General features: G+C 72.2%; 104 protein-coding genes (2 of these 104 running past the window's edge). 66 read left to right on the forward strand and 38 right to left on the reverse strand.

Translation table 11 applies throughout. The features are described 5' to 3' along the window. Nucleotides 1-394, forward strand: partial view of a DUF899 domain-containing protein gene (locus ACGFT1_RS23175; RefSeq protein WP_373910856.1) — the 3' portion only. It extends 269 nt beyond the left edge of the window; only the last 394 of its 663 coding nucleotides appear in the window; its start codon lies beyond the left edge, outside the window; the stop codon is at nucleotides 392-394. A 294-nt stretch (nucleotides 395-688) separates the two neighbouring features. After that, entirely contained in the window at nucleotides 689-865 is a 177-nt protein-coding gene (locus tag ACGFT1_RS23180; RefSeq protein ID WP_361984509.1) for a hypothetical protein, read from the forward strand. Between the two features lie 92 nt (nucleotides 866-957). Here ACGFT1_RS23180 and ACGFT1_RS23185 read toward each other — a convergent pair whose 3' ends face one another. From ACGFT1_RS23185 to ACGFT1_RS23195, 3 genes are all read right to left on the reverse strand, one after another. Further along, nucleotides 958-2973, reverse strand: a complete 2016-nt coding sequence (locus ACGFT1_RS23185; RefSeq protein WP_373910857.1) for an ABC transporter ATP-binding protein — start codon at nucleotides 2971-2973, stop codon at nucleotides 958-960. Nucleotides 2974-3120: 147 nt separating this feature from the next. Then, nucleotides 3121-3495 carry a hypothetical protein gene (locus tag ACGFT1_RS23190; RefSeq protein ID WP_373911051.1) on the reverse strand — a complete coding sequence of 125 codons (375 nt, stop codon included), beginning with the start codon at nucleotides 3493-3495 and terminating at the stop codon, nucleotides 3121-3123. A gap of 89 nt (nucleotides 3496-3584) precedes the next feature. Next, complete coding sequence (locus tag ACGFT1_RS23195) at nucleotides 3585-4460, reverse strand: ATP-binding protein (protein WP_373910858.1); 876 nt, start codon at nucleotides 4458-4460, stop codon at nucleotides 3585-3587. Nucleotides 4461-4790: 330 nt separating this feature from the next. Here ACGFT1_RS23195 and ACGFT1_RS23200 point away from each other — a divergent pair, with 330 nt between their 5' ends. After that, nucleotides 4791-5651 (forward strand): helix-turn-helix domain-containing protein, encoded by an 861-nt coding sequence (locus ACGFT1_RS23200; protein WP_373910859.1) that lies wholly within the window; start codon nucleotides 4791-4793, stop codon nucleotides 5649-5651. Further along, complete coding sequence (locus ACGFT1_RS23205; protein ID WP_356820910.1) at nucleotides 5652-5906, forward strand: DUF397 domain-containing protein; 255 nt, start codon at nucleotides 5652-5654, stop codon at nucleotides 5904-5906. A gap of 147 nt (nucleotides 5907-6053) precedes the next feature. On the opposite strand, the gene ACGFT1_RS23210 is transcribed toward ACGFT1_RS23205, so the two are convergent. Further along, entirely contained in the window at nucleotides 6054-7589 is a 1536-nt protein-coding gene (locus tag ACGFT1_RS23210; RefSeq protein ID WP_373910860.1) for a PLP-dependent aminotransferase family protein, read from the reverse strand. A gap of 46 nt (nucleotides 7590-7635) precedes the next feature. On the opposite strand from ACGFT1_RS23210, the gene ACGFT1_RS23215 reads away from it, so the two are divergent. Continuing rightward, nucleotides 7636-8154, forward strand: a complete 519-nt coding sequence (locus tag ACGFT1_RS23215; protein ID WP_373910861.1) for a carboxymuconolactone decarboxylase family protein — start codon at nucleotides 7636-7638, stop codon at nucleotides 8152-8154. Nucleotides 8155-8525: 371 nt separating this feature from the next. On the opposite strand, the gene ACGFT1_RS23220 is transcribed toward ACGFT1_RS23215, so the two are convergent. Both ACGFT1_RS23220 and ACGFT1_RS23225 read right to left on the reverse strand, forming a co-directional pair. Continuing rightward, nucleotides 8526-10013: a glutamate synthase subunit beta gene (locus ACGFT1_RS23220; protein WP_373910862.1), complete on the reverse strand. Its 1488-nt coding sequence runs from the start codon at nucleotides 10011-10013 to the stop codon at nucleotides 8526-8528. 266 nt (nucleotides 10014-10279) lie between these two features. Then, complete coding sequence (locus tag ACGFT1_RS23225) at nucleotides 10280-10975, reverse strand: DUF2293 domain-containing protein (RefSeq protein WP_373910863.1); 696 nt, start codon at nucleotides 10973-10975, stop codon at nucleotides 10280-10282. Between the two features lie 209 nt (nucleotides 10976-11184). Between ACGFT1_RS23225 and ACGFT1_RS23230 the strand changes: the two genes are divergently transcribed. Further along, nucleotides 11185-11817 (forward strand): uridine kinase, encoded by a 633-nt coding sequence (locus tag ACGFT1_RS23230; protein ID WP_373910864.1) that lies wholly within the window; start codon nucleotides 11185-11187, stop codon nucleotides 11815-11817. A gap of 161 nt (nucleotides 11818-11978) precedes the next feature. Here ACGFT1_RS23230 and corA read toward each other — a convergent pair whose 3' ends face one another. Beyond that, nucleotides 11979-13106: a magnesium/cobalt transporter CorA gene (gene corA, locus ACGFT1_RS23235; protein ID WP_373910865.1), complete on the reverse strand. Its 1128-nt coding sequence runs from the start codon at nucleotides 13104-13106 to the stop codon at nucleotides 11979-11981. A 173-nt stretch (nucleotides 13107-13279) separates the two neighbouring features. On the opposite strand from corA, the gene ACGFT1_RS23240 reads away from it, so the two are divergent. After that, on the forward strand, nucleotides 13280-14074 hold the full coding sequence (locus ACGFT1_RS23240) for a methyltransferase (RefSeq protein ID WP_373910866.1): 795 nt from the start codon (nucleotides 13280-13282) through the stop codon (nucleotides 14072-14074). 87 nt (nucleotides 14075-14161) lie between these two features. Here ACGFT1_RS23240 and ACGFT1_RS23245 read toward each other — a convergent pair whose 3' ends face one another. Next, nucleotides 14162-15085: a carbohydrate kinase family protein gene (locus ACGFT1_RS23245; protein ID WP_373910867.1), complete on the reverse strand. Its 924-nt coding sequence runs from the start codon at nucleotides 15083-15085 to the stop codon at nucleotides 14162-14164. Beyond that, nucleotides 15082-15990 (reverse strand): pseudouridine-5'-phosphate glycosidase, encoded by a 909-nt coding sequence (locus ACGFT1_RS23250; protein WP_373910868.1) that lies wholly within the window; start codon nucleotides 15988-15990, stop codon nucleotides 15082-15084. Before ACGFT1_RS23250 ends, ACGFT1_RS23245 begins: the two co-directional genes overlap by 4 nt. Before the next feature lie 99 nt (nucleotides 15991-16089). Here ACGFT1_RS23250 and ACGFT1_RS23255 point away from each other — a divergent pair, with 99 nt between their 5' ends. Further along, the gene (locus tag ACGFT1_RS23255) at nucleotides 16090-16521 is read left to right on the forward strand and encodes a VOC family protein (RefSeq protein WP_373910869.1); all 432 of its coding nucleotides are present in this window, start codon (nucleotides 16090-16092) and stop codon (nucleotides 16519-16521) included. Nucleotides 16522-16541: 20 nt separating this feature from the next. Here ACGFT1_RS23255 and ACGFT1_RS23260 read toward each other — a convergent pair whose 3' ends face one another. Together ACGFT1_RS23260 and ACGFT1_RS23265 are read right to left on the reverse strand one after the other, a co-directional pair. Beyond that, the gene (locus ACGFT1_RS23260; protein ID WP_373910870.1) at nucleotides 16542-17096 is read right to left on the reverse strand and encodes a methylated-DNA--[protein]-cysteine S-methyltransferase; all 555 of its coding nucleotides are present in this window, start codon (nucleotides 17094-17096) and stop codon (nucleotides 16542-16544) included. 41 nt (nucleotides 17097-17137) lie between these two features. Next, on the reverse strand, nucleotides 17138-18010 hold the full coding sequence (locus ACGFT1_RS23265; protein ID WP_373910871.1) for a glycerophosphodiester phosphodiesterase: 873 nt from the start codon (nucleotides 18008-18010) through the stop codon (nucleotides 17138-17140). A gap of 277 nt (nucleotides 18011-18287) precedes the next feature. Here ACGFT1_RS23265 and ACGFT1_RS23270 point away from each other — a divergent pair, with 277 nt between their 5' ends. The 7 genes from ACGFT1_RS23270 (at nucleotide 18288) to ACGFT1_RS23300 (ending at nucleotide 25694) form a co-directional block, all read left to right on the forward strand. Further along, nucleotides 18288-19154, forward strand: a complete 867-nt coding sequence (locus tag ACGFT1_RS23270) for an MHYT domain-containing protein (protein ID WP_373910872.1) — start codon at nucleotides 18288-18290, stop codon at nucleotides 19152-19154. A 40-nt stretch (nucleotides 19155-19194) separates the two neighbouring features. Further along, nucleotides 19195-21342, forward strand: coding sequence for an excinuclease ABC subunit UvrB (uvrB, locus tag ACGFT1_RS23275; RefSeq protein ID WP_373910873.1), 2148 nt, complete (start codon nucleotides 19195-19197; stop codon nucleotides 21340-21342). A 160-nt stretch (nucleotides 21343-21502) separates the two neighbouring features. Beyond that, a complete protein-coding gene (locus tag ACGFT1_RS23280; protein WP_361984456.1) occupies nucleotides 21503-22081 on the forward strand; it encodes a TerD family protein in 579 nt (192 codons plus the stop codon). 142 nt (nucleotides 22082-22223) lie between these two features. Then, entirely contained in the window at nucleotides 22224-22907 is a 684-nt protein-coding gene (locus tag ACGFT1_RS23285; protein ID WP_373910874.1) for a hypothetical protein, read from the forward strand. Nucleotides 22908-23042: 135 nt separating this feature from the next. Further along, entirely contained in the window at nucleotides 23043-23219 is a 177-nt protein-coding gene (locus ACGFT1_RS23290; RefSeq protein WP_373910875.1) for a hypothetical protein, read from the forward strand. A gap of 222 nt (nucleotides 23220-23441) precedes the next feature. Continuing rightward, entirely contained in the window at nucleotides 23442-24440 is a 999-nt protein-coding gene (locus ACGFT1_RS23295) for a TerC family protein (protein ID WP_373910876.1), read from the forward strand. 153 nt (nucleotides 24441-24593) lie between these two features. After that, on the forward strand, nucleotides 24594-25694 hold the full coding sequence (locus ACGFT1_RS23300; protein ID WP_373910877.1) for a calcium:proton antiporter: 1101 nt from the start codon (nucleotides 24594-24596) through the stop codon (nucleotides 25692-25694). Nucleotides 25695-25788: 94 nt separating this feature from the next. On the opposite strand, the gene ACGFT1_RS23305 is transcribed toward ACGFT1_RS23300, so the two are convergent. Beyond that, nucleotides 25789-27060: an MFS transporter gene (locus ACGFT1_RS23305; RefSeq protein ID WP_373911052.1), complete on the reverse strand. Its 1272-nt coding sequence runs from the start codon at nucleotides 27058-27060 to the stop codon at nucleotides 25789-25791. A gap of 211 nt (nucleotides 27061-27271) precedes the next feature. Between ACGFT1_RS23305 and aroQ the strand changes: the two genes are divergently transcribed. Further along, nucleotides 27272-27745: a type II 3-dehydroquinate dehydratase gene (gene aroQ / locus ACGFT1_RS23310; RefSeq protein WP_362222888.1), complete on the forward strand. Its 474-nt coding sequence runs from the start codon at nucleotides 27272-27274 to the stop codon at nucleotides 27743-27745. Nucleotides 27746-27765: 20 nt separating this feature from the next. Here the strand turns inward: aroQ and ACGFT1_RS23315 are convergent, their stop codons facing one another. From ACGFT1_RS23315 to ACGFT1_RS23335, 5 genes are all read right to left on the reverse strand, one after another. Next, the gene (locus tag ACGFT1_RS23315; protein WP_373911053.1) at nucleotides 27766-28494 is read right to left on the reverse strand and encodes an amino acid ABC transporter ATP-binding protein; all 729 of its coding nucleotides are present in this window, start codon (nucleotides 28492-28494) and stop codon (nucleotides 27766-27768) included. 65 nt (nucleotides 28495-28559) lie between these two features. Continuing rightward, nucleotides 28560-29495: an amino acid ABC transporter permease gene (locus ACGFT1_RS23320; protein WP_373910878.1), complete on the reverse strand. Its 936-nt coding sequence runs from the start codon at nucleotides 29493-29495 to the stop codon at nucleotides 28560-28562. Beyond that, on the reverse strand, nucleotides 29492-30376 hold the full coding sequence (locus tag ACGFT1_RS23325; RefSeq protein WP_373910879.1) for an ABC transporter substrate-binding protein: 885 nt from the start codon (nucleotides 30374-30376) through the stop codon (nucleotides 29492-29494). Before ACGFT1_RS23325 ends, ACGFT1_RS23320 begins: the two co-directional genes overlap by 4 nt. A gap of 362 nt (nucleotides 30377-30738) precedes the next feature. After that, nucleotides 30739-31395, reverse strand: a complete 657-nt coding sequence (locus ACGFT1_RS23330; RefSeq protein WP_373910880.1) for an MBL fold metallo-hydrolase — start codon at nucleotides 31393-31395, stop codon at nucleotides 30739-30741. Nucleotides 31396-31439: 44 nt separating this feature from the next. Beyond that, complete coding sequence (locus tag ACGFT1_RS23335; RefSeq protein WP_373910881.1) at nucleotides 31440-32126, reverse strand: maleylpyruvate isomerase family mycothiol-dependent enzyme; 687 nt, start codon at nucleotides 32124-32126, stop codon at nucleotides 31440-31442. A gap of 222 nt (nucleotides 32127-32348) precedes the next feature. Here ACGFT1_RS23335 and uvrA point away from each other — a divergent pair, with 222 nt between their 5' ends. Beyond that, nucleotides 32349-35375, forward strand: a complete 3027-nt coding sequence (gene uvrA, locus ACGFT1_RS23340; protein ID WP_373910882.1) for an excinuclease ABC subunit UvrA — start codon at nucleotides 32349-32351, stop codon at nucleotides 35373-35375. A 198-nt stretch (nucleotides 35376-35573) separates the two neighbouring features. Here uvrA and ACGFT1_RS23345 read toward each other — a convergent pair whose 3' ends face one another. After that, nucleotides 35574-36494 (reverse strand): carbohydrate kinase, encoded by a 921-nt coding sequence (locus ACGFT1_RS23345; RefSeq protein WP_373910883.1) that lies wholly within the window; start codon nucleotides 36492-36494, stop codon nucleotides 35574-35576. A 310-nt stretch (nucleotides 36495-36804) separates the two neighbouring features. Here ACGFT1_RS23345 and ACGFT1_RS23350 point away from each other — a divergent pair, with 310 nt between their 5' ends. Beyond that, a complete protein-coding gene (locus ACGFT1_RS23350) occupies nucleotides 36805-37233 on the forward strand; it encodes a Rieske 2Fe-2S domain-containing protein (RefSeq protein ID WP_373910884.1) in 429 nt (142 codons plus the stop codon). A gap of 431 nt (nucleotides 37234-37664) precedes the next feature. On the opposite strand, the gene ACGFT1_RS23355 is transcribed toward ACGFT1_RS23350, so the two are convergent. Further along, nucleotides 37665-38618, reverse strand: a complete 954-nt coding sequence (locus tag ACGFT1_RS23355; RefSeq protein WP_373910885.1) for a hypothetical protein — start codon at nucleotides 38616-38618, stop codon at nucleotides 37665-37667. A 419-nt stretch (nucleotides 38619-39037) separates the two neighbouring features. On the opposite strand from ACGFT1_RS23355, the gene uvrC reads away from it, so the two are divergent. The 11 genes from uvrC to pgi all read left to right on the forward strand — a co-directional run bounded on the left by uvrC (nucleotide 39038) and on the right by pgi (nucleotide 53468). Then, complete coding sequence (gene uvrC / locus ACGFT1_RS23360; RefSeq protein ID WP_373910886.1) at nucleotides 39038-41134, forward strand: excinuclease ABC subunit UvrC; 2097 nt, start codon at nucleotides 39038-39040, stop codon at nucleotides 41132-41134. Next, on the forward strand, nucleotides 41131-42147 hold the full coding sequence (gene rapZ, locus ACGFT1_RS23365; RefSeq protein ID WP_373910887.1) for an RNase adapter RapZ: 1017 nt from the start codon (nucleotides 41131-41133) through the stop codon (nucleotides 42145-42147). Before uvrC ends, rapZ begins: the two co-directional genes overlap by 4 nt. Continuing rightward, nucleotides 42144-43211 carry a uridine diphosphate-N-acetylglucosamine-binding protein YvcK gene (yvcK, locus tag ACGFT1_RS23370; protein ID WP_373910888.1) on the forward strand — a complete coding sequence of 356 codons (1068 nt, stop codon included), beginning with the start codon at nucleotides 42144-42146 and terminating at the stop codon, nucleotides 43209-43211. Before rapZ ends, yvcK begins: the two co-directional genes overlap by 4 nt. After that, nucleotides 43202-44191, forward strand: coding sequence for a DNA-binding protein WhiA (whiA, locus tag ACGFT1_RS23375; RefSeq protein ID WP_356820968.1), 990 nt, complete (start codon nucleotides 43202-43204; stop codon nucleotides 44189-44191). Before yvcK ends, whiA begins: the two co-directional genes overlap by 10 nt. Before the next feature lie 171 nt (nucleotides 44192-44362). After that, nucleotides 44363-47317, forward strand: coding sequence for a M14 family zinc carboxypeptidase (locus tag ACGFT1_RS23380; protein ID WP_373910889.1), 2955 nt, complete (start codon nucleotides 44363-44365; stop codon nucleotides 47315-47317). A 298-nt stretch (nucleotides 47318-47615) separates the two neighbouring features. Next, the gene (gap, locus tag ACGFT1_RS23385) at nucleotides 47616-48623 is read left to right on the forward strand and encodes a type I glyceraldehyde-3-phosphate dehydrogenase (protein ID WP_373910890.1); all 1008 of its coding nucleotides are present in this window, start codon (nucleotides 47616-47618) and stop codon (nucleotides 48621-48623) included. 134 nt (nucleotides 48624-48757) lie between these two features. Continuing rightward, nucleotides 48758-49969, forward strand: a complete 1212-nt coding sequence (locus tag ACGFT1_RS23390) for a phosphoglycerate kinase (protein WP_373910891.1) — start codon at nucleotides 48758-48760, stop codon at nucleotides 49967-49969. Between the two features lie 3 nt (nucleotides 49970-49972). Next, complete coding sequence (gene tpiA, locus ACGFT1_RS23395) at nucleotides 49973-50749, forward strand: triose-phosphate isomerase (protein ID WP_373910892.1); 777 nt, start codon at nucleotides 49973-49975, stop codon at nucleotides 50747-50749. Nucleotides 50750-50879: 130 nt separating this feature from the next. Further along, entirely contained in the window at nucleotides 50880-51116 is a 237-nt protein-coding gene (secG, locus tag ACGFT1_RS23400) for a preprotein translocase subunit SecG (protein WP_356820976.1), read from the forward strand. Nucleotides 51117-51327: 211 nt separating this feature from the next. Further along, the gene (locus ACGFT1_RS23405; RefSeq protein ID WP_078637775.1) at nucleotides 51328-51663 is read left to right on the forward strand and encodes an RNA polymerase-binding protein RbpA; all 336 of its coding nucleotides are present in this window, start codon (nucleotides 51328-51330) and stop codon (nucleotides 51661-51663) included. Nucleotides 51664-51815: 152 nt separating this feature from the next. After that, nucleotides 51816-53468 (forward strand): glucose-6-phosphate isomerase, encoded by a 1653-nt coding sequence (gene pgi, locus ACGFT1_RS23410; protein WP_373910893.1) that lies wholly within the window; start codon nucleotides 51816-51818, stop codon nucleotides 53466-53468. A 49-nt stretch (nucleotides 53469-53517) separates the two neighbouring features. Here the strand turns inward: pgi and ACGFT1_RS23415 are convergent, their stop codons facing one another. The 3 genes from ACGFT1_RS23415 to ACGFT1_RS23425 all read right to left on the reverse strand — a co-directional run bounded on the left by ACGFT1_RS23415 (nucleotide 53518) and on the right by ACGFT1_RS23425 (nucleotide 57159). Beyond that, nucleotides 53518-55800, reverse strand: coding sequence for an FtsX-like permease family protein (locus tag ACGFT1_RS23415; RefSeq protein WP_373910894.1), 2283 nt, complete (start codon nucleotides 55798-55800; stop codon nucleotides 53518-53520). 103 nt (nucleotides 55801-55903) lie between these two features. Then, nucleotides 55904-56656, reverse strand: coding sequence for an ABC transporter ATP-binding protein (locus tag ACGFT1_RS23420; RefSeq protein ID WP_373910895.1), 753 nt, complete (start codon nucleotides 56654-56656; stop codon nucleotides 55904-55906). Further along, nucleotides 56653-57159, reverse strand: a complete 507-nt coding sequence (locus tag ACGFT1_RS23425; RefSeq protein WP_373910896.1) for a PadR family transcriptional regulator — start codon at nucleotides 57157-57159, stop codon at nucleotides 56653-56655. The genes ACGFT1_RS23420 and ACGFT1_RS23425 overlap by 4 nt, the downstream gene beginning before the upstream one ends. Nucleotides 57160-57282: 123 nt before the next feature. Here ACGFT1_RS23425 and ACGFT1_RS23430 point away from each other — a divergent pair, with 123 nt between their 5' ends. From ACGFT1_RS23430 to ACGFT1_RS23450, 5 genes are all read left to right on the forward strand, one after another. Continuing rightward, complete coding sequence (locus ACGFT1_RS23430) at nucleotides 57283-58554, forward strand: ABC transporter substrate-binding protein (RefSeq protein WP_373910898.1); 1272 nt, start codon at nucleotides 57283-57285, stop codon at nucleotides 58552-58554. A gap of 131 nt (nucleotides 58555-58685) precedes the next feature. After that, a complete protein-coding gene (locus tag ACGFT1_RS23435) occupies nucleotides 58686-60350 on the forward strand; it encodes a glycoside hydrolase family 13 protein (RefSeq protein ID WP_373910899.1) in 1665 nt (554 codons plus the stop codon). 37 nt (nucleotides 60351-60387) lie between these two features. Further along, nucleotides 60388-61713, forward strand: a complete 1326-nt coding sequence (locus ACGFT1_RS23440) for an ABC transporter substrate-binding protein (RefSeq protein WP_373910900.1) — start codon at nucleotides 60388-60390, stop codon at nucleotides 61711-61713. Nucleotides 61714-61721: 8 nt separating this feature from the next. Further along, complete coding sequence (locus ACGFT1_RS23445) at nucleotides 61722-63077, forward strand: ABC transporter permease subunit (RefSeq protein WP_373910901.1); 1356 nt, start codon at nucleotides 61722-61724, stop codon at nucleotides 63075-63077. Then, nucleotides 63074-63913 (forward strand): carbohydrate ABC transporter permease, encoded by an 840-nt coding sequence (locus ACGFT1_RS23450; protein WP_373910902.1) that lies wholly within the window; start codon nucleotides 63074-63076, stop codon nucleotides 63911-63913. Before ACGFT1_RS23445 ends, ACGFT1_RS23450 begins: the two co-directional genes overlap by 4 nt. Before the next feature lie 152 nt (nucleotides 63914-64065). Here ACGFT1_RS23450 and ACGFT1_RS23455 read toward each other — a convergent pair whose 3' ends face one another. The 7 genes from ACGFT1_RS23455 to tkt form a co-directional block, all read right to left on the reverse strand. Beyond that, entirely contained in the window at nucleotides 64066-64332 is a 267-nt protein-coding gene (locus tag ACGFT1_RS23455) for an LLM class flavin-dependent oxidoreductase (protein WP_373910903.1), read from the reverse strand. 57 nt (nucleotides 64333-64389) lie between these two features. Continuing rightward, on the reverse strand, nucleotides 64390-65055 hold the full coding sequence (locus ACGFT1_RS23460) for an SDR family NAD(P)-dependent oxidoreductase (protein WP_373910904.1): 666 nt from the start codon (nucleotides 65053-65055) through the stop codon (nucleotides 64390-64392). A gap of 275 nt (nucleotides 65056-65330) precedes the next feature. Next, on the reverse strand, nucleotides 65331-66113 hold the full coding sequence (gene pgl / locus ACGFT1_RS23465) for a 6-phosphogluconolactonase (RefSeq protein ID WP_373910905.1): 783 nt from the start codon (nucleotides 66111-66113) through the stop codon (nucleotides 65331-65333). Then, the gene (gene opcA, locus ACGFT1_RS23470) at nucleotides 66110-67171 is read right to left on the reverse strand and encodes a glucose-6-phosphate dehydrogenase assembly protein OpcA (RefSeq protein ID WP_373910906.1); all 1062 of its coding nucleotides are present in this window, start codon (nucleotides 67169-67171) and stop codon (nucleotides 66110-66112) included. Before opcA ends, pgl begins: the two co-directional genes overlap by 4 nt. Further along, nucleotides 67168-68706, reverse strand: a complete 1539-nt coding sequence (gene zwf, locus ACGFT1_RS23475; protein ID WP_373910907.1) for a glucose-6-phosphate dehydrogenase — start codon at nucleotides 68704-68706, stop codon at nucleotides 67168-67170. The genes opcA and zwf overlap by 4 nt, the downstream gene beginning before the upstream one ends. 1 nt (nucleotide 68707) lies before the next feature. Further along, nucleotides 68708-69826 carry a transaldolase gene (gene tal / locus ACGFT1_RS23480; protein WP_373910908.1) on the reverse strand — a complete coding sequence of 373 codons (1119 nt, stop codon included), beginning with the start codon at nucleotides 69824-69826 and terminating at the stop codon, nucleotides 68708-68710. 33 nt (nucleotides 69827-69859) lie between these two features. Beyond that, nucleotides 69860-71947, reverse strand: coding sequence for a transketolase (gene tkt / locus ACGFT1_RS23485; protein ID WP_373910909.1), 2088 nt, complete (start codon nucleotides 71945-71947; stop codon nucleotides 69860-69862). Nucleotides 71948-72337: 390 nt separating this feature from the next. Here tkt and ACGFT1_RS23490 point away from each other — a divergent pair, with 390 nt between their 5' ends. The 4 genes from ACGFT1_RS23490 to ACGFT1_RS23505 all read left to right on the forward strand — a co-directional run bounded on the left by ACGFT1_RS23490 (nucleotide 72338) and on the right by ACGFT1_RS23505 (nucleotide 76163). Further along, nucleotides 72338-73291 (forward strand): heme o synthase, encoded by a 954-nt coding sequence (locus ACGFT1_RS23490; RefSeq protein WP_373911054.1) that lies wholly within the window; start codon nucleotides 72338-72340, stop codon nucleotides 73289-73291. Nucleotides 73292-73391: 100 nt separating this feature from the next. Next, nucleotides 73392-73736: a hypothetical protein gene (locus ACGFT1_RS23495; protein WP_373910910.1), complete on the forward strand. Its 345-nt coding sequence runs from the start codon at nucleotides 73392-73394 to the stop codon at nucleotides 73734-73736. A 544-nt stretch (nucleotides 73737-74280) separates the two neighbouring features. Next, nucleotides 74281-75387 carry an amidohydrolase family protein gene (locus ACGFT1_RS23500; RefSeq protein WP_373910911.1) on the forward strand — a complete coding sequence of 369 codons (1107 nt, stop codon included), beginning with the start codon at nucleotides 74281-74283 and terminating at the stop codon, nucleotides 75385-75387. Beyond that, complete coding sequence (locus tag ACGFT1_RS23505; RefSeq protein ID WP_373910912.1) at nucleotides 75384-76163, forward strand: nucleotidyltransferase domain-containing protein; 780 nt, start codon at nucleotides 75384-75386, stop codon at nucleotides 76161-76163. The genes ACGFT1_RS23500 and ACGFT1_RS23505 overlap by 4 nt, the downstream gene beginning before the upstream one ends. Before the next feature lie 30 nt (nucleotides 76164-76193). Here the strand turns inward: ACGFT1_RS23505 and ACGFT1_RS23510 are convergent, their stop codons facing one another. From ACGFT1_RS23510 to ACGFT1_RS23525, 4 genes are read right to left on the reverse strand one after another with little or no spacing between them, the layout of a single operon-like run. Beyond that, nucleotides 76194-77204: a heme A synthase gene (locus tag ACGFT1_RS23510; protein ID WP_373910913.1), complete on the reverse strand. Its 1011-nt coding sequence runs from the start codon at nucleotides 77202-77204 to the stop codon at nucleotides 76194-76196. 34 nt (nucleotides 77205-77238) lie between these two features. Continuing rightward, a complete protein-coding gene (locus tag ACGFT1_RS23515) occupies nucleotides 77239-78009 on the reverse strand; it encodes an ABC transporter permease (RefSeq protein ID WP_373910914.1) in 771 nt (256 codons plus the stop codon). After that, nucleotides 78006-78929 carry an ABC transporter ATP-binding protein gene (locus tag ACGFT1_RS23520; RefSeq protein ID WP_373910915.1) on the reverse strand — a complete coding sequence of 308 codons (924 nt, stop codon included), beginning with the start codon at nucleotides 78927-78929 and terminating at the stop codon, nucleotides 78006-78008. The genes ACGFT1_RS23515 and ACGFT1_RS23520 overlap by 4 nt, the downstream gene beginning before the upstream one ends. Nucleotides 78930-78960: 31 nt before the next feature. Further along, nucleotides 78961-79776 (reverse strand): aminoglycoside N(3)-acetyltransferase, encoded by an 816-nt coding sequence (locus ACGFT1_RS23525; RefSeq protein ID WP_373910916.1) that lies wholly within the window; start codon nucleotides 79774-79776, stop codon nucleotides 78961-78963. 184 nt (nucleotides 79777-79960) lie between these two features. Between ACGFT1_RS23525 and ACGFT1_RS23530 the strand changes: the two genes are divergently transcribed. The 9 genes from ACGFT1_RS23530 (at nucleotide 79961) to dapD (ending at nucleotide 87632) form a co-directional block, all read left to right on the forward strand. After that, entirely contained in the window at nucleotides 79961-80695 is a 735-nt protein-coding gene (locus ACGFT1_RS23530) for a helix-turn-helix transcriptional regulator (RefSeq protein WP_373910917.1), read from the forward strand. Beyond that, the gene (gene sufB, locus ACGFT1_RS23535) at nucleotides 80692-82113 is read left to right on the forward strand and encodes a Fe-S cluster assembly protein SufB (protein ID WP_373910918.1); all 1422 of its coding nucleotides are present in this window, start codon (nucleotides 80692-80694) and stop codon (nucleotides 82111-82113) included. Before ACGFT1_RS23530 ends, sufB begins: the two co-directional genes overlap by 4 nt. Nucleotides 82114-82173: 60 nt before the next feature. Continuing rightward, a complete protein-coding gene (gene sufD / locus ACGFT1_RS23540; RefSeq protein ID WP_373910919.1) occupies nucleotides 82174-83355 on the forward strand; it encodes a Fe-S cluster assembly protein SufD in 1182 nt (393 codons plus the stop codon). Continuing rightward, nucleotides 83355-83675: a non-heme iron oxygenase ferredoxin subunit gene (locus ACGFT1_RS23545; RefSeq protein WP_373910920.1), complete on the forward strand. Its 321-nt coding sequence runs from the start codon at nucleotides 83355-83357 to the stop codon at nucleotides 83673-83675. The genes sufD and ACGFT1_RS23545 overlap by 1 nt, the downstream gene beginning before the upstream one ends. Nucleotides 83676-83682: 7 nt before the next feature. After that, a complete protein-coding gene (sufC, locus tag ACGFT1_RS23550) occupies nucleotides 83683-84447 on the forward strand; it encodes a Fe-S cluster assembly ATPase SufC (RefSeq protein ID WP_373910921.1) in 765 nt (254 codons plus the stop codon). Next, a complete protein-coding gene (locus ACGFT1_RS23555; RefSeq protein ID WP_373910922.1) occupies nucleotides 84444-85700 on the forward strand; it encodes a cysteine desulfurase in 1257 nt (418 codons plus the stop codon). The genes sufC and ACGFT1_RS23555 overlap by 4 nt, the downstream gene beginning before the upstream one ends. 16 nt (nucleotides 85701-85716) lie before the next feature. Beyond that, nucleotides 85717-86184 carry a Fe-S cluster assembly sulfur transfer protein SufU gene (sufU, locus tag ACGFT1_RS23560; RefSeq protein ID WP_356823091.1) on the forward strand — a complete coding sequence of 156 codons (468 nt, stop codon included), beginning with the start codon at nucleotides 85717-85719 and terminating at the stop codon, nucleotides 86182-86184. Next, complete coding sequence (locus ACGFT1_RS23565; RefSeq protein WP_373910923.1) at nucleotides 86181-86513, forward strand: metal-sulfur cluster assembly factor; 333 nt, start codon at nucleotides 86181-86183, stop codon at nucleotides 86511-86513. The genes sufU and ACGFT1_RS23565 overlap by 4 nt, the downstream gene beginning before the upstream one ends. Before the next feature lie 132 nt (nucleotides 86514-86645). Continuing rightward, entirely contained in the window at nucleotides 86646-87632 is a 987-nt protein-coding gene (dapD, locus tag ACGFT1_RS23570) for a 2,3,4,5-tetrahydropyridine-2,6-dicarboxylate N-succinyltransferase (RefSeq protein WP_373910924.1), read from the forward strand. Between the two features lie 132 nt (nucleotides 87633-87764). Here dapD and dapA read toward each other — a convergent pair whose 3' ends face one another. Then, nucleotides 87765-88673, reverse strand: a complete 909-nt coding sequence (gene dapA, locus ACGFT1_RS23575) for a 4-hydroxy-tetrahydrodipicolinate synthase (RefSeq protein ID WP_373910925.1) — start codon at nucleotides 88671-88673, stop codon at nucleotides 87765-87767. A 171-nt stretch (nucleotides 88674-88844) separates the two neighbouring features. Between dapA and ACGFT1_RS23580 the strand changes: the two genes are divergently transcribed. The 3 genes from ACGFT1_RS23580 (at nucleotide 88845) to ACGFT1_RS23590 (ending at nucleotide 90581) form a co-directional block, all read left to right on the forward strand. Next, entirely contained in the window at nucleotides 88845-88985 is a 141-nt protein-coding gene (locus ACGFT1_RS23580; RefSeq protein ID WP_373910926.1) for a hypothetical protein, read from the forward strand. After that, nucleotides 88982-89677, forward strand: coding sequence for a hypothetical protein (locus ACGFT1_RS23585; protein ID WP_373910927.1), 696 nt, complete (start codon nucleotides 88982-88984; stop codon nucleotides 89675-89677). The genes ACGFT1_RS23580 and ACGFT1_RS23585 overlap by 4 nt, the downstream gene beginning before the upstream one ends. A 367-nt stretch (nucleotides 89678-90044) precedes the next feature. Next, the gene (locus ACGFT1_RS23590; protein WP_373910928.1) at nucleotides 90045-90581 is read left to right on the forward strand and encodes a DUF3618 domain-containing protein; all 537 of its coding nucleotides are present in this window, start codon (nucleotides 90045-90047) and stop codon (nucleotides 90579-90581) included. 76 nt (nucleotides 90582-90657) lie between these two features. Here ACGFT1_RS23590 and ACGFT1_RS23595 read toward each other — a convergent pair whose 3' ends face one another. Next, the gene (locus tag ACGFT1_RS23595; protein ID WP_373910929.1) at nucleotides 90658-92484 is read right to left on the reverse strand and encodes an endonuclease/exonuclease/phosphatase family protein; all 1827 of its coding nucleotides are present in this window, start codon (nucleotides 92482-92484) and stop codon (nucleotides 90658-90660) included. A gap of 265 nt (nucleotides 92485-92749) precedes the next feature. Here ACGFT1_RS23595 and ACGFT1_RS23600 point away from each other — a divergent pair, with 265 nt between their 5' ends. From ACGFT1_RS23600 to ACGFT1_RS23610, 3 genes are all read left to right on the forward strand, one after another. Continuing rightward, nucleotides 92750-94177, forward strand: a complete 1428-nt coding sequence (locus tag ACGFT1_RS23600; protein WP_373910930.1) for a hypothetical protein — start codon at nucleotides 92750-92752, stop codon at nucleotides 94175-94177. A 186-nt stretch (nucleotides 94178-94363) separates the two neighbouring features. After that, the gene (locus ACGFT1_RS23605) at nucleotides 94364-95812 is read left to right on the forward strand and encodes an alkaline phosphatase PhoX (protein WP_373910931.1); all 1449 of its coding nucleotides are present in this window, start codon (nucleotides 94364-94366) and stop codon (nucleotides 95810-95812) included. Nucleotides 95813-95987: 175 nt separating this feature from the next. Further along, the gene (locus ACGFT1_RS23610) at nucleotides 95988-96566 is read left to right on the forward strand and encodes a TetR/AcrR family transcriptional regulator (protein ID WP_373910932.1); all 579 of its coding nucleotides are present in this window, start codon (nucleotides 95988-95990) and stop codon (nucleotides 96564-96566) included. A 429-nt stretch (nucleotides 96567-96995) separates the two neighbouring features. Here ACGFT1_RS23610 and ACGFT1_RS23615 read toward each other — a convergent pair whose 3' ends face one another. Beyond that, on the reverse strand, nucleotides 96996-98168 hold the full coding sequence (locus ACGFT1_RS23615; RefSeq protein WP_373910933.1) for a TerD family protein: 1173 nt from the start codon (nucleotides 98166-98168) through the stop codon (nucleotides 96996-96998). A 114-nt stretch (nucleotides 98169-98282) separates the two neighbouring features. Then, nucleotides 98283-99092 carry an NAD-dependent epimerase/dehydratase family protein gene (locus ACGFT1_RS23620; protein ID WP_373910934.1) on the reverse strand — a complete coding sequence of 270 codons (810 nt, stop codon included), beginning with the start codon at nucleotides 99090-99092 and terminating at the stop codon, nucleotides 98283-98285. Between the two features lie 238 nt (nucleotides 99093-99330). On the opposite strand from ACGFT1_RS23620, the gene ACGFT1_RS23625 reads away from it, so the two are divergent. Both ACGFT1_RS23625 and ACGFT1_RS23630 read left to right on the forward strand, forming a co-directional pair. Then, nucleotides 99331-100272: a 5-dehydro-4-deoxyglucarate dehydratase gene (locus ACGFT1_RS23625; RefSeq protein ID WP_373910935.1), complete on the forward strand. Its 942-nt coding sequence runs from the start codon at nucleotides 99331-99333 to the stop codon at nucleotides 100270-100272. Further along, complete coding sequence (locus ACGFT1_RS23630; RefSeq protein WP_373910936.1) at nucleotides 100269-101432, forward strand: hypothetical protein; 1164 nt, start codon at nucleotides 100269-100271, stop codon at nucleotides 101430-101432. Before ACGFT1_RS23625 ends, ACGFT1_RS23630 begins: the two co-directional genes overlap by 4 nt. On the opposite strand, the gene ACGFT1_RS23635 is transcribed toward ACGFT1_RS23630, so the two are convergent. Continuing rightward, nucleotides 101369-102601, reverse strand: a complete 1233-nt coding sequence (locus tag ACGFT1_RS23635) for an MFS transporter (protein ID WP_373910937.1) — start codon at nucleotides 102599-102601, stop codon at nucleotides 101369-101371. The genes ACGFT1_RS23630 and ACGFT1_RS23635 overlap by 64 nt on opposite strands. A gap of 138 nt (nucleotides 102602-102739) precedes the next feature. On the opposite strand from ACGFT1_RS23635, the gene ACGFT1_RS23640 reads away from it, so the two are divergent. The 11 genes from ACGFT1_RS23640 to ACGFT1_RS23690 form a co-directional block, all read left to right on the forward strand. Next, a complete protein-coding gene (locus ACGFT1_RS23640) occupies nucleotides 102740-103321 on the forward strand; it encodes a TIGR03086 family metal-binding protein (RefSeq protein ID WP_373910938.1) in 582 nt (193 codons plus the stop codon). 239 nt (nucleotides 103322-103560) lie between these two features. After that, nucleotides 103561-104322 carry an MBL fold metallo-hydrolase gene (locus tag ACGFT1_RS23645; RefSeq protein ID WP_373910939.1) on the forward strand — a complete coding sequence of 254 codons (762 nt, stop codon included), beginning with the start codon at nucleotides 103561-103563 and terminating at the stop codon, nucleotides 104320-104322. Between the two features lie 132 nt (nucleotides 104323-104454). Further along, nucleotides 104455-105111 carry a GntR family transcriptional regulator gene (locus ACGFT1_RS23650; RefSeq protein ID WP_373910940.1) on the forward strand — a complete coding sequence of 219 codons (657 nt, stop codon included), beginning with the start codon at nucleotides 104455-104457 and terminating at the stop codon, nucleotides 105109-105111. After that, on the forward strand, nucleotides 105108-106019 hold the full coding sequence (locus tag ACGFT1_RS23655; protein ID WP_373910942.1) for a dihydrodipicolinate synthase family protein: 912 nt from the start codon (nucleotides 105108-105110) through the stop codon (nucleotides 106017-106019). Before ACGFT1_RS23650 ends, ACGFT1_RS23655 begins: the two co-directional genes overlap by 4 nt. Then, on the forward strand, nucleotides 106016-107749 hold the full coding sequence (araD, locus tag ACGFT1_RS23660) for an L-arabinonate dehydratase (RefSeq protein WP_373910943.1): 1734 nt from the start codon (nucleotides 106016-106018) through the stop codon (nucleotides 107747-107749). The genes ACGFT1_RS23655 and araD overlap by 4 nt, the downstream gene beginning before the upstream one ends. A gap of 126 nt (nucleotides 107750-107875) precedes the next feature. Next, nucleotides 107876-108811, forward strand: coding sequence for a carbohydrate ABC transporter permease (locus ACGFT1_RS23665; RefSeq protein ID WP_373910944.1), 936 nt, complete (start codon nucleotides 107876-107878; stop codon nucleotides 108809-108811). Beyond that, the gene (locus ACGFT1_RS23670; protein WP_373910945.1) at nucleotides 108808-109692 is read left to right on the forward strand and encodes a carbohydrate ABC transporter permease; all 885 of its coding nucleotides are present in this window, start codon (nucleotides 108808-108810) and stop codon (nucleotides 109690-109692) included. Before ACGFT1_RS23665 ends, ACGFT1_RS23670 begins: the two co-directional genes overlap by 4 nt. 58 nt (nucleotides 109693-109750) lie before the next feature. Next, nucleotides 109751-110893: a Gfo/Idh/MocA family protein gene (locus tag ACGFT1_RS23675; RefSeq protein WP_373910946.1), complete on the forward strand. Its 1143-nt coding sequence runs from the start codon at nucleotides 109751-109753 to the stop codon at nucleotides 110891-110893. Beyond that, nucleotides 110890-111735: a PmoA family protein gene (locus ACGFT1_RS23680; protein ID WP_373910947.1), complete on the forward strand. Its 846-nt coding sequence runs from the start codon at nucleotides 110890-110892 to the stop codon at nucleotides 111733-111735. The genes ACGFT1_RS23675 and ACGFT1_RS23680 overlap by 4 nt, the downstream gene beginning before the upstream one ends. Then, nucleotides 111732-113372: a family 43 glycosylhydrolase gene (locus ACGFT1_RS23685; RefSeq protein WP_373910948.1), complete on the forward strand. Its 1641-nt coding sequence runs from the start codon at nucleotides 111732-111734 to the stop codon at nucleotides 113370-113372. Before ACGFT1_RS23680 ends, ACGFT1_RS23685 begins: the two co-directional genes overlap by 4 nt. Next, nucleotides 113369-113643 carry the beginning of a sugar ABC transporter substrate-binding protein gene (locus tag ACGFT1_RS23690; RefSeq protein WP_373910949.1) on the forward strand. 1066 nt of this gene lie beyond the right edge of the window, so only the first 275 of its 1341 coding nucleotides appear in the window; its start codon is at nucleotides 113369-113371; its stop codon lies beyond the right edge, outside the window. Before ACGFT1_RS23685 ends, ACGFT1_RS23690 begins: the two co-directional genes overlap by 4 nt.

Genomic DNA, 113643 nt, shown 5'->3' on the forward strand with positions numbered 1-113643 from the left:
CTTCCTGGACCAGGTCGGCCACCTCGCCCATCTGCGTGCCCGGAACACCTCCTTCGCGGCCGTGTCCCGGGCGCCGTTCACCCGGATCCTGCCGTTCAAGGCCCGGATGGGCTGGACGGTGCCCTGGTACTCCTCGGGGGACCGCGGCCACGACCCCGGCCGCGACTTCAACCGTGACTTCGAGGCCACCGTCGAGTCGGACGGGGAGCTGGTCGAGCGCCCGGGACTCAGCTGCTTCCTCCGCGACCACGACCGGGTCTTCCACACGTACTCGGTGTACGACGGCGGACTGGACGGACTCGGCACCACCACCGGCCTGCTCGATCTGACGGCGCTCGGCCGCAGCCCCGCCGGCAGTGACCGCCTGCGCCTCCACGACGAGTACGACTCATGACGACGAGTACGACTCATGACGACGAGTACGGCCGATGACGACGAGCACGACTGATACCACGGCCGATGACGACGAGCAGGGCTGATGACGACCAGCCCGGCCTGCGACACGGACGGCCCCGCCGCATCCCCGGAACCGGAACACTCATGGTCCTGTTCGTGTCACAAGGTGAACGGATCCTCACGGTCCGCGCCGACCAGGTGTCGAGAAGGTATCAGTCGCGTCACTGAGCGAGGCCTTTCCCCTCTCCAGAGCGTTAACTCCTACACGAACGACGCTTTCTGGAGGTGCGAGATGGTGAACGGGCGAACGGTGCTCGAGCGCTTTTCCGCCGGTGGTCCGCGGGGATCCTGGCCCGCGGAGGAGTTCGCGCACGCACGACGTCTGGAGGGGCTGGCCGCGGAGGTCGTCATGGATCTCGCCACGGACACGTTCCTGGTCATCGTCCGGGGGAGCGAGGTCAGCGAGTGAGCCGGTGAGCCGGCGCCGGATCGCCCGCCGGCCCCGGCCGGACCGGCTCGGGCCGCCGCGGCTCAGGGGGGCGCGGTCCGGGTGGGAACGGTTCAGGCCGGCTTCGGCGCCGGTACCTTCCGCGGTGCCGCCGCCTTCGCCGTGAACTGCTCCGCCTGGAGCCTGTACAGCTCGGCGTACACACCGCCCCTGGCCAGCAGCTGCTCCGGAGTGCCGGACTCCACCAGACGGCCGTGCTCCAGCACGTGCACCAGGTCGGCGTGCCGGACCGACGCCAGCCGATGGGTGATCAGGACCACCGTCTGCCCGCCACCCGCCAGCGCCCGGATCTTCTCGAACACCTCCAGCTCGGCCCGCGCGTCCAGCGCCGCCGTCGGCTCGTCCACGATCAGGATGCTCCCGCGCCGGTACGCGGCCCGGGCGATGCCGAGCCGCTGCCACTGGCCGCCGGACAGCTCGTGACCGCCGCTGAAGTTCCGGGCCAGCAAGGTGTCCAGGCCGCGCGGCAGATCAGCGACCACGTCCGCGGCCCCCGCCTCGGCGACCGACACGGCCAGCCGTTCCTCCGTCATGGGCGCGCCGGAGCGGCCGACGGCCACGTTGACCCTGGCGGTGAACGGCCAGCGCTTGAAGTCCTGTGCCACCATCGCGACGCGCTCGGCGAGCAGCCGCCGGTCGGCCCGCGCGGCATCGACGCCGTCCCACAGGATCCGGCCCCGGTCCGGCGTGTACAGGCCCGCGAGCAACTTGACGAGCGTGGTCTTGCCCGAGCCGTTCTCGCCGACGAGCGCGATGATCCGCCCGAGGGGCAGGGTGAGGGTGACGTCGTCCAGGACGGGGCGCGAGGCGCTCCGCTCACCGGTGTCCTCCGCACGCCCGCCCGGCATCCGTGGCTGCTGCGGGTCGCGCGGGTAGCTGAAGGTGACGTTCTCGAAGCGGATCTCCGCCGGGTGCTCCGGCAGCGGATCCCCGCCCATGGGGATGGCCCGCTCGGCCGCCTCGACGTACAGCCGCTGGAGATCGCCCACGAACAGCGCCTCCTCGTGCAGCTCGTTGACCGCCAGGACCAGCGTGTCCAGGCTCGCCGCGCCCGTACGGACCGCGATCACCGCCGTACCCGCAACCGACAGGGCCATCGCGCCCGTCAGCAGCAACGCGCCCAGCGTCGCGTACGTCGCGAGGGTCGCCAGACCCGTCCAGCCGGCGGCGATCAGACCGGTGCGGGCGGCCAGCCGGGACAGTCGGGCCTGCTCCGCCTCGGCGGTCTCCGACATGGACCGGAAGTGGCGCAGCAGGAACGGTCCCATCCCGTGCACCCGGATCTCGGGCGCGGCGGCCGGCTCGGTGAGCAGGTTGCCGATCAGCTGGCCGGCCCGCGCGTGCTGCACCCAGGTGTGGAAGGACTCGTAGCGGCGGCGGGCGTTGGTCAGCGCGCTCCAGGCGCTGGGCAGGGTCATGGTGACCAGCAGCGGCAGCAGCCCCGGATGCAGAACGGTGAGCACGCCCGCCGCGGCGACCAGCGAGATGATCGAGTTGATCACCCGGGTGCCGTGCCCGATCATGTGCCGGGTGGACCGCGCGCCGTACTGCGCCGTGTCCAGCAGCTTGTGGAAGGCGTGGTCCTCGATCGCGGCCAGCTCCACGTTCGCCGCCCGCTCCAGATACAGCTCGGTCGCCACCCGCTCCACCTTCGGCTCCAGCCGCCCGGTGGCGTAGATCGAGGCCGCCCGCAGGAGCGCGGCCAGCAGCAGCACGCCGGCCAGTACGACGAGGGCGGGGGCCGCCGAGTGCAACCGCTGTCCGATGTCCGGCCCGGTGAGCAGCTTGCCGAGCGCGTTGTTCACCGCCAGCAGGCTCACCGCCTGGGTCGCGCCTTGGCCCACCTCCGCGGCCAGGACCACCCGGGCCGCCCGCGCGTCGGCCTGCCGGGCCAGCCGCAGACTCGACGCCAGCATGCCCGGCAGCCGGGTCATCATCGCCCGGAAGCCCAGCTCCAGGAAGGCGTCCGCGTGTTCGTTCCAGCCCATGTCGTACCGCAGCGGCCCGCCGAACAGCAGTCGCTCCGACTCCGACACCGCGGGCTGGACCGCCTCCCGTCTCTTCCCCACCACGACCTCCCGCGCCCACCGGAAACGGCCACTATCGCGGCCGGCGCACCGACTGGGCAGGGCGCGAACCGACGTACGGGGGGCGCGGAGGGGGCACGGGATACGGGTGCCTGGGACCGCGGTGGTGGCGCACACCGGGCGCCGCGGTCACGCCGGTACGGCCCGCGACCAGTCCGGGGCCGTACCCGTCACCCGGCACAGCGCGAGATAGAGCGGGATCGGCGGGGTGTACGGAACCGTGCCCTCCGGCCGGTGGATGAGCCTCGCGGTGCCGTTGATCCGGGCACCGGTGGCGTAGTGCGCCGGGTACGGCCACGGCAGGGCGTAGTCGGAGTCCGACGGGACGATCCACCACCAGTGGGAACCGTCGGTGTATACGCACCCCACCCGCGGCAGCAGGGGTACGACGAGCGGACCGAGACGGTCGGGGACGGCCACGGCGTCGCAGCCGAGCGGGACCGTCATGCCGTCCGGCACCTGCAGGCGGTGGACCGGATCCGCGGCCGGCCGGCGACGCTGCATGCGCACCAGGGAGTCCAGGCCGACGGCGGCCTCGCGGCCCGCGCCTGTGCCGGCGGACCGGCCGGAGCCGCCGAGCGCACCGAGGCCGGTCACGCGCGCTCCCCGCGGCGGTACTGGCCGGGGGCGTGGTGCAGGGGCTGGCCGGGTGCCGCGTACCGGTGGTGATCCGGACGCTGACCCGGCCGGTGCTGCTGGTCCGCGGTCACGTGCGGATGCCCGTCCGCCGTCGGGTGCCGGTGCTGCTCGGCCGCCCGGTGCAAGGGCTGACCTGCGGCGGGATGCCGGTTCTGCTCCGGCATCCCCGGACGGTTCTGCTCCGGCATCCCCGGACGGTGCTGCGACACTCCCGGACCGGGCTGCTCCGGCACCCCGTGCCCGTGCGGTCGTGACTGCCCCTGCCTGTGCTGCTCCGGTTCTCTCTGCGGGTGCCGTTCCGGCCCGTGCCCGTCGGCCTCGGCCTGCTGGTCGTCGCCGGAGTCGTCCGGGCGGCCCGGCTTGGGGCGGGCGCCCCAGCCGAGGTCGCCGCGCGGCTCGACGGTGTCGGGGGCCGGGTCGGTCCGGTGGGTCAGCTCGGCCCAGACCAGCAGTCCGGGGCCGTGCCCCTGGGCCCCCCAGGCCCGGCACAGCGCGTCGACGAGAAGCAACCCCCTCCCGTGCTCCTCGTCGGGCCGCTGCGCGGACGGGTGGGGTTCACCAGGGGCACAGCCCTCGTCGTGCACGGCTATGCGCACCATGTCGCCGTGCTCGTGCAATTCACACACGACCCGGCTGCTGGCGGTGTGCACGACCGCGTTCGTGACCAGCTCGGACATGACCAGGGCCGCGTCGTCGCAGGTGTCCGCGCACACCGACCACCCTGACAACCGGGCGTGCGTCAGGCGTCTGGCCCGGGCGACGGAACCCGGATGGGCGGCCAGCTCGAAGCGGAACCTGCGCTCGGCGGCGCCCCCCTGAGGGTGTGCCACTGCCGCGGCACCGAGACCGTGGCGGTCTGCGGCGGCGTCTGTTCCTAAAGGCGCGGACGGAATCACGCTTGTCACTATCGCCGTGCCGCGGACACTTGGCAAGTGTCACTCTGAAAATTGCAGAGTGCTGTATGACTCGGTCAGTGGTCGTGGCACACTGCTCGCAACAGCACCACGAGCGGCGCCAATTGAGGTCGTCGGAGAACCGGTCCGGTCTTCGAATGTACTTTCGAATGGCGCCGTAGGGCTGTCAGGAACTTTTCGGTGGAGCTTTCGGGAGCTCCGGAGCCCGGAGCCCGGAGCCCCGGAGCCTTCGGTGGAGGTGGCAGCGTGAGCGAACCGCGGTCCGCGCCGACCGTGGGCCAGGTGGTCCTCGGCCGGCGCCTCCTGGACCTGCGGGAACGCGCCGGCCTCAAACGCGAGGAGGCCGCCCGCGTCCTTCGCGTCGCCCCCGCCACCGTCCGCCGCATGGAGACGGCCGAGGTCAGCCTCAAGATCCCCTACCTGCAACTGCTGCTGAAGGCCTACGGCGTCCCCGACGAAGAGGCCGACGCCTTCGTACGGCTGGCCGAGGAGGCCAACAGACCCGGCTGGTGGCAGCGGTTCCACGACATCCTGCCGGGCTGGTTCTCGATGTACGTCAGCCTGGAGGGTGCGGCCGCCCTCATCCGCTCCTACGATCCGCACTTCGTACCCGGCCTGCTCCAGACCGAGGAGTACGCGCGCGCGGTGCTGGAATCCGGTGCCGTGGGCCAGACGAGCCCGGACGACATGGAGCGGCACGTCGCGTTGCGCATGCGCCGCCAGGAACTGCTCACCCGTGCCGACGCCCCCCGTTTCTGGGCGGTGATGGACGAGACGGTCCTGCGCCGCCCGGTCGGCGGCCCGGAGGTGATGCGCGCGCAGATCGACAAGTTGCTCGAGGCCACGAAGCTGCCCCATGTGACGCTCCAGGTCGCGCCGTTCGCCAACGGGCCGCATCCGGGAACGTACGGGCCCTTCGTCCTGTTCCGGTTCGCCATGCCGGAACTGCCCGACATGGTCTACAGCGAGTACCTGACCGGCGCCGTCTACCTGGACGCGCGCACCGAGGTGGCGACCCACCTGGAGGTCATGGACCGCATGGCGGCGCAGGCCGCCACGGCACGACGCACGAAGGAGATCCTCCGGGATCTCCGCAAGGAGCTGTGAATGGACCGCATCAAGCCGCGCGGACGCGTCTACAACGGGATGCCGGCGCGGGAGCTGGGCAGCGAGGGGTGGCACAAGCCGTGGAGCGGCGGCAACGGCGGCAACTGCCTGGAGGCGATGAAGCTGGCCGACGGCCGGGTCGCGGTACGCCAGTCCACCGACCCCGACGGGCCCGCGCTGATCTACACGACGGACGAGATAACCGCGTTCATCGAGGGAGCCAAGGCGGGGGCGGCCGACTTCCTGCTGTCCTGATCCCGCCGCACGGCCTCCTCCGGTGACGCGCCCGCCTTCCCACCGCCCCTCTCCCGCGCGAGCCGGCCGACCGGGCGACCCCGCACTCCGGCGCTGCCCATGGGACTCGGTGGCGGCTCGGGGCATCCGGGGTCCCCTCCCCGCCCGTCATCCCTGCGGTAGCACCCCGCACAGCGCCTCCAGCGCCGCACCGTAGGCGTGTTCGGCGGGAGCCGCGTACCCCACCACCAGCCCCTCGCCCATCGTCATGTCCTTCTGCGCGTCCGGGTGCCGGAAACCGGCGAGGCCGTCGAGGGCGATGCCCTGCCGTGCGGCGGCGCTCACCGTGGGCCCCTCCGTACCGGGCGGCAGCCGCAGCACCGCGTGCAGCCCGGCCGCGATACCGGTGACCTCGATGTGCGGCGCGTGCGCGGCGAGCGCGGCGACGAGCCGGTCCCGCCGGCGCCGGTACCTCTGCCGCATCCGCCGCACATGACGGTCGTACGACCCACCGGCGACGAAGTCCGCGAGGGCGAGCTGGTCCGGCGCGCTCGCCCATCCCTCCCGCTCGCCCTTCGCCGCCAGCACCGGTTCCACACAGCGGCGGGGCAGAACCATCCAGCCCAGCCGCAGCGCCGGTGACAGGCTCTTGCTGACCGAGCCGATGTAGATCACCCGTTCCGGATCGAGGCCCTGGAGCGCGCCGACGGGCCGGCGGTCGTACCGGAACTCGCCGTCGTAGTCGTCCTCCAGCACCACCGCGTCCCGCGCGCGTGCCCAGTCGATCACCGTCGCCCGGCGTTCGGGGTGCAGCGGGCCGCCGGTCGGGAACTGGTGCGCGGGCGTGAGCAGCACGGCCCGTTCCCGTCCGAGCGTCTCGACCCGCGCCCCGTCCTCGTCCAGCGGCAGCGGCACGGTGCGCACGCCGGCCGCCGCGAGCAGACCCCGGTGGAAGTCCAGCCCGTACGCCTCCAGGCCGAGCGGACCGCGCAGCACGCCACCGGCACCCGGCCTGCCGGGCCCGCCGGGCCTGCCAAGGCCGCCGGGCCCGTCCGGGCTGTCCGGCGTGCCCGGCCTGTTGCCGGCGAACAGCAGCCGAAGGGCATGCCCGAAGCCCGAGCAGACCACGATCCGGTCCGGCTCGGTGCGCACCCCCCGCGCGCGAGCCAGGTATTCCGTCAGCGCCTCCCGCAGCTCCCGGCGCCCGGCGGGGTCACCCGGCCCGAACGCCTCGCTCGGCGCCGCCAGCAGTGCCCGGCGGTAGGAGGCCGCCCAGGCCGCACGCGGGAAGGCCGACGCATCCGGCGTGCCCTGCCGCAGGTCGTGCCGCGGCCCACGCGCGCGTGGAGGCGCCTTCTCGGTCGCGTGGGCCGCGGCATGTCGCTGCGGCACGGCGCTCTCGCGCCGGCCGGAACGCGGTGAGGCCACACCCCTGGCGACTCTCGTCCCGGAACCCTGCCGGGCGGTCAGCCAGCCCTCGGCCACCAGTTCGGCGTACGCGTCGGCCACCGTGTTCCGGGCCACGCCCAGGTCCGCGGCGAGCGAGCGGTACGGCGGCAGCCGGGTCTCCGGAGCCAGCCGCCCGCTGCGCACGGCGTCCCGCAGCGCCCGCGTCAGCGCCGCCCGGCGGCCCCCCGGCCCCGACAGCTCCACATGCAGGTCGACACCGATGCGCTGCGCGGAATTGACCCATGATTCCGTCATGGAAATGCACCCTACCGTCGGTCTTTAGGGTCCGTAGCCTGAGCACATGACGACGCACCCGAGCGCCACCTCCGCACCGGCCGCCACCGAGACCGCCACCACCGGCACCACCCGCCCCCGCCTGAACCTCGGGAAGGCCGCGCCCAAGGCCTTCCGCGCCCTCGTAGGTTTCGACGCCGCCGCCCGCGAGGGCCTCGACCCGTCCCTCGTCGAACTGATCCAGGTCCGCGCCTCGCACCTGAACCACTGCGCCTACTGCCTGCACATGCACACCAACGACGCCCGCAAGGCCGGCGAGAGCGAGGACCGGTTGCACATGACCGCCGTCTGGCGCGAGGCCCGTCACTTCTTCACCGCGAGGGAGCAGGCCGCCCTCGCCCTGACGGACGCGGTGACCCGGATCGCCGACGCAGGCGTCCCCGACGCCGTCTACGCCGAGGCCGCCGCCCACTTCGACGACCAGGAACTGGGCCACGTCCTCGCCCTGATCCTCACGATCAACACGTGGAACCGGGTCGCCCTGGCGACGGGCAAGGTGGCGGGGACCGACGAACGCGTCGGTTAGTACCTGCCGTTCGGCTGATGCGCGGACGCCGGGGCCGGTACGCGCGTCCGCGGCGTCGCCATCGGTCGAGGACCCCTGCACGCTCCTCACGCTCGGCTGCGCTCGCGCACGAGTCCCCGCTTCGCGGCCACATGCACCGGATCCCGCTCAACCCCGCCGGCGGGCACCGCCGACACCTGCGCCCCGATCCGAACGACAGACCCCGGCCGGCCGTCGAGAACGCGGATCGCATCGCCCGCAGTGACGGCGCTCGACCACTCCGGCACCACTCCGGCACCACGCGGGCCGTCCCGCACCGGCGGGAACCACCGGTGCGCCACTTCGCCGCCGGACGCCGTGGGGGCGGCGGGCGGCGCCGCGGGGGCGCCGCCTCAGACCACCATCGGCCGGTCGGTGGGCGCTATCGGCGCGGGAAGCCGTGAGCGGCCCGTCAGGTAACGGTCGACGGCCGCCGCGACCGCCCGCCCCTCCGCGATCGCCCACACGATGAGCGACTGTCCGCGCGCCGCGTCACCGGCTGCGAACACCCCGGGCGCCCGGGTCGCGAAGCCGCCGTCCCGGGCGATCGTGCCGCGCGGCTCCAGTGCCAGGCCCAGCTGCTCGATGAGCCCGTCCTCCCGGTCCGGCCCGGTGAACCCGAGGGCGAGCAGCACGAGGTCGGCGGGGAGCGTCCGCTCGGTGTCCGGCACCGCGAGCCGCCGTTCGTCGACCTCCACCAGATGCAGCGACCTCACCCGTCCCTTATCGTCCCCGCTGAAGCGGAGCGTGGACGCCGCGAACAGCCGCGCGTCCGCGTCCGCCGCAGGCGCCGTACGCAGGTCCCGCGCCTCCTCGTGCGCGCCCGACAGCCGATAGGTCTTCGGGTACGTCGGCCACGGCTCGGTGTCCTCGTCGCGCTCGGCGCCCGGCTGGGCGTAGATGTCCAGTTGGGTCACGGACGCGGCGCCCTCCCGCACCGCGGTACCCAGGCAGTCCGCCCCGGTGTCCCCACCACCGACGATCACGACATCCCTGCCGGAGGCCGACAGCGGCGAGACCTCCAGATCCCCCTCGCACACCCGGTTGGCCAGCGGCAGATACTCCATCGCCTGGTGTATCCCGTTCAACTCCCGCCCCGGCACCGCAAGTTCCCGCCACGCCGTCGCACCCGTGGCGATCACCACCGCGTCGTACCGGGTCCGCAACTCCGCCGCCGGAACGTCCCGCCCGACCACCGTCGACGTACGGAACCTCGTCCCCTCGGCCCGCATCTGCTCGATCCGCCGCTCCAGATGCAGCTTCTCCATCTTGAACGCGGGGATGCCGTACCGCATCAGCCCGCCGATCCGGTCATCCTTCTCGTACACCGCCACCGTGTGCCCGGCCCGGGTCAGCTGCTGTGCCGCGGCCAGGCCCGTGGGCCCGGAACCGATGACGGCGACCGTCTTCCCGGACAGCCGCTCGGGCGGCCGGGCCGGGGTGAAACCCTCCTCCCACGCCCGGTCCGCGATCGCACACTCGACGTTCTTGATCGTGACGGCCGGTTGGTTGATCGCCAGCACGCACCCCGCCTCGCACGGTGCCGGGCACAACCGTCCTGTGAACTCGGGGAAGTTGTTCGTGGAGTGCAGCCGGTCACTCGCGTCCCGCCAGTCCTCCCGGGACACCAGGTCGTTCCACTCGGGGATGAGGTTCCCCAGCGGGCAGGCGTGGTGGCAGAACGGGACGCCGCAGTCCATGCAGCGGTCGGCCTGCTTGCTGATGATGGGCAGCAGCGCTCCCGGGACGTACACCTCGTCCCAGTCCCGCACCCGCTCCTCGACGGGCCGCCGCGGCCACTCCTGGCGCGGCGTGGTCATGAACCCCTTGGGATCGGCCATGGGCGTCTTCCTCGCGTACGGGGCACCGGAGGCACCGGATGTACGGCGGGCCGTGCCTCGGCAGGCGCTGCTCTTCCGGCCACGATACGTCCGCACCGGCCACCGCGCAGAGGGGCGGACAGCGCCTTCTGCCGGGTTTTCCCGGCACGCGACCAGCCGCTGGTACAGCGTCGGCATCACATCCTTCTCCCCCACATCCCGTGGGCCGGTGGCCGGCCACGGCCGGAGGGCGCCCTTCCCACCCTGCGGCAAACCCTCCTGCCTCCTCAGCCGGTGTCCTCCCCGGCCTCCCGCCACGCCCGCAGCACGTTCTCCACCGACGGGGCGATCCGGCGCCGTGCCTCGTACCGTGCCACTCCACTCATCAGCAGCTGGTCGTACGGCGTGTCCCCATGCCGCACGGCCGCCACCACCGCCGATATCACCGCCCCCTCGGACAGCACGCGCCCGGCCGCGCTGCGTCCGACCCGCCCGCTGCCCCGCACCGACGCATGGGCCGCGATCGCCCGGGCCCGCTCGCCCGGGCAACCGGGGAACAGCCGGAGGATCTCGGCCGTGAACGCCGCAGCGAACCGCTCGTCCTTCACCGCCCTGCCCCGCGCGTCCCGCGCCCGCCTCCGGCGCCGCGCCTCCGCGTCCGCCAGGCAACGGGCCTCGGCCCGGGCCAGCGCCGCCGGCTCCACGAGCACGCCCTGCCGTTCGTAGCGGCTCCTGCGGCGGTTGAACCGCACCACGACCGCCGACAGCGAAGTCTCCTCCCGCGCCCGGCGGGTGAGAGCAGTGTCACCGCGCGGCAGGAACACCAGGTGCCCCAGGTCGGCACAGTCCAGGCACCGCGGTGCTGCTTCCTCCAGCACGAGCAGCGACAGCGGACCGCGCCGGCAGCCGGCGCACCGCTTCCGTTTCAGCGGCTGGACGACGACAAGCCTGCCGGGGGAGTGGGGGGTCGCGGGAAACGCCATACGCGGTACGTTCCCTTCCACTGCCCGCGCCTCCCGCACGGGCCTTCCCTTTCTTCCCCTTCCTTCCGGTCACCGCTTCTTCTCGTTCTCCAGGCGGCCCTGTCGCCCATCCGGACGGGCGGTGGCCCGGAGCCCGTACCCGCCCGCGCGGTACCGCTCGGCGCCGGCGCCCTCACCGGTCCCCGGAGCCACCCGGCATCATGGGCTGTGTGCGACTCGAAGCGATCACCTGGGACCGGCTCGCCGAGCTGCTCGCCGACCGGCTGGCCGGTCTGGAACCGGCCGACGCAGGGGCCTGGCCGCGGGTCGGCTTCGACGGTGCCCCGGCCGCCCGGCCCGGAGACCTCGCCGAACGTGTCGGGGAGGCGCTGCGGCTGCGCGGCCGGCCCTCGCTCGTGGTCGGCGCCGAGGGTTTCCTGCGGCCTGCCTCGCTGCGGCTCGAGCACGGGCGGCGGGACGCGGAGTCGTACTACAGCGAATGGTTCGACACGGGCGCCCTGTGGCGGGAGGTCTTCGGCCCGCTGGATCCCGGAGGCAGCGGGCGGATCCTGCCCGACCTGTGGGATCCCGTCACCGACCGGGCCACCCGCAGCCCGTACGTCCACCTCCCGCCCCGCGCGATCCTGCTGCTCCACGGCCCCCTCCTGCTACGCCACTGGTTTCCCTTCGACCTGACCGTGCACCTCCTCCTCTCCCCGGGCGCCCTGCGCCGCCGCACCCCCGAGACCGACCACTGGACCCTTCCCGCCTTCGCGCGCTACGAGGCCGAGACCGACCCGGCCGGGACGGCGGACGTCCTCGTACGCACCGACGACCCACGCCATCCCGCCTGGCGTGCCTGATCGGGATGCGCGGTCACCGGGACCGTGCCCGCGCGCCGAGCCGAGGTGGCCGCCCGGTCGGCATACGCTCCCGGCCGGCGTACGCGCCCGGGCGAGGTACCCGTGCAGGCGCCGGACTCGTCCTGGCGACGCGTCCCGCCGCGACGCGGGCACCCCGCCGGCTAGAGCCAGCCGTTGCGCCGGAAGCCCCGGTACAGCGCCAGACACGCCGCCGCCATCACGCCCATGACCAGCGGATAGCCGAACCGCCAGTGAAGCTCCGGCATGTGCTGGAAGTTCATGCCGTACACCCCGCACACCATCGTCGGTACGGCGACCACCGCGGCCCAGGCCGTGATCTTGCGCATGTCCTCGTTCTGCGCGACGGTCACCTGGGCGAGATGCGCCTGGAGGATGGAGTTGAGCAGTTCGTCGAACGCGGCGATCTGCTCCTTCGCCCGTGTCAGATGGTCCGACACATCCCGGAAGTACGCCTGTATCTCCGGGGCGACGACCCGGATGGGCCGCGTGGCCAGATCCTCCACCGGGCGGTCCAGGGGCACCACCGCACGCTTCAGTTCCAGCAGTTCACGCTTCATCTGGTAGATGCGGCCCGGATCGAGGCGGGCGCCGTTCTCCGAGAACACCTCCGTCTCCACCTGGTCGATGTCGGCCTGCACCGCGTCCGTGACGTTCAGATAGTCGTCGACGACGTGGTCGGCGATCGCGTGCAGCACCGCCGCCGGCCCCTTGACGAGCTGATCCGGGTCGGCCTCCAGCTCCTCACGGAGCGGGCCCAGTGAACCGTGGCGGCCGTGCCGTACCGTGATGACGAAGTCCTCGCCGACGAACAGCATGATCTCGCCCGTGTCCACCACCTCGCTGGTCGCCGTCAGCTGCTCGTGCTCCACGTAACAGACGGTTTTGAACACCGCGAACAGCGTGTCCCCGTAATGCTCCAGCTTGGGACGCTGATGGGCCTCGACCGCGTCCTCCACCGCCAGCGGATGCAGGTCGAACAGCTCGGCCACGCCCGCGAACTCACGTTCCGTCGGTTCGTGCAGCCCCAGCCAGACGAAGCCCTCGCCGCTCTTGCGGACCAGCCGCACCGCGTCCTCCAGGTCGCCGCATCCCGGCACGCGCACGCCGTCCTGGTACGTCACGCAGTTGACCACCGACGAACCCAGCGGCGACCTGGCGGGATGACTCAGGTCCACGCGCGGCCGGCGCCGGGCCAGCCGAGCCACCTTGCGCAGGCCACCGACCCGGTCCAGCCCGGTGACCTTCCGCAGATTCCCTGCCATCGACATCTGGATCTCCTCGCGTGGATCTCCGCGCAGCGCTTCCGTGTCCTTGCCCGGCAAGTCTGCCAGTCCCGCACACAGCGTGAGAAAGCCTGTGGGAATAGGGGGTTCCGCTTGTGCTCGCCTGTGGACAGAGCCAGGTCGAACCGGACAAGCCGGATTACTGGGATGATCGTGGCATGACCCGACCCGACCGATACCTCCTGGACAATCAGCAGAACGAGGCAGGCGAGCGCTTCGACGCCTTCGCCACCCTCTTCGACCCCACGACCTTCCGGCATCTGGAAGGACTCGGTGTCCGGTCCGGCTGGCGCTGCTGGGAAGTCGGTGCCGGCGGCACCTCCGTCGTGTCCTGGCTCGCCGGGGGGGTCGGCCCGGCCGGTCAGGTCGTCGCCACCGACATCGACACCTCCCGGCTCACCGCCGCGGCCCGTCCGCCGGTCGAGGTCCACGTCCACGACGTGGGCGCCGACGAACCCCCGGGGGAGGGTTTCGACCTGGTCCACGCCCGGCTGGTCCTCGTCCATGTCCCGGACCGGGAGCGCGCGTTGCGGTCCATGATCGAGGCTCTGCGGCCCGGCGGGCGACTACTGGTCGAGGACGCCGACCCCGCCCTCCAGCCCCTGATCTGCCCCGACGAACACGGCCCCGAGCAACGGCTCGCCAACCGGCTGCGGCAGGGTTTCCGCAAGCTGCTCGCCGACCGCGGCGCCGACCTGTCGTACGGCCGCAAACTCCCGCGCCTGCTCCGGGAGGCCGGGCTGCACGACGTGGAGGCCGACGCGCACTTCCCCGTGACCTCACCCGCTTGCACCGCCCTGGAGACCGCTACGGTCCGTCAGGTCCGCGCCCGGCTGGTCGCCGCCGGACTGGCCACCGACGAGGAGATCGACCAGCACCTGGCCAACGTCGAAGCGGGCGGCATGGACCTGGCCACCGCGCCGATGATCTCGGCGTGGGGCCGCAAGGCGTAGCTCCGTTTCCCGGACTCCACCGCGCGCACGACGAGGCAGCAGGGCCGGCCGCCCCGGCCGTTCTGCCGCCCAAGGCCCTCGCGGGGGTCAGTCCACGCGCCCGGCCCGTGGTGGTCTGCCGCCCACCCGTTCCACCGCCTCCGCGCCTGCCCGGCAGCCCGACGCCGCGGCCTCCTCCGGCGTCGCGCCCGCGAGCAGCGCGGCGAGGAAGGCGCCCGTGAAGGCGTCACCGGCTCCCGTGGTGTCCCGGGGCGCCGCCGGCACAGCCGGGACCCGCACCGGTACGGCGCCGGACCGGACCACCAGCGCCCCGTCCGCGCCCGCCTTGGCCACCACCAGCGGCACGAGGCGGCTCAACCGGGCCGCCGCGTCCACCGGGTCCGGCACCCCGGTCAGCAGGCACGCCTCATCCCTGCTGGGCAGCAGCAGGTCCAGCCCCTCCGTGAACGCCAAGAAACGGTCCACACCCAGCTCCGCCAGGAAGCCGGCCGACGCCGGGTCCAGGCTGACCGGCACCCCGCGCGCGCGTGCCGCGGTGATGGCCCTCCGAGTCAGTGCCCGGCTCGGCCCGGTGAACAGCAGATAGCCCGACAGATGCAGCCGGGCCACGCCGTCGAGCAGGGTGTCCGACCAGTCGGCGGGGCCGAACCGCAGAGAGGCCCCGCTGTCCGTCAGGAACGTCCGCTCGGCCGCCGCACCCGTGTCGACCAGGCAGATCACTGTCCCGGTCGCCGCCTGCGGATCCACCACCAGCCGGGGCCGCACCCCGGCCGCCACCAGCTCCCGCTCGTGCCACGCGGCGGCGTCGGCGCCCACCCGCCCCAGCAGCCGTACGTCCGCGCAGCCCGCGTGGGCGGCCCAGCAGGCCACGTTGGCGCCCGCACCACCCGGCAGCGTCCGGATCTCGGCGGCCGTGTCGGTGCCGGCCGCGAGCGGTCCCCGGTGCCGGGCCACCACGTCGGTGACCACGTCCCCGACGACCAGCAGAGCCCCGTTCCGCTCCGCGGTCACCCCCTGGTCCACGCTGTGGCGATCCGCGCCGCCAGCCGTACGTTGCCGCGCACCGCCGCCAGGTTGGCGCCGAGCGAGGCTCCGTCCGTGTGACGGACCAGGTGGTCCAGCAGGAACGGTGTCACCGCCTGACCGGTGACGCCGCGTTCCGCGCAGGCGCGCAGCGCGTCGGAGAGCACGCGCGCGTGCAGCCCGGGATCGAGTTGTTCCGCCTCGGGGACGGGGTTCGCGACGATCAGCGCGGAATCCGGCGCGTCCAGGGCGTCCTGGGCGCGCATGACGGCGGCGACCTGCTCCGGACTGTCCAGCGTCCAGTCGACCGGATGCCCCGAGTCCGACAGGTAGAAGCCGGGGAACCGGTCCGTGCCGAACCCGGCGACGGCCACCCCCAGCGTCTCCAGCCGCTGGAGCGTCGCCGGCACGTCCAGGATCGACTTCACTCCCGCGCACACCACCGTGATCCGGGTGCGCGCCAGCAGCCCCAGGTCGGCGGACTCGTCCTGGGTCAGCGTCCACTCCCGGTGCACACCGCCCAGCCCACCCGTGGCGAACACCCGGATCCCCGCCAGCGCGGCCAGTTGTGCCGTCGCCGACACGGTCGTCGCCCCGCTCGCCCCCGTGGCGACGGCGAGCGGCAGGTCACGGTGGCCCAGCTTGCGGATGCCGTCGTCGTTCGCGACCCGTTCCAGCTGCCGCTCGTCCAGGCCGACGCGGGGCTGTCCGTCGAGCACGGCGACGGTCGCCGGCACGGCATCCTGCCGACGCACCGCCTCCTCCAGCTCCCGGGCGACCTCCAGGTTGCGTGGACGGGGCAGGCCGTGCGCGATGATCGTGGATTCCAGGGCCACCACCGGGCGCCGCGCGTCGATCGCCTCCCGCACTTCTTCCGACACCACCAGCACCATGTGCCCACCTCCAGTCCGTCGGTCCCTCCTCATCCCTGGCGGGTGCCGGCACCGGATAAACGCTTGCGACCTGTGGGGGACGCCACCAGCCTGGGCCGCATGACGAACAACACCACGCGTCTCGACCACGTCGTCCTGTGGGTGGCCGATCCCGTCGCGGCAGCCGGCTTCTACGAGACGGCCGTCGGCCTGGAGCCGATCAGGGTCACCGAGTTCACCGACGGAAGGGCGACTTTCCCCTCCGTACGTGTCAACGAGGAGACCATCCTCGACCTCGCCCCGCGCACCTTCGCCGCACGCATGAGGATGCTGCCCGGCTCGGCCGACAGCGCGGGCCACCCCGTCAACCACCTCTGCCTGTCCCTGCCGGCCGACGCCTTCGACGCCTTGCGCGCCCGCCTCGAGGAACACGGTGTCCCCGTGTCGGACATCGACCACGGCCTGTCCGGCGCCCGCGGCGACGCGACCCGCAGCTTCTACTTCCGCGACCCCGACGGCAACATATTCGAGGCCCGGCACTACGACGACTAGCCGTGCGTCCGCCGGGCCGGTCAGAACAGCGGCTCGGGCAGCACGCCCTCCAGGGCGAGCAGCTTCCGCTTGGTCTCCAGTCCGCCCCCGAAACCGCCGATGCCACCACCGCTCTCCACCACCCGGTGGCACGGCACGACCACCGGCAGCGGATTGGCGCCCATCGCGGCGCCGACCGCCTGCGCACCGCCGGGCTGCCCGACCCGCCCCGCCAGATCGCCGTACCCGACCACGGCGCCGTACGGCACCGTGGCCGCCAGTGCGCGCAGCACCTGCCGGTTGAACCCGGATATCAGCGACCAGTCCAGCGGCAGGTCGAATGCGTGCCGCTCACCCGCCAGGTAGGCCCGCACCTGGCGTACGGCCTCCGCCAGCAACGGCGCGTCCGGATCCTCCACGGGCTCGCGGCCCAGCCGGACGGCCAGCCGCTCCAGAGCTCGCAGGCGCACGGCGTCCGACGCGTGGAAGACGACGTTCACCAGGCCGTCACCGGTCGCGGCCAGCATCAGCGGGCCGATGTCCGTGCCCATGACGGCCCACACGAGTCGCTGCTCATCCCGCCCATGGCTGTCCATGCGCCCACCGTACGACCCGGCACTGACAACGCCCGCCCCGCTCAGTCCGAGGACAGTGCCGCCCGCACCACGTCGGGCTTGTTGCTGATGACCCCGTCGACGCCGTAGCCGGCGACCCGGCGCGCGGTGGCGGCGTCGTTCACCGTCCAGGCGAACAGCCCGAGCGGCCTGCCGTGCGGCCCGTCGATGGCGTGCGCGGCCGACACGTAGTCCCGGGACAGTGAGCCGTACGAGGGATTCACCAGATCGACGAAGTCCGCGAACTCGGGCAGATCCGAAACGGTGGGCGTACCCAGGTAGGCGGTGGTGACCGCGGGCTTCAGCTCGTGGACGGTCCGCACACTCTCGGCGCTGAAGCTCTGCACGATCAGCCGCCCCAGATGCCGGTCGTCCAGCCAGCCCTCATTGGCGAGGAGCTTCAGGGTCTGCTGTTCGAGACCCGGGTACAGTGCGGGGTTCTTGATCTCCAGGAGCAGCCGCTCGTGGTTGTGCTCCAGCCGCCGCATGTACTCCGCCAGCGTCGGCACGCGCGTGCCCGTGTACGCGGAGGAGAACCAGCTGCCGGCGTCCAGCCGGGCGATCTCGGCGGCGGTGAAGTCCTTCACCTTCCACGGCGCGCGGCCGGGGAAGACCTGCTCGACGTCCGTCGTGCGTTCCAGGCTGTCGTCGTGGAGGACGACCAGCACACCGTCCTTGGTGCGCTGGACATCGTTCTCGACCCAGGAGAAGCCCAGCTCGGCGGCCTTGTCGATGGCGGCCAGCGTGTTCTCGGGGGCGTAGGCGGAGGCGCCCCGGTGGGCGATCACCGTGGGCGGGCCGTCCTCGCCCGCCCGGGCGTCGGAGGTGGGGCTCAGCAGGATCGTCACCGTCCCCAGGACCGTGGCGACGGTGGCGGCGACCACGCGCGCGTACATGCGTACTCCTCGCGTCGAGCGAATACCGACAGCCCCAGACTGACAGCACAGGGTCAACCCCACCCGGGCGCACGATGACCACAGATCGAACGGGGGTCCCCGCGACCGCACACCAGTGCCACACAAGTGCGGCAACGCCGTGTTTCTTTGCTCCGGAATCGTTCGACCATTCCGGTGGGGGTCATACTCTCTGCGACAACCCTGACCGCCGTGCGGTCCTGGGACGGGGGCGCAGTCATAACATTCCGGGACGTATGAAGGCGGAAGGGCAGCCGCGATGCGAGGCACGGTCGACGGATTCAGCTACGGGGCGGTCACCCCGTTGGTGGCCTACCTGATGGCCTGCCTCGGTGGCGCCCTCGGCCTGCGGTGCACCACCAGATCCCTGCTGGTCACCCACTCCAGGCGGCCCGCCTGGCTGGCCCTCGGCTCGGCCGCGATCGGCTCCGGCATATGGACCATGCACTTCGTCGCCATGATGGGCTTCTCCATCCACGGGGCGCCGATCCACTACGACGCGCCGATGACCTACGCGAGTCTCGCTCTCGCCATCATCATGGTCGGTGTCGGGATCTTCATCGTCGGCTACCGGGGCGCCACCGGCACCCCGCTCTTCACCGGCGGCACGATCACCGGTCTGGGCGTCGCCTCCATGCACTACCTCGGCATGGCGGGCGTCCGCTTCCACGGCCGGTTCACCTACAACACCTTCACCGTCGCCGCCTCCGTAGTCATAGCGGTCGTCGCCGCCACCGCCGCCCTGTGGGCCGCCGGCCGCGTCCGGGGCTTCCTGTGGAGCGTGGGCGCGAGCCTGGTCATGGGACTCGCGGTCAGCGGCATGCACTACACCGGGATGGCCGCCCTCGTCGTTCACCTCGACGGCGTCTCCCAGGCCACCGGAGGCGGGCCCGAGGCCTCCGTGCTCGCGCCGATGCTGATCGGACCGCTCGCCTTCCTGCTCCTCGCGGGCGTCGTCGTGATCTTCGATCCGCTGATGGTCACCGGCCGCCCCGACTGGACGCCCGTCGAGGACAAGCCGGGCGTGCCGGCCGCCGCCGTCGCCTCCCACACCGACCGCCGGCCCGCCCTCCACGGGGGACACCGGCCCGAGCACCAGGGTCACCGCACCCCGCAGAACCGCTGATCGGGGCTCGTTGTCAGTGGAGGGTCGTACGGTGGATGGCATGCGGCCCGTTTCCCACATCGAACGCACGGTGGCGCCTTTCGAGGTCGTCAGCCCCTACCAGCCCAGCGGCGACCAGCCGGCGGCCATCGCCGACCTGGCCAAGCGCATCGAGGCCGGTGAGAAGGACGTCGTCCTCCTGGGCGCGACCGGCACCGGAAAGTCCGCCACCACCGCGTGGATGATCGAGAAGCTCCAGCGCCCCACGCTCGTGATGGCGCCGAATAAGACACTCGCCGCCCAGCTGGCCAACGAGTTCCGCGAGCTGCTCCCCAACAACGCCGTCGAGTACTTCGTCTCGTACTACGACTACTACCAGCCCGAGGCCTACGTCCCCCAGTCGGACACCTACATCGAGAAGGACTCCTCCATCAACGAGGAGGTCGAGCGACTGCGCCACTCGGCCACCAACTCGCTGCTCACCCGCCGTGACGTCATCGTGGTCGCGTCGGTGTCCTGCATCTACGGCCTCGGCACCCCGCAGGAGTACGTGGACCGCATGGTCCCGCTCAGGGTCGGCGACGAGGTCGACCGGGACGAGCTGCTGCGCCGCTTCGTCGACATCCAGTACACCCGCAACGACATGGCCTTCACCCGCGGCACCTTCCGGGTCCGCGGCGACACCATCGAGATCTTCCCGGTCTACGAGGAGCTGGCCGTCCGCATCGAGATGTTCGGCGACGAGATCGAGGCGCTGTCCACGCTCCACCCGCTCACCGGCGAGATCATCAGCGACGACCAGCACCTGTACGTCTTCCCCGCCTCCCACTACGTCGCCGGACCCGAGCGCATGGAGCGGGCCGTCAACGGCATCGAGAAGGAGCTGGGGGAGCGCCTCGCCGAGATGGAGAAGCAGGGCAAGCTCCTGGAGGCCCAGCGCCTGCGCATGCGCACCACGTACGACCTCGAGATGCTCCGCCAGATCGGCACCTGCTCCGGCGTGGAGAACTACTCGATGCACTTCGACGGCCGCCTGCCCGGCTCCCCGCCCAACACCCTGCTGGACTACTTCCCGGACGACTTCCTGCTCGTCATCGACGAGTCGCACGTCACCGTCCCGCAGATCGGCGCGATGTACGAGGGTGACGCGTCCCGTAAGCGCACCCTCGTGGACCACGGCTTCCGCCTGCCCTCGGCCCTGGACAACCGTCCCCTGAAGTGGGAGGAGTTCCAGGAGCGCATCGGTCAGACCGTCTATCTGTCGGCCACCCCGGGAACCTACGAGCTGTCCCGCTCGGACGGTGTCGTGGAGCAGATCATCCGCCCCACCGGCCTGGTCGACCCGGAGGTCGTGGTCAAGCCCACCGAGGGACAGATCGACGACCTGGTGCACGAGATCCGCAAGCGCACCGACAAGGACGAGCGGGTCCTCGTCACCACGCTGACCAAGAAGATGGCCGAGGACCTCACCGACTACTTCCTGGAACTCGGCATCCAGGTCCGCTATCTGCACAGCGACGTCGACACCCTGCGCCGCGTCGAACTGCTGCGCGAGCTGCGCTCCGGTGAGTACGACGTCCTGGTCGGCATCAACCTGCTCCGTGAAGGCCTCGACCTGCCCGAGGTGTCCCTCGTGGCGATCCTGGACGCCGACAAGGAGGGCTTCCTCCGCTCGGGCACCTCGCTGATCCAGACCATCGGCCGCGCCGCACGGAACGTCTCCGGCCAGGTTCACATGTACGCCGACAGGATCACCCCGTCGATGGCGAAGGCCATCGACGAGACGAACCGCCGCCGGGAGAAGCAGGTCGCCTACAACAAGGCCAGAGGCATCGACCCGCAGCCGCTGCGTAAGAAGATCAACGACATCGTCGCGCAGATCGCCCGCGAGGAGGTCGACACCGAACAGCTCCTCGGCTCCGGTTACCGCGCGGCGAAGGACGGCAAGGCCGCCAAGGCACCTGTCCCGTCGCTCGGGGACAGGGCGGCCAAGGGCGCGAAGACCGGCAAGAACGCCAAGGGGGCCAAGGGCAGGACGGTCCCGACGGACCGGCCCGCGGCCGAACTCGCCGGACAGATCGAGGAGATGACCGAACGGATGCGCGCCGCCGCCGCGGAGCTCCAGTTCGAGATCGCGGCCCGGCTGCGTGACGAGGTCTCCGAGATGAAGAAGGAGCTGCGCCAGATGCGGGAGGCAGGCCTCGCCTGACCTCCGCCACCGCGCCGGACCCCGCTCCCCTGCCAAGTGTTGCAACACCGACACAAAGCGCGGTTCGGGGTTCGGCGCCGTCGCCGCCCCTGCGTAGGGTCTTGACAACCGCGCGGCACGATGGCGCGGCAACAGGGGACTGTCGAGAGGGGAATCAGCCGTGTCCGTGAACTTGTCCAAGGGTCAGGCCATCAGCCTGGAGAAGCAGGACGGGGGCACCCTGACCGCCGTCCGTATGGGCCTTGGCTGGCAGGCGGCGAAACGGCGCGGCCTGTTCGGCTCGCGTACCCGCGAGATCGACCTGGACGCCTCGGCCGTCCTCTTCGCCGGCGGGGAACCCATGGACGTCGTCTTCTTCCGCCACCTGGTGAGCGACGACGGTTCGGTGCGCCACACCGGTGACAACCGCGTCGGCGGCGCCGGTCAGGGCGGGGACGACGAGGCGATCCTGGTGGACCTCCAGCGCGTTCCGGTCCACGTCGACCAGATCGTCTTCACCGTGAACTCCTTCACCGGCCAGACCTTCCAGGAGGTGCAGAACGCCTTCTGCCGTCTCGTGGACGAGACCAACGGCCAGGAACTCGCCCGTTACACCCTGGCCGGCGGAGGCGACTACACCGCCCAGATCATGGCCAAGGTGCACCGCGCCGGCGCCGGCTGGACGATGACCGCCATCGGCGCGCCGGCCAGCGGCCGCACCTTCCAGGACCTGATGCCGGCGATCCTGCCCCACCTGTAGGACCGGCCGGCCACCGGGCACGGCACGCGGGACACCACGACACGGGGGCGACGGCGATGGCGGCCGAGCTGGTGCGGGGTTCGAGGACCTGGCCCGCACCACGGCCGCGTACCGCAGCGCCGTCGACTTCGCCGACTCCCGCTTGGACAAGGAGCTGGACCAGGTTCTCGCCGATCCGCGGGCCAGGCTCGGCCCGACGAGCGAAGCCGCCCGCGAGGCGGCCCATGCCCGGCGCGCCCAGTTGGTCGACCAGGCGCGCGCGGTCCTCGACCGCGGCCTCGCCCAGCTCACCGCCGAGGCCGAGGTGGTCGAGCCCGCCCTCCCGCCGGCCTGCGCCGCTGGGACCAGCCCGTCCGGCACGCCCGTCGCCCACCCGCCGAGCCGCCGATCGCCCTGCGGCTCGGCGACATCCCTCTCCTCGGAGAGCGTGCCCCTTCGCATACCTCTGCTGGTCAGGCTGCCACGGGAACGGGGTCTGTGGGTCGACAGCGGTCCGGCGGCACCGGCCGACGGGGTGACGCGGGACTCCGCCGAGCTGCGGCACCTGGCCCTGGAGACGGCGGTCGCCCTCACGGCGCGTCTGCTCGCCGTACACCCGCCGGGGGCGTTCGCCGTGCGGGTCGCCGACCCGGCGGGGGCCGGAGCTCAGGCGCTGCTGCCGCTGACGCGGTCGGGAGTCCTGGCGGCGCCGCCCGCGGCCGGGGCAGCGGGGGTCACGCGGGTGCTGGAGCACCTCACCCGGCGCGTCGCCCTGGTCGAGATGGCGATGCCTGCCGGCGCGGCCGGGTCGCTGCCGGCCGCTTCGACACCGCGCAGCAACTCCTGATCGTCCACGACTTCCCGCCCGGGTTCGACGACCGGACGGTGGCCCGGCTGCGTTGTCTCGCCGACGAGGGGCCGGCCGGCGGCGTGCACCTCGTGCTGGTGGCGGACCGGGAGGACGCCGCCCCCCCACGGCCCCTTGCTGGATCCGTTGTGGCGTTCGCTGCTGCGACTCACCCCGCTGCCCGGTGATCACCTCGCCGATCCCTGGGTCGGTCAAGCGTGGACGTACGAACCGTCCCCGGTCCCGACCGGCAGCCGGATCGTACCGGAGGTGCTCGCGGAGGTGGCCAGAACCCTGACCAAGTACGAGTAAAGCGCTGTGAGCAGGCTTTTTAGATCTTTCTTTACGTTCCTCTTTACCATTCCTTGGTCATTGGGGTACTGTCTCTTGTGCGGAGGGGAGTACTCCCTGACTGCGGCGCACCCGTCAATACGGACCGGTTCCGGTCCCGGGACGCCGGCCCATCATGGGTGGAAGAGACCTCCGGCAGCGACGACGCTGACGTATTTGCCGTGACGTAATGCCGGAGGTGCAGTGCAAGTCACCCTGACCCTGTGGGTCCTCACCATCGTGGGCCTCGCCGCCCTGATCGCCGTCGACTTCTTCATCGGCCGCAAGCCGCATGAGGTGTCGGTCAAGGAAGCGGGCGTCTGGACCGTCGTCTGGATCGCCCTGGCCGGTCTGTTCGGCCTCGGCCTCCTCGTGTTCGGCGGCGGGCGACCGGCCGGCGAGTTCTTCGCGGGCTTCATCACCGAGAAGTCGCTGAGCGTCGACAACCTCTTCGTCTTCGTCCTGATCATGGCGAAGTTCGCGGTGCCCACCCGGTACCAACAGCGCGTCCTGCTCGTCGGCGTCCTCATAGCCCTGGTCCTGCGGGCCGTCTTCATTGCCGCGGGAGCCGCGATCCTCGGCAGCTTCTCCTGGGTGTTCTACCTCTTCGGCGCCTTCCTGATCTGGACCGCCTGGAAGCTCATCCAGGAGGCCCGGGCGGACCAGGAGGACGAGGAGTTCGAGGAGAACAAGCTGCTGAAGGCCGCGGAGCGCAGGTTCGGCGTGGCCGACCGGTACCACGACACGAAGCTGTGGATCCGGCAGAACGGCAAGCGCGTCATGACCCCGATGCTGGTCGTGATGCTGGCCATCGGCACCACCGACGTGCTGTTCGCCCTGGACTCCATCCCCGCGATCTTCGGTCTGACCCAGGACCCGTACATCGTCTTCACCGCCAACGCCTTCGCCCTGATGGGACTGCGCCAGCTGTACTTCCTCATCGGCGGACTGCTCAGGAAGCTGGTCCACCTGTCGTACGGACTGTCGATCATCCTCGGCTTCATCGGGATCAAACTGGTACTGCACGCCCTGCACGAGTCCGGGGTGCACGTGCCGGAGATCAGCATCCCGGTCTCGCTCGGTGTGATCTGCGCCGTCCTCGCCGTCACCACGATCACCAGCCTGGTGGCCTCGCGGAAGCAGGCGGCCGTGGAAACGGCGCACGTGGACGAGGGCACTCCGAGACAGAACGCCGACGCCTGACCGCGCTGACGGCCCTGCGGGGCCCCGATCAGACGCGGTGGTCCGGCCGGTGCGGTATCCGGCCGGACCGGTTCCGGGCCCGCGACGGAAAGGGCGAGAGGTATCCGAGAAGGACGGAATGCGAATCCTGTAAGCCTCTGCGAGCATCGCCGCATGACCACTCGGCTGCGGTCGCTCACCCGGCGATGGACGATCGTCGTGCCGGTGCTCGCGATCGTCCTGCTGGTCCTCATCTGGGGCCGGCACCTGCCCGGAGCGGTCGTCGCCCTGGTGACCGTCGTTCTCGCCGGCGCCGTCCTGGCGGCGGTGCACCACGCCGAGGTGGTCGCCCACCGGGTGGGCGAACCCTTCGGCTCGCTGGTGCTCGCCATCGCCGTCACGATCATCGAGGTGGCCCTGATCGTCACCCTCATGGCCGACGGCGGTGCCAAGAGTTCCACCCTGGCCCGGGACACCGTCTTCGCCGCCGTGATGATCACCTGTAACGGCATCGTCGGGATCTGTCTGCTCGCCGCCTCCCTGCGGCACGGCACGGCGGTTTTCAACCCCGAAGGCACGGGTGCGGCACTGGCCACCGTGGCGACGCTCGCCACGCTCAGCCTGGTGCTGCCGACGTTCACGACCAGCAAGCCCGGACCGGAGTTCTCCACGGTCCAGCTGACGTTCGCGGCGCTGTCGTCACTGATCCTCTACGGCCTGTTCGTGGCCACCCAGACCGTGCGCCACCGTGACTACTTCCTGCCCATCACCCGTCAGGGCGAGGTCATCACCGGGGACGACCACGCCGGCCCCCCGTCCGCCCGCACCGCCTGGACCAGTCTCGCTCTGCTCGGGCTGGCACTGGTCGGCGTGGTCGGCCTGGCCAAGGGCGTGTCACCCACCATCGAGTCGGGTGTGGCGGCGGCGGGCCTGCCCCCCGCCGTCGTCGGTGTGATCATCGCCTTGCTCGTCCTGCTGCCCGAGACCATCGCCGCCCTGCGCTCCGCCCGCCGTGACCGGGTGCAGACCAGCCTCAACCTGGCGCTCGGCTCCGCGATGGCCAGCATCGGCCTGACCATCCCGGCCGTGGCGCTCGCCTCCGTCTGGCTGTCCGGGCCGCTCGTCCTGGGCCTCGGCGCGACCCACATGCTGCTGTTGCTGCTGACCGTGGTCGTCAGTTCCCTGACGGTGGTGCCGGGCCGCGCCACCCCCCTCCAGGGCGGCGTGCACCTGGTGCTGTTCGCGGCCTACCTGGAGCTGGCGATCAACCCATGAGCGTGCGCCATCACGCGTAGCCCGCCCCCCCCTTGTCCCGTCGGTGCCCAGTCCTCCACCACCCCCGGCCCGCCGACGCCGGCAGCGCGTCCGATCAGCCGGTCACCGGTTCCGCCGCCGCTACGGGCACCGGCCGTGTCTCGGGCAGCAGCGCGAAGCACGCCAGGCTGAGCAGGGCCATGCCGCTCAGATACGCGCCCACCCCCCAGGGGACACGCCCGCCCCGCTCCGCGAGCGTCGTGGCCACCAGGGGGGTGAGCGCGCCGCCGAGCACCCCGCCGAGGTTGTAGCCCACGGCGGCGCCCGTGCAGCGCACCCGCGGCTCGTAGAGTTCCGGCAGGTAGGCGGCGATCACCGCGAACATGGTGGTGAAGGCCAGCAGGGCGCCCAGGATGCCCAGGAACATCAGCAGCGGCTCGCCGGTCGCGAGCAGTGCGACCATCGGGAACATCCACAATGCGCTGGCCGTACACCCGGTGAGACACATCGGCCGGCGTCCGTAGCGGTCACCGAGCAGTGCCGCGAGCGGCGTGAGCGCGCCCATCACGAGCACCGCGGCCATGACACACGTCAGCATGACCGTGCGGCTCACACCGAGCCGTTCCGTGGCGTAGGCCAGTGACCAGGTCGTCACCGTGTAGAACACCGCGTACCCGGCGGCCAGCGCCCCGGCCGTCAGGAGCACCGGTCGCCCGTGATGCCGCAGGACCTCGATGAGCGGCACGCGCGCGTGGTCGTCGATCTCCAGGAACCGCGGGCTCTCCGTGAGCGACGAACGCAGCCACAGACCGGCCAGTGCCAGCGCGCCGGCCGCCCAGAACGGCACACGCCACCCCCACCGCGCGAACTCCGCGGCGGACAGCGTCGCCGACAGCACGAGCACGATGCCGTTGGCCAGTACGAAGCCGAGGGCCGGCCCCACCTGAGGGAAACTCGACCAGAGGGCGCGCCGTCCGGCGGGCGCGTGCTCGGCGGTCAGCAGCACCGCCCCGCCCCACTCCCCGCCGAGGCCCAGCCCTTGAAGAAAGCGCAGGACGAGCAGCAGCACGGGCGCGGCGACACCGATGGTCCCGTACGAGGGCACACAGCCGACGGCGACCGTCGAGGCGCCGGTGAGCAGCAGGGAGACGACGAGCACGGGCCGCCGTCCGCGCCGGTCCCCGAGATGCCCGAAGAGCACCGCCCCCAGTGGCCGGGCCACGAACCCGACCCCGAACGTCCCGAACGCCGCCAGCGTCCCCGCCGCCGGGGAGAACGTCGGGAAGAACAGGGGTCCCAGGACCAGTGCTGCGGCGGTGCCGTAGACGAAGAAGTCGTAGAACTCGATCGCCGTCCCGGCGAGTGAGGCGGCCGCGAGCCGCGGCATGGACGGTGTGCTGACGCGGCGTACCTCGTGCATACCGGGTCAACCGCCTGGAACGATCAGGAGTCACGGGGCGTGCGGAAGCACCGCGCGAAGCCGGGGCACGCGCCGTGGTGACCGGCGCGCACGGCTCCTTGTCCGCTCCGCCCACCGTGATAGACCGGGTGCGAGCAGCGGTCGTCGACGCACCGCCCCGAACGGACCCGGAGGAACCGTGCCCCGCACCCTGGCCAACGCCCCGATCATGATTCTCAACGGGCCCAACCTGAACCTGCTCGGCCAGCGCCAGCCCGAGATCTACGGCAGGGACACGCTGGCCGACGTGGAAGCGCGGTGTGCCGAGGCGGCGGCCGCGCACGGCGGCACGGTGGACTTCCGGCAGTCCAACCACGAGGGCGAGCTGGTCGACTGGATCCACGAGGCACGGCTGGGCCACTGCGGGATCGTCATCAACCCCGGAGCGTACTCGCACACCTCGGTGGCGATCCTGGACGCGCTGAACACCTGCGACGGCATGCCCGTCCTGGAGGTGCACATCTCCAACATCCACCAGCGCGAAGCGTTCCGGCACCACTCCTACGTGTCGCTGCGCGCGGACGGCGTCATCGCCGGCTGCGGGGTGCAGGGCTACGTGTTCGGCGTGGAGCGGGTCGCGGCCCTGCTGGGGGCGGCGCGGGCGGACGCCTAGCTGACCCCCGTGCCGGGGCGTTACAGCCGGCCCGCCTCCACGATCCGCCGCAGGAAGCGCCGGGTGCGCTCCTGCCGCGGGTCACCGAAGACCTGCTCGGCCGTGCCGCGCTCCAGCACCACCCCGCCGTCGAGGAAGCACACCTGGTCGGCGACGTCCCGCGCGAACCCCATCTCGTGCGTCGCCAGCACCATGGTCATGCCCTCGTCCTTCAGGCCGCGCACCACCTCCAGCACCTCGCCCACGAGTTCGGGGTCGAGCGCGGCCGTGACCTCGTCCAGCAGCAACAGCCGGGGCCGTACGGCCAGAGCCCGCACGATCGCCACCCGCTGCTGCTGGCCGCCGCTGAGCCGGTCCGGGTACGCATCCGCCTTGCCGGCCAGGCCGAGGCGCTCCAGCAGCTCACCGGCCCGCTCCTCGGCCTCCTGCCGGGAGACGCCGTGCACCCGGCGCGGCGCGAGCGTGATGTTGTCGAGCACGGTCATGTGCGGGAAGAGGTTGTAGGCCTGGAAGACCACGCCGATACGGCGGCGCACCGCGTCCCGGTCGGCCCGCGGGTCGGTGATCTCCTCACCGTCCAGCCAGATCGCGCCGTCGTCGATCTCCTCCAGGAGGTTGGCGCAGCGCAGCAGCGTCGACTTGCCCGACCCGGAGGCGCCGATGAGGGCGGTCACGGTGTGCGGGGCGACCTCCAGGCCGACGTCCCGCAGGACGACCGAGCCGCCGAAGGTCTTGCGGACGGACTCCATCCGCAGCACGGGCGCGCCGCTGTCCGGGATGCTCGCAGGGGTGCTCACAGGGATCCTCCGCACGCTCACAGGGCCCCTCCCTGAGCCCGTTGCCTGTCCATCCTGGCCGTCACCCAGTCCGTGAAACGGGTCATCGGGATGGTCAGCGCCACGAACACCAGCCCCGCGACGATGTACGGCGTGTAGTTCAGACTGCGGCCCACGATGATGTCGGCCGCGCGGACGGCGTCCACCGCGCCGCCGATCGAGACCAGGCCGGTGTCCTTCTGCAACGACACCAGGTCGTTGAGGAGCGGTGGCACCTGCCTGCGCACCGCCTGCGGCAGGACGACGTAGCGCAGCGCCTGCCGGTTGGTGAGGCCCAGCGAGCGGGCCGCCGCGCGCTGTGAGGGGTGGACGGACTCGATGCCCGCCCGGAAGACCTCCGCGACGTACGCCGAGTACGTCAGGGTCAGCGCCGTACCGCCGAGCAGGACCGGGTCGACCGTCACGCCCTGGAGCCGCAGCGCGGGGACGCCGAGGACCACGATCATCAGATTGATGATGAGCGGAAGGCCGCGGAAGAAGTCGGTGTACGCCGCCGCCAGCACCCGGAGCGGGAAGAAGACCGGGCCGCGCAGGGTCCGGGCGACGGCGATCAGCATGCCGAGGATCAGGACGGCGACACCGCAGATCAGCAGCAGGCGGACGTTCAGCCACAGACCTTCGAGGACCTTCGGGAACGCCTCGCGCGCGTAGTGCGCGCTGAAGAAGGTCTCCTTGGTGCGCGGCCAGCCCGGCGCGCCGACGACGACCAGGTACAGCGCGGCGGCCGTGACGAGCGTCGAGAGAGCCGCGACGGCCGTGGCGCGCCGGGCACGCGCGCGCTGGTAGCGCTCGCGCGCCAGCCGCCGCTCGGAGGGCACGTAACCGTCACCGGGCACGCCGTCTTGGCACGCGTCGGCCGTGTCGCCCTTGTCGTCCGCCCCCTCCGGGGCCGGTGCGCCGCGGGTGACCGTCACTTGAGCACCGGGGCGTCGACGGCGTCCGAGAGCCACTGCTTCTCGATCCGGGCCAGCGTGCCGTCCTCGCGCAGGGCGTCGACGGCGCGGGTCACGCACGGGGTCAGTGCGCTGCCCTTGTCCAGGACGAGCCCGAACTGCTCGGGTGTGCCGCCCTGGTTCTCGAACTGGCCGACGATCTTCGCCTCCGTCACCTCCGCCGCGGTGATGTAGAACGCGGTCGGCAGGTCGGTGACGATGGCGTCCACCTGCCCATTGCGCAACGCGGACTTGGCCTGGTCGTTCTTGGCGTAGACGGCGGGCTGCCGGGCCGGCTTCACCACGTCGGTGATGTAGTCCAGGCTCGTGGTGCCCACCTGGGCGCCCAGCTTCAGCTTCTTCAGGTCGGCGATGTCCGCCGCCCTGGCGGCCTTGCCGTCCTTCAGCGCGATGACGGCCTGACGTACGTCGTAGTAGCCGGAGGAGAAGTCCACGGCCTTCTTGCGCTCGGCGCTGATCGAGACCTGGTTGATGTCGAAGTCGAAGGCCTTCACTCCCGGCGCGAACGCCTTGTTGAACGGCACGCTCTGCCATACCACCGCCCTCCTGCCGTACCCCAGCCGTTTCGCCACGGCGTAGGCGACCGCTGACTCGTAGCCCTTGCCGTTGGCGGGCTTGCCGTCCTTGAACCAGGGCTCGTACGCCGGTTCGTCCGTCGCGACCGTCAGCTTCCCCGATGTCTTGGTGGGGAGGCCGCCCTGCGCGCAGCTGTCGGCGGCCGGTCCGGAGGGGACCGCCGACGCGTTGTCCTCGGGCTGCGGCGCACAGCCGACAGCGGTGGCGAGCAGGGCTGTGGTCGCGGCGGCTACCGCGCGGCGCAGGAGGCGAGGAGCAGGATGCATGGCCGGAGAGTGGCAGCGAACGACGCGTATGTCCAGGTCACGGCGGTAGTTGTCCGCATACTGGGAACGGGTGTTGCCACCGTGTGAACACAGGGGAACACAGCCCCTCACGTGCGCGTGTCCGCACCCTGGGCCGTCGGCCGAGGGTGGGAAGACCGGCGGCCCTGCCGCGCAGGAGCCGTCATCCTGCGCGGGTTGCCACCGGTTGACCGCCTCGCACCGCACCGCGGGAGCGCGCGCCGGGCGCGTGCGGAATGTTCACACGGGGCGCGGTGTGCGTGCCGCACGCCGGGCGTGCGAGCAGGATCCACGCCCCGTGCGAAGGCAGGGTGCGTGCGCCGCTGTGAGCGTCCGCGCGCGGCTCACCACCCGCGCGCGTGCCACTCCGGCAGGTGCGGCCGTTCCGCGCCCAGCGTGGTGTCGTCGCCGTGCCCGGGGTAGACCCACGTCTCGTCCGGCAGCGCGCCGAAGATCTTCGTCTCCACGTCGCGGATCAGGCTGGCGAACGCCTGCGGATCCTTGCGCGTGTTGCCGATCCCGCCGGGGAAGAGACAGTCACCGGTGAAGACGTGCGGATGGCCGTGCGGGTCGTCGTAGATCAGCGCGATGGAGCCGGGCGTGTGCCCGACCAGGTGGCGCGCGGTGAGCCGCACCTGGCCCACCGTGATGACGTCGCCGTCGTCGACGAGGACGTCGGTGGGCACCGGGATGCCGGGAGCGTCGTCGCGGCCGGCATAGGTGCGCGCGCCCGTGCCGGCGACGACCTCGGCGAGCGCCTGCCAGTGGTCGCCGTGCTGATGGGTGGTGACGACGGACGCGATGCCGTCGTCACCGATCATCGCCAGTAGTGTCGGCGCCTCGTTGGCGGCATCGATCAGAAGCTGCTCGTCGGTGGCCCGGCAGCGCAGCAGATAGGCGTTGTTGTCCATCGGGCCGACCGCGATCTTGGTGATCATCAGGTCTTTCAGCTCGTGCACGTCCGCCGGCCCGCCGACCTTGACCTCTCCGGAGTACGTCATGGCGGCCAGCCTATAGCGGGGGAGCCCCGGCGGACGCTGCCGTCCTACAGCGGGGGCAGCTTCGGCAGCGCGCCGCCCCGCACCTCCAGCGCCGCCCCGTCGCGGCGCCCGGCGAGCCAGCCCAGCAGATCGGCCGGCCGTCCGGTGACGGTGATTTCGGACACCTCCGCCTCGCGGCCGGTGCTCCACGCGCGCGTGCCGTTCGTGATCCGGGTCGCGGGGACGTCTTCGTGCCCGGCGAACCGCTGCGCGAGGAAGCCGGTCTCCCGCTCCAAGAACTCCGCCGGGAGATCTTCCAGCTCGTACCCGGTCCCGAGGTCGACGTGATGCAGCTCCACCTCCGCCCACCGCCGGAACGGGATCCGGGCCGCCGAGTCGGTGACCCCGTTGCGCAGCTCCACGGTGCGCGTCCAGTCCGCGGGCGCGTCCCCGGCCGCCTGGAAGCGGGCCGCGCTCTCCCTGAGGTCCGCGAGCTGGACCGCCACGGGCCGCGGGGAGTCGTGCTCTATGTCGGCGTCGCGCTGCTCGGCGCTCGCGTACATAGGACGCCCGTCCAGGACGTTCACGAGCGCGTCGGCGTTGCGGGCGATGTGGGCGAGCACATGCCCGCGGCTCCAGCGGGGAAGCCGTGACGGCAGGGCCAGTGACGCGTTGTCCAGCTCGGCGACCGCGATGAGGAGCCGGCTGGTCGCGTCACGTACACAGGCCAGGTCATGAGCGTGATCAATCATGGTGCTGACCCTAGTCCCGCCACACCTTCGGGTGAAGGTGAGGAACCTCGCCCGCAAATCGAAAGCACGTGCTATATCGTCGAAGGTGGCGTCGGGCATGCTGGAGGGTCGGGGGTTGTTATGCAACCGGGCAATCCGACCGGCGTTGTCAGTGGCTCCCCCTAGTCTGAAGAAGCTCGGGGGCCCCGCCCCTGTCACTTCTCTAGAAAGGTGCGGACCGGCGTGGCCGACCGTCTCATCGTCCGTGGCGCGCGCGAGCACAACCTGAAGAACGTGTCGCTCGACCTGCCTCGTGACTCGCTCATCGTCTTCACGGGCCTGTCCGGGTCGGGCAAGTCCTCCCTGGCCTTCGACACCATCTTCGCCGAGGGCCAGCGCCGTTACGTGGAGTCGCTCTCCTCGTACGCACGGCAGTTCCTCGGGCAGATGGACAAGCCCGACGTCGACTTCATCGAGGGCCTCTCCCCGGCGGTCTCCATCGACCAGAAGTCGACCTCCCGCAACCCCCGCTCGACGGTCGGCACGATCACCGAGGTCTACGACTACCTGCGGCTGCTCTTCGCGCGTATCGGCAAGCCGCACTGCCCCGAGTGCGGCCGCCCGATCTCGCGTCAGTCGCCGCAGGCGATCGTGGACAGGGTCCTGGAGCTCCCGGAGGGGAGCCGCTTCCAGGTGCTGTCCCCGCTGGTGCGCGAGCGCAAGGGCGAGTTCGTCGACCTCTTCGCCGACCTCCAGACCAAGGGCTACTCCCGCGCGCGCGTCGACGGCCGGACCGTCCAGCTCTCCGAGCCGCCGGCCTTGAAGAAGCAGGAGAAGCACACCATCGAGGTGGTCGTGGACCGCCTCACGGTGAAGGACTCCGCCAAGCGCCGCCTCACCGACTCCGTGGAGACGGCCCTCGGCCTGTCCGGCGGCATGGTGGTGCTCGACTTCGTGGACCTCCCCGAGGACGACCCCGAGCGCGAGCGCATGTACTCGGAGCACCTCTACTGTCCGTACGACGACCTCTCCTTCGAGGAGCTGGAGCCCCGTTCCTTCTCCTTCAACTCGCCCTTCGGCGCCTGTCCCGAGTGCAGCGGCATCGGCACGCGCATGGAGGTCGACCCCGAGCTGATCGTCCCGGACCCCGACAAGTCCCTGGACGAGGGTGCCATCCACCCCTGGTCGCACGGGCACACCAAGGACTACTTCAGCCGCCTGATCGGCGCCCTCGCGGAGGCCCTGGGCTTCCGCACGGACATCCCCTTCGCCGGTCTGCCGCAGCGCGCCAAGAAGGCCCTGCTGCAGGGCCACAGGACCCAGATCGAGGTGCGGTACCGCAACCGGTACGGCCGCGAGCGCGTCTACACGACGCCCTTCGAGGGCGCCGTGCCGTTCGTGAAGCGCCGGCACAGCGAGGCGGAGAGCGACGCCAGCCGCGAGCGCTTCGAGGGCTACATGCGCGAGGTGCCCTGCCCCTCCTGTGAGGGCACGCGCCTGAAGCCGATCGTCCTCGCGGTCACGATCATGGGCAGGTCGATCGCCGAGATCTCCGCGATGTCGATCAGCGACTGCGCCGACTTCCTGGGCGAACTGAAGCTCAGCGCCCGCGACAAGAAGATCGCCGAGCGAGTTCTGAAGGAGGTCAACGAGCGGCTGCGCTTCCTGGTGGACGTCGGCCTGGACTACCTCTCGCTCAACCGTGCGGCCGGCACCCTCTCCGGCGGTGAGGCGCAGCGCATCCGCCTGGCCACCCAGATCGGCTCCGGCCTCGTCGGCGTCCTCTACGTCCTGGACGAGCCCTCCATCGGCCTGCACCAGCGGGACAACCACCGGCTGATCGAGACCCTCGTCCGGCTGCGTGACATGGGCAACACGCTCATCGTCGTCGAGCACGACGAGGACACCATCAAGGTCGCGGACTGGATCGTGGACATCGGTCCCGGCGCCGGTGAGCACGGCGGCAAGGTCGTGCACAGCGGTTCCGTGAAGGAACTGCTCGCCAACACCGAGTCGCAGACCGGCGCGTACCTCTCGGGCCGCAAGTCCATCCCGCTCCCGGACGTGCGCCGCCCGCTCGACCCCTCCCGGCAGCTCACCGTGCACGGTGCCCGCGAGAACAACTTGCAGGACATCGACGTCTCCTTCCCGCTCGGCGTGTTCACGGCCGTCACCGGCGTCTCCGGATCCGGCAAGTCGACGCTGGTCAACGACATCCTCTACACGCACCTGGCCCGCGAGCTGAACGGCGCCCGGAACGTCCCCGGACGGCACACGCGCGTGGCGGGGGACGACCTGGTCGACAAGGTGGTGCACGTCGACCAGTCCCCGATCGGCCGCACCCCGCGGTCCAACCCGGCGACCTACACCGGTGTCTTCGACCACGTCCGCAAGCTGTTCGCCGAGACCACCGAGGCGAAGGTCCGCGGCTATCTGCCGGGGCGCTTCTCCTTCAACGTCAAGGGCGGCCGCTGCGAGAACTGCTCCGGTGACGGCACCATCAAGATCGAGATGAACTTCCTGCCGGACGTCTACGTCCCGTGCGAGGTCTGCCACGGCGCCCGGTACAACCGGGAGACCCTGGAGGTCCACTACAAGGGCAAGTCCATCGCCGAGGTGCTCAACATGCCGATCGAGGAGGCCATGCACTTCTTCGAGGCGGTCCCGGCGATCTCCCGGCACCTGAGGACGCTGAACGACGTCGGTCTCGGCTACGTCCGCCTCGGCCAGTCGGCCACCACCCTCTCCGGTGGTGAGGCGCAGCGCGTCAAGCTCGCCAGCGAACTGCAGAAGCGGTCCACGGGACGTACGGTCTACGTCCTGGACGAGCCGACCACCGGTCTGCACTTCGAGGACATCAGCAAGCTGCTCACGGTGCTCGGCGGGCTGGTCGACAAGGGCAACACGGTCATCGTCATCGAGCACAACCTCGACGTGATCAAGACCGCCGACTGGGTCGTGGACATGGGTCCGGAGGGCGGCGCCGGTGGTGGCCTGGTGGTCGCGGAGGGCACGCCCGAGGAGGTCGCCGGTGTCCCGGCCAGCCACACCGGCAAGTTCCTGCGCGAGATCCTCGGCGCTGACCGCGTCAGCGACGCCGAACCGGTCAAGGCGCCGCGGGCCACGACGGCACGGAAGACGGCCGCCGCCAAGTCACCGGCGAAGAAGACGGTGACGGCCAAGGCCAACAGCGCCCCGGCCACGAAGACCGCCACGGCCACGAAGAAGGCGACGCCCGCGAAGAAGGCCACGCGCGCCCGCAAGGCCTGAGCCGGGCCCGACCGGTAGGCGGCCAGAAGCGCCATCCGGCTCCGGCTGACACGTCATCAGAAAGTCGGCGCCCCGTGGGAACTCCTCGCGGGGCGCCGTTCGTTCTCTCGACAGCCAGCCCGGTTCCGCGGTCCGACAGGTCCCCGCACACCGCAGGGCCGGCCGTACCTTGTCAACAGCACAGGGAGAACAGACCGCTCACAACGCGGCCGGCCCGCCCAGCTCGGCCGCGTACGGCGGCTCGGCCCCCGCCCGCGAGCAGGTGACCGCAGCCGCGCGGGCCGCGAAGCGCAGCAGCCGGGCCCAGCCCTCCGCCCCGAGGGCGCCGAGCGCTTCCGGCGTCAGCGCGTCTCGCACGGCCAGTCCGTGCAGCAAGGCCGCGTTCACCGTGTCACCGGCGCCGATGGTGTCCACGACACTGACTTCCTCACCGGGCACGGAATGCTCCCCGCCGTCCCGGGTGAACACGGTCAGGCCGTCGCCGCCCCGGGTGACCACCACGGCCGACGGTCCCGCGGCCAGCCATGCGCGCGGGGTGCCGCCGAGCCACGCGGCATCCTCCTCGGACACCTTCAGCAGCGTCACCGAGGGCAGCCAGCCCTCGAAACGCGTCCGGTAGGCGTCCGCGTCCGGGATCAGCCCCGCCCGGATGTTGGGATCGAGGGCGGTGAAGAGTCCTTGTCCGGCAGCGGTACGCATCAGCTCCTCATAGGCGCTCGCTCCCGGCTCCAGGGCGAGCGAACAGGTACCGAAGGACACGGCGCGCGTACCGGCGGGCGGGGTCACCGGGCCGGAGAACAAACGGTCGGCGGTGCCGTCGACATAGAAGGAGTAGGCGGCCGAGCCGGTGGTGTCGACCGTCGCCACCGCGAGGGTCGTCGGCTCCGGCCCGCGCTGCACGCCGGACACGTCGACCCCGGCCCGTCGCAGCCCGTCCAGCAGGGCCTCACCGAAGGCGTCGTCCGACACCCGGGAGCAGAAGGCGGTGCGGGAGCCGAGCCGCCCGAGGGCCACGGCGGTGTTGTAGGGGCCGCCGCCGAGCGCCGGTTTCAGCACCGCGAGGGCGCCGGGGCCCTGCGGTACGAGGTCGATCAGTGCCTCACCGGCAACGACGATCATGAGGTGGTGCCCTCCTTGGCGGACCCGAGTAGTGAGTGGCCCGGTCCCTGTGCCGGCTGGGTCGTGAGCCGGCCCGGTCCCGCCGACGGCTCCCCGCAGAGGTGGTGCGGACTGAACCGCCCCTTCCCGCCGACCGATTTCCTTTCCGGCCTGCGCCTGCGCCTGCGCCTGGGGCCGGCGAACCGGGACGGTATCTCACCGTCTCATCCCGCGTAAACGGGTGCGTGAGCACCTGCCGCCCCGGGATCCGGCGCGCTTCCTTCCCCCGGGTATTGTCGGCCTGCACACCCCTTGACCTGTGGAGAACCAGATGCCCGCCCGCTCCTCGGCAAGCCGCCGTACCGTCCTTCGAGGGGCCGCCGCTGCCCCGGTCGCCGGGCTCGGCCTGGCCGCGTGCTCGGCACCGGACGGGAGCGGACCGGCCGCGGCCACGCCGACCGCACCGGTCGATCTCGGTGCCGAGAGTGAGGTCCCGAAGGGCGGCGCCCAGCTCTACCAGGACCACAACGTGGTGGTCAGCCGCGACCGGAACGGCACGCTGAAGGCGTACAGCACGATCTGCACACACGCCGGGTGCCCCATCAACAAACTGCGGGGGACGACTCTGGTCTGCCCCTGCCACGGCAGCGAGTTCGACGCCGTGACGGGCAAGGTGGTCCAGTCGCCGGCCACCGAGCCCCTGGGCGAGCTGACGGTGAAGACCGCGAACGGCAGGATCATCGCCGGCCCGGCGGCCTGACGGAGGGCCCTGGGAGCCGCTCGGCCCGGACGGGGCCGCCGGGCCCGGATGTGAGCCGTCCACCGCGGTTCGGGAGCGACGAGGCCCGGAGGCCCGGGCCCGGACCGCCGCCCGGCCCCAGGAAGGCCGCTCGCCCGCAGCCGTCCACCGCTCGCCCGCAGCCGTCCACCGGTCGCCCGGAGCTGCGAGGGCACGCCCGCCCGGATCCGCGAAGCCCACAAGCCCGGCCCCGGCTGGCTCGCCCGGCCTCGGACCAGCTGCCCGGAACCGCCCGGACCGGCGACCGCCCGGACCGCCCCCGAAAGCCACCCACCCGGTGACCCCGTCGCGCAGCGCTGCCAGGCACGCAGCACACCGGCCCCTGCCGCCCCCGGTGCGGCGGTCAGCCGGATGGTTTCGGGCACGAGGGGGGACAGGCGGACAGGGGGCCGTCACTCTTGCTCCCACTCCCAGGCGATCCCCACGATGCCCGGCCGGATGCGCGGTTCGACCACGTGGGCACAGTGGTGCAGACCGGTCACGGCGAGTTCCTGCCGGCCGCCGCGTGGAGCCGCCGGCGAGTGCTGGGCGAAGCGGTGGCAGCGCACCGGCAGGGCGGAGGGGTCGAAGCGCACCTGGAGCGCGTACTGACCACCGGGGGCACCGAATCGCTGGAGATGCTCGCGGGCGGTCCCGGCCGTGCCGTCCTCGACGGCGTACCGGAAGAGGAACGTGTCGCCGGAGCGCAGCCGGGTGCCGAACAGCAGCTCGGCCACCAGCACGCCGGTGTCCTGGTCCCAGCGGAGGCGTCCCGTGCGGCAGTTCTCGAGGGCGCGCACGGTCATCCGGCGCGGATCGCAGCCCCGGTCGCCGTGGTGGACGGCGACGAAGCGGTCGACGCCGTCGCGGTGGGCCCGCACGATGTGGTGGGCCTCGCGGCCGGCCAGCTCGCGCCGGGCGCCGATCCGGACGCATTCGTGGTGGCCGAGGGTGTGCAACCCGCCGTCCACGGACCAGCCCAGGTCGGCCGTGAGCCGGTCCAGGACGTCCGAGGCCTCGATCAGGGACTGGTAGGAGCGGCCCCTCGCACGGCCGGGCGTCGCGCGCTCGTCGGCCTCGGCGAGCAGCCGGATCAGTGACTCGTCCGGCAGCTGGAGTATCTCCTCCAGCGCCCGTACGGCGCGCAGCGACTCCGGGCGTTGCGGGCGGCGGGCGCCCTGCTGCCAGTAGCTCAGGCTGGTCACGCCCACCGTGACCCCGCGGCGGGACAGGTGGTGCTGCACGCGCTGGAGCGGCAGTCCGCGTGCGGCGATCGCGGCGCGCAGCGCCACGTGGAAGGGGCCGCCGCGCAGGGCCGTGTCGAGTTCCGCGGTGGGGACGTCCGCGTGCTCTGTGGCATGCCGCATGCCGAGGGGCCTTTCTGTGAGATGTCACTCCGGCTGGTCAGACCGTCTGTGCGAGTCCGCGGGCCACCCCCGTGGGCGCCGCGGACGCCCGTGGCCGGGCTCCGCCGCGCCCGTGTGCATGCGTGCACGGCCCAGGTTCCCCCGCATTGAAGCGTGTTGACCAGAACCCGACAACACCTATCGCCCGACCGTCGCCGGCGACTGGCCGGACCTCGCCGTCTCGCGGCCGGGGGCGGCCGGGTGCGGGCGAGTGCGCCGGGGGAGCGGGCGCGGTGGGCAGCGCCGGTCAGGAGGACCGGTGGGCAGGGGCGCGGACATCGCGGCGGGGGAGCCGCCGACGCACTCCCGGGGCGCCGCACGGGGTGGGCGTTGTCCACAGGCGCGACGCGGTGTCGGCGCTCGCCAGTAGGGTGTGAGACATGGCCGATCCCTCCAGCTACCGCCCCAGGCCGGGAGACATCCCGGACTCTCCCGGGGTGTACAGGTTCCGTGACGAGCACCGCCGGGTGATCTACGTCGGGAAGGCGAAGAGCCTGCGCCAGCGCCTGGCGAACTACTTCCAGGACCTGGCGAACCTGCACCCGCGCACCCGGACGATGGTGACCACCGCCGCGTCCGTGGAGTGGACCGTGGTGTCCACGGAGGTGGAGGCGCTCCAGCTGGAGTACTCCTGGATCAAGGAGTACGACCCCCGGTTCAACGTCAAGTACCGCGACGACAAGAGCTACCCGTACCTCGCGGTGACGATGAACGAACAGTTCCCGCGCGTGCAGGTGATGCGCGGTCACAAGAAGAAGGGCGTCCGGTATTTCGGGCCGTACGCGCACGCGTGGGCGATCCGGGACACCGTCGACCTGCTGCTGCGGGTCTTCCCGGTGCGCACGTGCTCGGCCGGCGTCTTCAAGAACGCCGCCCGTACGGGCCGGCCCTGCCTGCTCGGGTACATCGACAAGTGCTCCGCCCCCTGTGTCGGCCGGATCACCCCCGAGGACCACTGGGACCTGGCCGACGAGTTCTGTGACTTCATGACCGGCCGCACCGGCACCTACCTCCGCCGCCTGGAGAAGCAGATGACGGAGGCGGCCGAGGAGATGGAGTACGAACGGGCGGCCCGGCTGCGCGACGACATAGGGGCCCTGAAGAAGGCCATGGAGAAGAACGCGGTCGTGCTGGCCGACGCGACCGACGCCGACCTCATCGCCGTCGCCGAGGACGAACTGGAGGCGGCCGTCCAGATCTTCCACGTACGCGGCGGCAGGGTCCGCGGCCAGCGCGGCTGGGTGACCGACAAGGTCGAGGAGGTCACCACCGGCGCCTTGGTCGAGCACGCCCTCCAGCAGCTGTACGGCGAGGAGACCGGGGACGCGGTCCCCAAGGAGGTGCTGGTTCCGGCCCTGCCCGAGCCGGTCGAGCCGGTCCAGGAGTGGCTGGCCGCCCGCCGCGGGTCGAACGTCTCGCTGCGCATCCCGCAGCGCGGCGACAAGAAGGCGCTCATGGAGACCGTGCAGCGCAACGCCCAGCAGTCCCTCGCCCTGCACAAGACGAGACGCGCCTCCGACCTGACCACGCGTTCGCGCGCGCTGGAGGAGATCGCCGGCGCCCTCGACCTGGACAGCGCCCCGCTGCGGATCGAGTGCTACGACATCTCGCACCTCCAGGGCGACGACGTGGTGGCTTCCATGGTCGTCTTCGAGGACGGGCTCCAGCGCAAGAACGAGTACCGCCGCTTCCAGATCAAGGGCTTCGCCGGCCAGGACGACGTCCGCTCCATGCACGAGGTGATCACCCGGCGCTTCAGGCGCTACCTGGCCGAGAAGGAGAGGACGGGGGAGTGGGCCGACGGCGCCGGCACCGAGGAGCTGCTCACCGACGGCGACGGCGCGCTCAGCGGCACGGAAGCGGTCACGGACTCCCTCAAGGACGACGACGGGCGTCCCAGGAAGTTCGCGTACCCGCCGCAGCTGGTCGTCGTGGACGGCGGTCAGCCGCAGGTCGCGGCGGCCCGGCGCGCCCTGGACGAGCTGGGCATCGACGACATCGCGGTCTGCGGTCTCGCCAAGCGCCTGGAAGAGGTCTGGGTGCCCGGTGAGGACGACCCGGTGGTCCTGCCCCGCACCAGCGAGGGCCTCTACCTGCTCCAGCGGGTCCGTGACGAGGCCCACCGGTTCGCGATCACCTATCAGCGGACCAAGCGGGCCAAGCGCTTCCGGGCCGGCCCGCTGGACGAGGTGCCCGGGCTCGGCGAGACCCGCAAGCAGGCGCTCATCAAGCATTTCGGCTCGGTGAAGAAGCTGCGGTCCGCCACCATCGAGCAGATCCAGGAAGTGCCCGGGATAGGCCGGAAGACGGCCGAGACCATCGCCGTGGCTCTCGCCGGGGCGGCTCCGGCCGCACCCGCCGTCAACACGGCGACCGGAGAGATTATTGAGGACGAGGAACCCGGGACGACGGGGGGTTCCTCGGGGGAGCCCGTGACCACGGGTCCCCCGGACGGACGACGGGGGCAGGAGACATGACCGAGCACGACGCACAGCCCACAGCGCGGCGGGATCAGGCGCACAGCGACACGGGCGACGATGCCGCCCGGCAGGACGCCGGCCAGGGAGCGGGCGAGGACAACGGAGCACAGGTGAGTACGGGCAGCGAGACAGCCGGGGCCCCCGAGGCGGCCATCCCCGAGCTGGTGATCATCTCCGGCATGTCCGGAGCCGGCAGATCCACGGCCGCGAAGTGTCTGGAGGACCTCGGCTGGTTCGTCGTGGACAACCTCCCGCCCGCGCTCATCCCCACCATGGTGGAGCTGGGCGCCCGGTCCCAGGGCAACGTCGCGCGGATCGCCGTCGTCGTGGACGTCCGCGGCCGGCGCTTCTTCGACAACCTGCGCGAGTCCCTGGCCGACCTGGACACCCGGGGCGTCACCCGCAGGATCGTCTTCCTGGAGTCCTCCGACGAGGCACTCGTGCGCCGCTTCGAGTCGGTGCGCCGGCCGCACCCCCTCCAGGGTGACGGCCGCATCGTGGACGGCATCGCCGCCGAGCGGGAGCTGCTGCGCGAGCTGCGCGGCGACGCCGATCTGGTGATCGACACCTCCAGCCTGAACGTCCACGAGCTGCGCGCCAAGATGGACGCCCAGTTCGCCGGCGAGGAGGAGCCCGAACTGCGGGCCACCGTGATGTCCTTCGGTTTCAAGTACGGCTTGCCGGTCGACGCCGACCTGGTCGCGGACATGCGGTTCCTGCCAAACCCGCACTGGGTCCCGGAGCTGCGCCCGTACACCGGCGTCAACGAGGAGGTCGCCGCCTACGTCTTCAACCAGCCCGGCGCCAAGGAGTTCCTCGACAGGTACGCCGAGCTGCTGCGGCTCATCGCGGCCGGCTACCGCCGTGAGGGCAAGCGGTATGTGACCATCGCCATCGGCTGTACCGGCGGCAAGCACCGCTCGGTGGCGATGTCGGAGAAGCTCGCCGCGCGGCTCGCGGCCGAGGGCGTGGAGACGGTGGTCGTACACCGGGACATGGGACGGGAATGACGGAACGTACACCGCGGCTGGGCAGGCTGCGCCGGATGGTGCCCGAGGCCCGTGCCGGCCGCCCGGCCGAGGTCCGCGGGGCCCGGCCCCGGCGGCGCGGCGCCCAGCCCAAGGTGGTCGCGCTCGGCGGCGGCATGGGCCTGTCCGCGTCGCTCGCGGCGCTGCGCCGGATCACCGGCGATCTCACCGCCGTCGTCACCGTGGCCGACGACGGCGGCTCCAGCGGCCGGCTCCGGGACGAGCTGGGGGTGCTGCCGCCCGGTGACCTGCGCAAGGCGCTGGCGGCGCTGTGCGGGGACGACGACTGGGGGCAGACCTGGTCCCGGGTCATCCAGCACCGCTTCCACTCCAAGGGCGACCTGCACGACCACGCGGTCGGCAACCTGCTGATCGTGGCCCTGTGGGAGCAGCTCGGCGACCATGTCCAGGCCCTGGACCTGGTCGGCAGGCTGCTCGGGGCGCACGGGCGGGTGCTGCCCATGTCGGCCGTGCCGCTGGAACTGCAGGCCCTGGTCAAGGGGCACGACCCGGAGCGGCCGGACGACGTGGACACGGTCCGCGGGCAGGCGACCGTGGCTCTCACGCCCGGCGAGGTGCAGTCGGTGCACCTGGTGCCGCACGACCCGCCGGCCGTGCCGGAGGCCGTCGCGGCGGTCCTGGACGCGGACTGGGTGGTCCTCGGCCCCGGCTCGTGGTTCTCCTCGGTGATCCCGCACCTCCTCGTCCCCGAGCTGCTCGACGCCCTCACCGACACCAAGGCCCGCCGTGTGCTCTCCCTGAACCTCGTGCCGCAGCCGGGAGAAACCGAAGGCTTCTCACCGCAGCGTCATTTGGAGGTTTTGGGGCGACACGCCCCTAAACTCGCCCTGGACGTGGTGCTGGCCGACGAGGCCGCCGTGCCCGACCGCGACTTGCTCACCGAGGCCGCCAAGCGGCTGGGAGCCGCGGTCGAGCTGGCGCCGGTGGCCCGGACCGACGGAACGCCCCGGCATGATCCGGAGCTGTTGGCCGCCGCGTACGACCGTATTTTTCGGATGCATGGAAGGATCGGCCCATGGCGATGACGGCAGCGGTGAAGGACGAGATCTCCCGGCTCCCCGTCACCCGGACCTGCTGCAGGAAGGCAGAGGTCTCCGCCGTTCTGCGGTTCGCCGGCGGCCTCCATCTGGTGAGCGGGCGCATCGTGATCGAGGCGGAGCTGGACACCGCGATGGCGGCGCGCCGGCTCAAGCGGGACATCCTGGAGATCTTCGGCCACAGTTCCGAACTGATCGTGATGGCGCCCGGCGGGCTGCGCCGCGGCTCGCGGTACGTGGTGCGCGTGGTCGCGGGCGGTGACCAGCTGGCCCGACAGACGGGGCTCGTGGACGGCCGGGGCCGCCCGATCCGCGGGCTGCCCCCGCAGGTGGTCTCCGGGGCCACCTGCGACGCGGAGGCGGCCTGGCGCGGGGCCTTCCTGGCGCACGGCTCGCTGACCGAACCCGGCCGCTCCTCCTCCCTGGAGGTGACCTGCCCGGGTCCGGAGGCCGCGCTCGCGCTGGTCGGCGCGGCCCGCAGACTGTCGATCGCCGCGAAGGCCCGCGAGGTGCGCGGCGTGGACCGGGTGGTCGTCCGGGACGGTGACGCGATCGGCGCCCTTCTCACCCGTCTGGGCGCCCACGAGTCGGTGCTGGCCTGGGAGGAGCGCCGGATGCGCCGGGAGGTGCGGGCCACCGCCAACCGGCTCGCCAACTTCGACGACGCCAATCTGCGCCGTTCGGCCCGTGCCGCGGTGGCCGCCGGGGCCCGGGTGCAGCGCGCCCTGGAAATTCTCGGGGACGAGGTGCCGGAGCACCTCGCCGCCGCCGGACGGCTGCGCATGGAGCACAAGCAGGCATCCCTGGAGGAGCTGGGCGCGCTCGCCGACCCGCCCCTGACGAAGGACGCGGTCGCGGGCCGCATCCGCCGCCTGCTGGCGATGGCCGACAAGCGCGCCTCCGACCTGGGCATCCCGGGCACGGACGCCAACCTCAGCGAGGAGCTGGCGGACAACCTGGTCGGCTGACGAGACGTCACACCCCGGGTGCCGGGACCCGGTTCGGGCCCCGGCACCGGCCGTTCGGGGCTCGTACCGCCCCCCTCGGCGTGTCCGTGAAGCGCTCTTGACTCGATCAAGGAGTGTCACGAGCCTGGCAGCTTGTCCGCCGCTGCGGCGGACCACCCGTTGGGGGGGTTCATGAGACACCGAGCGAGATCGATCCTCGCTGTCGGCGCGCTTCTGATCGGCGGAGCGAGCCTCGCGCCCATCGCCCAGGCACAGGGCGGACATCCGGCGGCACCCCGGCCGGACGAGGTCAGGGTCTACCGTGCCGACGTCACCCGGCAGCAGGTGCCCCTGCTGCTCAAGGCGGGCCAGGACGGCCGCGAACTCGGTGAACAGGTGACCGGAAAGGGCCGGACCGAGGTCGAGGTCTACCTCACCGGCAAGCAGGCCGCACAGCTGCGGAAGCAGGGCGTCGACCTCACCGAGCGCACCCTGTCCCCCCGGGCGAAGGCCCGCGTCGAGGACGCCGCGCAGGGCGTGTTCCGCCCCTACAGCGGCAGCGGCGGGCTCAGGGAGGAGATCCTGCGCACCGCCCGGGACCACCCCGGTCTCACCAAGGTGGAGTCCATCGGCAGGACCGTCGACGGCCAGGACATCCTCGCGCTCAGACTCACCCAGAACGCCAGGAGGTCGCGGGACGGCTCCAAGCCGTCGGTGCTGTACATGTCCAACCAGCACGCGCGCGAGTGGATCACCCCGGAGATGACCCGGCGCCTGATGCACTACTACCTGGACCACTACACCAACGACCGGCGGGTCAGGAAGATCGTCGACTCGACGGAGCTGTGGTTCGTCCTGTCGGCCAACCCGGACGGCTACGACTACACCTTCCGGGACGCCGGCACCCGCCTGTGGCGCAAGAACCTGCGGGACGTCAACGGCGACGGCGTCATCAGCACGGGCGACGGCGTCGATCTCAACCGCAACTTCCCGTACAAGTGGGGATACGACGACGAGGGTTCGTCGCCCGACCCGACCAGCCAGACCTACCGCGGCGCGAGCCCCGCGTCCGAGCCCGAGACCCGGGCGCTGGACGCGTTCGAGAAGCGCGTCGGCTTCAGGTACGCCATCAACTACCACTCCGCCGCCGAACTCCTCCTCTACGGAGTCGGCTGGCAGGTGGCCACCCCCACGCCCGACGACGTCCTCTACCGGGCGCTGGCCGGCACCCCCGGCAACCCGGCGATCCCCGGCTACCGTTCGCAGGTCTCCTCGGAGCTGTACACCACCAACGGCGAGGCGGACGGCCACGCGTCGAACGTCAACGGGATGGCGATGTTCACCCCGGAGATGTCGACCTGCCAGACCGCCTCGGACGTCGATCCGGACGACGCCTGGAAGGCCCAGGACTGCCGGTCGGTCTTCAACTTCCCGGACGACGAGAAGCTGATCCGGCAGGAGTTCGAGAAGAACGTCCCCTTCGCGCTCTCCGTCGCCGAGACCGCCGTGCACCCCGACAGGCCGGTCTCCTCGGTCGGCCTGAGCGCCGCCGACTTCTCCCCGGCGGCGTTCTCCACGTCGTACTCCCGGGGTGCGGACCAGGAGGTCTCGGCCGTCGTCCGCAAGGCGGTCCGGGACAAGGAGCTGAAGTACCGCGTCAACGGCGGCCCTACGCTCGACCAGGCGCTGCGGCCCTGGAAGGGCGGGCAGACCTACGGCGGCGAGGACGACCTCTACTTCGACGAGTACCGGGCCCGGGTGCGGGACGGCGAGCCGGGCGACAGGGTCGAGGTGTGGTTCACCGGTGAGACCCGGGGCGGCAGGAAGGTCTCCAGCTCCCACTTCACCTACACCGTCGCCGAGCGGCCGAAGGCGGACACCCTGGTCGTCGCCGAGGAGGGGACGCCCGCCACCCAGGCACGGACGTACGTGGACGCGCTGAAGGCGGCCGGACACAGGGCGATCGTGTGGGACGTGGCCACGCGGGGCGCCCCGGACGCGCTCGGCGTGCTGCGGCACTTCCGGACGGTCGTGCACTACTCGGGGGCGAAGGGCCCGGCCAACCCCACCCAGCTCCAGTTGCGCGCCTACCTCAACGAGGGCGGCAAGCTGATCGAGGCCGGTGAACTGGCCGGCGGCAGCGTCGACCTCGGCGGCGGCACCCCGTCGGACGACTTCAGCCAGTACTACCTGGGGGCCTACAGCCGTACGTCGACCAAGGGGGCCACCGGCTTCACCGGCTCCGGCGCGCTCGACGGTGTCACCGGCGCCCTCGGCGACGCGCCCGGCAACCCGCTGGACGGGGCGGGCACCTACGGCGTCACCTCCGACGAGCTGCCGGTCTCCACGCATCCCCGGTTCAAGAGCGCGGGCGCGGGAGCGTTCCCCGGGACGGTCAACCCGTACGGGCCGTACGCGGGTGCCGCCATGGCGGCCGCGGTGCACACCGACGATGCCTACAAGCGTCTCACCCGCACCATCGACCTCACCGGTGTCGGCGCCGCCGACAAGCCGGCCCTGAGCATGCGGCTGCTGTGGGACACCGAGCCCGGCTACGACCACGCGGTGGTCGAGGCGCACACCGCGGGCGCCGCCGACTGGACGACCCTGCCGGAGGCCGGCGGGGCGACGAGCACGGCCGTGCCGGCCGACTGCGGGGACGGCTCCCTGATCGGCGAGCACCCGTGGCTGAGGCACTACCTGACGCTCACCGGCAACACCTGCACGGCGGGGGGCGGCACCGGTGCCTGGAACAGCCTCACCGGCAGCTCCGGCGGCTGGCGGCAGGTGAGTTTCGACCTGAGCGGCTACGCCGGGAAGTCCGTGGAGGTGTCGGTCGCCTACATCACCGACCCGGGCAGCGGCGGTCACGGTGTGCTGGCCGACGACGCCTCACTGGTGGTGGGCGGTACGGCCAGGGAGACGGAGGGCTTCGAGTCGTCCCTGGGCGCCTGGCGGGCGGCCGGGCCGCCCGCGGGCAGTCCGGCCGTGCTCAAGGACTGGGCGCGCACCGGGGCGCTGTTCCGGACGTACGGAGCGGTCGCCACGGACGACACCGTGCTGCTCGGCTTCGGCCTCGAACAGATGACGTCGGCGGCCGACCGGGCGGCTCTGCTGAGCAAGGCGTTCGACTCGCTCGACAGGTGAGCGGACCCCTCTCTCAACGGTGCGCGAACGGGGTACTCATCAAGTGAGCCGACCCGCTCACGAACGAGTGACAACGGCGCCGGAAGTGCCCCGCATTTCGCCGCACATACGGATGAATCCATTGCCGATCCGAGGCGGTCCGTACCCCTACTGACCAGTACGGACCGCCTGCCCATGTATGCGCCATCTCGATGTCACCCCGAGGCCCGCAGAGAGGTAGGGTCGGTGGTGGTCGGGGACATCCCAAACAGAGCTCGCCGGCACCGCATGGCCGGCGTACCAACGAGGAGATCGGTTCGTGACGATCCGCGTAGGCATCAACGGCTTCGGCCGTATCGGGCGTAACTACTTCCGCGCGCTGCTGGAGCAGGGCGCAGACATCGAGGTCGTGGCTGTCAACGACCTGGGTGACACCGCGACCACCGCCCACCTGCTCAAGTACGACACGATCCTGGGCCGCCTCAAGCAGGAGGTCTCCCACACCGCCGACACGATCACGGTCGACGGTCACACCATCAAGGTGCTCTCCGAGCGCAACCCCTCGGACATCCCGTGGGGCGAGCTGGGCGTCGACATCGTCATCGAGTCGACCGGCATCTTCACCAAGAAGGACGACGCCGCCAAGCACATCGCCGGCGGCGCCAAGAAGGTCCTCATCTCGGCTCCGGCCAAGGACGAGGACATCACGATCGTGATGGGCGTCAACCAGGACAAGTACGACTCGGCGAACCACCACGTCATCTCCAACGCCTCCTGCACCACCAACTGTGTGGCGCCGATGGCCAAGGTCCTCGACGAGAACTTCGGCATCGTCCGGGGCCTGATGACGACGGTGCACGCGTACACGAACGACCAGCGCATCCTTGACTTCCCGCACAAGGACCTGCGCCGCGCCCGTGCCGCCGCCGAGAACATCATCCCGACCACCACCGGCGCCGCCAAGGCCACCGCCCTGGTGCTGCCGCAGCTCAAGGGCAAGCTGGACGGCATGGCCATGCGCGTCCCGGTCCCGACCGGCTCGGTCACCGACCTCGTCGTGGAACTCAGCCGCGAGGTCACCAAGGAAGAGGTCAACGCCGCCTTCCAGAAGGCCGCCGAGGGCGAGCTGAAGGGCCTCATCGACTACACCGAGGACCCGATCGTCTCCTCGGACATCGTCAACGCCCCGGCGTCCTGCACGTTCGACTCCTCCCTGACCATGGTCCAGGAGGGCAACAGCGTGAAGGTCATCGGCTGGTACGACAACGAGTGGGGCTACTCCAACCGCCTCGTGGACCTCACGGTCTTCGTCGGCAACCAGCTCTGATCGCAGCAGCAGGACCCCGCAGTGGGCGCAGGGCCCGGGCAGCGCACCGCCGCGCTGCCCGGGCCCTGTCCCGCGTACTGACCACGTCCTCTTACGATCAGGTGCACCACGAGCCCTCCTCAGGAGTCCACTCAATGAAGACGATCGACGAACTTCTCGCCGACGGCGTACGCGGCAAGCGGGTCTTCGTCCGCGCCGACCTCAACGTGCCGCTCGCCGACGGGACGATCACCGACGACGGCCGCATCCGCGCCGTCCTGCCCACCGTCAAGGCCCTCGCCGACGCGGGCGCCAAGGTGGTCGTCGCCTCCCACCTGGGCCGCCCCAAGGGCGCCCCGGACCCCGCCTTCTCCCTCGCGCCGGCCGCCTCCCGCCTGGGTGAACTCCTCGGCTCGGACGTGGCCTTCGCGACCGACACCGTCGGCCCGTCGGCCCAGGACACGGTCGCCGGGCTCACCGACGGCCAGGTCGCCGTCCTGGAGAACCTGCGCTTCAACCCCGGCGAGACCGCCAAGGACGACACCGAGCGCGGCGCCTTCGCCGACCGGCTCGCCGCCCTCGCGGACGTCTACGTCGGTGACGGCTTCGGCGCCGTGCACCGGGGACACGCCTCCGTCTACGACCTCCCGGCCCGCCTGCCGCACTACGCCGGCTACCTCATCGCCACCGAGGTCGGCGTCCTGAAGAAGCTCACCGACGACGTCAAGCGCCCCTACGTCGTCGCGCTCGGCGGCGCCAAGGTCTCCGACAAGCTCGCCGTCATCGACCAGCTCCTCGGCAAGGCCGACCGCATCCTCGTCGGCGGCGGCATGGCCTACACCTTCCTCAAGGCGAAGGGCTACGAGGTCGGCATCTCCCTGCTCCAGGAGGACCAGGTCCCGGTCGTCCAGGAGTACATGCGGCGCGCCGAGGCGCACGGCGTGGAGCTGGTGCTCCCCGTCGACGTCGTGGTGTCGCGGGAGTTCCCGGACCTGAAGGCCAAGGCCCCGACCGAGCACGCCGTGGTCGACGCGGACAAGATCCCCGCCGACCAGGAGGGCCTGGACATCGGCCCGAGGACCCGGGAGCTGTACGCCCAGAAGCTCGCCGACGCCGAGACCGTGTTCTGGAACGGTCCGATGGGCGTCTTCGAGCACCCCGACTACGCCGAGGGCACCAAGGCGGTCGCCCAGGCCCTCGTCGGCGCCGCCGGCTTCACCGTCGTCGGTGGCGGTGACTCCGCCGCCGCCGTGCGTACGCTCGGCTTCGACGAGAACGCATTCGGCCACATCTCGACCGGTGGCGGCGCCTCCCTCGAATACCTCGAGGGCAAGACGCTCCCCGGCCTCGCCGCACTGGAGGACTGACCCTTGAGCACCCGCACGCCGATCATGGCGGGCAACTGGAAGATGAACCTCAACCACCTCGAGGCCATCGCGCACGTCCAGAAGCTCGCCTTCGCCCTGGCCGACAAGGACCACGAGGCCGTCGAGGTCGCCGTCCTGCCGCCGTTCACCGACCTGCGCTCCGTGCAGACCCTGGTCGACGGCGACAAGCTCCGGATCAAGTACGGCGCCCAGGACATCTCGCAGCACGACTCCGGTGCCTACACCGGCGAGATCTCCGGCCCGATGCTGGCCAAGCTGAAGTGCACCTTCGTGGTGATCGGACACTCCGAGCGCCGCCAGTACCACAACGAGACCGACGAGCTGGTCAACGCCAAGGTCAAGGCCACCTACAAGCACGGCCTGACCCCGATCCTGTGCGTCGGCGAGGAGCTGGACGTCCGCGAGGCCGGCGACCACGTCGCCCACACCCTCGCCCAGGTCGACGGCGGCCTGAAGGACCTGCCTGCCGAGCAGGCCGAGACCGTCGTGATCGCCTACGAGCCCGTGTGGGCCATCGGCACCGGCAAGGTCTGCGGCGCCGAGGACGCGCAGGAGGTCTGCGCCGCCATCCGCGCCCGGCTCGCCGAGCTGTACTCCCAGGACGTGGCCGACAAGATCCGCATCCAGTACGGCGGCTCCGTGAAGTCGGGCAACGTCGCCGAGATCATGGCGCAGGCCGACATCGACGGCGCCCTGGTCGGCGGCGCCTCGCTGGACGCCGACGAGTTCGTCAGGATCGTTCGGTTCCGCGACCAGTGACGCGGCCATGAGTAGGCGGTAGCGGCGATACGTCGTACCCTTGCGGGGCCGAAACTGTCACGGGAGCTGCCAGCCCCCGCGGGAGCGTCGGCCCCGTCGTCCATCAGAATCCGAGGAAGTTGGTCCAGCCGTGGTTTTGGGGTTCTCGATCGCCCTGATCGTCTTCAGCCTGCTGCTGATGCTGCTGGTGCTGATGCACAAGGGGAAGGGCGGCGGCCTCTCCGACATGTTCGGCGGCGGCATGCAGTCCTCCGTCGGCGGTTCCTCGGTCGCCGAGCGCAACCTCGACCGGATCACCATCGTGATCGCTCTGCTGTGGTTCGCGTGCATCATCGTCCTCGGCATGCTGATGAAGTCGAACAGCTGACGGCGAACAGCGCATTCCGCCCGTTCCGCACGTAAAGCCCCATGTTCGGTACGCGATCCAGAGCGCGGCCTATCATGGGGCTTGCGTCTGGATGTGGGGGCCGGTAACTCCAATCACTGGACGCGCGTTGGGCCTTACGTAGACTGAGGCGCTCGCGGCGAAGTGAAACGCCGACTCGCTTCGCGGCACCATCACGCAGGGAGTTACGACCGTGGCAAGTGGCAACGCGATCCGAGGAAGCCGGGTCGGGGCGGGGCCGATGGGCGAGGCCGAGCGCGGCGAGTCCGCGCCGCGTCTGCGCATCTCCTTCTGGTGCTCCAACGGGCATGAGACGCAGCCGAGCTTCGCCAGCGACGCGCAGGTTCCCGAGACCTGGGACTGCCCGCGCTGCGGCTTCCCGGCCGGCCAGGACCGGGACAACCCCCCGGCCCCGCCGCGCACCGAGCCGTACAAGACGCATCTCGCGTACGTGCGGGAGCGGCGCAGCGACGCGGACGGCGAGGCGATCCTCGCCGAGGCGCTCGCCAAACTGCGGGGCGAGATCTAGCGAGACCGACCGGCCGGGTACCCGAGGGTGCCTGGCCGCAGCCGTGTGCGGCGCGCCGCGCCGGCCTGCCGCCATCGTGCCGGCTCACGTTCCATGCTGATCAACTAGGTTGGAACGGCTGGGACAGGCACGACGGAAGGCGGAGGTCGGGAATGAACGCAGACGGCCGTACGAGGCTCAACCGGACGCCCGAGTGGGCGGCGCTGGCCGAGCATCATGCCCGGAGCCGGCCGCGGCTGCGGGATCTGTTCGCGTCGGATCCCGGTCGTGCGCAGCGGTACACGCTTCAGGTCGGTGATCTGCACATCGATTACAGCAAGCATCTGGTGAGCGATGAGACGCTGGGGTTGTTGCGGGCTCTGGCCGCGGCGACGGATGTGTTCGCGTTGCGTGATGCCATGTTCGCCGGTGAGCGGATCAACGTCACCGAGGACCGGGCGGTGCTGCACACCGCGTTGCGGGCGCCGCGGGATGCGGTGGTCGAGGTCGGCGGTGAGAACGTGGTGCCGAAGGTGCACGCCGTGCTGGACAAGATGGCCGCTTTCGCCGGGCGGGTGCGCTCGGGTGAGTGGACCGGTCACAGCGGCAGGCGCATCCGTAATGTCGTCAACATCGGTATCGGCGGCTCGGATCTGGGGCCGGCGATGGCGTACGAGGTGCTGCGTCCCTATGCGGCGCGGGAGTTGACGTTCCGGTTCGTGTCGAACGTGGACGGTGCGGATCTGCACGAGGCGACGCGGGATCTGGATCCGGCCGAGACGTTGTTCATCGTGGCGTCCAAGACGTTCACGACGATCGAGACGATCACGAACGCCACGTCGGCGCGGTCCTGGCTGCTGGAGGCGTTCGGCGGGGACGAGAAGGCGGTGGCGAGGCATTTCGTGGCGCTGTGCACGAACGGGGAGAAGGTGGCCGCCTTCGGTATCGATCCGGAGAACATGTTCGAGTTCTGGGACTGGGTCGGTGGCCGGTACTCCTTCGACTCCGCGATCGGCCTGTCGTTGATGATCGCGATCGGTCCGCGGCGGTTCGGGGAGATGCTGGAGGGTTTCCGGCTGGTCGACGAGCATTTCCGGACCGCGCCGCCGGAGGAGAACGCGCCGCTGCTGCTGGGTCTTCTGGGTATCTGGTACGGCAATTTCCACGGCGCGCAGTCGCACGCGGTGCTGCCCTACAGTCACTATCTGTCCCGGTTCACGGCGTATCTTCAGCAGTTGGACATGGAGTCCAACGGCAAGTCGGTGCAGCGGGACGGCAGTGCGGTGGGGTGGCAGACGGGTCCGGTGGTGTGGGGTACGCCGGGTACGAACGGGCAGCACGCCTATTACCAGTTGATCCATCAGGGTACCGAGCTGATTCCGGCGGACTTCATCGGTTTCGCCCGTCCGGTGGGTGAGCTGAGCGGTGAGCTGGCCGCGCAGCATGATCTGCTGATGGCGAACTTCTTCGCGCAGACGCAGGCGCTGGCGTTCGGCAAGACGGCCGAGGAGGTCCGTGGCGAGGGGGTGGCCGAGGAGCAGGTGGCGCACCGTACTTTCCAGGGCAACCGTCCCACCACGACGATCCTGGCGCGGGAGCTGACCCCGTCCGTCCTCGGCCAGCTGATCGCCCTGTACGAGCACAAGGTGTTCGTCCAGGGCGCGGTGTGGAACATCGACTCCTTCGACCAGTGGGGCGTGGAACTGGGCAAGGTCCTCGCCAAACGCGTCGAACCCGCCCTCACCGAGGGCGCCGACGTCCCCGGCCTCGACCCGTCGACGAAGGCCCTCGTCGCCACCTACCGGGAGCTGCGCGGCCGGAGCTGAGAGACCGCGGTGCCGGACGGCCCGGCGGGACCGTTCCTCCGGGCCGGGCTCAGCCCACCGCGCTCAGCGTGTCCGCGAGGCGCCGGCGGGCCGCCCGGGCCGCCGGCAGCGCGGCCAGTGCCGCCGCGCCCAGCACCGCGGCCGAGCCCAGCAGGAGCAGCACCCCCGGCGCGGGGGACTGGGCGATCCCGGCGCCGATCCCGCTGGATCCGCCCTGGGCGTCGATCAGCCGGCGGGCCAGCGGCAGCCCCAGCGCCATGGCGGCGACGGCCGCCGCCAGGGTCGTGCAGCTCGTCGCGGTGACGGCGATCCCGGTGATCTGCCGCGGTGACATCCCGATCGCCCGCAGCGCCAGCACGTCCCGCTCACCCTCGCGGACGGTGCCGCCGATCGCGGTGAGCAGCTCGACCAGACCGATGAGGGCCAGCACGGCGATCAGCCCGGCGACCACCGCGCGCAGCGGGGACAGCCCGTCGGCGGGGTTCGCCACCGGATGTACGTCCAGGTGACCCCGGCCGGCCGCGGTGAGCGCGGCGGCCACCCGCCGCGGGTCGGCACCGGGGCGCAGCCGCAGTTCCCAGAAGGCCGCGGACACGCCCGGATCGTTCTCGCGGAGGGTGTCCAGGGACGTGGTCACGACCCGCCCGGCGTTCTGCGGCTCGATGCTGCGGCCCACGATGTGCAGGATCTGAGGCCGGTCGCCCACCGTCATCCGCACCCAGTCCCCGACCCGCGCGTGCAGCAGGTCGAGCAGGCCCTGCCCGGCCACCGCCTCATCCGGCCCGTGGGGCGCGCGGCCCTCGGCGAGGACGCGGGGGCAGGGCTCCGCGCGGGTGCCGATGCCCCGCAGGGCGATGGTCCCGGTCTGCCCGGGGACCAGCGCGGCCACCTCGACGCCCGGGTACGCGGCGGCGACCCGGGGATCGCGGGTCAGCAGGGCCCGTAGGCCGGACGCGGCCGGCGCGCCGTCCGAGTGGACCGTGAGCGCCGCGGGCAGGCCCATCCGCTCGGGGCTGCTGTGGAACCGGTCGAGCGTGGTCCACGCGCTGAGCGCCACCACGATCAGCAGCAGCGGCAGCGTCAGCCGGGCCACGGTGGCCAGGGACCGGCCGCGTCCCGCGAACGCCTTGTGGCAGCCGAGGACCAGCGCGGCCGGCAACCGCAGGCCGAGCGCGCGCCGGGCCGGCCCGGTCAGCCGGCCGCCCGCCGGACCGGCCGGGCGCGGCACCGGGACCGGCGGCACCCGCCCCGCCCGCCAGGCCGCGAGCCCCGTGGTCAGGCCGATGAACAGCACCGCGCCCGCCGGCACCGCCGACAGCGCCACGGTGTGCCCGGGCAGCCCCTGCCACACGCCCACGGCGTCTCCGAGCCGTCCCGGGACCCGGCTGCCCAGCGCCTCGGTGAGCGCCGCCGCGGCCACGGCGCCCAGCAGCGCGTACGCCAGATGCTGGAGCAGGAAGATGCGTACGACCTGGCCGGGGGTGAAGCCGATCGCCTTCAGTACCGACAGGTCCCGCAGATGGCCGCGGATGCGGGTGGCGATCGCGCCGTGCACCGCGAACCCGGCGGCGATCAGGGCACCCAGCCCGAACAGTCCGAGCACCTGGCCCAGCAGGCGGTTCTCGCCCTGCGCCGCGGCGCGGGCCTGCTGCCAGGTCGAGACCTCGCCGACCACGCCCGCGCCCAGCACGGTCACGGCGCGCTGCACGGCGTAGTCCGTGTCGCCCGGAGCGTCGAGCCGCAGCCCGACGACCTGGCCGCCGGGGGCGCGTACCGCGGACGGCAGCGCCCACACCAGCCCCGGCTGCTCGCCCGGGCGGTAGGGGGGTTCGGCGCTGTCCGCGACGCCCTCGACGGTCAGGGTGCGGGCCGTGCCCGGCAGGGTGAGGGTGTCTCCGGGTTCGGCCAGCAGGGCTCGGGCCAGGCTGTTCTCCAGCACCACGCCGTCCGGCACGGCCGGGTCCAGCCAGTGCCCGGCGGTCAGCAGCGGCCGGCCGACGGAGGGCGGCCGCGGGGTGCCACGCAGCTCCACGGCGGCCCGGGCGCCGCGGGCGGCGACGGTGGCGGACTCGGTGCGGTAGGGGCCGGCGACCGCGGTGACGCCGTCCAGCCGGGCCACGGCGCGCGCGTCGGCGGCCGGGGTGGTGTGCAGCCACACGTGTGCCCCGCGCGCCTCGGCGAAGGTCCGCTGCCAGGGGTTCGTGGCATACCCGACCAGGGCGGTGGCGAACAGCAGCGAGGCGACGATGCCGGCGGTCGCCAGCACCAGGAACAGCGCCTCGCCGCGGTGCGTGCGCAGATCGGAGTGCGCCCAGCGCAGAGCGGCCCGCACCCGTCTCAGCCCCTCAGCCCGGCCCGCGCCGGCGGCCGCCCCGTCGGTCCCGGGCGGCTCGGGCGGGAGTGTCCCGCCGGCGGGCGGGTGCGCGGTCGGTCCATCAGTCCCTCAGCTCCAGTACGGCGGAGATGCCGCCGCGCCGGGACGACGGGGTGCCGTCCAGGGTCGCGTCGTCGGCTATGCGGCCGTCGAAGAAACTGATCACCCGATCGGCGGCGCTGGCCAGCCGGGCGTCGTGGGTGACCAGGACGATGCTCTGCCCGCGGCCGTGGAAGCGGGACAGCAGCCGCATGACCTCGCGGGTGCCCTTGCTGTCGAGGCTGCCGGCCGGCTCGTCCGCGAGCAGCAGCGGCGGATGGTTGACCAGCGCCCGGGCGAGCGCGACCCGCTGCTGCTCGCCGCCGGACAGCTCGCCCGGCATGCTGCGTTCCTTGCCCTCCAGGCCCAGCTCGGCGAGGAGGTCCGCGCGCTCGGCGCGGGCCTTCCTCGGCGGCACACCGGCCAGCAGCGCGGGCAGCTCGACGTTGTCGGCGACCGACAGGTTCGACACCAGGTTGAAGAACTGGAAGACGATCCCGATGGACTTCCTGCGCTCCACCGCCCACCGGGCCTCGCCGAAGGAGTCCGTGCACCGGCCGTCGAGCCAGATGCTGCCCTCGTCCGGCCGCTGGAGTCCGCCGAGCAGATGCAGCAGCGTCGACTTGCCCGCACCGGACGGGCCGGTGATCGCCACGAACTCGCCGCGCGCCACGGACAGGCCGACGCCGCGCACGGCACGCGCGGGCGCGCCCTCGCCGTGGTGGGTCTTCACCAGGCCCTCGGCCCGCAGCACGGGGGCGGCGTGCTCGCTCATTCCAGTTCCTCCTGGCACCGCTCCAGCCAGTCGAGGTCCGCCTGGAGGTGCAGCATCGCGCCCTCGATCAGCAGATGGGCGATTCGGTTGTCCCGGTCCTCGGCCGCGGCCAGTTTCGACAGGACGCGCATGGTGTTGAGGTACTGGCGCCGCTGCCGGTTGATCAGCGCGATCTGGTCGGCGAGGCCGGTCTGCGGGGCGAGGGCGAGCTTCATGAAGAACTCGTCCCGCACCCGCGGCTCGTCCTCGGTCTCCTCGAACCAGACGTGCAGTGCCTCACGTCCGGCCTCGGTGAGTCGGTAGACCTTCTTGTTGGGCCGGCTCGACTGCTCGACGTCCTCGCCCTCGATCAGCCCGGACTTCTCCAGGCGGCCGAGGGTGACGTAGACCTGGCCGACGTTCGGCTGAGGGTACGCGGAGCCCAGCAGTTGCTCAAGGTCCTGCTTCAGCTCGTAGCCGTGGGCCGGGCCGCGGGCGAGGAGTGCCAGGAGGGGCAGACGCACGCGTGCTGTCCTCCTGTCTGCCGCATGTGCTCCAGGCCCTAGTATCGCGCATACCTAACAGGTATACATGGCCTCTGTCCCCGGGCGAAGACGCCCGTGGTGCCGGTGTACAGGGAGGAACCTATGCGGTGGATGCGCGCCGCCGGTAGGGGCCTTCTCGTCCTCGTGGTGATCATGGCGGGGTACGTGGCCTCCGGTGCCCGCGCCGACGAGGCCGCCCGCGGCGGTCGCGGCCCGCTCACCCTGGCCACCGCCGGGGACCTCACCGGCTATCTCGGCCCGCTGCTGCGGGGCTGGAACCGCACCCATCCCGGGGAGCGGGTCACCCTCGTCGAGCTGCCGGACTCCGCCGACGAGACGCACGCGCAGATGACGACCGACCTGCGCGGCGGCGACCGGGGCCGGTTCGACGTCCTCAACATCGACGTGGACTGGACCTCGGAGTTCGCGGCGGCCGGCTGGATCAGCCCGCTGCCCCGCGACCGCTTCCCGCTGCGCAGCTTCCTGCCGCCGGTGGTGGACACGGCGACGTACGGCGGCCGGCTGTACGCGGTGCCGTACGTCACGAACGCGGGGCTGCTCCTGTACCGCAAGGACGTCCTCGCGAAGGAGGGCGTGCCGCCGCCGCGCACCTGGGCCGAACTGGAGCACGACGCGCGGACCATCGCTCCGAAGTACGGGCTCGGCGGCTACGCGGGCCAGTTCCTGCCCTACGAGGGGCTCACCGTGAACGCGGCCGAGGCCGTGTACTCGGCGGGCGGCACGATCCTCGGCGGAGAGGGCAGGCGCGTCACCGTCGACTCCGCCGCCGCCCGCGAGGGCATCGGCTTCCTCGCCCGCGGTGTCCGCGAGGGCTGGATACCGAAGCAGGCGCTGACGTACAAGGAGGAGGAGTCCAAGCAGGCCTTCCAGGACGGCAGGCTGCTCTTCCTGCGCAACTGGCCCTACGCGTACGCCGTCGCCTCGGCCGCGGGCTCGAAGGTCGCCGGGCGCATCGGCGCCGTACCCCTGCCCGGGCCCGACGGGCCGGGGACGAGCGTCCTGGGCGGGTCGGACCTCGCGATCAACGCCCACGCCCGGCACCCCGACTCCGCCGCGCGGCTGATCGCCTACCTCACCAGCGCGCCCGTCCAGCGCGAGGTGCTCGTGCGGGGCGCGCTGCCGCCGGTGCGCGCCGCACTGTACGAGGATCCCGCGCTGGTGCGCAGGTTCCCCTACCTGCCGACCCTGCGCACCGCGGTCGTGACCGCCCGGCCGCGCCCCCGGAGCCCGCACTACGACCAGGTCAGCCTGGCCGTGCAGGCGGTCGTGCAGGACGCGCTCACCGGGCGGCAGACGCCCGGGCAGGCCGTGCGCCGACTGGCGCGCGAACTCGACGCCATCGCCCGTCGCTAGTTACGTGTTAGGTAACGCAGGCATCACGACTGCGTTTAATCTGCGGTGATTTGCCCGCTTTCATCCCGGCAACTGGTCAGTAGCTTCTGGTCACTTCGTTGACACCTCCGCGCTTCGCCTACCTAACATGCATGCATAACAGCCCCCTTTCAGAGACAGGTTCCACAGGGTTGAACAGGCATCATTGGTGGCGGGACGCCGTGATCTACCAGGTCTACGTCCGCAGCTTCCTGGACAGCACCGGCGACGGCATCGGCGATCTCGCCGGCGTCCGGGCCGGGCTCCCGTACCTCAAGAAGCTCGGCGTCGACGGCATCTGGCTGAGCCCGTTCTACCCCTCGCCGCAGCACGACCACGGCTACGACGTGGCCGACTACTGCGACGTCGACCCGGTCTTCGGCGACCTCGCCGAGTTCGACCTGCTGATGGCCGCGGCCCGGCGGCTCGGCATCAGGGTGCTCCTCGACATCGTCCCCAACCACTGCTCCAGCGAGCACCCCTGGTTCCGCGCCGCCCTGGCCGGCGGACCCGGCAGCCCGGCCCGCGCCCGCTTCCACTTCGCCGACGGCCGGGGCCCCGACGGCAGCGAGCCGCCCAACAACTGGCACGCCATGTTCGGCGGACCGGCCTGGTCCCGGGTCACGGAGCCCGACGGCCGCCCCGGCCAGTGGTACCTGCACATGTTCACGCCCGAACAGCCCGACTGGAACTGGCGCGACCCCGAGGTGCCCGCCGAGTTCGAACGCGTCCTGCGCTTCTGGCTCGACCGGGGAGTGGACGGCTTCCGCATCGACGTCGCCGCCGGGCTGTACAAGCACCCCGCGCTGCCCGACTCCGACGACCCGCGGGCCGACGCCCGCACCCGCGACTCGGTCAACCCCCTCGCCTGGAACCAGCCCGAGGTGCACGAGGTGTGGCGCCACTGGCGCGCCGTCTGCGAGGAGTACACCGGCCGCGACGGCCGCGAACGCCTCCTGGTCGGCGAGGTCTCCGTCCCCACCGCCCGCGAACACGCCCTCTACGTCCGCCCCGACGAACTCCATCAGGCCTTCTTCTTCGACCTGCTCGGCGCCGCCTGGGACGCCGACGCCTTCCGCAAGGTCATCTCGGAGGCCATGCAGGACATCGCCGGCACCGGCTCCACCGTCACCTGGGTCCTCAACAACCACGACCAGGTCCGCACCGTCACCCGCTACGGCGAACCCGCCACCGAGGGCAGCGGCCTGGGCGCCGCCCGCGCCCGCGCCGCCGCGCTGCTGATGCTGGCGCTGCCCGGCGCCGCGTACATCTACCAGGGCGAGGAACTGGGCCTGCCCGAGGTCGTCGACCTGCCCGACGACGTGCTCACCGATCCGATCTTCCGGCGCACCGGCAGCCGCGCCCGCATCCGCGACGGCTGCCGGGTGCCGCTGCCCTGGTCCGGGCAGGCCTCACCGTTCGGCTTCACCTCCGGCGCGGAGGGCGCCAGACCCTGGCTGCCCCAGCCGTCGTACTTCGCCGAGTACGCCACCGACCGGGCCCTCGCCGACACCCGCTCCTTCTGGCACCTGTACCGCGACGGACTCCAGCTGCGGCACTCGCTGCCCCAGCTCGGCGAGGGCGCCCTGCGCTGGCTCGACACCCCGCCCGGCGTCCTCGGCTTCGTCCGCGGCGACGGCCTGGTCTGCGCCGTCAACTTCGGTACGGCCCCCACCCCCGCGCCCGTCCCCGGCACCCCCCTGCTCTCCAGCGACGGCTCCTGCCCGCCCGGCGTCCTGCCCGGCTCCACGGCCGCCTGGTGGCTGAGCGACCTCTGATCCTCCGCCGTTTCCCCTACGGAAAGGTCCGTCAACGATGATGCGACGACGCACGACCCTGCTCACCGGCTGCACCGCCCTCGTACTCGCCCTCGGCGCCACCGCCTGCGGCGGCGGACCGGTCTCCGCGGGCGGCGGTGACAAGGCCCTCGACGGCCAGACGGTCACCGTGGCCGGTGTCTGGTCCGGCAGTGAACAGAAGAACTTCCAGAAGGTGCTGGACGCCTTCACCGAGAAGACCGGCGCCAGAACACAGTTCGTGTCCACCGGCGACAACGTCTCCACCGTCGTCGGCAGCAAGATCGAGGGCGGCAACGCACCCGACGTCGTGATGGTCCCGCAGGTCGGCGTCCTGAAGCAGTTCGCGAAGAAGGGCTGGCTCACGCCGCTCTCGCCGGACGCCCGGCGCACCGTCGACGCCGACTACGCCCCCGTGTGGAAGAAGTACGGCAGCGTCGACGGCACCCTGTACGGCCTCTACTTCAAGGCCGCCCACAAGTCGACCGTCTGGTACAGCCCCGAAGCGCTCACGGCGGCCGGGGTCCGGCCGCCGAAGACGTACGACGAGATGCTGAAGGCCGGGCACACCGTCTCCGACTCCGGGCTCGCCGCCTTCGCGGTCGCCGGACAGGACGGCTGGACCCTCACCGACTGGTTCGAGAACGTCTATCTCTCCCAGGCCGGCCCCGACAAGTACGACGCCCTCGCCGCCCACACGCTCAAGTGGACCGACCCCAGCGTCGTGCAGGCCCTCACCACCCTCGGCAAGCTGTTCAAGGACAAGCAGCTCGTCGCGGGCGGCCGGAACGAGGCCCTGAACACCGACTTCCCCGGCTCCGTGGAGAAGGTCTTCGGCCCCAAGCCCCAGGCCGGCATGGTCTACGAGGGCGACTTCGTCGCCGGCGTCGCCCACGACCAGTACGGGAAGGCCATCGGCAAGGACGCGGACTTCTTCCCCTTCCCCGCCGTCGGCGGCGGCAGCGCACCGGTCGTCAGCGGTGGTGACGCGGCGGTCGTCCTCAAGGACGCCAAGAACGCCAAGGCCGGCATGAAGCTGCTGGAGTACCTGGCGACCCCCGAGGCCGCGGCCGTGTGGGCGAAGGCGGGCGGTTTCCTGTCACCGAACAGGAAGCTCGGCCTGGACCGGTACGGCGACGACGTCACCCGCGCCACCGCCAAGTCCCTCGTCGGCGCGGGGAACTCGGTCCGCTTCGACATGTCCGACCAGGCACCGGCCGCCTTCGGCGGCACCAAGGGCACCGGCGAGTGGAAGCTCCTCCAGGACTTCTTGCGCGACCCGTCCGACCCCAAGGGGACGGCCGCGAAGCTGGAGTCCGCCGCCGCCAAGGCCTACCGGAACTGAGCCACGCCATGACCGCCACCACTGTCGAGAAACAGCAGGCGGGCCCGCAGGCCGCCGCCGGCCCGGCGCGCGTGCGCCGCGGCCGGCGGCGCGCCGGGCTGATCGCCCTGCTCTTCGTCCTCCCCGCGCTGCTCCTGCTCGGCGCGCTCGTCGTCTACCCGGTGCTGTTCTCCGTCGGCCGGAGCTTCTTCGACGCCTCCGGCACCCGGTTCGTCGGCGGCGGCAACTACGCCGAGATGTTCCGCGACCCGGCCACCCTCAAGGCCATCCGCAACACCGTCGTCTGGGTGGTCGTCGCCCCCGCCCTGCTCACCGGGCTCGGCCTGATCCTGGCCGTCCTGGTGGAGAAGGTCCGCTGGGCCACCGCCTTCAAGCTGCTGCTCTTCATGCCGATGGCCGTGTCCTTCCTCGCCGCCGGCATCATCTTCCGCCTCGCCTACGACGCGGACCCGGACAAGGGCGTGCTGAACGCCGCGGTCGTCTCCGTCCACGACGCCTTCGAGGGGACCTCCACGTACCCGACGGCCCGCGGGCGCACCGGGGTGCTCACCCAGGACCGGGACGGCTCCTACCGCACGAGCGCCACTCCGGGCGAGACGGTGACCCTCCCGATGGTCGGCGTCCTGCCCGGTGACCTGCCACGCGGTGCCGCACCCGCGGCCGCCGCGGCCGGCACCAAGGCCGCCCCCGGCGACCTGCGCGGCGTCGTCTACCTGGACTTCACCCCCGGCGGAGGCGGCGAACAGGGCAAGGTCGACCCGCGGGAGAGCGGGCTGCCCGGGATGAGGGTGGAGGCGGTACGCGACGGCAGGACGGTCGCGAGCACGGCCACCGCGGCCGACGGCTCGTTCCGCTTCACCGGCCTGCGCGACGGCTCGTACACGGTCCGGCTGCCCGCCACCAACTTCGCCCCGCCCTACCAGGGTGTCTCCTGGCTCGGCCCCACCCTCGTCACCCCGGCCATCATCGGCGCCTACCTGTGGATCTGGACCGGCTTCGCCATGGTGCTCATCGGCGCCGGCCTCTCCACCCTCCCGCGTGACGCCCTGGAGGCCGCCCGCATGGACGGCGCGAACGAGTGGCAGATCTTCCGCCGGATCACCGTCCCGCTGCTCGCGCCCGTGCTCACCGTGGTCTTCGTGACCCTCGTCATCAACGTGATGAAGGTCTTCGACCTCGTCTACGTCATCGCGCCCGGCCCGGTCCAGGAGGACGCCACCGTCCTCGCCACCCAGATGTGGCTGGTGTCGTTCGGCGGCGGCAACAACCAGGGTCTGGGCAGTGCCCTGGGCGTCCTGCTGCTGCTCCTCGTCGTCCCCGCGATGGTGTTCAACGTCCGCCGCTTCCGAAGGAGTCAGCGATGAACGCGATCAGGCGCGGCCTGGGCAGCGGCCTGGTGCAGGCCTTCCTGGTGGTCATCGGGCTGGTCTGGCTGACCCCGCTCGCCGGACTGTTCCTCTCCTCCCTGCGCTCGGCCCAGGACACGGCCCGGGGCGGCTGGTGGACCGCCCTGGCCGACCCCGGCCGGCTCTCCCTCGACAACTACACGGCCCTGCTGAAGAACGCGGGCATCACCCAGGCGTTCTGGAACACCGTGCTGATCTCCGTGCCGGCCACCACCCTGGTCGTCGTCATCGCGGCCCTCGCCGGGTACGCCTTCGCCTGGCTGGACTTCCCGCTGCGCGAGCCCCTCTTCCTGCTCGTGGTGGCCCTGCTGGTGGTGCCGGTGCAGATCGGCCTGCTGCCGGTGGCCAAACTCTTCGGCGCGCTCGGCCTGTTCGGCACCATCCCCGGAGTCGTCCTCTTCCACGTGGCCTACGGCCTGCCCTTCGCCGTGTTCCTGCTGCGCAACTACTTCGCGGAGATGCCGAAGGAGATGCTGGAGGCGGCCCGGATGGACGGCGGCACCGAGTGGCGCATCTTCACCCGGCTGGTGCTGCCGGTGGGCCGTCCGGCGATCGCCTCGCTCGCCATCTTCCAGTTCCTGTGGGTCTGGAACGACATGCTGGTCGCCCTGCTCTTCGCCGACAGCTCCGCCCAGCCGCTGACTGTCCAACTCCAGTCACAGATCAGGCAGTTCGGCAGCAACATCGACGTGCTGGCGCCGGGCGCGTTCCTGTCGCTGATCGTGCCGGTGGTCGTGTTCTTCGCGTTCCAGCGGCACTTCGTGCAGGGGGTGATGGCCGGGTCGGTCAAATGACGAGGGGTGATCCCTGGCCAACTTCGATCCCGGGCGGACCCTTTCCGGCCCCCTCCCCGCCCGGCGGAGAGGGGGCCGGCGACCCCTCCGGCCAGGGGGGCGGCCGCCGGCGAACCCGGCCGTCTCTCCCTCCAACAGCCGTGCGAAATGCGTCAGTTGGTGAACCTCCGCAGCCTGCGATGTTCCGGCACATGAATTCCGCCGCCCGAACCCAGCCGCAGCCGCCGGGTGTGGGCCGCGAGGTGGGCGAGGATCACGGCGGGGCTGCTGCTGGAGATGCCGGGCATGGAGTGGTGCTCCGCGACCCAGTACCGCAGGAATCCGCGGGACTCGACCAGGCGGGCGAGCCGCTGGGAGGCTGCCAGCGCCTGGTGCGCGGTGTTCCCCTCACCGAGGGCCACCAGGTCCAGAACGGACAACGGGACGGGAGCGGTTCCGTGCGCACTGCCCCGGACGGGGCCGCTGATCGGCCGCCGCTATGCCGCGGGGGCGCCGCCGTGCACGACCTCGTGCTCCCAGGCGTCCCGGGGCTGGTTGTGCAGTCGCCAGTAGTGCTCGGCGATGTCGTCGGGGTCGAAGGCGGTGCCGGCAGCGACCGCGCCGGGCACGGTCACCGAGGCCACGTGGACACCTGCCGGACCGTACTCCGCATCGAGCAGACCGACCAGGGTGCGGAGCCCGAATTTGCCGAGGCCGAGACTGATGTACCCCGGATCGGGACGGGGCATACCGCCGGTGAACAGGATCGATCCCTGCCCCCGGGCGGCCATGCCCGGAGTCACGCGGACGGCGGTGCTCAGCGCGCCGACCACGTTGACGGCCCAGGCGTCCAGCTGCCCCCGCGCGCCGAGTTCACCCGGGGCGTCCCGGCGGATCAGGGCCGCGTTGTAGACGGCCGCGTCGATCGGCCCGAGTTCCTCCGCGGCCCGGTCCAGCGCGGAGTGCAGCGCCGTCTCGTCCGTGCTGTCGGCGGTGAGCGCCAGGATCTTCCGGCCACCGGTTCCGATCTCCGCGGCCACGCGGGTCACGGTCTCCTTGCGGCGCGCGATCACCGCGACCGAGAAGCCCGCCCGCGCGAACCGGTCGGCGACGGACTTCCCGATCCCTGGCCCCGCACCGACCACCACTGCTGTCGGCACCATCAACTCCCTTGCGTCTGAGGACCGTTACCAACCGAGCGTACGTCCCGGAAGCCGTGGGCCAGCTGCGCCCCGGGGCCGGACCACCCGGACGGGGGTGGGGCGGTCACGGAGCGTGGCGACGGGCCCCGGCCCGCCCGGCGCGTTCCGTGACCGCCCGGCGCCGACGGGTCGCGACGGCTTCCGGGCACCGGGACGGCAGCGGCAGGACGGCGGAACAGCACCGGGGCGGCGGGAGAGTCCCCGCCGCCCCGGTGGAGCGTCACATCGTCACATCGTCACGGCGAAGCCGGTGGATACAGCGACCGCGGCAACTGCGAGGCCGCGGCGGTGTCCAGCAGCCACAGCGTGCGGGACCGGCCGTGCGCGCCGGCCGCCGGCGCCTGCACCTCGCCCGCGCCCGACAGTGCGATCGCCACGGCCTCCGCCTTGTCCTCGCCGGCCGCGAGGAGCCACACCTCGCGGGCCGAGCGGATCGCCGGGAGCGTCAGGGAGATCCGGGTCGGCGGGGGCTTGGGCGCGCCGTGCACGCCGACCACCGTGCGCTCGGTCTCCCGTACGGCCGGCAGCTCCGGGAAGAGCGAGGCCACATGGGTGTCCGGGCCGACGCCCAGCACGAGGACGTCGAAGGACGGCACCGAGCCGTGGTCCTCGGGGCCGGCCGCCTTCGCCAGCTCCGCCGCGTACGCCTCGGCCGCCGCCTCGGCGTCCGAACCGTACGGGCCGTCGGAGGCGGGCATGGCGTGCACGCGCTCCGGGGCCAGCGGCACCGAGTCCAGCAGGGCCTCGCGGGCCTGCGTGACGTTGCGCTCGGGATCGCCCTCGGGCAGGAACCGCTCGTCGCCCCACCACAGGTCGAGGCGGCCCCAGTCGACGGCGTCCCGGGCGGGCGCCGCCGCCAGCGCGGCCAGCAGGCCGTTGCCGTTGCGGCCGCCCGTGAGGACCACGGACGCGGTGCCCCGGGAGGCCTGCGCGTCCACGATCTTCGTGATCAGACGGGCCGCGGCGGCCTGCGCCATCAGCTCCTTGTCGCGGTGGACGACCAGCTGCGGTGTGTTCACTTCGCCGCCGCCTTCCTCGCCGGTGCCTTCTTCGCGGTCTTGGCCGCCGCCTTCTTGGCGGGCGCCTTCGCCGCCTCCTCGACCGGCTCCGGCTCGGCCACGGGCGCGTCGGCCGCCGGCTGCCGCTCCGCAACCGTCGCCAGCCGTTCCACGCCGTAGCGCAGGGCCGACGCGTAGGTGTCGTCCGGGTCCAGCCGGCGCAGCTCCTCCGCGATCAGCTCGGCGGTGTCCCGCCGCTTCAGCGCCACCGCGCGGGCCGGCTGGCCCTCGATGGTCAGCGTGGCCAGCGAGCCGTCGGCCCGGTCCAGCACGATCGGCCCCTGACTGGTGTCCATGCGGACCGCCGTCAGGCCGGGACCGGACGACAACGACCGCCGCACGGGCACGTCCAGCCGGTCCGCGAGCCACATGGCCAGCAGCTCGCAGCTCGGGTTGAACTCCTCGCCCTCCACCTCGACGGCCGTCACCCGGCAGGTGACCTGGTCAAGGGCGGCCGCCAGCATGGAGCGCCACGGCGTGATCCGGGTCCAGGACAGGTCGGTGTCGCCGGGCTCGTAGGCGTCGGCGCGGGCCGACAGCTCCCGTACCGGGTGCTCGGCGGCATAGGTGTCGGTGACCCGGCGCTGGGCCAGCGCGCCCAGCGGGTCCTTCGCCGGGTCCAGCGGGGCGGTCACCGGCCACCACACGACCACCGGGGCGTCCGGCAGCAGCAGTGGCAGGACGACGGAGTCGGCGTGGTCGGCGACCTCGCCGTACAGCCGCAGGACGACCGTCTCGCCGGTGCCCGCCTCCACGCCCACCCGTACCTCGGCGTCCAGACGTGAGGACGTGCGGTCGCGGGGGCCGCGGGACACCCGCTTGATGACCACCAGCGTGCGCGAGGGGTGCTCGCGCGAGGCGTCGTTGGCGGCCTTCAGCGCGTCGTAGGCGTTCTCCTCGTCGGTGACGATGACGAGGGTGAGGACCATGCCGACGGCGGGGGTGCCGATGGCGCGGCGGCCCTTGACGAGCGCCTTGTTGATCTCTCCGGCGGTGGTGTCGGTCAGGTCTATCTTCATGGCCGGCGCCAGCTCCGTCCGTCTCGTGCGAGCATCTCGTCCGCCTCGGTGGGGCCCCAGGTCCCCGACCTGTACTGCGCGGGCCTGCCGTGCTGATCCCAGTACTCCTCGATCGGGTCGAGGATCTTCCAGGACAGCTCGACCTCCTCCGTGCGCGGGAAGAGGTTGGCGTCGCCGAGCAGCACGTCCAGGATCAGCCGCTCGTACGCCTCCGGGCTGGACTCCGTGAACGACTCGCCGTAGGCGAAGTCCATGGACACGTCCCGGATCTCCATCGAGGTGCCCGGCACCTTCGAGCCGAACCGGACCGTGATGCCCTCGTCGGGCTGGACGCGGATGACGATCGCGTTCGAGCCCAGCTCCTCCGTCGCCGTGTGGTCGAAGGGGGAGTGCGGGGCCCGCTGGAAGACGACCGCGATCTCCGTGACGCGACGGCCGAGACGCTTGCCGGTGCGCAGGTAGAAGGGGACGCCCGCCCAGCGGCGGTTGTCGATGCCCAGCTTGACCGCCGCGTAGGTGTCGGTCTTCGACTTGGCGTCGATGCCGTCCTCTTCGAGGTAGCCGATGACCTTCTGGCCGCCCTGCCAGCCGGCCGCGTACTGCCCGCGCACGGTGCTGCGGCCCAGGTCCTTCGGCAGCCGTACGGCACCGAGCACCTTGGTCTTCTCCGCGGCCAGCGCGTCCGCGCCGAAGGAGGAGGGCTCCTCCATGGCGGTCAGCGCGAGCAGCTGGAGGAGGTGGTTCTGGATGACGTCGCGGGCGGCGCCGATGCCGTCGTAGTAGCCGGCCCGGCCGCCGATGCCGATGTCCTCGGCCATGGTGATCTGCACGTGGTCCACGAAGGACCGGTTCCAGATCGGCTCGAACATCGTGTTGGCGAACCGCAGCGCCAGGATGTTCTGGACGGTCTCCTTGCCGAGGTAGTGGTCGATCCGGAACACCTGGTCCGGCTCGAACACCTCGTGGACGACCTTGTTCAGCTCCTCGGCCGACTTCAGGTCGTGCCCGAAGGGCTTCTCGATGACCGCGCGCCGCCAGGAACCGCCCGACTGGTCGGCCAGGCCGTGCTTCTTCAGCTGCTGGATGACCACCGGGAAGGAACGGGGCGGCACCGACAGGTAGAAGGCGAAGTTGCCGCCTGTGCCCTGTGCCTTGTCCAGCTCCTCGATGGTGGCGCGCAGCCGCTCGAAGGCCTCGTCGTCGTCGAAGGTGCCCTGGACGAAGCGCATCCCCTGGATGAGCTGCTGCCAGACCTCCTCGCGGAACGGGGTGCGCGAGTGCTCCTTGACCGCGTCGTGCACGACCTGGGCGAAGTCCTCGTGCTCCCAGTCGCGGCGGGCGAAGCCCACCAGCGAGAAGCCCGGCGGCAGCAGACCCCGGTTGGCGAGGTCGTACACCGCGGGCATCAGCTTCTTGCGGGACAGGTCGCCGGTGACGCCGAAGATGACCAGGCCCGACGGCCCCGCGATACGCGGGAGCCGCCGGTCGGCCGGGTCACGAAGCGGGTTCGCTCCGGAGCCGGAAACGGGTGACAACTCAGCCCTCCGAAGGGGCAAGGCGCTCGAGCTCCGCCTGGGTCGACTTCAAGAGGTCGGTCCAGGACCCCTCGAACTTCTCGACGCCCTCCTCCTCCAGGACGCGCACGACGTCGTCGTAGGCGATGCCGAGCTTCTCCAGCGCGTCGAGGTCCGCGCGCGCCTGCTCGTAGGTGCCGGCGACGGTGTTGCCGTTGATCTCGCCGTGGTCCTCGGTGGCCTCCAGCGTGGCCTCCGGCATGGTGTTGACCGTGTTCGGCGCGACCAGCTCGGTGACGTACAGGGTGTCCGGGTACGCCGGGTCCTTCACGCCGGTCGACGCCCACAGCGGACGCTGCTTGTTGGCGCCCGCCTTCTCCAGCGCGCTCCAGCGGTCGGAGGAGAAGACCTCCTCGTACGCCTGGTAGGCGAGGCGCGCGTTGGCGAGGGCCGCCTTGCCGCGCAGACCCTTGGCCTCGTCGGTGCCGATCTCGTCCAGGCGCTTGTCGATCTCGGTGTCCACGCGGGACACGAAGAAGGACGCCACGGAGTGGATCTCCGACAGGTCCAGGCCGCGCTCCTTGGCCTTCTCCAGGCCGGAGAGGTAGGCGTCCATGACCGCGCGGTAGCGCTCCAGCGAGAAGATCAGCGTGACGTTGACGCTGATGCCGCGGCCGATGACCTCGCTGATCGCCGGGACGCCCGCCAGGGTGGCCGGAATCTTGATGAGGGTGTTCGGGCGGTCGACCAGCCAGGCCAGCTGCTTGGCCTCGGCGACGGTCGCGTGCTCGTCGTGGGCCAGCCGGGGGTCGACCTCGATGGAGACCCGGCCGTCCTGGCCGCCGGTGGCGTCGAAGACCGGACGCAGGATGTCGGCGGCGTCACGGACGTCCGCCGTGGTGATCATGCGGATGGCCTCTTCGACCGTGACCTTGCGGGCGGCGAGGTCCGACAGCTGCTGGTCGTAGCCGTCGCCCTGCGAGATCGCCTTCTGGAAGATCGTCGGATTGGTGGTGACGCCGACGACGTGCTGCTGGTCGATCAGCTCGGCGAGGTTGCCGGACGTGATCCGCTTGCGCGACAGGTCGTCCAGCCAGATCGCGACGCCTTCTTCGGAGAGGCGCTTGAGTGCGTCTGTCATGGAATTACATCTCCTACGTGTCGTGTGTGAGCGTCAGCGCTGGGCGGCGGCGAGGGATTCCCGCGCCTTGGCGGCCACGTTCTCGGCCGTGAAACCGAACTCGCGGAAGAGCACCTTGGCGTCGGCGGAAGCACCGAAGTGCTCCAGGGAGACGATGCGGCCGGCGTCCCCGACGTACTTGTGCCAGGTCAGTCCGACGCCCGCCTCCACGGCGACTCGGGCCTTCACGGACGGCGGCAGCACGGACTCCCGGTACCCCTCGTCCTGCTGCTCGAACCACTCCACCGACGGCATCGACACGACCCGGGTGGGAACGCCGTCGGCCTGGAGCTGCTCGCGCGCCTCCACCGCCACGTGCACCTCGGAACCGGTGGCGATCAGGATGACCTGCGCCTCGCCGCCGTCGGCCTCGAACAGGACGTAGCCGCCGCGGGCGGCCTCCTCGTTCGGCTCGTAGGTCGGCACACCCTGCCGGGTCAGCGCGAGGGCGTGCGGCTGGCCCTTGCCGAACTCCTTGGTCCAGCGCCGGAGGATCTCGCGCCAGGCGATCGCGGTCTCGTTGGCGTCCGCCGGGCGGACGACGTTCAGGCCCGGGATCGCGCGCAGCGAGGCCAGGTGCTCGACCGGCTGGTGGGTCGGACCGTCCTCACCGAGACCGATGGAGTCGTGCGTCCACACGAACGTCACCGGCAGGTGCATGAGCGCCGACAGCCGGACCGCGTTGCGCATGTAGTCGGAGAACACCAGGAAGGTGCCGCCGTAGACGCGGGTGTTGCCGTGCAGCGTGATGCCGTTCAGCTCCGCGCCCATGGAGTGCTCGCGGATGCCGAAGTGGATCGTGCGGCCGTACGGATCGGCCTCGGGCAGCGGGTTGCCCTCGGGCAGGAACGAGCTGTCCTTGTCGATCGTGGTGTTGTTCGAGCCGGCGAGGTCGGCCGAGCCGCCCCACAGCTCGGGGATCACCGCGCCGAGCGACTGGAGCACCTTGCCGGACGCGGCACGCGTCGCGACGGCCTTGCCGGGCTCGAAGACCGGGAGCTTCTCCTCCCAGCCGGTGGGCAGCTCGCCCTTGGCGATCCGGTCGAACTCGGCGGCGCGCTCGGCGTTGGCGTTGCGCCACTCCTGGAACGACTTCTCCCACTCGGCCTTGGCCTGCCGGCCCCGGTCGAGCGCCTCGCGGGTGTGGGTGAGGACCTCGTCGGCGACCTCGAACGTCCGCTCCGGGTCGAAACCGAGGACGCGCTTGGTGGCCGCGACCTCCGCCTCACCGAGGGCCGAGCCGTGCGCGGCCTCGGTGTTCTGGGCGTTCGGAGCCGGCCAGGCGATGATCGAGCGCATCGCGATGAAGGACGGCCGGTCGGTGACCCGCTTGGCCTCCTGGATCGCGGCGAAGATCGCCTTCGGGTCCAGGTCGCCGTTCTCCTGCGCCTCGACCCGCTGGACGTGCCAGCCGTAGGCCTCGTACCGCTTCACCGTGTCCTCGGACACGGCCGTCTCGGTGTCGCCCTCGATCGAGATGTGGTTGTCGTCCCACAGCAGGACCAGGTTGCCGAGCTTCTGGTGCCCGGCCATCGAGGACGCCTCGGCGGAGATGCCCTCCTGGAGGCAGCCGTCACCGGCGATGCAGTAGACGAAGTGGTCGAAGGGGGACTCGCCGGCGGGCGCCTGCGGGTCGAACAGGCCGCGCTCGTACCGGGCGGCCATCGCCATGCCGACCGCGTTGGCGACACCCTGGCCCAGCGGGCCCGTGGTGGTCTCCACGCCCCTGGTGTGCCCGTACTCCGGGTGACCGGGGGTCTTGGAGCCCCAGGTCCGGAAGGACTTCAGGTCGTCCAGCTCCAGGCCGAAGCCGGCCAGGTAGAGCTGGGTGTAGAGGGTCAGGGACGAGTGGCCGGCGGACAGCACGAAGCGGTCGCGGCCGACCCACTCCGGGTCGGCCGGGTCGTGCCGCATCACCTTCTGGAAGAGCGTGTACGCGGCCGGGGCCAGGCTCATCGCCGTACCGGGATGGCCGTTGCCGACCTTCTGTACGGCGTCTGCGGCCAGGACGCGGGCGGTGTCGACGGCCCGCTGGTCCAGCTCGGTCCACTCGAGGTCTGTGGTGGTCGGCTTGGTGCTCACCCTGGGTCAGGGCTCCTCTCCACATGTCGGTCGCCGGTCGTCGGGGCATGCGCCCACCCGGCCGCCGGCGTGCTTGTCGCGCACCGGCCGTTGTCGAGCCTACCCCCGTGGGGACGTGCGATTTTTCGAGTGTTTACAGACTGCCGGGAGTCGATGCGATCCGCCTCCCGACCGGCCGGGAAGGCAGGTGGCACATGAATACGGAGCCGCTCATCTGACTGCTCAATCGAGCCTCTGTACGCACGTCCGGCGTGTCCCGCCGACGGCCCCGTCAACACGACCCCACCCCCGCGAAGGCCGGGGTATGGGCAACGTCTAAAGTGGCGTGGTACGCGCGAGCCCTCACCCCCACTTCCCATGGGGAGGCTCGCTGGGATGTCTCTGTCAGGGGTGTGCGTGACGGCCGTCGAATCCCGTCCAGCGGGTGTGCTCGGTGCGAGCCAGGGCCCGGTTCACCGGCCGTTCGGGGCCCGTGTCAAGGCGTTCGTGGCGCTGACGAAGCCACGGATCATCGAGCTGCTGCTCATCACCACCGTGCCGGTGATGTTCCTGGCCCAGCAGGGCGTGCCCGACCTGAAGCTGGTGCTGCTGACCTGCGTCGGCGGCTACCTCTCCGCGGGCGGGGCCAACGCGCTGAACATGTACATCGACCGGGACATCGACGCCCTGATGGACCGCACCTCCCAGCGCCCGCTGGTGACCGGCATGGTGAGCCCGCGCGAGTGCCTGGCCTTCGGTATCACCCTCGCGGTCGTCTCCACCCTGCTGTTCGGCCTGACCGTCAACTGGCTGTCGGCCTGGCTGTCCCTCGGCGCGCTCCTCTTCTACGTCGTCGTCTACACGATGCTCCTCAAGCGGCGTACGTCCCAGAACATCGTCTGGGGCGGCATCGCGGGCTGCATGCCGGTGCTGATCGGCTGGTCGGCCGTGACCGACTCGCTCTCCTGGGCCCCGCTGATCCTCTTCCTGGTGATCTTCTTCTGGACTCCGCCGCACTACTGGCCGCTGTCCATGAAGGTCAAGGACGACTACGCGCGCGTGGGGGTGCCCATGCTGCCGGTCATCGCCTCCAACAAGGTCGTCGCCCGGCAGATCGTCCTCTACAGCTGGGTCATGGTCGCCGTCTCCCTGCTGCTCACCCCGCTCGGCTACACCGGCTGGTTCTACACGGCGGTCGCGCTGGCCTCGGGCGGCTGGTGGCTGTGGGAGGCGCACGCGCTCCAGAACCGGGCGAAGGCCGAGGTCTCGGGCGCCAAGCTGAAGGAGATGCGGCTCTTCCACTGGTCGATCACCTACGTGTCCCTGCTGTTCGTGGCGGTCGCGGTGGACCCGTTCCTGCGCTGAGCCCCTGTACGGACGACGGGAGGGGTGGGGGGGGGGGGGGCCCCCCCCCCCCCCACCCCTCCCGTCGCCGTTCGGCCTACCCGTCGGTAGCATCCTGGCCATGGCAGACACGCAGCAGGTTGACCCGAAGGCCGACGCCAGGACCGAGCGCACGGTGGCGAAGCTCGCCCGGCGGATCAGCGCCTTCTCCAAGGCCCACGGCGGCGCCGAGGGCCAGGTGGCCTACCTCGGCCAGCGCGGTGCCCGCATCGTCCTCGTCGGCGAGGACGGCGGCTGGGGGGATCTGGTGGCCCCCACGTTCGCCGTCGCCGAGCAGGCGGTGCGCGCGTCCGGGATCACGGTCCACGAGTCCTTCGACGGCGAGTTCGCGGCGAAGGTACGCACGGGCCCCTACGAGTGGAAGCGGATGGCCGGCATCCAGGTGGGCGGCCCCAGCAACGCCTGAACCGCGCGGCCCGGGGGCCGCGAGCCGTGCCGCCGACGACCGACACGCGCGAGGCGAGCCGGTCGCGGCGCGTACGCGCCGCGAGCGAGCCGCCTGCGGCCGGCATGCGCGGAGCACCTCGCCCGCGGCCGGCACGCGCGGGAGCGGTCCGTCCGCGGCCGGCATGTGCGGAGCGCCCCGCCCGCGGCCCGCATGCGCGGGGCTGCCCGCACGGGCGCCAGCCGGCCTGCGGCGCCCGGTTCGGTCCGTGGCCTCCGCGACGGCTGAGCCGCGGTCGTGCCGTCGCGCGGGGGTCCGCGGAGCGGCGCCCGTCCGCGGCTCGCATGCGTGGAGGGACCCGCGCGTGGCGCGGCCTGTGGCGCCGCGTCCCCCTGGCGCCCCCGCGCGGGGGCGCCCCCGCCCGCGCCCGAATGCGCGGCGCCGCTCACACCTCACACGCGCGGCGCGGCACGGCGCGGTGCCGCGTCCGGCCGCGACCTCGGGCCCCGGTCTCCCGTTAGGACGGGCAAGGCAGTACAGCGCGCGTCCTCACGGGGGAGCCGGAATGATCGAAACGCCGTCCCTCGTGGACCAGTACTGCCACGGCGTACTGCGGACGGAGCTGGGTCTCGGCACCTTCGAGGCGCAGCTGTCCCGCACCGAGGGAGCCCCGGCACCGGGCACCACCCTCTTCGACACGCAGACCGGTTTCGCCGTACGCCGCTGGTGCCCGCCCCTGCTGGGCCTCGAACCGCACTGCGCGCCCGCCCGCTATCTGGCCCGGCGCCGGGAACTGGGCGCCCTGGAGGCGGGCCGCAGGCTGCTGCGGGGGTCCGGCATCACCACCTACCTGGTCGACACGGGCCTGCCCGGGGACCTCACCGGCCCCGCCGAGATGGCGGCCGCGGGGAACGCCGACGCCCGGGAGATCGTCCGCCTGGAGCCGCTCGCCGAGCAGGTCGCCGACACCTCCGGGACCGTCGAGTCCTTCCTCGCCAACCTCGCCGAGTCCGTGCACGGAGCCGCGGCGACCGCCGTCGCCTTCACCTCCGTCGCGGGTCTGCGACACGGCCTGGCCCTCGCGCCGGAACCGCCGGGGCCGGGGGAGGTGCGCGGCGCGGCGGGCCGCTGGCTGGCCGGCCGGCGGGTCGGCGACGCGCTCACGGACCCCGTGCTGCTGCGGCACCTGCTGTGGAACGCGGTCGCCTCGGGCCTGCCCCTCCAGCTGCACGCGGGCCTCGGCGAGCCCGGCTCCCGCGTCGACCGCACCGACCCGGTGCTGCTCACCGACTTCGTACGGGCCACGGCCGGCCTCGGCACCGACCTCGTCCTGCTGCACGGCTACCCGTACCACCGGCACACCGCCCACCTGGCCGGCGTCTTCCCGCACGTGTACGCCGACTCCGGCGCCGCCCTGGTGCGCACCGGCGCCCGGGCGGCCACCGTCCTCGCCGAGACCCTGGAACTGGCCCCCTTCGGCAAGATCCTCTTCTCCACCGGCGCCCACGGCCTGCCCGAACTCCACGTCGTCGGCGCCCATCTCTTCCGCGAGGCGCTCTCCCGCGTCCTGGGTACCTGGGTCGCCGAGGGCGCGTGGGTCCGGTCGGACGCCCAGCGGGTGGCCCGGCTGATCGCCGCGGACAACGCGCGCCGGGTGTACGGCCTGGAATGAGGTTGTACGGCCGTACGACCGGCGCGGAGACTGGGACGGTGCGGACCGACGCCCTGCTCGACCGCTTCCTGCGCGACCTCGCGCCCCTGCGCCCCCTCGCGCTGTGGGCCCACGGCTCCCTGGCCGGCGGGGACTACCAGGAGGGGCGCAGTGACCTGGACCTCATCGCCGTACTCCCCGGGCCGTCGGGCATCGGGCGGATCCGGCAGGTGGCGCGCCTGCACCGCGAGCTGCGCGGCACACCGCTCGCCGTGAAGCTGCATTGCAGCTACCTGACCCCGGCCACCCTGGACGACCCCGGGCGGTCGCACCTCACCTGGGCGCACGACGGACTGCTGCGCCGTCCCGTCACCCCCGTCACCCGGCGCGAGCTGCACACCTTCGGCCGGGTGCTGTACGGGCAGGCACCGGACGCGCTGCTGCCCGCGGTGCCGGACCGGCAGCTCACCGACTTCGTCGTGCGCGACCAGCGCGACTTCTGGCGGCCGGCGGTGGACCGGGCCCGGCGGTGGCGGCAGGACGTCTGGGTCGACCTGGGCCTGCTGACGTACGCCCGGGCCGGCGTCACCCTGCGCGAGGGGCGGCTGATCTCCAAGAAGGAGGCGCTCGGCGAACTGCCCGGGCTGGGCGCGCCCGCCGAGGTCGTCGAGGACATCGCCCGGCGGCGCTACGGCACCCCGGGCCCGCCGGACGCCGCCCGGCGGGCCCGCCGCGCTGAACTGACCCGAACCTTCCTGGGCCCGGCGATCGACGCCCTCGTGGCCGCGTACGGGTGAGACGCCCGCACCTCGCGGTGTACGGGCAGGTCAGACGCGGGAGCCGACGGTCACCCCGGCGGCGGGACCCGGCAGGTCCGCCACGAGCGCGGGCCGTTCCCGCAGCGACAGCAGGACGCGCAGGACCCAGATCCACATCACGGCGGAGCCCGCCATGTGCGCGGCCACCAGGGCCTCGGGGAGGTGGGTGAAGTACTGGACGTACCCGAGGGCCCCCTGGCACAGCAGGACGGCGAACAGCTCCCGCGTCCGCGCGGCAGGCTCCTTCGGGGCGTCCACCGCCTTGAGCACGAACCACAGCGCGAAGGTCAGCGTGACCACGATCCAGGCCAGCACCGCGTGCAGCTTGGCGACGGTCTCCCAGTCGATCGGGATGCGTTCGACCTCGCTGGAGTCACCGGCGTGCGGGCCGGCCCCGGTCACCACCGTGCCCACCGCGATGAGCAGCGCCGACGCGGCCACCAGGACCCACACCAGCTGCCGCACCGCCGCGCCGACCAGCGGACGCGGGGCCCCGTCGCCCTCCCGGGCGCGCTGCCACATCAGGGTGGCGACGGCGATCAGCGCCGCGGAGAGCAGGAAGTGCGCGGCGACCGTGTACGGGTTGAGGCCCACCAGCACCACGACGCCGCCGAGGACCGCGTTGCCCATGACCACCCAGAACTGCGCCCAGCCCAGCCGGGTCAGCGTGCGCCGCCACGGCTTCTGGGCGCGGGCCGCGACGATGGCCCAGCCGACGGCCGCGCACAGCACGTACGTCAGCATGCGGTTGCCGAACTCCACGACCCCGTGGAAGCCCATGGCCCGGGTGGTGGTCAGCGAGTCGTCGGTGCAGGTGGGCCAGGTCGGGCAGCCCAGCCCGGAGCCGGTCAGGCGGACGGCGCCGCCGGTCACGACGATGACCACCGACATCACGAGCGCGGCGAGCGCCGCCCGCCGGACGGTCCGGGGATCCGGGGTCCAGTGGTCGGCGATGAGGGCGAGCGGGTTGCGCAGGGCGGCCCGGGCGTCGGCGCGGTTCAGCTTTGGCACGTCCACCATCGTAGGCCGCCGCTTGTGCACGCGTTCACGAGGGTCACTCCCAGCGGAAGAATCTCCCGGCCGCTGCGAGCCCCGCCACCGCCCACACGGCGAGGACACCGAGGTCGCCCCAGGGCATGCCGGCGCCGTGCTGGAGCACGTCCCGCAGCCCGTCGGACAGGGCGGAGATCGGCAGCAGGCCGAGCACCTGCTGTCCCGCCGAGCCGAACTTCTCCAGCGGGACGATCACCCCGCCGCCCACGAGCAGCAGCAGGAAGACCAGGTTGGCGGCGGCCAGCGTGGCTTCCGCCTTCAGCGTGCCGGCCATCAGCAGGCCGAGACCCGAGAACGCGGCCGTGCCCAGGAGCAGCAGCAGGAACACCGCGAAGGGGTTGCCGTGCGGGGACCAGCCGAGGGCGAGGGCGATCGCCGTCAGCAGGATCACCTGGAGGGCCTCCGTGACCAGCACCGACAGCGTCTTCGCGGTCATCAGGCCCCAGCGCGGCAGCGGGGAGGAGGCGAGCCGCTTCAGGACGCCGTAGCGGCGCTCGAAGCCCGTCGCGATGGCCTGGCCGGTGAACGCCGTCGACATCACGGCGAGCGCGAGGATGCCGGGAGCGAGGAAGGCCACGGCCTCGCCCGCGCCGGTGTCCACGATGTCGACCGTGCTGAAGAGCACCAGAAGCAGGGCCGGGATGACGACCGTCAGCAGCAGCTGCTCGCCGTTGCGCAGCAGCATCCTGGTCTCCAGTGCCGCCTGCGCCGCGATCATGCGGGGGAGCGGGGCGGCTCCGGGGGCGGGGGTGTAGGTACCCGTGGTGGTCACGCGCGCAGCTCCTTGCCGGTCAGCTCCAGGAAGACGTCCTCCAGCGTGTGCCGCTCCACCGAGATCCGGTCCGGCATCACCCCGTGCTGGGCGCACCACGAGGCCACCGTGGCCAGCAGTTGCGGGTCGACCTTGCCGGTGACGCGGTAGCTGCCGGGGGTCAGCTCGGCGGCCGTGCAGTCGGCCGGAAGGGCCTTGAGCAGGGAGCCGACGTCGAGGCCGGGGCGGCCGGTGAAGCGCAGGGTGTTCTCGGCGCCGCCCCGGCACAGCTCCTCGGGGGAGCCCTGGGCGATGACCCGGCCGCCGTCGATGATCGCCACGTCGTCGGCGAGCTGTTCGGCCTCGTCCATGTGGTGCGTGGTGAGGATCACCGAGACGCCGTCGGCGCGCAGGTCCCGTACCAGATCCCAGGTGGCGTGGCGGGCCTGCGGGTCGAGCCCGGCGGTCGGCTCGTCCAGGAACACCAGTTCCGGGCGGCCCACGACGGCCATGGCGAGCGCGAGCCGCTGCTGCTGGCCGCCGGACAGCCGGCGGTAGCCGGTCCGGCCGCAGGAGCCGAGGCCGAGGCGTTCGATCAGGGCGTCCACGTCCAGCGGATGCGCGTGCAGCCGCGCGATGTGCCGCAGCATCTCCTCGGCGCGGGCGCCGGAGTAGACCCCGCCGGACTGGAGCATCACGCCGATGCGTGGCCGCAGCCGCGCGGACTGCCGTACCGGGTCGAGTCCGAGGACGCGCACCGTGCCGCCGTCCGGCTTCCGGTACCCCTCGCAGGTCTCGACGGTCGTCGTCTTCCCCGCCCCGTTGGGGCCGAGTACGGCGGTCACGCCCGGCTGGGCCACCAGGTCGAGGCCGTTCACCGCGGTCTTCGTGCCGTACCGCTTCACCAGGGCCTGGACCTGGACCACGGGCTCACTTCGCATGAGTCCAGAGTCTAGGGAGAGCACCGGCCCGTCAGGCGGCCGGGTACGGGAAGTCCTCCTCCCGGGGGCGGTGCAGCGGCAGCCACCGCTCGGCGTAGGCCACGGCGTCCGCCACGGGGAACAGCCGTACGTCCGCCGCCCCCACCGTGCCGCGCACCACGGGCCGGTCCCGTTCGAAGTCGTGCCCCAGCTCCTCGAACCGGGCGGAGTCGATCGACACCTCGGTCACGGTCTCCCAGCCGCCGCCGGGAGCGGGCCGGCCGACCCGAACGCGTGGTGCCGGTGTCCGGTACTCGGCGAGGTGGAAGGCGGTGCAGGAGCCGTAGCCCGCGCCGAGCAGCAGCACCCGGGCGCCCAGTTCCTCCAGCCGGGCCAGGGGGCTGCGCTCGCCCAGCCGGCAGTCGGGGGCATGGCCGTCGGTGATGTCCCGCGCGTGCCGGCCGACCGCAGCGAAGGAGGTCTGCGGGTGGGCGCTGCGCAGGGCACCCGGCCAGGTCCGCACCGTCTCGGGGATCACGCCGACCCCGAGCGTGGGCGTGATCCGGGGGTCGTACGGGGGCATGGTGGCCCGGATCCGGTCCCACCACTCCTCGGGCACCGGGGGCCTGCGCCACGACGCCGGGTCGGACAGCTGGGCGGACTGGGCGGGCACGACGAGGGTGCCGGACGGGCCGAGCGCGTCGAGGAGGCCCTGGACGACCGCGACGGCCCCTCCGTTGACCCAGCCGAGAGAGCTGAGGGAGGAGTGCGCGAGGAGGATCTCGCCGGTCTCGACACCGAGCAGCCGCAGGCCCGCGGCGACGCCGTCCCGAGTGACAAGAGGGCCGGTGGGAGGGGGTGTGGGCATGGTGGGGGAGTCTTCCCGACGGAGCGGTCCGGCGCCACCGCTTTGATCGGCGGCGCGGCCCCCGAAACGATCGATCGCAGATCGTTTCCGCAGGTCACGTTAGGTTTACCTAAGTGACGCAGGGCACCGCCCGGTGATCGGACGCCGCTTGTCAGTCTCCGCGGAATTACGCAACAATGGCGTTGTGAAAAACGTCGGCGAGGCTCGGGAGACCCCGGTGGGGACCCCTCAGGAGGAGCTAGCGACCGGTGAGCGCTCGACGCGCAACCGGGTCGCGCGGTCCATCCTGGACCACGGGCCGTCGACCGTCGCGGAACTCGCCGGCAGGCTGGGACTCACCCAGGCGGCCGTACGGCGTCACCTGGACGCGCTGGCGGCCGACGAGGTCGTGGAGGCGCGCGAACAGCGGGTCTACGGCACGCGCACGCGCGGGCGCCCCGCCAAGGTCTTCGCGCTCACCGACTGCGGCCGGGACGCCTTCGACCAGTCCTACGACAAGCTCGCCGCGGACGCGCTCCGCTGGATCGCCGAGCAGGGCGGCGGCGCCGAGGCGGTCGCCGCCTTCGCCCGCGCCCGGATCACCGCGCAGGCGAGCGCGTACCGCGAGGCGATCGAGGCCGCCGGCCCCGACAAGCGCGCCGAAGCGCTCGCCCGGGCCCTGAGCGCCGACGGGTACGCTGCTACGGCGCGCAGCGCACCGGTCGGCGAGCAGCTCTGCCAGCACCACTGCCCGGTCGCCCACGTCGCGGAACAGTTCCCCCAGCTGTGCGAGGCGGAGACCGAGGTCTTCGCGGAGCTTCTGGGTACCCATGTCCAGCGACTGGCGACCATCGCCCACGGCGACGGCGTCTGCACGACGTTCATCCCCGAGATTTCCACTGACGCACCTGCAAGCACGGCCGGGAGGAACCCCGCATGACTCTCCCCACGGAGACTGCTCACCCCGAACTCGAGGGCCTGGGCAAGTACGAATACGGCTGGGCCGACTCCGACGTGGCCGGTGCCTCCGCCAGGCGTGGCCTGAACGAGGACGTCGTCCGTGACATCTCGGGCAAGAAGTCCGAGCCGGAGTGGATGACGAAGCTGCGGCTGAAGGGCCTGAAGCTCTTCGAGAAGAAGCCCATGCCCAACTGGGGCTCGGACCTCTCGGGCATCGACTTCGACAACATCAAGTACTTCGTGCGCTCCACGGAGAAGCAGGCGGCGTCCTGGGAGGACCTGCCCGAGGACATCAAGAACACCTACGACAAGCTGGGCATCCCGGAGGCCGAGAAGCAGCGCCTCGTCGCCGGTGTCGCCGCCCAGTACGAGTCGGAGGTCGTCTACCACCAGATCCGCGAGGACCTGGAGGAGCAGGGCGTCATCTTCCTCGACACCGACACCGCCCTGAAGGAGCACCCCGAGCTCTTCAAGGAGTACTTCGGCACGGTCATCCCGGTCGGCGACAACAAGTTCGCGTCGCTGAACAGCGCGGTGTGGTCCGGCGGCTCCTTCATCTACGTGCCGAAGGGCGTGCACGTCGAGATCCCGCTCCAGGCCTACTTCCGCATCAACACGGAGAACATGGGCCAGTTCGAGCGGACCCTGATCATCGTCGACGAGGGCGCCTACGTGCACTACGTCGAGGGCTGCACGGCGCCGATCTACAAGTCGGACTCGCTGCACAGCGCGGTCGTCGAGATCATCGTCAAGAAGAACGCCCGCTGCCGTTACACGACCATCCAGAACTGGTCGAACAACGTCTACAACCTGGTCACCAAGCGTGCCGTGGCCTACGAGGGCGCGACCATGGAGTGGGTCGACGGCAACATCGGCTCCAAGGTGACGATGAAGTACCCGGCCGTCTACCTGATGGGCGAGCACGCCAAGGGAGAGACCCTCTCCATCGCCTTCGCGGGCGAGGGCCAGCACCAGGACGCCGGCTCCAAGATGGTCCACATGGCGCCGAACACGTCCTCCAACATCGTGTCCAAGTCCGTCGCCCGCGGTGGCGGCCGTACCTCCTACCGTGGCCTGGTGGAGATCGCCGAGGGCGCGCACGGCTCGAAGTCCAACGTGCTGTGCGACGCGCTGCTCGTCGACACCATCTCGCGCTCCGACACGTACCCGTACGTGGACGTCCGCGAGGACGACGTGTCCATGGGCCACGAGGCCACCGTCTCCAAGGTCTCCGACGACCAGCTCTTCTACCTCATGAGCCGCGGTCTGAGCGAGTTCGAGGCGATGGCGATGATCGTGCGCGGCTTCGTCGAGCCCATCGCGAAGGAGCTGCCCATGGAGTACGCGCTGGAGCTGAACCGGCTGATCGAGCTTCAGATGGAAGGCGCGGTCGGTTAAGACCCGCCCCCGAAGCAGTCGCCAGATTTCTTGACGTAGGAAGAGAGCAGACCGACAGCCATGGCTGAGGCTACGAATATCCCGGTGGGGTCCACCACCGCCGGCCAGATCGCGGTGGCCGCCGAGTCGACCGTCGCCACGCGCATGAGCGCGCCCCCGTCCTTCGACGTGGCGGACTTCCCGGTCCCCCACGGCCGCGAGGAGGAGTGGCGGTTCACGCCGCTGGAGCGGCTGCGCGGGCTGCACGACGGCACCGCGGTCGCCACCGGCGACGGTCTGAAGGTCGGCGTCGACGCTCCGGAGGGAGTCGTCGTCGAGACCGTCGGCCGTGACGACGCCCGGATCGGCAAGGCCGGCACCCCGGTGGACCGCGTCGCCGCCCAGGCGTACTCGGCGTTCGAGAAGGCCGGTGTCGTGACCGTCCCCAAGGAGACGGTCCTCACCGAGCCGATCCGTATCGCCGTGCACGGCGAGGGGGGGACCGCCTACGCCCACCAGGTGATCGAGCTGGGCGCCTTCGCCGAGGCCGTCGTCGTCATCGACCACACCGGTGACGCGGTGCTCGCCGCCAACGTCGACTACGTCCTGGGTGACGGCGCCAAGCTGACCGTCGTCTCCGTCCAGGACTGGGACGACAAGGCCGTGCACGTGGGCCAGCACAACGCGCTGATCGGCCGGGACGCCACCTTCAAGTCGTTCGTGGTCACCTTCGGCGGCGACCTCGTCCGTCTGCACCCCCGCGTGGCCTACGCCGGCACGGGTGGCGAGGCCGAGCTCTTCGGCCTGTACTTCACGGACGCCGGCCAGCACCAGGAGCACCGCCTCCTGGTCGATCACAACACCCCGCACTGCAAGTCGAACGTGGCCTACAAGGGTGCGCTTCAGGGCGAGGACGCCCACGCGGTGTGGATCGGCGACGTGCTGATCGAGGCCGGCGCCGAGGGCACGGACACCTACGAGATGAACCGCAACCTGGTCCTCACGGACGGCGCGCGGGTCGACTCGGTGCCGAACCTGGAGATCGAGACCGGCGAGATCGTCGGCGCCGGTCACGCGAGCGCCACCGGCCGCTTCGACGACGAACAGCTCTTCTACCTGATGGCCCGCGGCATCCCGGCCGACGAGGCCCGCCGCCTGGTGGTCCGCGGCTTCTTCGCCGAGCTGGTCCAGCAGATCGGCGTCGACGACATCGAGGAGCGGCTTCTCGTGAAGATCGACGAGGAGCTGGGGGCGTCGGTCTGATGCCGGACTTCGTACGCGTCTGTGGGCTGGGCGAGCTGGCCGAGGACACCCCCAAGCGCGTGGAGATAGACAGCACGCCGGTCTCGGTCGTCCGTACCGGGGGCGAGGTGTTCGCCATCCACGACATCTGCTCCCATGCGAACGTCTCCCTCTCCGAAGGGGAGGTGGAGGACTGCCAGATCGAGTGCTGGCTGCACGGCTCCGCCTTCGACCTGCGCACCGGCAAGCCGTCCGGCCTCCCCGCGACGCGCCCCGTCCCCGTATACCCCGTAAAGATCGAAGGGGACGACGTTCTCGTCTCCCTCACCCAGGAGTCCTGAGGCACCCATGGCAACGCTTGAAATCCGAGACCTGCACGTCACCGTCGAGGCCGACAACGCCACGAAGGAGATCCTCAAGGGCGTCGACCTCACCGTGAAGCAGGGCGAGACGCACGCCATCATGGGCCCCAACGGCTCCGGCAAGTCGACGCTCGCCTACTCCCTCGCGGGTCACCCGAAGTACACGATCACCAGCGGCTCCGTCACCCTCGACGGCGAGGACGTCCTGGAGATGTCCGTCGACGAGCGTGCCCGCGCCGGCCTGTTCCTGGCGATGCAGTACCCCGTCGAGATCCCCGGCGTCTCGGTCTCCAACTTCCTGCGCACCTCCGCCACCGCCGTCCGCGGCGAGGCCCCCAAGCTGCGCACCTGGGTGAAGGAGGTCAAGGAGGCCATGGAGCGTCTCCACATGGACCCGTCCTTCGCCGAGCGCAACGTCAACGAGGGCTTCTCCGGCGGTGAGAAGAAGCGCCACGAGATCCTCCAGCTGGAGCTGCTCAGGCCGAAGTTCGCGATCCTCGACGAGACCGACTCCGGCCTCGACGTCGACGCGCTCCGCATCGTCTCCGAGGGCGTCAACCGCGTCCACGGGACCGGCGAGGTCGGCACCCTGCTGATCACGCACTACACGCGCATCCTGCGCTACATCAAGCCCGACCACGTCCACGTCTTCACCGCCGGCCGCATCGTCGAGTCGGGCGGTCCGGAGCTGGCGGACAAGCTGGAGAACGAGGGCTACGAGGCATACGTGAAGGGTGGCGCATCCGCGTGACACAGCTGCCGGGCCTCCTCGACACCGAGGCGATCCGCAAGGACTTCCCCATCCTGGACCGCGTGGTCCACGACGGCCGGAAGCTCGTGTACCTGGACAACGCGGCGACCAGCCAGAAGCCGCGCCAGGTGCTGGACGCCCTGAGCGAGTACTACGAGTGCTACAACGCCAACGTCCACCGCGGTGTGCATGTGCTCGCCGAGGAGGCCACGGCGCTGTACGAGGGCGCGCGCGACAAGGTCGCGGAGTTCATCAACGCGCCCAGCCGCGACGAGGTGATCTTCACCAAGAACGCCTCCGAGTCGCTGAACCTCGTGGCGAACATGCTGGGCTGGGCCGACGAGCCCTACCGCGTGGACCACGAGACCGAGATCGTCATCACGGAGATGGAGCACCACTCCAACATCGTGCCGTGGCAGCTGCTGTCGCAGCGCACGGGCGCGAAGCTGAAGTGGTTCGGCCTCACCGACGACGGCCGCCTGGACCTGTCCAACATCGACGAGATCATCACCGAGAAGACGAAGATCGTCTCCTTCGTGCTGGTGTCGAACATCCTGGGAACGGTCAATCCGGTCGAGGCGATAGTCCGCCGCGCCCAGGAGGTCGGCGCCCTGGTCTGCATCGACGCCTCGCAGGCCGCCCCCCACATGCCGCTGGACGTGCAGGCCCTCCAGGCCGACTTCGTGGCCTTCACCGGCCACAAGATGTGCGGTCCGACGGGCATCGGCGTCCTGTGGGGCCGCCAGGAGCTGCTGGAGGACCTCCCGCCGTTCCTGGGCGGCGGCGAGATGATCGAGACCGTGTCGATGCACTCGTCGACGTACGCCCCGGCGCCCCACAAGTTCGAGGCGGGCACGCCCCCGATCGCGCAGGCGGTCGGTCTCGGCGCGGCGATCGACTACCTGAACGCGATCGGCATGGACCGGATCCTCGCCCACGAGCACGCGCTGACGGAGTACGCGGTGCAGCGCCTGGCGCAGGTGCCGGACCTGCGCATCATCGGCCCGACGACGGCCGAGGACCGGGGCGCGGCGATCTCCTTCGCCCTCGGTGACATCCACCCGCACGACGTGGGCCAGGTCCTCGACGAGGAGGGCATCGCGGTCCGGGTCGGGCACCACTGCGCCCGTCCGGTCTGCCTGCGCTACGGAATTCCTGCGACCACGCGAGCGTCGTTCTACCTGTACTCCACGCCGGCCGAGATCGACGCACTGGTCGACGGTCTGGAGCACGTACGGAACTTCTTCGGCTGAGGGGCGTGCTGAAAAGGTGAAACTGGACTCGATGTACCAGGAAGTCATCCTGGACCACTACAAGAACCCGCACGGGCGTGGTCTCAGGGATGGCGACGCCGAGGTGCACCATGTGAACCCGACGTGCGGCGACGAGATCACCCTCCGCGTGAAGTACGAGGGCTCGAAGATCACGGACGTCTCCTACGAGGGCCAGGGCTGCTCCATCAGCCAGGCCAGCGCGTCGGTCCTCAACGAGCTGCTGGTGGGCAAGGAACTCGCCGAGGCGCAGAAGATCCAGGAGACCTTCCTGGAGCTGATGCAGTCCAAGGGCCGGGTCGAGCCCGACGACGCGATGGAGGAGGTCCTGGAGGACGCCGTCGCGTTCGCCGGTGTCTCCAAGTACCCCGCGCGGGTCAAGTGCGCCCTCCTGAGCTGGATGGCGTGGAAGGACGCGACGGCCCAGGCGCTGAACGGCGCCGACGCCGAAAGGAAGACCGCATGAGCGACACCGTCGAGATGAAGCCGGCCTCGGAGGAGGAACTCCGTGAGGCCCTGATGGACGTGGTCGACCCCGAGCTGGGTATCGACGTCGTCAACCTGGGCCTGATCTACGGCATCCACGTCGACGACGCGAACATCGCGACGATCGACATGACCCTGACCTCGGCGGCCTGCCCGCTGACGGACGTCATCGAGGACCAGGCGAAGTCCGCGACGGACGGCCTGGTCAACGAGCTGCGCATCAACTGGGTGTGGATGCCGCCGTGGGGCCCGGACAAGATCACGGACGACGGCCGCGAGCAGCTGAGGGCACTCGGCTTCAACGTCTGAACCTCCTGCCTTCGCAGGGGAGCGCGTGAGAGGGGCCACGGCGGCGCGCCGTGGCCTCTTCCGCGTGCCCGGACAACCGGCACGTGAGACGCGGTTCGCTCTCGGTGGGCCGCCCGCGTTAGGTTTTCCCCCATGACCGACTCTGCTTCCCGTACCACCGGCGCCGTCGCCGCCGGCCTCGCCACGATCGCCTCCGACGGCACCGTGCTCGACACCTGGTTCCCGGCCCCCGAGCTGGTCGAGGAGCCCGGCCCCGCCGGCACCGAGCGGCTGACCGCCGAGCGGGCCGCGCAGCTGCTGGGCGGCGGAGCGACCGCGGCGACCGGCCCGGACGCCCGCCGGGGCGTCGAGGTGGTCGCGGTCCGCACGGTCATCTCCTCGCTGGACGACAAGCCGGTCGACGCGCACGACGTCTACCTCCGCCTGCACCTGCTCTCGCACCGCCTGGTCCGGCCGCACGGCCAGAGCCTGGACGGCGTCTTCGGCCACCTCGCCAACGTCGCCTGGACCTCGCTCGGCCCGGTCGCCGTGGACGATGTCGAGAAGGTGCGCCTGAACGCCCGCGCCGAGGGCCTGCACCTCCAGGTGACCTCCATCGACAAGTTCCCGCGCATGACGGACTACGTCGTGCCCAAGGGCGTGCGCATCGCCGACGCCGACCGGGTCCGCCTGGGCGCGCACCTCGCCGCCGGCACCACCGTCATGCACGAGGGCTTCGTCAACTTCAACGCCGGCACCCTCGGCACGTCGATGGTCGAGGGCCGCATCTCCGCGGGCGTCGTGATCGGCGACGGTTCGGACATCGGTGGAGGCGCCTCCACCATGGGCACGCTGTCCGGCGGCGGCAACGTGATCATCTCCGTCGGCGAGCGCTGCTTGATCGGCGCCGAGGCGGGCGTCGGCATCGCGCTCGGCGACGAGTGCGTGGTGGAGGCCGGCCTGTACATCACCGCGGGCACCCGCGTCACCATGCCCGACGGCCAGATCGTCAAGGCCCGCGAGCTGAACGGCGCCTCGAACATCCTCTTCCGCCGCAACTCGGTCACCGGCACCGTCGAGGCCCGTCCGAACAACGCGGTCTGGGGCGGCCTGAACGACATCCTGCACAGCCACAACTGACGCACCCCCGGCCCGAGCGCCCCCGCGCCGCCATCCCGGCGCGGGGGCGCTCCGTCGTGTCCGGGGGCCGGAGAGCAGATGCGGGCCGGGTGGCGGAGGTGACGGCGGACGCCGAGGCGCAGGACGCACCGCTCACGCGCCCACGAGCGCCCTGTACCGCGCCAGCAGTCCGTCGGCCGCCTCACGGCCGGCGGGCAGCAGCGGTGCGCGCACCGGGCCCGCGGGCAGCCCGAGGCGGCCCAGCAGGGCCTTGGCGGTGACCGTGCCGGGCAGCCCCGCGCCGGTCATCGCCTCGGTCAACGGCGCGGCGGCCAGCTGGAGCCGGGCCGCGCGGGTGGTCTCGCCCGCGTCGAACGCGTCCAGGATCGCGGCCACGTGCGCCGGTACGGCGTTCGCGACCGTGCTGACACAACCTGCCGCGCCGACCGCGTACAGCGCCAGCACGTGCTCGTCGCAGCCCGCGTAGTACGCCAGCCCGGTCCGCGCCAGTACCTTCTGGACGCCGAGGAAGTCGTAGGAGCAGTCCTTGACGGCCACGATCCGCGGGTGTGCCGCGAGGCGGATCATGGTGTCCGGCTCGATCCGGGTGCCGGTGCGGCCCGGGATGTCGTAGAGCATCACGGGCAGCCCGCTCCCGTCCGCGACCTGGAGGAAGTGGGCGGCCACGGCCTCCTGCGGGGGCCGGCTGTAGTACGGCGTCACCACCAGCACGCCGTCGGCGCCCGCCTCGCCGGCCGCTCGCGCCAGCTCCACCGTGTGCCGGGTGTCGGCGGTGCCCACGCCCGTGACCAGCGCCGCCCGGTCGCCGACCGCCTCCCGCACGGCCGCGACGAGCCGCGCCTTCTCGTCGTCCGTGGTGGTGGGCGACTCGCCGGTGGTGCCGTTGAGGACCAGGCCGTCGCAGCCCTCCGCCACCAGGCGCACGGCCAGCCGCTGGGCGCCCGCCAGGTCGAGCCCGCCCTCCTCGGTGAACGGTGTGATCATCGCGCACAGGGAGCGGCCGAAGGGCGGGGCGGTCTCGCGGGAGGGGGTCGTGGTCATGGGAGCAGTCTCGCCATCGCATCCATGAAGCTCTACTTAATTTATCTACGACCTATTGATAAGATTTACTGCAAGGTGGCCTGGCTCCGCACCCGTCCTGTGTCGCACTCGGCCCCTCATGGGTCACTATGGCCGGAGGGTCACCTACGTCGTCAGGTCATGGGAGGCGCCATGAAGCTCGGCAAGGCACTGGCCACCGGCACCGCCGAGGAGCGGCCGCTCGTCCACGAGGAGGAACCGCGGCCCCGCGAGGAGACAGTCCGCCCGGGACCGGCCGAGCCGGCCCGCGAAGAGGTCCCGGCCGCCCGATGAGACCGTGGCTCCCGGCCGAACGTCCCACGGAGCCGCCGACCGGCTACAAGATCGCCCACCCGGTGCTGTCCCAGGACGGCACCCGGGCCGGGTTCACCGGCGTGTCGCTCGGCGGCGCGCTGCCGTACGCGGTGCTCGACGACGCCGCCTGCGTCTACGGCCGCCGGCACCGCCCGCCCGCGCGCCGGTGCGACTGCGGCTTCCATTGCGTGCACGACCGGGCGGCGGCCGAGGCCCTGCTGTGCACGGCCGAACACCGGGCGGCCGTGCTGCTGGAGGTCTCCGTCCTCGGCGCCTACATCCGCTTCGAGCGCGGTTTCCGCTACGCCCGGCAGCGGGTCCGCACGGCCACGGCCGGTCCGTGCGCCTGCGGGGTCCGGGCCGTCGCCCTCGCCGACGCGGGCTGGGGCCGCCCCGGCCGGCGGGCCCTCGCCCCCGCCTGCGCGGACTGCGCGCGGCACCGTCCGTCCGTCTCACTCGCGCAGTTCGCCCGGCTGGCCGGACAGGGCCTGCGGGTGGTCGCGGACGGTGCCGGTACGAGCTTCACACCGGCCGGGTCGACGCTCGCCGCGGAGCCGGGCGTGCCCGAACTCGTCGCCGAGGCCGCGCTGTTGCAGGCCCGACTCGACTTGCTGCAGTCCCAGCTCGCACGTCTTGGCGAACGCGGCACCGGGAGTGGCGCCCACGGCTGAGGATCTCCGGCCCGGGTACCCGGCAGACCGCGCACAGGAAGGAGACGGACCACCGGAACCGCGACCCCGCACACACGGCCTCCGACCGGCCGACACCCCGGCCGAGGTGGCGCGGAGTGTCTCCGGGCGCCGCGAGGGGCCGCCGGCGCCGCCGGCAGGGAGCCGGCCGTGACCGTGATCCCGTACGCACGGCCTCCGGCAGGCGGCGGCCTCCGCCGGCCCCCACCGCACGCCGTACCGGACGCGGCGGCGGACCGCCGGGCGTCGCTGTACGCGCTCGGCCGCGTCCCGCCGTGCCGCCCGCACCCGGGAGGACGCCCGGCAGTGCCGGGGCGGACGCCGACGCGATCAGGGAAAGGGCACACCGATGACGGACATGAACCCGCAGGGCTCGGGCGCCAAGGGACCCGACGAGCTGCGGCAGCAGATCGAACAGAACAGGAGCCGACTCGGGGCGACCGTCGCCCAGTTGGCGGACAGGGCCGATGTGAAGGGCCGGGCCCGGGCGCGGGCCGCCGACCTGAGGGACAAGGCCGGCGCCATGACCGTGCAACTGCGCGAGAGCGCCGCGCACGCGGGGCACGGCGTGCAGGGCCGGGCCGCCCGGGCCGGGCACCTGGTCCAGGACCGTGCCGTGCGGGCCGGCCACGGCGCGCAGGAACGGATGGCGCGGGCCGGGCATGCGGTGCAGGAGCGGGCCGTGGAGAGCGGGCACTCCCTCCAGGACCGGGCGGCGCGGGCCGGCCGGACCATGGAGGACGACCCGCGGGTGCCGGGCCCGCTGCGGTCCGCCGTGGGCGCCGCGCGGCGGCACCCGGGGCCCGCGCTGATCGCGGGCGCGGCGGCCGCCGCCGCCGTCGTCACCACGGCCGTGCTCTGGCGCCGGACCGGCCGCCACGGGTGAGCGTGGCACGGCGGGGCCGGTGAGCGGGGTACGGCGGGGCCGGCCGGACGAGACGCCCGGCCGGCCCCGCCCCGTGTCACGGACGGAACCGCAGCACCTGCGGGTCGTGGTCGCTGATCTGGTCGTTGAACTCCGAGTTGATGTGCACGCTGTCGTACTCGAAGTCGCAGCCGCGCCGGATCGCCGGGCTGATCAGGATCTGGTCCAGCACCTGCTCGTTGCCCTGGTAGTCGTAGGTGTACCGCTCGCTCTTGGGCAGCGACTTGATCGCCGACCACAGTTCGCCGTCGCCCTCGAGGATCTTCGCGGTGTCGGAGAACTCGAAGTCGTTCATGTCGCCGAGCGCGATGACGTCCGCGTTCTTCTGCGCGGACAGGATGTCCTTGACGAACGCGTTCACCGCCGTGGCCTGCGCGTGCCGCTGGATCTCCGAGCTGCGCACCGGCGGCTGGTACTGCGCGGCCAGACCCTGGTCGCCCCCCTTGGAGTTGAGGTGGTTGGCGATCACGAAGACGGTCCGGCCGTGGAAGACGAACTCGCCGGCGAGCGGCTTGCGGCTGTTCTTCCAGGCCGCGTTCGCCGGGTCGATCCGGCCCGGGGAGATCGTCAGCTGTGCCTTGCCGCGCACCTTGGTGACGCCGGCCGCGGTGGCAGCGTCGCCGCCCGCGCGGTCCGTGAAGGACACCCGCTCGGGGTTGAACAGGAACACCTGGCGGATGTTGCCGCCGGGCTCGCCGCCGTCCTGGTCGTTGACCGGGTCGATCGAGCGCCAGTCGTAGGTGGGGCCGCCCGCCGCGGCGATCGCGTCGATCAGCTTGCGCACGGTCTCGCCGGAGCCGACCGTGCCGTCGTCCTTGGCGCCGTTGTCGTCCTGGATCTCCTCCAGGGACACGATGTCGGGCGAGCGCAGGTTGTTCACGATCGCGGAGGCGTGCGCGGCGAAGGTGGTGTCGGACGGGTCGAGGTTCTCCACGTTGTACGTCGCCACCGCCAGCTCGCGGCCCGACTGCCGGCGGGTCGTCTCGCGCTGGAGGCCCCGGCTCTCCAGGGTGCCGAGCGTGCTCGCCACCAGGGTGTAGCCGCCGAACTGGTTGAAGTCCAGCGGGCCGGTGGTGGTGCCGCCCAGGGTGTCGCCGACGTTCGCCTTCGGGAAGTCGGCGGTGGCGCCCAGCGACTGTATCTGGAGGCGGCCGGTGTTCTGGGAGTCGTAGGAGCCGTACACCGTGCCGCCGCGGCGGTTGCGGTGCTCCTGCGGCTTCACCGTGACCCACAGCTCGCTGTACGGGTCGGTCGCGGTGACCACCCGGGCGTCCTGGACCTGGACGGTCATGCCCTCCAGGGACTCGTAGTAGTCCAGGGCGTACGCCGACGGGTCGAGGGGGAGGCCGTTGACGGAGCCGTTCGCCGCGGTGTCACCGGCCGGGCTGTACGCGTCCGGCACGGTGTTCTCGTCGACGACGGCCGCCGCCGGGACGGTGTTGCCGGAGGAGACGGCGGTGACCACCGGCTTGGTGATCTCCGTCACCGACTGGTTGCCGGACGAGGTGCCGCCCGGGACGTACTCGGAGACCGTGCCGGTCACCGTCACCGAGTCGCCGACGGCGGCCTTCGGCGCGGAACCGGTGAAGACGAACACGCCCTCGCTGGTCGCGGGGTTGTCGTCGGGGGTGGCGTCCTGCATCCAGAAGCCTTTGGAGGAGCCGTACGTGCGCGTGGCCGTGACGATGCCGGGCACGTCCGTCACCTTCTGCCCGGCGAACGGGGACACCCGGGTCGTGCCCTGGATGTCGTGGATGCGCACCGCGTCGGCGTGCGCGGGCGAGGTGAGGACGACGGCCGACGCGGCGGAACAGACGGCGGCGACGGTGAGCGCGGCGAGGCGCGCGGAAGACCTGCTCGGCAAGGGATCCCTCCGGGGACGTGCGTGAGCGCCGGGACGAGGGTGGAACGGTTGCGTGCCGGGCCGGTGGCCCTCCGTGACACGCGCAGAGCCGAGTGAACAGTTGTCCCCCCAACTTCTACGCGCGTCAATCTCCTGCCTGGCGCGGGAAGTTGTCAAGGTTTCGGCCATGTACGGCGGCCGGCGCGGAGATGAACCGGGTGGCATGGGTGGAAATCCGTCTAGGCTGAGGGGTTGAGTCCGTTCACGGTCCGAGGAGAACCAGCCCATGTCAGACAGCTCCCCCCTGCCGCCGGCGCGGCTGCGCCCCGAAGCGGAGCTGGCGCGTGCCGCGCTGTCCACGCCGCTGCTCTCCCGGGCGGCCCGGCTCGCCCGCTGGGCCGGACCCGGCACCCGCGTGGACGCCGGGGGCTCGCTGGCCGAGGAGCAGTTGCCGGCGGCCGTGGAACTGCTGGGCCTCAGCGGCGACGACGCCGCCGCGTACGCCGGCGAGGCCTGGCGCGCCGCCGTGGACACCGGACTGGTGGAGATCGCGGACGAGGAGGCCGGCACCGTCCGGGCCGGTGAGGAGCTGAAGCTGCTCACCGCCGGCTCCCCGCAGGACGTGCTCACCGTGTGGCTCGCCGCGCTGGAGACCGCGCTCGCCGACGCGAGCGTGCCCGATCTGGACGGTCTGGTCGACGCGTTGGACCAGGGGGGCGAGGTCGATTTCTCGTCACTCGGCTGGGACCCGGAGGCCGAGGCGGAGTTCCTCGACGGCGTCCTCGGCAACCTGTACCTCCTGACCGTCGGTGAGGACAATCCCGGCGAGGGCCTCGTGCCGCTGCCCGCCCTGGCCGCCTCGGTGATTTTGCCCAGCGGGATGGGCGAACCCACCAACGACGTCCTTGAACAGGTGTCCGACGCGATGATGCGGCTGGACGACCAGTTCCGGGTGCTGGAACCGGTCGGGCTGGTGGAGTACCAGCCGGTGGACGAGGCGCTGCTGGTGGACGCCGACGAGGAGCCCGCCGCGCCGGTGGACGACACCGACGTCTCCCGCTACGGCATGGTCCGGCTCACCCCGCTCGGCGTGTACGGGCTGCGGGCGCGGCTGCTGGAGGCCGGCTTCGCGGCGCCCGCCGTCGGTGACCTGGCCGACGCGAGCGCGGACGCGCTGCTCGACGGCACCGCACGGTACGGGCAGCATGCCGCCCGGGCCGAGACCGAGCAGTGGCTCGGCCGACGCGAACCCCTCGCCGGAGCGCGGGAGTTGCTGGCGGCGGCGCGGGGCGCGGACGCCGGGGCGCCGCTGCGCAGGCTCCGCTGCCAGCAGGCGCTGTCGCTGGTGGGCATCGAGGCCGAGCCCGCGCTGCGGGAGGTGCTGGACGACCCCGAACTGGGCGGGCTCGCCCGGGTGTGGCTGAGCGAGCGGGGCGCCGCCGACGTGCCGGCACCGTCGCAGGACATGGTGTTCTGGCTCACCGTGGACACGGTGGCCGCGCAGCTGGCGGCCGAGGGCAACTCCGAGGAACTGCAGGCCCTGGTGGAGGGGCTGGCCTCCCGGCACAGCGGGTTCTTCGCCGCCGCCTGGCGGGTGGAGCACCCCGCCACCGCGGACGTCCTCGAGGCGATGGGACGGCTGCACCCGGACAAGAAGGTGGCGAAGGAGGCACGCAAGGCCGCGTTCAAGGCCCGTTCTCAACAGGGGGGTTGAGGCACGGCCGGTGGCGGCGCCGACCTGGGCTTCGACCAGCCGTGGGGCGGTGCGTACGGGTTCTTGAACAGGGGGCGCCGAAGTAGCCAGGCGTTCAGCCCGTGTTCACCGCCGGGCGGGAGCGTGTGCGCCGAACCGAGGTCCGCCACCCTCCACGGCACCGCCACCGTCGTCACAGGAGACACCATGTCGCTCACCCGCAGGGACTTCGCCAGAAAATCCGCGATCACCGGTGCCGGGGTCGCCCTGGCGGGCAGCGTCGGCGCGCTCGCCACCGCGCCGAACGCCCTGGCCGCCACGGACACCGACGGCGCGGAGGCGTCCACGCACGGCGACCACCACCACGGCGTCGGCTACGGCCCGCTGATCGCCGACCCGGACGGCATCCTCGCCCTGCCCGCGGGCTTCGCGTACGAGATCGTCACCTACAGCGGCAGGACGAAGCTGGAGTCCGGCGAGTTCACCCCGTCCAACCACGACGGCACCTCCACCTTCGACGGGCCCCGCGGCGCCACCCTCCTGGTCAACAACCACGAGCTGAAGGGCCCGCGCGCCAACTGGGAGTACCCGGTGCCGCTCACCGAGGGCCTGGTCTACGACCCCGCCGCCGCCGGTGGCTGCACCGTCGTCGAGGTCCGCCGCGGCCATGTCGCCGAATGGGTCGGCATCGCCGGCACCTCCACCAACTGCGCGGGGGGCAACACCCCGTGGGGCACCTGGCTGACCTGCGAGGAGACCGAGGACAAGGCCGGCCAGAACGGCATGACCAAGGACCACGGCTACGTCTTCGAGGTCGACCCGGAGGACCGCCGGGCCAACCGCGACCCGAAGCCCGTCAAGGCCCTCGGCCGCTACGCCCACGAGGCCGTCGTCGTCGACCCCCGGCGCGGCCACCTGTACCTCACCGAGGACGCCGCCGGCCCCAACGGCCTCTTCTACCGCTGGACCCCGCCGGAGGGCTTCCGCCACGGCCGCGGCCGGCTGCGCACCCTCGCCGACGACGCGGGCGTGCTCCAGGCCTTCAAGTGCTTCGACTCCGGCGGCAAGTTCGTCGACGACCTCTCCCGCGCCACGAAGATCGGCACTGTCTACGGCGTCGACTGGGTGGACGTCCCGGACCGCGACGCCCGGACCGTCTCCATCCGCAAGCAGTTCACCGACGGCCAGATCACCCGCGCCCGCAAGCTGGAGGGCATGTGGTGGGGGGACGGCGGCGTCTACGTCGTCTCGTCCTTCGCCCGCGCGGAGAGCCCGGTCCAGCACGACGGCCAGGTCTGGTTCTACGACCCCAAGCGCCGCACGCTGACCCTGAAGGTCCTGTTCGGCGTGAACCCGGACCCGTCCGCCGACGGCGCCTTCGACGGCCCCGACAACATCACCGTCTCGCCGTACGGCGGCCTGGTCATCGCCGAGGACGGCGAGGGCGTCCAGCACCTGTTCGGCGCCACCGAGAGCGGCCGGACCTACCCGATCGCCCGCAACGAGATGAACATGGGCACCGCCGAGGCACCGGAGTACAGCGAGTTCACCGGCGTCACCTTCTCGCCCGACGGCAGGACCCTGTTCGCCAACATCCAGACGCCGGGCATCATGCTCGCCATCACCGGACCCTGGAAGCGGCACAAGCGCGGCTGACCCGCCGCCGCGCAGCAAGCGCCCGCGACGTCCCGCGGCCTCCGGCCGGAGTGGCTCGAACTCCTCGTGGGGGGCCGCGGGCCCGGCTCCGCCCGGACGGTGGGGCCCGGCCGGCGGCCGCTCGGTAGAATCCGGGGGAAGCCGCCGGTCCGGCGGTCGGGCAGGGAGTTGCTGGATGACCCGGGTCAGACCCATGCGCGCGGACGCCCGGCGCAACCACGAACGCCTGCTGGCGGTGGCGGCTGAGGTCTTCGCCGAGCAGGGGGAGAACGCGTCGCTCGACCGGATCGCCAGGCGGGCGGGCGTCGGCTCGGGCACGCTCTACCGGCACTTCCCGACCCGGCAGGCGCTGCTGGAGGCGGCGTACGTCGACCGGATCGAGGCACTGGGCAGGCGGGCCGACGAGCTCGCCGGGGAGCTGCCGCCGGGGGAGGCGCTGACGGAGTGGCTGACCGAGCTGTGCCTCGCCACGATCCAATTGCGGGGCATGAAGGCGCTGCTGGGGGCGGCGGTCACGGACGGCGCCCCGACGGCGCCGACGGCGTGCGGTGTGGCGTGCGGTACGGCGGTGAAGGGCGCGGCGGGCCGGCTGGTGGAGGCGGCGCGGGCGGACGGCGCGGTGCGGGCCGACCTGGAGGCGGTCGAGGTCCTGCGGCTGGCGCACGGGATGGCGACGGCGTCGGAGCTGGCGGACGAACCCGGCAAGGAGATCCGCCGCTGCCTGACCCTGCTGACGGAGGGCCTGCGGCCGTAGCCCCGCGCCCGGAGGGGCACGGGGAACCGAGCGGCCGGCCCCCACGGCGCCGCGCCCGGGGGACGAGCCGTCGTGCGACGGCGGCATCCCGGCCCCGTGCCGCACCGGGTCCCGTGCCGCACCCGGGCCCTATGCCGCACCGGGTCCCGTGCCGCACCCGGGCCCTATGCCGCACCCGGGTCCCGTGCCGCACCCGGGTCCCGTGCCGCACCCGGGTCCCGTGCCGCACCCGGGCCCTATGCCGCACCGGGTCCCGTGCCGCACCCGGGTCCCGTGCCGCACCCGGGTCCCGTGCCGCACCCGGGTCCCGTGCCGCACCCGGGTCCCGTGCCGCACCCGGGCCCTATGCCGCACCCGGGTCCCGTGCCGCACCCGGGTCCCGTGCCGCGCCGGGACCCCACGCCGCAACCCGGCGCCGTGCCCGGCGCGCTACAGCGCCTTCGCCCCCGGTCCCACCATGTTCCGCACCGTGCGCGCCTTCACGAAGTCGCCCAGCGCCGTCATGTCCCACTCGCCGGAGAACTGCCGGACCAGCTTGGCCATCAGCACGCCGGTCTGCGGTTCGGCGCCGGTGAGGTCGAAGCGGACCAGTTCCTCGCCGGTCGCGGCGTCGACGAGGCGGCAGTAGGCCTTCGCGACCTCCGTGAACTTCTGCCCGGAGAAGGAGTTCACCGTGAAGACCAGGCCGGAGACCTCCTGGGGGAGGCGGCCTAGGTCCACCACGATGACCTCGTCGTCGCCCCCGCCCTCGCCGGTGAGGTTGTCCCCTGAGTGCTTGACCGAGCCGTTCAGGATCGTCAGCCTGCCGAAGTAGCAGCTGTCGATGTGGTCGCGCCGCGGCCCGTAGGCGATGACCGAGGCGTCCAGGTCGATGTCCCTGCCGCGGAACGCCGGCTCCCAGCCGAGGCCCATCCGCACCTGGGAGAGCAGCGGCCGGCCGCCCTTGACCAGGGACACGGTCTGCTGCTTCGCCAGGCTGACCCGGCCCTTGTCCAGGTTGATCTTGCCGGCGCCCGGTGCGGGGGCGGCGGGCGGCGTGGGCACGGACGCGGCCGGGGTCGCGGCCGGGGTGGTGACCGGAGCCGGGGGCGCGGCCGGAGCCGGGGTGGGCTCCTCCACCGTCACACCGAAGTCCGTCGCGATGCCGGCCAGCCCGTCGGCGTACCCCTGGCCGACGGCGCGCGCCTTCCACGCGCCGCCCCGGCGGTACACCTCCACGACCACCAGCGCCGTCTCGGCACCGAGCTCCGGCGGGGTGAACGTGGCCAGCACCGCGCCACCGTCCGCATCCTTGATCGTCGCCGTCGGCTCGACGCCCTGGAAGGTCCGGCCGGCCGCATCCGGGCTCGCCGTGACGACGATCCTCTCGATGTCCGGCGGCACGGCGGCGGTGTCGACCGTGACCGCGTCCGGCGCCGAGCCGCCGCCGGAGCGGTAGGTCACGCCCGGGCCCGCCGGCTGGTTGTAGAAGATGAAGTCGTCGTCGGAACGCACCTTGCCGTCGGCGGTGAGCAGCAGGCCCGACACGTCGAGCCGCACCGGAGCGGCCACGTCCACCGTCACGCGCGCGGCCGAGAGGGAGATGTTCGAGCCAGGGGTCATAGCTGTCATGCCGGGTGAACGAACGGCACCGCTTTGCCGTTCCCTTACCGGCCGAACGGGTCACGGCACCACCGCCACGACGGCCGCCCCCGGCGCCTCGGAACCGCCGCGGTCTCAGTACGGCCAGATCGGCGGGTCGTTCACGAAGTGCCCGCCCAGGCGGGTGTGGGCCGGGTTCCCGGGGTCGGGCTCGCCCTGTTCGGCGATCAGCTTGGCGGCGTACGGCTCGGAGTCGTCCCGCGGCTCGTAGCCCAGCGCCCGCGCGCCGTCCAGGTCCCACCACAGGCGCGTGTTGGCGGAGGAGCCGTAGACCACCGTGTGGCCGACGTCCTCGGCGGTCAGGGCCGCGTGGAACAGGCGGGCGCCGTCGGCCGGGCTCATCCACACCGAGAGCATGCGGACGCTGGTCGGCTCCGGGAAGCAGGAGCCGATGCGCACCGAGACCGTCTCCAGGCCGTGCTTGTCCCAGTAGAGCTGGGCCAGGTCCTCGCCGAAGCACTTCGACAGGCCGTAGAAGGTGTCGGGGCGGCGCGGAGTGGCGACGGGGATGAGCGGCTCGCCCGCGCGCGGGGCCGGGGTGAAGCCGACGGCGTGGTTGGAGGAGGCGAACACGATCCGCCGCACACCCTCCTGGCGGGCGGCCTCGTACAGGTTGTAGGTGCCCTCGATGTTCGACCGCAGGATCTTCTCGAAGGACGCTTCCAGGGAGATGCCCGCGAGATGCAGGACGGCGTCCACGCCGCGCACGGCCTCGCGCAGCGCCTCGGTGTCGGTGAGGTCGGCGGTGATCGCGTCCGGAGCGTCCTCGACGGGGCGCACGTCGAACAGGCGCAGCGTGTAGCCGTACTCCGGCAGCAGGGACCGCATCAGGGTGCCGAGCCCGCCGGCGGCGCCGGTGAGCAGGAGCGTACGGGGAGCGGGCATCCTTCGGTCTCCTCGGGGTTCTCGGCGCCGCTGCGACACGCCGCGTGCGTGGACGGCATTCACATTCTTGGACACGCTAGGGAGCGGCGGCGTACCCCGTCAAGTGGGTCGCGACGGGGCGGAATCCGTTGCCACGTCGCCCGTTCACGCGCTTGACCCGCTCCGATGGCGGCCCGTAGCGTGAGATCGTTCAGAGATATGGACGACGATCAGAAGCATGCACCGACAGGGAGCGCCTGTGACGCCAGCCCCTCTCGCCGCCCGGCTCAGTGACCCGAGCGGGCCGCTCTTCTTCCCCGTAACGGCCTTCGGCCCCGGCGGCTCGCTCGACCTCGACGCCTACCGCACCCACGTGCGCCGGGGCGTCGCGGCCGGTGCCGCCGCCGTGTTCGCCTGCTGCGGCACCGGGGAGTTCCACGCGCTGCTGCCGGAGGAGTTCGAGGCCTGCGTGCGGGTGGCCGTGGAGGCGGCCGAGGGGCGCGTCCCGGTCGTCGCGGGAGCCGGCTACGGCACCGCGCTCGCCGTGCGCTACGCGCGCCTCGCCGCGGGCGCGGGCGCCGACGGCCTCCTCGCCATGCCGCCGTACCTCGTCCTCGCCGGCCAGAGCGGACTGCTGCGGCACTACCAGGAGATCGCCGCGGCCACCGCCCTGCCCGTGATCGTCTACCAGCGCGACAACGCCGTCCTCACCCCGGCGACCGTCGTCGAACTGGCCCGCACCGACGGCGTCATCGGCCTCAAGGACGGCCTCGGCGACCTCGACCTCATGCAGCGCACGGTCAGCGCCGTCCGCACCGAGGCGCCCGGCGACTTCCTGTACTTCAACGGCCTGCCCACCGCCGAACAGACCCAGCTGGCCTACCGCGCCCTCGGCATCCCCCTGTACTCCTCGGCCGTGTTCTGCTTCGCGCCGGAACTCGCCCTCGCCTTCCACCGGGCCCTGGAGACCGGCGACCTGGGCACCGTCCACCGCCTCCTGGACGGCTTCTACCGCCCGTTCGTCGAACTGCGCGCCCAGGGCCGCGGATACTCCGTCTCCCTCGTCAAGGCCGGGGTACGGCTGCGCGGCCTGGACGTCGGCGAGGTCCGGCCCCCGCTGCACGAACCGGCCGAGGACCACCTCGAACAACTCGCCCGGCTGATCGAACGCGGCTACGCCCTGCTGGAGGAGGACGCGTGAAGGCGTCGGCGTTCGTGTACCCCTGGGACGTCAACGGGGACCCCGGGGCCCCCGCGCGCATCGCCGGACTCGGGGTCGGCCAGGTGACCCTCGCCGCCGCCTACCACTCCACCCGCGCCCTGACCCCCCGTCACCCCCGCCACCGCATCGTCACCGCCGAGTACGCTGCCGTCCTCTACCCGCCGGGCGGCCGCTGGGCGGGCAGAGGCCTGCGGCCCTACCCCGCCGGCCGCTGGGCCCCCGGCAACGCCTACGGCGAGGCCGCCGACGCACTCGCCGCGGCCGGCCTGGAGGTGCACACCTGGGTCGTCCTCGCCCACAACTCCCGCCTCGGCGCCGAGCACCCCGACACCTCGGTCGTCAACGCCTACGGCGACCGCTACCCGTGGGCACCCTGCATCGCCCAGCCCGCCACGCGCGCGTACCTGGTCGACCTGGCGGCCGAGGCCGCCGTACGCCCCGGCGCGCACGGCACCGAACTGGAGTCCCTCGGCTGGTACGGGCTGGCGCACCTGCACGCCCACGACAAGACGGCCGGCGTCGGCCTCGGCGAGGCCGGGCAGTACCTGATGTCGCTCTGCTTCTGCCCGTCCTGCCGCGCCGGCTACGGCGCGCACGGCCTCGACGCCGGCGAGCTGGCGGCGGACGTACGGACCGCGCTCGAACCGCTGTGGCGGGGCACGGCGGACGACCGGGGCTGGCCGACGGTGGACAGGCTCCTCGGGGCGGACACCGCGGCCGCCACGCGCGCGTGGCGCGACACCACCGCCCGCACCCTCCAGGAGGAGGCCGTCACCGCCGTACGCGCCGCCGCGCCCGGCGGCTTCCAGGTGCTCCTGCACGCCGACCCGGTGTCCTACCACTGCGGCGCCAACGCCGGCGTCGACCCCGCCCGCATCCTCTCGGTCGCCGACGGCGTGGTGGTGCCCTGCACGGGTGGTACGGCCCCGCTGGCGCCGTTCGCCGCGCACGCGGGGGAGCGGACGGTGCTGGCCGCCAACCTCACGGTCGTCGCCGGGATGGGCGGCAGCCCCGGCGCCCTCGCCGCGGACGCGGCACGCGCGCGTGCCGAGGGCGCCACGGAACTACGGCTGTATCACGCCGGGTTGGCGTCGGACGGGGACCTGGCGGCGGTGCGGGAGGCACTGGCCGCCCGCTGAGCCGGCGCGATCGCCGTCAGCAGCAGCGCCACGCCGTAGACCGGAAGTAGCAGCCCGGGGCCGGCCAGTTCGACCAGACCGGCCCCGAGGGCGAGCCCGAGCACGTTCGGGGCGAGGACCAGCGTGCCGGCGGTGGCCGTCACCCGGCCGAGGAGCGGGCCGGGCGTGCGGCGCTGCACGGCGGTGAACACGGCGACCAGCACACAGGGCAGCCCCAGCCCCGCCGCGGCACCGGACATCAGGACCACCGCGTCCGACGGCACGGCCCGCGCGAGCGCCGCGGCCCCCGTCAGCGCGATCCCGGCCGCCGCGAGCCGGTGCTCGCCGAACCGCCGCAGCGCGGGCCCGGCGAGCAGCCCGGCCACCACCGAACCGGCTCCCTGGGCGGCGTACAGCACGCCGGTGAAGGCGGGGGAGTGGCCGAGGCGGCCGACGACGGCGTACACGGTCGCGCTGCCGAGCGAGGTCAGCAGCATCGTCGTACCGCCCGCCCGGACCAGCGTGCGCAGCTCCGGCTGCGCCCACAGGTGCCGGACGCCCTCCGCGGTCCGCCTCCGCCAGCCGTCGCCGGACCGGACGGGCGGCTCCTCCCGCACGCGCAGCAGCGCGCACAGCCCGGCGGCGACGACGAACGTGACCGCGTCCAGACAGGCCACCGCCGGGCCGCCGCAGGCCGCGTACAGGGCCGCCCCGGTCAGCGGGGCGACCAGTTTCATGCCCTCCGTGACGGTCATCCGCAGCCCGTTGAAGTCGCCGAGGAGCTCCGGGCCGACGGCGGCGGCGACCAGAGCCGACTCGGCCGCGTCGTGGACGGCGTCGGCGGCGCCGTACAGGAACAGCACGGCGAACAGCAGCCAGACCCGGCCGGCTGAGCCGACGGCGAGCAGCACGAGGAGCAGGCCCGCCAGCCCCAGGTCCAGCGCGACGAGCAGGGGCCTGCGGCGCGTCCGGTCGGCGAGCGTCCCCAGGGCCGGCCCCGCCAGGGTGGGTGCCCACAGGGCCAGTGGGCACAGGGCGGCCAGGCCGTCCGACCCGGTGAGGTCCTTCACCCACACACCCGAGGCCAGCCACAGCGAGGAGGTACCGAACGCGGACACCACCACACCGGCGAGATACAGCCCCGCCGTACGATCCCGCAGCACACGCGCCGCGGTCCAGGAAGTCGTCATACCGGCTCATCGTGCGGATAAGGCGCCCCCGCCGGATCGGGAAAGTGCCGGATACGGCAGCGCGCGGCCGATGAGTTCCGGGGCGCCGGCCGGTCAGCATTGCGTACGGGGGAGCCGACACCGAGGGAGTGATGAGAGATGACCGGGGTGGATCTGGGCCCGCAGGCCAGGATCGTGGACCGGCTCGCCGGGTCCGTGACCGATGAGCAGATGACGGGCGCCACACCGTGCCCGGGCCTCGCGGTGCGGAACCTGCTGGGCCACCTGCTGACGCTGTCCGTGGCGTTCCGTGACGCCGCCCGCAAGGACCTCGGCCCGACGACCGACACCAGCCCGGACGCCCTCGTCCCGGACATCGGCCCCGGCTGGCGCGAGGAACTGACCACGGCGCTCGACGAGCTGGCCGGCGCCTGGCGCGAGCCGGCCGCCTGGACCGGCGACACCCGTGCCGGCGGGGTGGACCTGCCGGCCGCGGTCGCGGGCGCGGTCGTCGCCGACGAACTGGTGATCCACGGGTGGGACCTGGCCCGTGCCACCGGCCAGGACTACACGCCCGACCCGGCCGCCCTCGAGGCGGCCCACGGCTTCCTGCTCGCCGCGGCCGGCGACCCCAGCCGCGGGAACGCGCCGTTCGGCCCGGTCGTCCCCGTCCCGGCCGACGCGCCCCTGCTGGACCGGACGGTGGGGCTGAGCGGCCGGGAGCCGGGCTGGCGGCCGTAGGGGGGAGCCGGACGGGCGGCGCGGGCCCGGCGGCCGGTGGGCCGGGTGGCGCCGGCGCGGGTGTGCGTCGCACGGTGGGCCGAGCGGTGCGGGCCCGCTTCGCCGGCGCGTGACCCTCGCGTGCCGCGTGACGGATCAGCGCGGCGCCGGTGAAGGCGGGTGGGGGCGCGGGCCGGACGGCGCCACGGGAGGTGCCCTTTCCGCGCCCCGGTCACGGTCCGCGTCGTACGCTCACTCGCATGCCCCTCACCCTCACCGTCCTCGGCACCGCTTCGCCGCACCCCGGTCCGGGCCGGCCGTGTTCCGGATACCTGCTGTCCGGCGGGGGTGCCGAGGTGTGGGTGGACGCGGGGCCCGGCACGTTCGCCGCGTTGCAGCAGTACACGGATCCCGCGCGGCTCACCGCGATCTGGATCTCGCACCTGCACGCCGATCACAGCGCCGACCTGCTCGCCGCCGCCTACGCGTTCGCCTTCGGCGGGATGACCCCGCCCGCGCCGGTCCCGGTGTACGCCCCGCAGGACTGCGCCCGGCGCCTGGCCGGCTTCCTCGGGCGTGCGGACGTCGGCTTCCTGAAGGACATCCTCGACTTCCGGAGCCTGTACGACGGCCACGACGTCCGGCACTGGAACCTGCGCCTCACCGCGCGCGCCGTCGCCCACGGCACCGAGGCGTACGGGCTGCGCGCCGAGTGCCAGGGGAGTGTGTTCGCGTACTCCGGGGACAGCGGTCCCTGCCCCGCGCTCACCGAACTCGCCGCCCGCGCCGACCTGTTCCTGTGCGAGGCGGACCTCCGGGAACATCGCGAAGGCGAACACTGCGGGCAGGTGCATCTGACGCCCGAGGACGCCGGCCGTGCGGCCCGTGACGCCGGTGTGCGCGAACTGCTCGTCACTCATGTGGGGCCCGCCCTCACCCGGGAGTCGGCCACCGCCCGGGCCGCCGCCGTCTCCGGCCGGCCCACCGGCACGGCCCGCGAGGGCGACCGGCACACCTTCTGACACGGCGTCCACCGGTCGTCGCGGCTTCCTGTGCCGGAAGCATTGACGAAACACGCGCCCCCTCCTACCTTCGACGCGTCGTACTTCGTACGTCATATATGAGACGCGATATGTGAGATCCGAGAGGGCCGCATGACCTCTGTGCCCACCCCGATCCCGTCCCGCACGCAAGTCGTGCTCGACGCGATCAAACACCGCATCCTCACCGGCGTGCTGACACCCGGTCAGGCCCTGGTCGAGACGGAACTGGCCGCGCAGTTCGGGGTGTCCAAGACCCCGGTGCGCGAAGCGCTGAAGACCCTCGCCGGGACCGGTCTGGTCGTGATGAGCCAGTACAAGGGCGTCACGGTGCGCATGGTGGACGCGGACATGGCGCGCGAGGTCTACGACGTGCGGCTGCTGCTGGAACCGGAGGCCCTGCGGCGGGCGGTCGAACGCGGTGCCTGCCTCGACGCCGCCCGCGAGGCGCTCACCCGCGCCGACGAGGCCACCGACACCGCCGAACGCTCCCTGGCCAACCGCGAGTTCCACCGCGCCCTGTATCTGCCGTGCGGCAACCCGCTGCTCGGCCGGATGCTGGACGAGGTCCGCGACCAGGCCGCCCTGGTCTCCGCCGTGGCCTGGGCGGCCGACCCCTCCTGGGAGCGCGAGGCCGCCGAGCACCGGGAGATCCTGCGGCTGGCGCTGGAAGCAGACGCGGACGGCGCGGCGGGCGCCCTGCGCGCCCACATCGGGTCCTTCGTACGCCGTGCTTTCCCCGAGCTCCTCCCAGCGGAAGGTCATCAATGAGCAGCGTGACGTTCGAGTCCCGGCGGGCGGCGCTGGCCGACGTGGTGGCCATCCCGGTGACCCCGTTCGCCGAGGACGGCTCCGTCGACCGGGACACCCACCGGGCCCTGCTGCGTCGCCTGCTCGACGGCGGGATCACCACCCTCACCCCGAACGGCAACACGGGCGAGTTCTACGCCCTCACCCCCGAGGAGCGCCGCCTGGTCACGGAGTGGACCGTCGAGGAGGCCGGCGACCGGGCCACGGTCCTCGTCGGGGTCGGACACGACCTGCCCACCGCGATCGCCTCCGCCCGGCACGCCCGCGACCTCGGCGCCGGCATGGTCATGGTCCACCAGCCGGTGCACCCGTACGTGTCGGCGGCCGGCTGGGTCGACTACCACCGCGCCATCGCCGAATCCGTCCCGGAGCTGGGCGTGGTGCCCTACCTGCGCAACGCCCAGCTGCCCGGCGCCCGCCTCGCCGAACTCGCCGGCCACTGCCCGAACGTCATCGGGGTCAAGTACGCCGTCCCGGACGCCGCCCGGTTCGCGGCCTTCGCCCGGGACGCGGGCCTGGAGCGCTTCGTGTGGGTGGCGGGACTCGCCGAACCGTACGCCCCCTCCTACTTCTCCGCGGGCGCCACCGGCTTCACCTCCGGGCTGGTGAACGTCGCTCCGGCCGTCTCCCGGAACATGCTCGAAGCGCTCCGCTGCGGCGACTATCCGGCCGCCATGAAGATCTGGGAGCAGATCCGCCGCTTCGAGGAGCTGCGGGCCGCGCACGGCAACGCCAACAACGTCACCGTCGTCAAGGAGGCCCTCGCCGCGCTCGGCCTGTGCCGCCGGGACGTCCGGCCGCCGAGCCGGCCGCTGCCCGAGGACAAGCGCGCCGAGGTCGCCGCCATCGCCGCCGGGTGGTCGATATGAACGCACCCCGCAGGAGTCCGCAGGACCTGAGGAGCCACCAGTGGTACGGCACCGACGGCCTGCGCTCCTTCAGCCACCGCGCCCGTACCCGCCAGCTCGGCTACCTGCCCGAGGAACACCTCGGCAAGCCGGTCATCGCGATCCTCAACACCTGGTCCGACATCAACCCCTGCCACGTCCACCTCCGCGACCGCGCCCAGGCCGTCAAGCGCGGGGTGTGGCAGGCGGGCGGCTTCCCGCTGGAGTTCCCGGTCTCCACCCTCAGCGAGACCTTCCAGAAGCCGACCCCGATGCTCTACCGCAACATGCTCGCCATGGAGACCGAGGAGCTGCTGCGCTCGTACCCCGTCGACGGCGCCGTGCTGATGGGCGGCTGCGACAAGTCCACGCCCGCCCTGCTGATGGGCGCCGCCTCCGTGGACCTGCCCGCCGTGTTCGTACCGGCCGGGCCCATGCTGCCGGGGCACTGGCGGGGCGAGGTCCTGGGCTCGGGCACCGACATGTGGAAGTACTGGGACGACAAGCGGGCCGGCCTCATCGGCGACTGCGAGATGACCGAGCTGGAGAGCGGTCTGGCCCGCTCACCCGGCCACTGCATGACCATGGGTACGGCCTCCACGCTGACGGCCGCCGCCGAGGCGCTCGGCGTGACCGTGCCGGGCGCGTCCAGCATCCCGGCGGTGGACTCCGGGCACGACCGGATGGCCGCCAGGGCCGGCCTGGCCGTCGTGGACCTGGTCCACCGGGACCGGAGACTGTCCCACATCCTCACCCCGGAGGCGTTCGAGGACGCGGTCACCACCGTGCTGGGCCTCGGCGGCTCCACCAACGCCGTGATCCATCTGATCGCCATGGCGGGCCGGGCGGGCGTACGGCTCACCCTGGACGACTTCGACCGCGTCGCCCGCACCGTCCCGGTCCTCGCCGCTGTCCGCCCCGGCGGACAGCGGTACCTGATGGAGGACTTCCACTTCGCCGGCGGTCTGCCCGGCTTCCTCTCCCGGATCACCGACCTGCTCCACCTGGACCGGCCGACCGCGGCGCACGACACCCTGCGCGAGCAGCTCGCGGGCGCCCGGGTCCACGACGACGACGTCATCCGGCCCCGGGACAACCCGGTCGCGAGCGAGGGCGGGGTCGCGGTGCTGCGCGGCAACCTCTGCCCGGACGGCGCCGTCATCAAGCACATCGCCGCCGAGCCCCGCCTGCTGAAGCACACGGGCCCGGCCGTCGTCTTCGACGACTACCGGACCATGCAGCGCACCATCGACGACCCCTCGCTCGGCATCACCGCCGACAGCGTCCTGGTGCTGCGCAACGCCGGTCCCAAGGGCGGCCCGGGCATGCCCGAGTACGGCATGCTCCCCATCCCGGACCACCTGCTGAAGCAGGGTGTGCGGGACATGGTCCGGATCTCCGACGCCCGGATGAGCGGCACGAGTTACGGCGCCTGCGTCCTGCACGTCGCCCCGGAGTCGTACGTCGGCGGACCGCTGGCCCTGGTGCGCGACGGCGACCTCGTCACCCTGGACGTCGGGGCCCGCAATCTGCACCTCCACGTGGACGACGAGGAGCTGGAGCGCCGGCGGGCCGCGTGGACCCCGCCGCCCGCCCGTTTCGGGCGCGGCTACGGCGCCCTCTACGAGCAGCAGATCACGCAGGCCGACACCGGCTGCGACTTCGAGTTCCTCGCCCGGCCGGGCACGGTCCCGGACCCGTACGCCGGCTGACCGCCCCACCCAGGGCGGAGGCGCCCACCCATGTGTATGTAGCAAGCGCTTCCTATGTCCTGCCCCGGGTCCGCGGTCCACCCGCTGCATCCGCTGTACCCGCCCCCCTGTGAACGGAGAACAGTCATGGCCCAAGCCGCAGCCGTGGCGAAACCGCCCGCGCCACCCCGGCGGCGCCGTACCTCCGCGACCCCGCGCAGGCTGCCGTACGTGCTGATCGCCCCGGCCGCCCTGCTCATGCTGGGCTTCATCGCCTACCCGGTGTTCAACGTCTTCTACTACAGCCTCCAGGACTACAACCCCACCAAGCCGTGGCGGAACGGCTTCGCGGGCCTCGGCAACTTCACCCAGGCCTTCGCCCACGACCCGCAGTTCTGGGACACGTTGACCTTCAGCGCCAAGTGGGTCGCGGTGGAAGTCGGGTTGCAGTTGCTGTTCGGCCTCGCCCTGGCGCTCATCGTCAACCAGACCTTCGTGGGGCGGGCGGTGGGCCGCGCCCTCGTCTTCTCGCCCTGGGCCGTCTCCGGCGTCCTCACCTCCGCGATCTGGGTGTTGCTGTACAACTCCCAGACGGGCGTGACCCGCTACCTCGCCGACGCGGGCCTGGGTCCCTACGGCACCAGCTGGCTGTCGGACACCTCCACGGTGTTCCCGGCGGCGGTGGCCGCCGACCTCTGGCGCGGCGTCCCCTTCTTCGCGATCCTCATCCTCGCCGACCTCCAGTCCGTCTCCCGGGACCTGTACGAGGCCGCCGAGGTCGACGGGGCGAGCCGGCTCGAGCAGTTCTGGCACATCACGCTGCCCCACCTGAAGGACGCGATCGTGCTGGCCACCCTGCTGCGCGCGGTGTGGGAGTTCAACAACGTCGACCTGCTCTACACCCTGACCGGCGGCGGCCCGGCCGGCGAGACCACGACGCTGCCGCTCTACATCGCCAGGACCAGCGTCGACGCCCACAACTTCGGCTACGCCTCCGCCCTGACCACGGTGGCGTTCGTCATCCTGCTCTTCTGCTCGATCGTCTATCTGCGGCTGAGCAAGTTCGGAGGTGGGTCCAAGTGATCACCGAGATCGCTCCCGCACCCGAGCGCGTGGCGCCCGAACCCGCACCGGCCGGCCGGAAACGGCGCGCCTGGCACGAGGCACCGCGCTGGCAGATCTACGTCCCGCTGGGGATCTACCTCCTCTTCACCCTGATCCCCTTCTACTGGATCCTGCTCTTCGCGCTCCGCCCGGCCGGCTCCACCTCGCTCGTGCCCTGGCCCATGACCGGCGAGCACTTCCGGAAGGTGTGGACCGAACGCGGCTTCGGCACCTACTTCACCAACAGCGTCTACGTCGGCGTCGCCACCCTGCTGCTGACCACCGTCGTCGCCCTGGCCGGCGGCTACGCCCTGGCCCGCTTCGACTTCCGGTTCAAACGCGGCTTCATGCTGGCCCTGCTGTGCTCCCAGTTCGTGCCGGGCGCGCTGCTGCTGGTGCCGCTGTTCGAGATCTTCGCCAAGCTGTCGATGATCAACTCCCTCGGCAGCGTCGTCCTCGCCGAGACCGTCTTCCAGCTGCCGCTGTCGATGATCCTGATCAGCGGGTTCATCCGGAACGTGCCCTACTCGCTGGAGGAGGCCGCCTGGGTGGACGGCTGCAACCGCTTCACCGCCTTCCGGATCGTCGTCCTGCCGCTGCTGCGGCCCGGGCTGATCGCCGTCGGCTCCTTCGCCTTCGTGCACGCCTGGAACCACTTCCTGTTCGCCTTGATGTTCCTGTCCGACCAGAGCAAGCAGACCATCCCGGTGGGCCTCAACACCCTGATGAGCGCGGACAGCGTCGACCTGGGCGCCCTGGCGGCGGGCGGCATCATCGCCGCAGTGCCCGTGGTGATCGTGTTCGCCTTCATCCAGAAGTGGCTGATCACCGGCTTCAGCGCGGGGGCGGTGAAGGGATGACACGCCACCCGGTCACCTCCCGGCGGACGGCCCGCCGTACGGACGCGGGGAGGACGCCATGACCGTACCCGTCGTCCTGGCGGGCGCGCGCGGACACGGCCGCCGGCACCTGGACAACATCCGCCGCCTCCAGGCCCGGGGCGTCCTCCGGCTGGCCGGGATCTGCGAACTGGCCCCGCTCGCCGCCGGCGAGATCCCGGACGGCCTCGGCGCACCGGAGCAGTCGGCCGACCTCGGGGCGCTCCTGGCGGCCACCGGTGCCCGGATCGCGGTCATCTGCACGCCGATCCCCACCCACACCGCTCTGGCCCTCACCGCCGGCGGGCACGGGGCGCACGTGCTGCTGGAGAAGCCGCCCGCGCCCTCCTACGCCGAGTTCCGCCGCATGGCCGACGGCCTCGCGAAGGCCGGCGTCGCCTGCCAGATCGGCTTCCAGTCGCTGGGCTCGCACGCCCTGCCCGCGATCCGCCGGTTCGTCGCCGAGGGCGCGATCGGCGAGGTCACCGGGGTGGGCGGGGCCGGCGCCTGGGCCCGCGACGAGGCCTACTACCGGCGCGCGCCCTGGGCGGGCCGGCGGCGCCTGCACGGCACCGACGTGGTCGACGGCGTGCTCACCAACCCCCTCGCGCACGCCGTAGCCACCGGCCTGGCCGTGCTCGGCACCACCCGCGCCGAGGACGTCACCGGCGTCGAGACCGAGCTGCTGCGCGCCAACGCCATCGAGTCCGACGACACCTCCTGCGTCCGCGTCCGCACCCCGCGCGGCCCGGTGACGGTCGCGGCGACCCTGTGCGCCGAACGGCCCGGGGAGCCGTACGTGGTGGTGCACGGGAGCGCCGGCCGGATCACCTTCTGGTACAAGCAGGACCGGGTGCTGCTTCAGCGGGCCGGCCACGGCCCCGAGGAGCTCGTGTACGGCCGCACGGACCTGCTGGAGAACCTGGCCGGGCACCTGGCCGGGGGCGGCGGACTGCTGGTGCCGCCGGCAGAGACGGGCGCCTTCATGCGGGTCGTCGAGGCCGTCCGGGCGGCCCCCGACCCGGCACCGCTGCCCGGACACGCCTGGCGGCTACTGCCCGCCGAACGGCGCCGGATCGTGCCCGGCATCGAGGACCTGGTCGCGGCGTCGGCCGACCGTCTCGCCCTCTACTCCGAACTGGGCGCCGACTGGGCGCCACCGAAAGAGGTGAGCACCCGATGACGTCGAAGGACACCCTGGTCCTGCGGGCCGCGGGCCGCCCGGTCGGCCGGTACGTCTTCCGGCCGGAGCTGCCCGCCCGGCTCTCCCCGCGCCCCTACCTGCACCCCCTCACCACCCTGGCCGGCACGGCGGTCACCGAGGCTTCCCCCGCCGACCACGCCCACCACCTCGGCGTCGGTGTCGCCGTCCCCGACGTCGAGGGGCACAACTTCTGGGGCGGGCGGACCTTCGTGCGGGACCGGGGGCCGGCCGAACTGGACGACCACGGCGTCCAGCGGCACACCGGCTTCCAGCTGAGCGATCCGGACGGCTTCGTGGAGGAGCTGCGCTGGGCCGCCGCCGGAACCGAGCTGCTGCGCGAGCGCCGTACCGTCGCCGTCATCGGGCTCACCGCCACCGCCTGGGCGCTGGACCTCACCTTCTCCCTCACCAACATCACCCCCGGCCCCCTGTCGATCGGCAGCCCCGCCACCAACGGACGGCCCGGCGCGGCCTACGGCGGCTTCTTCTGGCGGGCCCGCAAGGAGGAGGGGACGCCACGGGTGTTCACCGCCGGCCGGGAGGGCGAGACGGAGGTGCACGGCACCCGCGCCGACTGGCTGGCACTGGCCGGCGCCGACTGGACGCTGGTCTTCGCCGGCGCCACCGGGCAGACCCGGCGGGACCCGTGGTTCGTGCGGGCCGCCGAGTACCCCGGGGTCGGTTCCTCCTTGGCGCACGGCGAGCGGCTGGCCGTCGCGCCCGGCGGGACCGTCGTGCGCCGGATCGTCACCGTCGTCGCCGACGGCCGGCTGCGACGGGACGAGGCGGCGGCCCTGGTCCGCAGGGCGGTCGGCCCATGAGCACTCCCGGCACCTACACGAATCCGGTGCTGGACGCCGACTGGTCCGACCCGGACGTCGTCCGGGTCGGCGACGACTTCTACCTCACCGCCTCCAGCTTCGGCCGCGTCCCCGGCCTGCCCCTGCTGCACTCACGGGACCTGGTCCACTGGACCCTCGTCGGCCACGCCCTCGCCCGCCTGGAACCCGAGGAGGAGTTCGCGGCGCCCCGCCACGACCGCGGGGTCTGGGCGCCGTCCCTGCGGCACCACGACGACCGCTTCTGGATCTTCTGGGGCGACCCCGACCAGGGGATCTTCCAGGTCAACGCCCCGGATGTCAGGGGACCCTGGACCCGTCCGCACCTGGTCCAGGCGGGCCAGGGGCTGATCGACCCGTGCCCGCTGTGGGACGAGGAGACCGGCGAGGCCTATCTCGTGCACGCCTGGGCCAGGTCCCGCTCCGGCGTGAAGAACCGCCTCACCGGCCACCGCATGCACCCCGACGGCACCTCGCTGCTCGACGAGGGCGAGGTGATCGTGGACGGCGACCGCATCCCCGGCTGGTTCACGCTGGAGGGTCCCAAGCTGTACCGGCACGACGGCTGGTTCTGGATCCTCGCGCCCGCCGGCGGAGTGGCGACGGGCTGGCAGGGCGCGTTCCGCTCGCGCGGGTTCTTCGGCCCGTACGAGGAGCGGATCGTCCTGGAGCAGGGCGACACCGGCGTCAACGGGCCGCACCAGGGCGGCTGGGTGCGCACCGCGGCCGGTGAGGACTGGTTCCTGCACTTCCAGCAGCGCGGCGCGTACGGCCGGGTCGTCCACCTCCAGCCGATGCGCTGGAGCGAAGCCGAGAGCGGGGGAGGCTGGCCCGTGCTGGGCGACGAGGGCGTCCCCGTCGCCGTGCACCGGCGGCCCGCCCTCCCGCCGCAGCCGCCCGCCGCGCCCGCCACCGACGACGACTTCCCCGGCGGCCGGTACGGCCGGCAGTGGCAGTGGACCGCCAACCCCGGAGACGGCTGGGCCACCCAGCACTCCGGTGACGGCCTGCGGCTGACCTGTCTGCGCTCGGCCGACGCGGGCGATCCGCGCAGGCTGCCGAACATCCTCACCCAGCGGCTGCCCGGCCCGCCCGGCACGGTCGAGGTCGAACTGCGGCTGGACGGCACCGTGCCGGGCGCGCGGGCGGGGCTCGCGGTGCTCGGGGACGCGTACACCTGGATCGGGCTGGAGCGCGGGGCCGACGGGGCGGTCCGGTTCGTGCACCGGTTCGCGGAGGCGGTCGCCGGCGCGGCGCCCGCCCCGGTCACCGGGCCGTGGGGCGGCGAACGCGACGCCGGGGTGCCGTGCCCCGCGCCCGGTGGCCGGGTGCGGCTGCGGATCGAGGTCGGGGCCGGGGCACGCTGCCGGTTCCGCTACGACCTCGGGGACGGCCCGCGCCTGTCCGGGCCCGTCTTCGCGGCCACCCCCTGGCGCTGGGTCGGCGCCCTCCTCGGCCTGTTCGCCACCGCCCCCCTGGGGCCGGGGCCGGCGGGAACGGCCACCTTCACCCGGTTCCGGTTCACCCCGCTCCAGCCCCGTCCCGCCGGGCGTCCCACCGCTTCGTCCCTCCGTCGGATCAGCAGAGAACCAGAAGAGAAGAAGAGAGTCGACCGATGAAGAGCAGCATCCGTATCCGCACCAGCAGACGGGCCGCCTCGGCCGCCGCCCTGGCCTGCGCCCTCGCCCTGGCCGCCACCGCCTGCGGCGACAACGGCAGCGGCAGCGCGGGGGGCAAGGGGGGCGAGGGCTCCGGCAAGGGCACGATCACCTTCTGGGACAACAACGGCGGTGTCCGCACCGGCGTGTGGAAGCAGATCATCGCCGACTTCGAGAAGAAGTACCCCGGCATCGAGGTCAAGTACGTCGGTGTGCCCGCCGCGAGCGTCCA

Source organism: Streptomyces sp. Y20 (genome assembly GCF_043195475.1).
In the GTDB taxonomy this organism is placed as follows: Bacteria; Actinomycetota; Actinomycetes; order Streptomycetales; family Streptomycetaceae; genus Streptomyces.

Excerpts from the sequence above, each read along its gene's own strand:
- ACGFT1_RS23180 (WP_361984509.1), top strand. The coding sequence starts at position 689 with ATGGTGAACGGGCGAACGGTGCTCGAGCGCTTTTCCGCCGGTGGTCCG.
- ACGFT1_RS23190 (WP_373911051.1), bottom strand. The coding sequence starts at position 3,495 with ATGCAGCGTCGCCGGCCGGCCGCGGATCCGGTCCACCGCCTGCAGGTG.
- ACGFT1_RS23205 (WP_356820910.1), top strand. The coding sequence starts at position 5,652 with ATGGACCGCATCAAGCCGCGCGGACGCGTCTACAACGGGATGCCGGCG.
- ACGFT1_RS23210 (WP_373910860.1), bottom strand. The coding sequence starts at position 7,589 with ATGACGGAATCATGGGTCAATTCCGCGCAGCGCATCGGTGTCGACCTG.
- ACGFT1_RS23215 (WP_373910861.1), top strand. The coding sequence starts at position 7,636 with ATGACGACGCACCCGAGCGCCACCTCCGCACCGGCCGCCACCGAGACC.
- ACGFT1_RS23220 (WP_373910862.1), bottom strand. The coding sequence starts at position 10,013 with ATGGCCGATCCCAAGGGGTTCATGACCACGCCGCGCCAGGAGTGGCCG.
- ACGFT1_RS23225 (WP_373910863.1), bottom strand. The coding sequence starts at position 10,975 with ATGGCGTTTCCCGCGACCCCCCACTCCCCCGGCAGGCTTGTCGTCGTC.
- corA (WP_373910865.1), bottom strand. The coding sequence starts at position 13,106 with ATGTCGATGGCAGGGAATCTGCGGAAGGTCACCGGGCTGGACCGGGTC.
- ACGFT1_RS23240 (WP_373910866.1), top strand. The coding sequence starts at position 13,280 with ATGACCCGACCCGACCGATACCTCCTGGACAATCAGCAGAACGAGGCA.
- ACGFT1_RS23250 (WP_373910868.1), bottom strand. The coding sequence starts at position 15,990 with ATGGTGCTGGTGGTGTCGGAAGAAGTGCGGGAGGCGATCGACGCGCGG.
- ACGFT1_RS23255 (WP_373910869.1), top strand. The coding sequence starts at position 16,090 with ATGACGAACAACACCACGCGTCTCGACCACGTCGTCCTGTGGGTGGCC.
- ACGFT1_RS23260 (WP_373910870.1), bottom strand. The coding sequence starts at position 17,096 with ATGGACAGCCATGGGCGGGATGAGCAGCGACTCGTGTGGGCCGTCATG.
- ACGFT1_RS23265 (WP_373910871.1), bottom strand. The coding sequence starts at position 18,010 with ATGTACGCGCGCGTGGTCGCCGCCACCGTCGCCACGGTCCTGGGGACG.
- ACGFT1_RS23270 (WP_373910872.1), top strand. The coding sequence starts at position 18,288 with ATGCGAGGCACGGTCGACGGATTCAGCTACGGGGCGGTCACCCCGTTG.
- uvrB (WP_373910873.1), top strand. The coding sequence starts at position 19,195 with ATGCGGCCCGTTTCCCACATCGAACGCACGGTGGCGCCTTTCGAGGTC.
- ACGFT1_RS23300 (WP_373910877.1), top strand. The coding sequence starts at position 24,594 with ATGACCACTCGGCTGCGGTCGCTCACCCGGCGATGGACGATCGTCGTG.
- ACGFT1_RS23305 (WP_373911052.1), bottom strand. The coding sequence starts at position 27,060 with ATGCCGCGGCTCGCGGCCGCCTCACTCGCCGGGACGGCGATCGAGTTC.
- ACGFT1_RS23315 (WP_373911053.1), bottom strand. The coding sequence starts at position 28,494 with ATGGAGTCCGTCCGCAAGACCTTCGGCGGCTCGGTCGTCCTGCGGGAC.
- ACGFT1_RS23325 (WP_373910879.1), bottom strand. The coding sequence starts at position 30,376 with ATGCATCCTGCTCCTCGCCTCCTGCGCCGCGCGGTAGCCGCCGCGACC.
- ACGFT1_RS23330 (WP_373910880.1), bottom strand. The coding sequence starts at position 31,395 with ATGACGTACTCCGGAGAGGTCAAGGTCGGCGGGCCGGCGGACGTGCAC.
- ACGFT1_RS23335 (WP_373910881.1), bottom strand. The coding sequence starts at position 32,126 with ATGATTGATCACGCTCATGACCTGGCCTGTGTACGTGACGCGACCAGC.
- ACGFT1_RS23345 (WP_373910883.1), bottom strand. The coding sequence starts at position 36,494 with ATGATCGTCGTTGCCGGTGAGGCACTGATCGACCTCGTACCGCAGGGC.
- ACGFT1_RS23350 (WP_373910884.1), top strand. The coding sequence starts at position 36,805 with ATGCCCGCCCGCTCCTCGGCAAGCCGCCGTACCGTCCTTCGAGGGGCC.
- ACGFT1_RS23355 (WP_373910885.1), bottom strand. The coding sequence starts at position 38,618 with ATGCGGCATGCCACAGAGCACGCGGACGTCCCCACCGCGGAACTCGAC.
- uvrC (WP_373910886.1), top strand. The coding sequence starts at position 39,038 with ATGGCCGATCCCTCCAGCTACCGCCCCAGGCCGGGAGACATCCCGGAC.
- rapZ (WP_373910887.1), top strand. The coding sequence starts at position 41,131 with ATGACCGAGCACGACGCACAGCCCACAGCGCGGCGGGATCAGGCGCAC.
- yvcK (WP_373910888.1), top strand. The coding sequence starts at position 42,144 with ATGACGGAACGTACACCGCGGCTGGGCAGGCTGCGCCGGATGGTGCCC.
- whiA (WP_356820968.1), top strand. The coding sequence starts at position 43,202 with ATGGCGATGACGGCAGCGGTGAAGGACGAGATCTCCCGGCTCCCCGTC.
- ACGFT1_RS23380 (WP_373910889.1), top strand. The coding sequence starts at position 44,363 with ATGAGACACCGAGCGAGATCGATCCTCGCTGTCGGCGCGCTTCTGATC.
- ACGFT1_RS23390 (WP_373910891.1), top strand. The coding sequence starts at position 48,758 with ATGAAGACGATCGACGAACTTCTCGCCGACGGCGTACGCGGCAAGCGG.
- pgi (WP_373910893.1), top strand. The coding sequence starts at position 51,816 with ATGAACGCAGACGGCCGTACGAGGCTCAACCGGACGCCCGAGTGGGCG.
- ACGFT1_RS23420 (WP_373910895.1), bottom strand. The coding sequence starts at position 56,656 with ATGAGCGAGCACGCCGCCCCCGTGCTGCGGGCCGAGGGCCTGGTGAAG.
- ACGFT1_RS23430 (WP_373910898.1), top strand. The coding sequence starts at position 57,283 with ATGCGGTGGATGCGCGCCGCCGGTAGGGGCCTTCTCGTCCTCGTGGTG.
- ACGFT1_RS23435 (WP_373910899.1), top strand. The coding sequence starts at position 58,686 with ATGCATAACAGCCCCCTTTCAGAGACAGGTTCCACAGGGTTGAACAGG.
- ACGFT1_RS23440 (WP_373910900.1), top strand. The coding sequence starts at position 60,388 with ATGATGCGACGACGCACGACCCTGCTCACCGGCTGCACCGCCCTCGTA.
- ACGFT1_RS23445 (WP_373910901.1), top strand. The coding sequence starts at position 61,722 with ATGACCGCCACCACTGTCGAGAAACAGCAGGCGGGCCCGCAGGCCGCC.
- ACGFT1_RS23450 (WP_373910902.1), top strand. The coding sequence starts at position 63,074 with ATGAACGCGATCAGGCGCGGCCTGGGCAGCGGCCTGGTGCAGGCCTTC.
- ACGFT1_RS23460 (WP_373910904.1), bottom strand. The coding sequence starts at position 65,055 with ATGGTGCCGACAGCAGTGGTGGTCGGTGCGGGGCCAGGGATCGGGAAG.
- opcA (WP_373910906.1), bottom strand. The coding sequence starts at position 67,171 with ATGAAGATAGACCTGACCGACACCACCGCCGGAGAGATCAACAAGGCG.
- tal (WP_373910908.1), bottom strand. The coding sequence starts at position 69,826 with ATGACAGACGCACTCAAGCGCCTCTCCGAAGAAGGCGTCGCGATCTGG.
- ACGFT1_RS23495 (WP_373910910.1), top strand. The coding sequence starts at position 73,392 with ATGGCAGACACGCAGCAGGTTGACCCGAAGGCCGACGCCAGGACCGAG.
- ACGFT1_RS23500 (WP_373910911.1), top strand. The coding sequence starts at position 74,281 with ATGATCGAAACGCCGTCCCTCGTGGACCAGTACTGCCACGGCGTACTG.
- ACGFT1_RS23505 (WP_373910912.1), top strand. The coding sequence starts at position 75,384 with ATGAGGTTGTACGGCCGTACGACCGGCGCGGAGACTGGGACGGTGCGG.
- ACGFT1_RS23510 (WP_373910913.1), bottom strand. The coding sequence starts at position 77,204 with ATGGTGGACGTGCCAAAGCTGAACCGCGCCGACGCCCGGGCCGCCCTG.
- ACGFT1_RS23520 (WP_373910915.1), bottom strand. The coding sequence starts at position 78,929 with ATGCGAAGTGAGCCCGTGGTCCAGGTCCAGGCCCTGGTGAAGCGGTAC.
- ACGFT1_RS23525 (WP_373910916.1), bottom strand. The coding sequence starts at position 79,776 with ATGCCCACACCCCCTCCCACCGGCCCTCTTGTCACTCGGGACGGCGTC.
- sufB (WP_373910918.1), top strand. The coding sequence starts at position 80,692 with ATGACTCTCCCCACGGAGACTGCTCACCCCGAACTCGAGGGCCTGGGC.
- sufD (WP_373910919.1), top strand. The coding sequence starts at position 82,174 with ATGGCTGAGGCTACGAATATCCCGGTGGGGTCCACCACCGCCGGCCAG.
- ACGFT1_RS23545 (WP_373910920.1), top strand. The coding sequence starts at position 83,355 with ATGCCGGACTTCGTACGCGTCTGTGGGCTGGGCGAGCTGGCCGAGGAC.
- sufC (WP_373910921.1), top strand. The coding sequence starts at position 83,683 with ATGGCAACGCTTGAAATCCGAGACCTGCACGTCACCGTCGAGGCCGAC.
- ACGFT1_RS23565 (WP_373910923.1), top strand. The coding sequence starts at position 86,181 with ATGAGCGACACCGTCGAGATGAAGCCGGCCTCGGAGGAGGAACTCCGT.
- dapD (WP_373910924.1), top strand. The coding sequence starts at position 86,646 with ATGACCGACTCTGCTTCCCGTACCACCGGCGCCGTCGCCGCCGGCCTC.
- dapA (WP_373910925.1), bottom strand. The coding sequence starts at position 88,673 with ATGACCACGACCCCCTCCCGCGAGACCGCCCCGCCCTTCGGCCGCTCC.
- ACGFT1_RS23580 (WP_373910926.1), top strand. The coding sequence starts at position 88,845 with ATGAAGCTCGGCAAGGCACTGGCCACCGGCACCGCCGAGGAGCGGCCG.
- ACGFT1_RS23585 (WP_373910927.1), top strand. The coding sequence starts at position 88,982 with ATGAGACCGTGGCTCCCGGCCGAACGTCCCACGGAGCCGCCGACCGGC.
- ACGFT1_RS23590 (WP_373910928.1), top strand. The coding sequence starts at position 90,045 with ATGACGGACATGAACCCGCAGGGCTCGGGCGCCAAGGGACCCGACGAG.
- ACGFT1_RS23600 (WP_373910930.1), top strand. The coding sequence starts at position 92,750 with ATGTCAGACAGCTCCCCCCTGCCGCCGGCGCGGCTGCGCCCCGAAGCG.
- ACGFT1_RS23605 (WP_373910931.1), top strand. The coding sequence starts at position 94,364 with ATGTCGCTCACCCGCAGGGACTTCGCCAGAAAATCCGCGATCACCGGT.
- ACGFT1_RS23610 (WP_373910932.1), top strand. The coding sequence starts at position 95,988 with ATGACCCGGGTCAGACCCATGCGCGCGGACGCCCGGCGCAACCACGAA.
- ACGFT1_RS23615 (WP_373910933.1), bottom strand. The coding sequence starts at position 98,168 with ATGACCCCTGGCTCGAACATCTCCCTCTCGGCCGCGCGCGTGACGGTG.
- ACGFT1_RS23620 (WP_373910934.1), bottom strand. The coding sequence starts at position 99,092 with ATGCCCGCTCCCCGTACGCTCCTGCTCACCGGCGCCGCCGGCGGGCTC.
- ACGFT1_RS23635 (WP_373910937.1), bottom strand. The coding sequence starts at position 102,601 with ATGACGACTTCCTGGACCGCGGCGCGTGTGCTGCGGGATCGTACGGCG.
- ACGFT1_RS23640 (WP_373910938.1), top strand. The coding sequence starts at position 102,740 with ATGACCGGGGTGGATCTGGGCCCGCAGGCCAGGATCGTGGACCGGCTC.
- ACGFT1_RS23645 (WP_373910939.1), top strand. The coding sequence starts at position 103,561 with ATGCCCCTCACCCTCACCGTCCTCGGCACCGCTTCGCCGCACCCCGGT.
- ACGFT1_RS23650 (WP_373910940.1), top strand. The coding sequence starts at position 104,455 with ATGACCTCTGTGCCCACCCCGATCCCGTCCCGCACGCAAGTCGTGCTC.
- ACGFT1_RS23655 (WP_373910942.1), top strand. The coding sequence starts at position 105,108 with ATGAGCAGCGTGACGTTCGAGTCCCGGCGGGCGGCGCTGGCCGACGTG.
- araD (WP_373910943.1), top strand. The coding sequence starts at position 106,016 with ATGAACGCACCCCGCAGGAGTCCGCAGGACCTGAGGAGCCACCAGTGG.
- ACGFT1_RS23665 (WP_373910944.1), top strand. The coding sequence starts at position 107,876 with ATGGCCCAAGCCGCAGCCGTGGCGAAACCGCCCGCGCCACCCCGGCGG.
- ACGFT1_RS23675 (WP_373910946.1), top strand. The coding sequence starts at position 109,751 with ATGACCGTACCCGTCGTCCTGGCGGGCGCGCGCGGACACGGCCGCCGG.
- ACGFT1_RS23680 (WP_373910947.1), top strand. The coding sequence starts at position 110,890 with ATGACGTCGAAGGACACCCTGGTCCTGCGGGCCGCGGGCCGCCCGGTC.
- ACGFT1_RS23685 (WP_373910948.1), top strand. The coding sequence starts at position 111,732 with ATGAGCACTCCCGGCACCTACACGAATCCGGTGCTGGACGCCGACTGG.